Source organism: Micromonospora sp. CNZ322 (assembly GCF_007827755.1).
This window is the reverse complement of record NZ_VITD01000003.1, coordinates 283655-398997: the sequence shown is the minus strand read 5'-3', so window position 1 is coordinate 398997 and position 115343 is coordinate 283655. Positions and strand designations below refer to the sequence as shown.

Annotated in this window: 107 protein-coding genes and 1 tRNA gene (2 of these 108 running past the window's edge); 34 read left to right on the top strand and 74 right to left on the bottom strand. The window is 70.9% G+C overall.

All coding sequences use genetic code 11. The annotated features are described in order from the left end of the window. Positions 1-283, top strand: the 3' portion of a protein-coding gene (locus FB453_RS10465) for an AI-2E family transporter (protein WP_486480236.1). It extends 818 nt beyond the left edge of the window; the window shows 283 of its 1101 coding nt (coding positions 819-1101); its start codon lies off the left edge, out of view; its stop codon occupies positions 281-283. A 46-nt stretch (positions 284-329) separates the two neighbouring features. Here FB453_RS10465 and FB453_RS10460 read toward each other — a convergent pair whose 3' ends face one another. The 7 genes from FB453_RS10460 to FB453_RS10430 all read right to left on the bottom strand — a co-directional run bounded on the left by FB453_RS10460 (position 330) and on the right by FB453_RS10430 (position 6674). After that, entirely contained in the window at positions 330-1139 is an 810-nt protein-coding gene (locus tag FB453_RS10460) for an alpha/beta hydrolase family protein (RefSeq protein ID WP_145789466.1), read from the bottom strand. Positions 1140-1256: 117 nt separating this feature from the next. Beyond that, positions 1257-1580 carry a hypothetical protein gene (locus FB453_RS10455; protein WP_486480226.1) on the bottom strand — a complete coding sequence of 108 codons (324 nt, stop codon included), beginning with the start codon at positions 1578-1580 and terminating at the stop codon, positions 1257-1259. Between the two features lie 67 nt (positions 1581-1647). Further along, on the bottom strand, positions 1648-2712 hold the full coding sequence (locus tag FB453_RS10450; protein WP_145789464.1) for a hypothetical protein: 1065 nt from the start codon (positions 2710-2712) through the stop codon (positions 1648-1650). Further along, positions 2709-3203, bottom strand: coding sequence for a SigE family RNA polymerase sigma factor (locus tag FB453_RS10445; protein ID WP_145789462.1), 495 nt, complete (start codon positions 3201-3203; stop codon positions 2709-2711). The genes FB453_RS10450 and FB453_RS10445 overlap by 4 nt, the downstream gene beginning before the upstream one ends. Before the next feature lie 40 nt (positions 3204-3243). After that, positions 3244-5034 carry a 3-hydroxybutyryl-CoA dehydrogenase gene (locus FB453_RS10440; protein ID WP_145789460.1) on the bottom strand — a complete coding sequence of 597 codons (1791 nt, stop codon included), beginning with the start codon at positions 5032-5034 and terminating at the stop codon, positions 3244-3246. A 126-nt stretch (positions 5035-5160) separates the two neighbouring features. Beyond that, on the bottom strand, positions 5161-6231 hold the full coding sequence (locus FB453_RS10435; protein WP_486480225.1) for an alpha/beta fold hydrolase: 1071 nt from the start codon (positions 6229-6231) through the stop codon (positions 5161-5163). A 77-nt stretch (positions 6232-6308) separates the two neighbouring features. Further along, positions 6309-6674 carry an FHA domain-containing protein gene (locus FB453_RS10430; protein ID WP_486480235.1) on the bottom strand — a complete coding sequence of 122 codons (366 nt, stop codon included), beginning with the start codon at positions 6672-6674 and terminating at the stop codon, positions 6309-6311. 308 nt (positions 6675-6982) lie between these two features. Between FB453_RS10430 and FB453_RS10425 the strand changes: the two genes are divergently transcribed. Both FB453_RS10425 and FB453_RS10420 read left to right on the top strand, forming a co-directional pair. Further along, complete coding sequence (locus tag FB453_RS10425) at positions 6983-8479, top strand: aldehyde dehydrogenase family protein (RefSeq protein ID WP_145789453.1); 1497 nt, start codon at positions 6983-6985, stop codon at positions 8477-8479. An 80-nt stretch (positions 8480-8559) separates the two neighbouring features. Then, the gene (locus FB453_RS10420; RefSeq protein WP_145789450.1) at positions 8560-9216 is read left to right on the top strand and encodes a methyltransferase domain-containing protein; all 657 of its coding nucleotides are present in this window, start codon (positions 8560-8562) and stop codon (positions 9214-9216) included. Between the two features lie 7 nt (positions 9217-9223). Here FB453_RS10420 and nucS read toward each other — a convergent pair whose 3' ends face one another. Beyond that, entirely contained in the window at positions 9224-9883 is a 660-nt protein-coding gene (gene nucS, locus FB453_RS10415; RefSeq protein ID WP_112584054.1) for an endonuclease NucS, read from the bottom strand. Positions 9884-9954: 71 nt separating this feature from the next. On the opposite strand from nucS, the gene FB453_RS10410 reads away from it, so the two are divergent. Further along, entirely contained in the window at positions 9955-10572 is a 618-nt protein-coding gene (locus FB453_RS10410) for a DUF4126 domain-containing protein (protein ID WP_112584033.1), read from the top strand. A gap of 85 nt (positions 10573-10657) precedes the next feature. Continuing rightward, positions 10658-10954 carry a DUF1540 domain-containing protein gene (locus tag FB453_RS10405; RefSeq protein WP_112584032.1) on the top strand — a complete coding sequence of 99 codons (297 nt, stop codon included), beginning with the start codon at positions 10658-10660 and terminating at the stop codon, positions 10952-10954. Positions 10955-11025: 71 nt separating this feature from the next. On the opposite strand, the gene FB453_RS10400 is transcribed toward FB453_RS10405, so the two are convergent. Further along, on the bottom strand, positions 11026-13032 hold the full coding sequence (locus FB453_RS10400) for a protein meaA (protein WP_145789448.1): 2007 nt from the start codon (positions 13030-13032) through the stop codon (positions 11026-11028). 150 nt (positions 13033-13182) lie between these two features. On the opposite strand from FB453_RS10400, the gene FB453_RS10395 reads away from it, so the two are divergent. From FB453_RS10395 to FB453_RS10385, 3 genes are read left to right on the top strand one after another with little or no spacing between them, the layout of a single operon-like run. Then, entirely contained in the window at positions 13183-14034 is an 852-nt protein-coding gene (locus tag FB453_RS10395; RefSeq protein ID WP_145789445.1) for an ABC transporter ATP-binding protein, read from the top strand. Then, positions 14031-14876, top strand: coding sequence for an ABC transporter permease (locus FB453_RS10390; protein WP_145789443.1), 846 nt, complete (start codon positions 14031-14033; stop codon positions 14874-14876). The genes FB453_RS10395 and FB453_RS10390 overlap by 4 nt, the downstream gene beginning before the upstream one ends. A 48-nt stretch (positions 14877-14924) precedes the next feature. Beyond that, on the top strand, positions 14925-15737 hold the full coding sequence (locus tag FB453_RS10385; protein ID WP_145789441.1) for an alpha/beta hydrolase-fold protein: 813 nt from the start codon (positions 14925-14927) through the stop codon (positions 15735-15737). Positions 15738-15781: 44 nt separating this feature from the next. Here the strand turns inward: FB453_RS10385 and FB453_RS10380 are convergent, their stop codons facing one another. Together FB453_RS10380 and murA are read right to left on the bottom strand one after the other, a co-directional pair. Further along, the gene (locus FB453_RS10380; protein WP_110561611.1) at positions 15782-16630 is read right to left on the bottom strand and encodes a 3-hydroxyacyl-CoA dehydrogenase family protein; all 849 of its coding nucleotides are present in this window, start codon (positions 16628-16630) and stop codon (positions 15782-15784) included. A 94-nt stretch (positions 16631-16724) separates the two neighbouring features. After that, the gene (gene murA / locus FB453_RS10375) at positions 16725-18167 is read right to left on the bottom strand and encodes a UDP-N-acetylglucosamine 1-carboxyvinyltransferase (protein WP_145789439.1); all 1443 of its coding nucleotides are present in this window, start codon (positions 18165-18167) and stop codon (positions 16725-16727) included. Here murA and FB453_RS10370 point away from each other — a divergent pair. Continuing rightward, positions 18166-18738, top strand: coding sequence for a cob(I)yrinic acid a,c-diamide adenosyltransferase (locus FB453_RS10370; RefSeq protein ID WP_112675976.1), 573 nt, complete (start codon positions 18166-18168; stop codon positions 18736-18738). The two genes, murA and FB453_RS10370, sit on opposite strands and share 2 nt — an antisense overlap. A gap of 510 nt (positions 18739-19248) precedes the next feature. Here FB453_RS10370 and FB453_RS10365 read toward each other — a convergent pair. From FB453_RS10365 to FB453_RS10305, 13 genes are all read right to left on the bottom strand, one after another. Next, on the bottom strand, positions 19249-19704 hold the full coding sequence (locus FB453_RS10365) for a DUF2550 domain-containing protein (protein ID WP_112584026.1): 456 nt from the start codon (positions 19702-19704) through the stop codon (positions 19249-19251). Positions 19705-19716: 12 nt separating this feature from the next. After that, entirely contained in the window at positions 19717-19998 is a 282-nt protein-coding gene (locus tag FB453_RS10360) for a F0F1 ATP synthase subunit epsilon (RefSeq protein ID WP_112584025.1), read from the bottom strand. 88 nt (positions 19999-20086) lie between these two features. Beyond that, positions 20087-21229, bottom strand: coding sequence for an LCP family protein (locus tag FB453_RS10355; protein ID WP_112601150.1), 1143 nt, complete (start codon positions 21227-21229; stop codon positions 20087-20089). Between the two features lie 224 nt (positions 21230-21453). Then, positions 21454-22890 (bottom strand): F0F1 ATP synthase subunit beta, encoded by a 1437-nt coding sequence (gene atpD, locus FB453_RS10350; protein WP_091405880.1) that lies wholly within the window; start codon positions 22888-22890, stop codon positions 21454-21456. Then, positions 22890-23819: a F0F1 ATP synthase subunit gamma gene (locus FB453_RS10345; RefSeq protein ID WP_091405883.1), complete on the bottom strand. Its 930-nt coding sequence runs from the start codon at positions 23817-23819 to the stop codon at positions 22890-22892. The genes atpD and FB453_RS10345 overlap by 1 nt, the downstream gene beginning before the upstream one ends. 4 nt (positions 23820-23823) lie before the next feature. Continuing rightward, complete coding sequence (gene atpA / locus FB453_RS10340) at positions 23824-25476, bottom strand: F0F1 ATP synthase subunit alpha (RefSeq protein ID WP_091405887.1); 1653 nt, start codon at positions 25474-25476, stop codon at positions 23824-23826. Between the two features lie 141 nt (positions 25477-25617). Then, on the bottom strand, positions 25618-26439 hold the full coding sequence (locus tag FB453_RS10335; RefSeq protein ID WP_145789437.1) for a F0F1 ATP synthase subunit delta: 822 nt from the start codon (positions 26437-26439) through the stop codon (positions 25618-25620). Further along, complete coding sequence (locus tag FB453_RS10330; RefSeq protein WP_091406472.1) at positions 26439-26978, bottom strand: F0F1 ATP synthase subunit B; 540 nt, start codon at positions 26976-26978, stop codon at positions 26439-26441. The genes FB453_RS10335 and FB453_RS10330 overlap by 1 nt, the downstream gene beginning before the upstream one ends. 32 nt (positions 26979-27010) lie before the next feature. Beyond that, on the bottom strand, positions 27011-27238 hold the full coding sequence (locus tag FB453_RS10325; RefSeq protein ID WP_074314047.1) for an ATP synthase F0 subunit C: 228 nt from the start codon (positions 27236-27238) through the stop codon (positions 27011-27013). A gap of 63 nt (positions 27239-27301) precedes the next feature. Continuing rightward, on the bottom strand, positions 27302-28099 hold the full coding sequence (gene atpB, locus FB453_RS10320) for a F0F1 ATP synthase subunit A (RefSeq protein ID WP_091405892.1): 798 nt from the start codon (positions 28097-28099) through the stop codon (positions 27302-27304). A gap of 11 nt (positions 28100-28110) precedes the next feature. Then, positions 28111-28347, bottom strand: a complete 237-nt coding sequence (locus tag FB453_RS10315) for an AtpZ/AtpI family protein (RefSeq protein WP_145789435.1) — start codon at positions 28345-28347, stop codon at positions 28111-28113. A gap of 180 nt (positions 28348-28527) precedes the next feature. After that, complete coding sequence (locus FB453_RS10310) at positions 28528-28953, bottom strand: ATP synthase subunit I (protein ID WP_145789432.1); 426 nt, start codon at positions 28951-28953, stop codon at positions 28528-28530. Continuing rightward, positions 28946-30235: a serine hydroxymethyltransferase gene (locus FB453_RS10305; protein ID WP_112584019.1), complete on the bottom strand. Its 1290-nt coding sequence runs from the start codon at positions 30233-30235 to the stop codon at positions 28946-28948. Before FB453_RS10305 ends, FB453_RS10310 begins: the two co-directional genes overlap by 8 nt. A gap of 35 nt (positions 30236-30270) precedes the next feature. Here FB453_RS10305 and FB453_RS10300 point away from each other — a divergent pair, with 35 nt between their 5' ends. Beyond that, a complete protein-coding gene (locus FB453_RS10300) occupies positions 30271-31731 on the top strand; it encodes an SDR family oxidoreductase (protein WP_112601148.1) in 1461 nt (486 codons plus the stop codon). Between the two features lie 10 nt (positions 31732-31741). On the opposite strand, the gene FB453_RS10295 is transcribed toward FB453_RS10300, so the two are convergent. From FB453_RS10295 to prmC, 4 genes are all read right to left on the bottom strand, one after another. Further along, positions 31742-33853: a transglycosylase domain-containing protein gene (locus FB453_RS10295; RefSeq protein WP_145789430.1), complete on the bottom strand. Its 2112-nt coding sequence runs from the start codon at positions 33851-33853 to the stop codon at positions 31742-31744. A gap of 106 nt (positions 33854-33959) precedes the next feature. Further along, the gene (locus FB453_RS10290; protein ID WP_145789428.1) at positions 33960-34571 is read right to left on the bottom strand and encodes an arsenate reductase/protein-tyrosine-phosphatase family protein; all 612 of its coding nucleotides are present in this window, start codon (positions 34569-34571) and stop codon (positions 33960-33962) included. Continuing rightward, entirely contained in the window at positions 34572-35219 is a 648-nt protein-coding gene (locus FB453_RS10285; RefSeq protein WP_091406475.1) for an L-threonylcarbamoyladenylate synthase, read from the bottom strand. After that, positions 35219-36166, bottom strand: coding sequence for a peptide chain release factor N(5)-glutamine methyltransferase (prmC, locus tag FB453_RS10280; protein WP_145789426.1), 948 nt, complete (start codon positions 36164-36166; stop codon positions 35219-35221). Before prmC ends, FB453_RS10285 begins: the two co-directional genes overlap by 1 nt. A gap of 73 nt (positions 36167-36239) precedes the next feature. Here prmC and FB453_RS10275 point away from each other — a divergent pair, with 73 nt between their 5' ends. Next, positions 36240-37784 carry a GGDEF domain-containing protein gene (locus FB453_RS10275; protein ID WP_112583594.1) on the top strand — a complete coding sequence of 515 codons (1545 nt, stop codon included), beginning with the start codon at positions 36240-36242 and terminating at the stop codon, positions 37782-37784. A 44-nt stretch (positions 37785-37828) separates the two neighbouring features. Here FB453_RS10275 and prfA read toward each other — a convergent pair whose 3' ends face one another. Both prfA and rpmE read right to left on the bottom strand, forming a co-directional pair. Next, on the bottom strand, positions 37829-38917 hold the full coding sequence (prfA, locus tag FB453_RS10270) for a peptide chain release factor 1 (RefSeq protein ID WP_112583595.1): 1089 nt from the start codon (positions 38915-38917) through the stop codon (positions 37829-37831). Between the two features lie 134 nt (positions 38918-39051). Continuing rightward, the gene (gene rpmE / locus FB453_RS10265; protein ID WP_030333150.1) at positions 39052-39276 is read right to left on the bottom strand and encodes a 50S ribosomal protein L31; all 225 of its coding nucleotides are present in this window, start codon (positions 39274-39276) and stop codon (positions 39052-39054) included. A gap of 275 nt (positions 39277-39551) precedes the next feature. Here rpmE and FB453_RS10260 point away from each other — a divergent pair, with 275 nt between their 5' ends. Beyond that, positions 39552-40448, top strand: a complete 897-nt coding sequence (locus FB453_RS10260; protein ID WP_145789424.1) for a phosphatase domain-containing protein — start codon at positions 39552-39554, stop codon at positions 40446-40448. Between the two features lie 43 nt (positions 40449-40491). Here the strand turns inward: FB453_RS10260 and FB453_RS10255 are convergent, their stop codons facing one another. The 10 genes from FB453_RS10255 to argS all read right to left on the bottom strand — a co-directional run bounded on the left by FB453_RS10255 (position 40492) and on the right by argS (position 58998). Then, positions 40492-43986 (bottom strand): phosphodiester glycosidase family protein, encoded by a 3495-nt coding sequence (locus FB453_RS10255; RefSeq protein WP_145789421.1) that lies wholly within the window; start codon positions 43984-43986, stop codon positions 40492-40494. A gap of 238 nt (positions 43987-44224) precedes the next feature. Next, on the bottom strand, positions 44225-46474 hold the full coding sequence (gene rho, locus FB453_RS10250) for a transcription termination factor Rho (protein ID WP_145789419.1): 2250 nt from the start codon (positions 46472-46474) through the stop codon (positions 44225-44227). Positions 46475-46771: 297 nt separating this feature from the next. Then, positions 46772-47716, bottom strand: coding sequence for a homoserine kinase (thrB, locus tag FB453_RS10245; RefSeq protein WP_145789417.1), 945 nt, complete (start codon positions 47714-47716; stop codon positions 46772-46774). Between the two features lie 64 nt (positions 47717-47780). After that, entirely contained in the window at positions 47781-49025 is a 1245-nt protein-coding gene (locus FB453_RS10240; RefSeq protein WP_145789414.1) for an MFS transporter, read from the bottom strand. Positions 49026-49036: 11 nt separating this feature from the next. Next, the gene (locus FB453_RS10235) at positions 49037-49855 is read right to left on the bottom strand and encodes a polysaccharide deacetylase family protein (RefSeq protein ID WP_145789411.1); all 819 of its coding nucleotides are present in this window, start codon (positions 49853-49855) and stop codon (positions 49037-49039) included. A 160-nt stretch (positions 49856-50015) separates the two neighbouring features. Next, a complete protein-coding gene (locus FB453_RS10230) occupies positions 50016-53294 on the bottom strand; it encodes an efflux RND transporter permease subunit (protein WP_145789409.1) in 3279 nt (1092 codons plus the stop codon). Between the two features lie 141 nt (positions 53295-53435). Beyond that, a complete protein-coding gene (thrC, locus tag FB453_RS10225; RefSeq protein ID WP_112625875.1) occupies positions 53436-54485 on the bottom strand; it encodes a threonine synthase in 1050 nt (349 codons plus the stop codon). A gap of 139 nt (positions 54486-54624) precedes the next feature. Next, a complete protein-coding gene (locus tag FB453_RS10220; protein ID WP_181541704.1) occupies positions 54625-55935 on the bottom strand; it encodes a homoserine dehydrogenase in 1311 nt (436 codons plus the stop codon). Between the two features lie 8 nt (positions 55936-55943). Next, positions 55944-57329 carry a diaminopimelate decarboxylase gene (gene lysA / locus FB453_RS10215; protein WP_112583605.1) on the bottom strand — a complete coding sequence of 462 codons (1386 nt, stop codon included), beginning with the start codon at positions 57327-57329 and terminating at the stop codon, positions 55944-55946. A 1-nt stretch (position 57330) separates the two neighbouring features. Next, the gene (gene argS / locus FB453_RS10210; protein ID WP_145789407.1) at positions 57331-58998 is read right to left on the bottom strand and encodes an arginine--tRNA ligase; all 1668 of its coding nucleotides are present in this window, start codon (positions 58996-58998) and stop codon (positions 57331-57333) included. A 97-nt stretch (positions 58999-59095) separates the two neighbouring features. On the opposite strand from argS, the gene FB453_RS10205 reads away from it, so the two are divergent. The 4 genes from FB453_RS10205 to FB453_RS10190 all read left to right on the top strand — a co-directional run bounded on the left by FB453_RS10205 (position 59096) and on the right by FB453_RS10190 (position 61802). After that, on the top strand, positions 59096-59893 hold the full coding sequence (locus FB453_RS10205; RefSeq protein ID WP_112583607.1) for a thioredoxin-like domain-containing protein: 798 nt from the start codon (positions 59096-59098) through the stop codon (positions 59891-59893). Positions 59894-59901: 8 nt separating this feature from the next. Continuing rightward, entirely contained in the window at positions 59902-60570 is a 669-nt protein-coding gene (locus FB453_RS10200) for a DUF305 domain-containing protein (RefSeq protein WP_091405938.1), read from the top strand. A 374-nt stretch (positions 60571-60944) separates the two neighbouring features. Further along, a complete protein-coding gene (locus FB453_RS10195) occupies positions 60945-61637 on the top strand; it encodes a winged helix-turn-helix domain-containing protein (RefSeq protein WP_145789678.1) in 693 nt (230 codons plus the stop codon). A 90-nt stretch (positions 61638-61727) separates the two neighbouring features. After that, positions 61728-61802, top strand: a tRNA-Arg gene (locus FB453_RS10190). A gap of 477 nt (positions 61803-62279) precedes the next feature. On the opposite strand, the gene FB453_RS10180 is transcribed toward FB453_RS10190, so the two are convergent. The 6 genes from FB453_RS10180 to FB453_RS34145 all read right to left on the bottom strand — a co-directional run bounded on the left by FB453_RS10180 (position 62280) and on the right by FB453_RS34145 (position 66767). Next, on the bottom strand, positions 62280-63038 hold the full coding sequence (locus tag FB453_RS10180; RefSeq protein ID WP_145789404.1) for a PfkB family carbohydrate kinase: 759 nt from the start codon (positions 63036-63038) through the stop codon (positions 62280-62282). A gap of 115 nt (positions 63039-63153) precedes the next feature. Continuing rightward, positions 63154-64296: a phospholipase D-like domain-containing protein gene (locus FB453_RS10175; RefSeq protein WP_145789402.1), complete on the bottom strand. Its 1143-nt coding sequence runs from the start codon at positions 64294-64296 to the stop codon at positions 63154-63156. A gap of 20 nt (positions 64297-64316) precedes the next feature. After that, entirely contained in the window at positions 64317-64973 is a 657-nt protein-coding gene (locus FB453_RS10170; RefSeq protein ID WP_186718190.1) for a dTMP kinase, read from the bottom strand. Beyond that, positions 64960-65421 carry a hypothetical protein gene (locus FB453_RS10165; protein WP_145789397.1) on the bottom strand — a complete coding sequence of 154 codons (462 nt, stop codon included), beginning with the start codon at positions 65419-65421 and terminating at the stop codon, positions 64960-64962. Before FB453_RS10165 ends, FB453_RS10170 begins: the two co-directional genes overlap by 14 nt. A gap of 582 nt (positions 65422-66003) precedes the next feature. Next, positions 66004-66513: a hypothetical protein gene (locus tag FB453_RS10160; protein WP_145789395.1), complete on the bottom strand. Its 510-nt coding sequence runs from the start codon at positions 66511-66513 to the stop codon at positions 66004-66006. Positions 66514-66596: 83 nt separating this feature from the next. Next, a complete protein-coding gene (locus tag FB453_RS34145; RefSeq protein ID WP_186718188.1) occupies positions 66597-66767 on the bottom strand; it encodes a hypothetical protein in 171 nt (56 codons plus the stop codon). A 123-nt stretch (positions 66768-66890) separates the two neighbouring features. On the opposite strand from FB453_RS34145, the gene FB453_RS10155 reads away from it, so the two are divergent. Further along, entirely contained in the window at positions 66891-67349 is a 459-nt protein-coding gene (locus FB453_RS10155) for a hypothetical protein (protein ID WP_145789393.1), read from the top strand. 10 nt (positions 67350-67359) lie between these two features. Here FB453_RS10155 and FB453_RS10150 read toward each other — a convergent pair whose 3' ends face one another. The 5 genes from FB453_RS10150 to FB453_RS10130 all read right to left on the bottom strand — a co-directional run bounded on the left by FB453_RS10150 (position 67360) and on the right by FB453_RS10130 (position 73215). After that, the gene (locus FB453_RS10150; protein WP_145789391.1) at positions 67360-69741 is read right to left on the bottom strand and encodes an excinuclease ABC subunit UvrA; all 2382 of its coding nucleotides are present in this window, start codon (positions 69739-69741) and stop codon (positions 67360-67362) included. 29 nt (positions 69742-69770) lie between these two features. After that, positions 69771-70181: a VOC family protein gene (locus tag FB453_RS10145; RefSeq protein ID WP_186718186.1), complete on the bottom strand. Its 411-nt coding sequence runs from the start codon at positions 70179-70181 to the stop codon at positions 69771-69773. A 5-nt stretch (positions 70182-70186) separates the two neighbouring features. Further along, positions 70187-70636, bottom strand: a complete 450-nt coding sequence (locus FB453_RS10140) for a helix-turn-helix transcriptional regulator (RefSeq protein WP_112583614.1) — start codon at positions 70634-70636, stop codon at positions 70187-70189. 103 nt (positions 70637-70739) lie between these two features. Next, entirely contained in the window at positions 70740-71699 is a 960-nt protein-coding gene (locus FB453_RS10135) for a non-homologous end-joining DNA ligase LigD (RefSeq protein ID WP_145789386.1), read from the bottom strand. A gap of 31 nt (positions 71700-71730) precedes the next feature. Continuing rightward, on the bottom strand, positions 71731-73215 hold the full coding sequence (locus FB453_RS10130) for an MDR family MFS transporter (protein WP_486480224.1): 1485 nt from the start codon (positions 73213-73215) through the stop codon (positions 71731-71733). A 74-nt stretch (positions 73216-73289) separates the two neighbouring features. On the opposite strand from FB453_RS10130, the gene FB453_RS10125 reads away from it, so the two are divergent. The 3 genes from FB453_RS10125 (at position 73290) to FB453_RS10115 (ending at position 76615) form a co-directional block, all read left to right on the top strand. After that, positions 73290-73724, top strand: a complete 435-nt coding sequence (locus FB453_RS10125) for a winged helix-turn-helix transcriptional regulator (RefSeq protein WP_225855116.1) — start codon at positions 73290-73292, stop codon at positions 73722-73724. Positions 73725-73826: 102 nt separating this feature from the next. Continuing rightward, positions 73827-74414: a TetR/AcrR family transcriptional regulator gene (locus tag FB453_RS10120; RefSeq protein ID WP_112698034.1), complete on the top strand. Its 588-nt coding sequence runs from the start codon at positions 73827-73829 to the stop codon at positions 74412-74414. After that, entirely contained in the window at positions 74414-76615 is a 2202-nt protein-coding gene (locus FB453_RS10115; RefSeq protein ID WP_145789382.1) for an MMPL family transporter, read from the top strand. Before FB453_RS10120 ends, FB453_RS10115 begins: the two co-directional genes overlap by 1 nt. Before the next feature lie 52 nt (positions 76616-76667). On the opposite strand, the gene FB453_RS10110 is transcribed toward FB453_RS10115, so the two are convergent. Next, a complete protein-coding gene (locus FB453_RS10110) occupies positions 76668-77924 on the bottom strand; it encodes an erythromycin esterase family protein (protein WP_145789379.1) in 1257 nt (418 codons plus the stop codon). A gap of 127 nt (positions 77925-78051) precedes the next feature. Here FB453_RS10110 and FB453_RS10105 point away from each other — a divergent pair, with 127 nt between their 5' ends. After that, entirely contained in the window at positions 78052-78243 is a 192-nt protein-coding gene (locus FB453_RS10105; RefSeq protein ID WP_112583620.1) for a DUF2795 domain-containing protein, read from the top strand. Positions 78244-78367: 124 nt separating this feature from the next. Here FB453_RS10105 and FB453_RS10100 read toward each other — a convergent pair whose 3' ends face one another. Then, positions 78368-79270, bottom strand: a complete 903-nt coding sequence (locus FB453_RS10100) for a Gfo/Idh/MocA family protein (protein ID WP_186718185.1) — start codon at positions 79268-79270, stop codon at positions 78368-78370. Between the two features lie 259 nt (positions 79271-79529). Here FB453_RS10100 and FB453_RS10095 point away from each other — a divergent pair, with 259 nt between their 5' ends. The 3 genes from FB453_RS10095 (at position 79530) to FB453_RS10085 (ending at position 80832) form a co-directional block, all read left to right on the top strand. After that, positions 79530-79892 carry a cupin domain-containing protein gene (locus FB453_RS10095; RefSeq protein WP_112583621.1) on the top strand — a complete coding sequence of 121 codons (363 nt, stop codon included), beginning with the start codon at positions 79530-79532 and terminating at the stop codon, positions 79890-79892. Between the two features lie 138 nt (positions 79893-80030). Further along, a complete protein-coding gene (locus FB453_RS10090; RefSeq protein WP_186718183.1) occupies positions 80031-80423 on the top strand; it encodes a hypothetical protein in 393 nt (130 codons plus the stop codon). After that, the gene (locus tag FB453_RS10085) at positions 80416-80832 is read left to right on the top strand and encodes a hypothetical protein (RefSeq protein WP_091405972.1); all 417 of its coding nucleotides are present in this window, start codon (positions 80416-80418) and stop codon (positions 80830-80832) included. Before FB453_RS10090 ends, FB453_RS10085 begins: the two co-directional genes overlap by 8 nt. A 105-nt stretch (positions 80833-80937) precedes the next feature. On the opposite strand, the gene fabG is transcribed toward FB453_RS10085, so the two are convergent. Both fabG and FB453_RS10075 read right to left on the bottom strand, forming a co-directional pair. Continuing rightward, positions 80938-81696 (bottom strand): 3-oxoacyl-ACP reductase FabG, encoded by a 759-nt coding sequence (gene fabG, locus FB453_RS10080; protein ID WP_091405975.1) that lies wholly within the window; start codon positions 81694-81696, stop codon positions 80938-80940. Positions 81697-81739: 43 nt separating this feature from the next. Further along, positions 81740-83392, bottom strand: coding sequence for an alpha-amylase family protein (locus FB453_RS10075; RefSeq protein WP_145789375.1), 1653 nt, complete (start codon positions 83390-83392; stop codon positions 81740-81742). An 86-nt stretch (positions 83393-83478) separates the two neighbouring features. Here FB453_RS10075 and FB453_RS10070 point away from each other — a divergent pair, with 86 nt between their 5' ends. Then, positions 83479-84093 (top strand): DUF1349 domain-containing protein, encoded by a 615-nt coding sequence (locus FB453_RS10070; RefSeq protein ID WP_145789373.1) that lies wholly within the window; start codon positions 83479-83481, stop codon positions 84091-84093. A 69-nt stretch (positions 84094-84162) separates the two neighbouring features. Beyond that, positions 84163-84834, top strand: coding sequence for a DedA family protein (locus FB453_RS10065; RefSeq protein WP_112583626.1), 672 nt, complete (start codon positions 84163-84165; stop codon positions 84832-84834). Positions 84835-84846: 12 nt separating this feature from the next. Here the strand turns inward: FB453_RS10065 and FB453_RS10060 are convergent, their stop codons facing one another. The 5 genes from FB453_RS10060 to FB453_RS10040 all read right to left on the bottom strand — a co-directional run bounded on the left by FB453_RS10060 (position 84847) and on the right by FB453_RS10040 (position 90728). Continuing rightward, positions 84847-86412, bottom strand: coding sequence for a cellulose binding domain-containing protein (locus FB453_RS10060; RefSeq protein WP_145789370.1), 1566 nt, complete (start codon positions 86410-86412; stop codon positions 84847-84849). A gap of 149 nt (positions 86413-86561) precedes the next feature. Further along, complete coding sequence (locus FB453_RS10055) at positions 86562-87947, bottom strand: cellulose binding domain-containing protein (RefSeq protein WP_145789367.1); 1386 nt, start codon at positions 87945-87947, stop codon at positions 86562-86564. A 150-nt stretch (positions 87948-88097) separates the two neighbouring features. Continuing rightward, positions 88098-89507 carry a carbohydrate-binding protein gene (locus FB453_RS10050; RefSeq protein ID WP_112583629.1) on the bottom strand — a complete coding sequence of 470 codons (1410 nt, stop codon included), beginning with the start codon at positions 89505-89507 and terminating at the stop codon, positions 88098-88100. A gap of 72 nt (positions 89508-89579) precedes the next feature. Then, the gene (locus FB453_RS10045; RefSeq protein WP_145789365.1) at positions 89580-90332 is read right to left on the bottom strand and encodes a membrane protein insertase YidC; all 753 of its coding nucleotides are present in this window, start codon (positions 90330-90332) and stop codon (positions 89580-89582) included. Between the two features lie 102 nt (positions 90333-90434). Next, positions 90435-90728: a DUF6412 domain-containing protein gene (locus tag FB453_RS10040; protein ID WP_249037645.1), complete on the bottom strand. Its 294-nt coding sequence runs from the start codon at positions 90726-90728 to the stop codon at positions 90435-90437. A 157-nt stretch (positions 90729-90885) separates the two neighbouring features. Here FB453_RS10040 and FB453_RS10035 point away from each other — a divergent pair, with 157 nt between their 5' ends. The 3 genes from FB453_RS10035 to FB453_RS10025 all read left to right on the top strand — a co-directional run bounded on the left by FB453_RS10035 (position 90886) and on the right by FB453_RS10025 (position 94472). Then, the gene (locus FB453_RS10035) at positions 90886-92028 is read left to right on the top strand and encodes a carboxylate-amine ligase (protein WP_373861176.1); all 1143 of its coding nucleotides are present in this window, start codon (positions 90886-90888) and stop codon (positions 92026-92028) included. A 23-nt stretch (positions 92029-92051) separates the two neighbouring features. Then, positions 92052-93431, top strand: a complete 1380-nt coding sequence (locus FB453_RS10030; protein WP_145789362.1) for an FAD-dependent oxidoreductase — start codon at positions 92052-92054, stop codon at positions 93429-93431. Positions 93432-93503: 72 nt separating this feature from the next. Further along, a complete protein-coding gene (locus tag FB453_RS10025) occupies positions 93504-94472 on the top strand; it encodes a LacI family DNA-binding transcriptional regulator (protein WP_112583783.1) in 969 nt (322 codons plus the stop codon). Here FB453_RS10025 and FB453_RS10020 read toward each other — a convergent pair. From FB453_RS10020 to FB453_RS10005, 4 genes are all read right to left on the bottom strand, one after another. Next, on the bottom strand, positions 94469-95419 hold the full coding sequence (locus tag FB453_RS10020; RefSeq protein WP_145789360.1) for a carbohydrate kinase family protein: 951 nt from the start codon (positions 95417-95419) through the stop codon (positions 94469-94471). The two genes, FB453_RS10025 and FB453_RS10020, sit on opposite strands and share 4 nt — an antisense overlap. After that, positions 95416-96681: an AGE family epimerase/isomerase gene (locus tag FB453_RS10015; protein ID WP_145789357.1), complete on the bottom strand. Its 1266-nt coding sequence runs from the start codon at positions 96679-96681 to the stop codon at positions 95416-95418. Before FB453_RS10015 ends, FB453_RS10020 begins: the two co-directional genes overlap by 4 nt. Before the next feature lie 236 nt (positions 96682-96917). After that, positions 96918-97343, bottom strand: a complete 426-nt coding sequence (locus tag FB453_RS10010) for a nucleoside deaminase (RefSeq protein ID WP_145789355.1) — start codon at positions 97341-97343, stop codon at positions 96918-96920. Further along, positions 97340-98191: an LLM class flavin-dependent oxidoreductase gene (locus tag FB453_RS10005; protein ID WP_145789353.1), complete on the bottom strand. Its 852-nt coding sequence runs from the start codon at positions 98189-98191 to the stop codon at positions 97340-97342. The genes FB453_RS10010 and FB453_RS10005 overlap by 4 nt, the downstream gene beginning before the upstream one ends. 99 nt (positions 98192-98290) lie before the next feature. On the opposite strand from FB453_RS10005, the gene FB453_RS10000 reads away from it, so the two are divergent. Then, positions 98291-99172 (top strand): aminoglycoside phosphotransferase family protein, encoded by an 882-nt coding sequence (locus FB453_RS10000; RefSeq protein ID WP_145789351.1) that lies wholly within the window; start codon positions 98291-98293, stop codon positions 99170-99172. Positions 99173-99309: 137 nt separating this feature from the next. Here the strand turns inward: FB453_RS10000 and FB453_RS09995 are convergent, their stop codons facing one another. Next, positions 99310-100119 (bottom strand): DNA-formamidopyrimidine glycosylase family protein, encoded by an 810-nt coding sequence (locus FB453_RS09995; protein ID WP_145789349.1) that lies wholly within the window; start codon positions 100117-100119, stop codon positions 99310-99312. Positions 100120-100466: 347 nt separating this feature from the next. Here FB453_RS09995 and FB453_RS09990 point away from each other — a divergent pair, with 347 nt between their 5' ends. The 3 genes from FB453_RS09990 (at position 100467) to rocD (ending at position 103752) form a co-directional block, all read left to right on the top strand. Beyond that, entirely contained in the window at positions 100467-101378 is a 912-nt protein-coding gene (locus FB453_RS09990; RefSeq protein WP_486480223.1) for a thrombospondin, read from the top strand. 344 nt (positions 101379-101722) lie between these two features. Next, a complete protein-coding gene (ddaH, locus tag FB453_RS09985; protein WP_186718216.1) occupies positions 101723-102538 on the top strand; it encodes a dimethylargininase in 816 nt (271 codons plus the stop codon). Beyond that, on the top strand, positions 102538-103752 hold the full coding sequence (gene rocD, locus FB453_RS09980) for an ornithine--oxo-acid transaminase (protein WP_186718214.1): 1215 nt from the start codon (positions 102538-102540) through the stop codon (positions 103750-103752). Before ddaH ends, rocD begins: the two co-directional genes overlap by 1 nt. Before the next feature lie 53 nt (positions 103753-103805). On the opposite strand, the gene FB453_RS09975 is transcribed toward rocD, so the two are convergent. The 7 genes from FB453_RS09975 to FB453_RS09950 all read right to left on the bottom strand — a co-directional run bounded on the left by FB453_RS09975 (position 103806) and on the right by FB453_RS09950 (position 112293). Next, positions 103806-104960 carry an FHA domain-containing protein gene (locus FB453_RS09975; protein WP_186718181.1) on the bottom strand — a complete coding sequence of 385 codons (1155 nt, stop codon included), beginning with the start codon at positions 104958-104960 and terminating at the stop codon, positions 103806-103808. After that, entirely contained in the window at positions 104957-105250 is a 294-nt protein-coding gene (locus tag FB453_RS34140; RefSeq protein WP_186718179.1) for a 4a-hydroxytetrahydrobiopterin dehydratase, read from the bottom strand. The genes FB453_RS09975 and FB453_RS34140 overlap by 4 nt, the downstream gene beginning before the upstream one ends. Positions 105251-105410: 160 nt before the next feature. Further along, positions 105411-106460 (bottom strand): acyl-CoA desaturase, encoded by a 1050-nt coding sequence (locus FB453_RS09970; RefSeq protein WP_145789343.1) that lies wholly within the window; start codon positions 106458-106460, stop codon positions 105411-105413. Between the two features lie 137 nt (positions 106461-106597). Then, entirely contained in the window at positions 106598-110065 is a 3468-nt protein-coding gene (locus tag FB453_RS09965; protein WP_145789341.1) for an SCO7613 C-terminal domain-containing membrane protein, read from the bottom strand. A gap of 48 nt (positions 110066-110113) precedes the next feature. After that, entirely contained in the window at positions 110114-110434 is a 321-nt protein-coding gene (gene cutA, locus FB453_RS09960) for a divalent-cation tolerance protein CutA (protein ID WP_091406014.1), read from the bottom strand. Between the two features lie 21 nt (positions 110435-110455). Next, complete coding sequence (locus FB453_RS09955; protein WP_145789339.1) at positions 110456-111460, bottom strand: 1-acyl-sn-glycerol-3-phosphate acyltransferase; 1005 nt, start codon at positions 111458-111460, stop codon at positions 110456-110458. Next, entirely contained in the window at positions 111460-112293 is an 834-nt protein-coding gene (locus FB453_RS09950; RefSeq protein ID WP_145789337.1) for a patatin-like phospholipase family protein, read from the bottom strand. The genes FB453_RS09955 and FB453_RS09950 overlap by 1 nt, the downstream gene beginning before the upstream one ends. Positions 112294-112458: 165 nt before the next feature. Here FB453_RS09950 and FB453_RS09945 point away from each other — a divergent pair, with 165 nt between their 5' ends. After that, on the top strand, positions 112459-113958 hold the full coding sequence (locus tag FB453_RS09945; protein ID WP_145789334.1) for a serine/threonine protein kinase: 1500 nt from the start codon (positions 112459-112461) through the stop codon (positions 113956-113958). A gap of 19 nt (positions 113959-113977) precedes the next feature. On the opposite strand, the gene FB453_RS09940 is transcribed toward FB453_RS09945, so the two are convergent. After that, positions 113978-115033, bottom strand: coding sequence for a glycosyltransferase family 4 protein (locus FB453_RS09940; protein ID WP_145789672.1), 1056 nt, complete (start codon positions 115031-115033; stop codon positions 113978-113980). A gap of 149 nt (positions 115034-115182) precedes the next feature. Next, positions 115183-115343 carry the 3' end of a BON domain-containing protein gene (locus FB453_RS09935; protein ID WP_167457766.1) on the bottom strand. Its footprint extends 511 nt past the window's final position, so 161 of the gene's 672 nt are visible here — the last part of the coding sequence; the start codon falls outside the window, past its right edge — the gene reads right to left on this strand; its stop codon occupies positions 115183-115185.

Sequence of the window (115343 nt, the reverse complement as noted above, 5' to 3'; positions counted from 1 at the left end):
CCTGGGCGCGGTGATCGTGAGTCTGGTCGGCTTCGCCGCCGACCTGCCCACCGGCATCGCCTGCGCGGTCTTCTTCCTCATCTACCAGCAGGTGGAGAACTACCTCATCTACCCGAAGGTGATGCGGCGTTCGGTGGAGGTCAACGAGGTGGCCGCCCTGCTGGCCGCACTGCTCGGGGTGGCGCTGCTGGGTGTGGTGGGCGCGCTGATCGCCATCCCCACGGTGGCCGCGCTGCAACTGATCCTGCGCGAGGTGGTGCTGCCCCGCCAGGAGCGCCGCTGAGCGTCAGCCCGCCTGACCGGCGGCCAGGCGCCGGCGGACGGGCGGGTCAGTCCGCCTTGGTGGCGGCCGGGCCGGGGACGGGGGTGTCGGCGAAGGCGGCCACCGTCCGGTCGGCGTACGCGCTGACGTCGCCGGCCTCCATCGGGCCGTCCCAGGTTGTCGGCAGCGGCACCTCGACGACCGGGTTGACCCGCCGGACGATCTCGTCGAGCACCGTCTCCGCGTCGCCCACCCACAGGTGCTTGGCACCCGGAACCCCGACCACCTCGGCCTGCGGCACCGCGGCGAACCGCTCCCGCGCCTCGGTGGGGCGCAGGTAGTCGTCGAACTCCGGCACCAGCGCCACCAGCGGTCGACCCGAGTTGGCCCAGGTGGCCAGGTCCTCGGGGGTGGAGAAGCGCAGCGGCGGGGAGAGCAGGATCGCCCCGGCGATCGCCGGGTCGCAGCCGTACTTCAGCGCCAGGTCGGTGCCGAACGACCAGCCGACGAGCCAGATGTTGGGCAGCTCGGCGAACTCCGCGTACTCGATGGCGGCGGCCACGTCGTACCGCTCGCCCACCGCGCCGTCGAAGGCTCCCTCGCTGGTGCCGCGCACGCTGCTGGTGCCCCGGGTGTTGAACCGCAGCACCGCCAGGTCGGCCAGCGCGGGCAGCCGCCAGGCTGCCTTGCGGAACACGTGGCTGTCCATCATCCCGCCGTGGGTCGGTAGCGGGTGCAGGCAGACCAGGGTGGCCACCGGCGGCCGGTCGGCCGGCAGGGCCAGCTCACCGACCAGTCGCAGACCGTCGGCGGTGTGCAGCTCGATGTCCTCCCGGCGGCCGGGCAGGATCGACGACGCGCGGATCGCTGTGCTCACCGCCCAAGTCTGTCGTGAAGTCGCCGCCGCCGCCCGCCCAGGCACGAACAGGGTGACCCAGGTCGCTACCGGGCAGGTCGCCAAGCCCTTACGCGCCAGCGCTCCGGGCCTGGTCGCTCAGTAGCGCGGGGAGCCCCGGCCACGCTGCACCGCCGGGCCGCGCCGGTCCCGGGCCTGCCAGCAGCCGCTGTGCCAGTGCCGCCGGTCGGTCAGGTCACCCAGGCCGTCCGCGGGCCAGGCCACCAGGTGCGCCACCCCGGGCCGGATCTCCTGGTTACAACCGGGGCAGCGGTACGTCTTGACCGACGCGCCCGCGCCGATGCCGCGTACCTGCCAGGCACCGTCGGTCCACTGCTGCACCGAGGCGACGCCCTGCCGGACCCGGTCGGCGTCCAGGTTGGCGTTCTCGTCCCGGCGAGGGCGATTGCGACGGGGGCTCACAGTCACCAAGCGTACGTTCCGTCGGCGGGGACGATCTCGTGGCCAGCCCGCTCGACGGCTGAGATCACTACCAGCTCTCCGGTTGGATCGGATCGGTGGCGATCCGTGCTCCCGCCAGCAGGACCGCCGCGTCCGCCTCGGTGAAGCTGCTGCTTGGCGGGCGTTCGCTCCCCTGCGGCAGGCCGAAATCGACAGCCGCTGTCGTCCCCTTGATGCCGACCAGCTCCAACGTCGTCCCATTCGGGGAGAGGAACGCGGGTCGACCACCGACGGTCCGGTTCGTCCTCGTGCTCGTGCCCGCTGTGCTCAGGTACTGGTACCGCACCCACATGGCCTGGTAGTCCGAACGCTGAAGGGTGAGGTGGGCGGTGATGAGACGCGGGTACGAGGCGACGCCGACCGAGCAGGCGGTGACCTTCGCGCCGGCGGGGAGGGCGTCCAGCCGTAGCGGCGCCGCGCAACGCCGGGCCTCGTTGAAGCGCAGCGCTTGGACCGCCTCCTTCAGCACGGCCTGGTCCCCGCGCAGCATGACCGCCCGGGCGTACAGACCCGGCGCGGGCTGCCACAGCTTGACCAGCCCACGGGCCATGCCGAGCACCGGCCGGACCTTACCGTCGAAGGTCTGCGGGCCCGGTTCGGTCACGTCGAAGGATCTGCTGTCGATCTCGACGCTGACAGGTAGCTCGGGTGAGCTGCGCACGTCGACACGCACCGGTTCGCTGTCCGCCACGCTGAGTCGTAGGGATTCGCCCCCACCGTTGACCTCCCAGCCGAGGTAACGGGCCCGCGCCGGGTCGAGGCCGAAGTGCAGCACGTCCGGGTCGGTGCCGACCAGCGCCGGCTCGGCGGCAGCCCCGGGCACCCCGTCGACCCGGGGCGGCACCGGGGTGGCCCCGGTCGACGTGGTGGCGGTCCAGGGCAGCCGGTCGGTCAACCCGTCCAGGCCCGCCCCGGCCACTCCCACGATGCCGAGCGCGCCGACCAGGGACAACGCGGTCCCTGCGGCGACCCGGCGATGGAGTTGGCGGCGGCGGCCCCGAGCGTGGGAAGCCCGCAACAGCCGGTCGGCGTCCACGACGCCCTCGGCACGGTCGCGCAGGGTTCGGACGATCTGGTCGTCGAGGTCTGTCACGGTCGGCTCCCGTTGGCGGCCGGGGCGCCGCAGCGCTCCCGGAGGTTGGCGAGCGCCCGCATCGCGTGGGTGCGGACGGTGACCGGCGAGCAGTCCAGGATCTGCGCGATCGTCGCGTCGTCGAGGTCCTCGTAGAAGCGCAGCACCAGCACCGCCCGCTGGCGTTCGGGCAGGCCGAGGATCAGCCGCCACATCTCGTCCCGGTCGGCCGCCTCACGGCCGAGGTCGCCACGCTGCGCCCGGTCGGCGAAGGTGTCGACGACCAGCTCACGGTTGGACCGGCGACGCCACCAGGAGTTGTTGGCGTTGACCAGCATCCGACGTACGTACACGTCGGGCCGGTCCGCCCGCGAGATCTTGCGCCAGTGCACGTACGCCCGGGACAGCACCTCCTGGGTGAGGTCCTCGGCCCGGTGCTCGTCACCGGTCAGCAGCCGCGCCAGCCGGATCAGGGCCGGGCCGCGGCTGCCGACGTACTCCTCGAAGGTCACACCATGCAGACGCCGCCGGAGCCGTCCGGCGTTGACCCGGTCAGCGGTGCGAGTGGTCGCGGAAGCCGCGGCGGGTCTTGCGGCCCAGGTAGCCGGCGGTGACCAGGTGCTCCAGCAGCGGCGCGGGCGCGAAGCCCGGCTCGCGCAGTTCCAGGTACAGCTCGCGCTGGATGGCCAGGGAGACGTCCAGCCCGACCACGTCGAGCAGCTCGAACGGGCCCATCGGGTAGCCGCAGCCCAACTTCATGGCGTGGTCGATGTCGTCGGCCGTCGAGTAGCTGGCCTCCAGCATCTTCACCGCGTCGTTCAGGTACGGGAAGAGGAGCGCGTTGACGATGAAGCCGGACCGGTCGCCGCAGACCACACCGGTCTTGCCTAGTGCGGCGCAGACGGCGCGGGCGGTGGCGGTGGCCTCCGGGGAGGTGCGGATGGTGCGGACGACCTCGACCAGCGGCATGACCGGGGCCGGGTTGAAGAAGTGCAGCCCCACCACGTCGGCCGGCCGCTGGGTGGCCATCGCCACGTCGATCACCGGCAGCGACGAGGTGGTGGTGGCCAGCACCACGCCCGGCTTGCAGATCTCGTCGAGGCTGGCGAAGAGTGCCTTCTTGACGCTCAGCTCCTCGACGACCGCCTCGACCACCAGGTCGACGTCGGCGAGATGGTCGAGCGTGGCGGACCAGCTGATCCGGCCCAGGGCGGCGTCCCGGTCGGCCTCGGCGAGCTTGCCGCGCACCACGCCCTTGTTCAGCGAGGTCTTCACCGCCTCGCAGACCTTCGCGGACTTCTCCATGCCACGGGTCACCGAGACGACCTCGTAGCCGGCCTTCGCGAAGACCTCGATGATCCCGGTGGCCATCGTTCCGGAGCCGACCACGCCGACCTTCGCGATGGCGCGCGCGCCGTCGGCGAGCGCGCTGTCCGTGGCCAGCGGCGTCGCCTCATCCGGTACGACCACCGGGGAGCCGGGCCGTTCGTAGGTGTAGAAGCCCCGGCCCGACTTCCGGCCGAGCAGCCCTGCCGTCACCATCTGCTTGAGCAGCGGCACCGGGGCGTGGCGGCGGTCCCGCCCGCCGCGCCGGTACATGGTGTCCAGGATCTCGTATGCGGTGTCCAGGCCGATCAGGTCCATCAACGCCAGCGGGCCCATCGGCAGGCCGCAGCCGAGCTTCATGGCGGCGTCGATGTCCTCCCGGGTCGCGTAGTGCGACTCGAACATGCCGACCGCGTGGTTGAGGTAGCCGAAGAGCAACGCGTTGGCGATGAAGCCGGCCCGGTCGTTGATGGTGACGTCGACCTTGCCGAGCCGGGCGCAGAGCGCCTCCACGTCGGCGACCACCTCGGGTGCGGTGACGACAGTGCGGACCACCTCGACCAGCTTCATGACCGGGGCCGGGTTGAAGAAGTGGATGCCGATCACCTGGTTGGGTCGGCTGGTGGCGACGGAGATCTCGGTGACGCTCAACGACGAGGTGTTGGTGGCGAGGATCGTCTCCGGGCGGCAGACCCGGTCCAGTTCCGCGAAGATCCGCTGCTTGAGGTCCAGGTGCTCGGGCACCGCCTCGATGACCAGGTCGACGGAGTGCAGCGCGTCCAGCCCGACCGCGAAGTGCACCCGCTCGTGCAGGGCGTCGCGGTCCGCCTCGGCGAGCTTGCCCTTGGCGACCGCCCGGTCGGTGGAGCCCTTCAGGGTGGCCCGACCGCGCTCCAGCGCCGGCGCGGAGATTTCCACTGCCACCACGTCGATGCCGTTGCGGGCGAAGACCTCGACGATGCCGGCACCCATGGTGCCCAGCCCCACCACACCCACGGTGCTGAACTCGCGCGCCACGACCGGCCTCCCCAGAGACTCCGCACGGCCACTGAACGGCCGCTAAGGTTATGCGCGCGAGTCTGCCACGTGACGGTGAGTTGTCGAGACGCCGTGGCATATTTCACCCACGGCTCAGCAGCGCAGCTACCCGGCCGACACGCTGGTCAGGGCCAACAACTCCGCGACGAACTCCGCCGGGCGCTCCAGGTGCGGGCTGTGCCCACAACCGGGCAACACCACCTCGTGGTACGCGCCGCCGGCCGCCGCGTACCGGTCGAGCACCGCCCGGGTCTGGCCGACCATCGGCTGCGGTGGGCAGGCGTCAGCGCCGGGCCAGCCGGGCACGAGATCCAGCGAACCCAGGTACGCCAGGTCGAAGAGCGAGGTGTCCGAGACGATGACGTCGACGTCTCCGCGTACCCAGGTGACCGGCGGTTTCTCGGCGACGGCCACCAGTTCGTCGGCGAGCCGGAACCAGGCGGGCGCGAGCGCGTTGAGCACCCCGCGCTCCCCCGGAGCGGTGCCCGGCCAGTTCTCCGACGGCACCGCCGTGCCCGGGTAGTTGTCGTCACCGGTGGCGGTGGAGAGCACGGTGTCCAGCAGCAGTTCCTCGTCCTCGACCAGAGAGGCGGGATCGGCCACATAGGTGGCTCGTAGCACGGCGCGCGGGCTGGCCGGCGCGTCCGAGCTCCGGTCACCGGCCGCGAGGCGGGCGACGAAGTCCGGGTTCGCCGTGCCGGCGCCGGTGCCGGCGAAGTCGGGGGTGGTCGGCGTGCCGGTCAGGTCGCGGGTGCCGCCGAAGCCGTACGGGGAGACCGGTGCGGCGAGCAGCAACGCCCCCACGCGCTGCGGATGGTCGACCAGCAGGCGCATCGCCACCCCGCCGCCGAGGGAGTGCCCGACCACCACCGGGCGCGCGTCGGCGTCGAAGAGCGTCGGGTCGTCCAGCAGGGCCGCCACGTCGTCGGCGAAGTCCCGCAGGCCCCGGGTGGCGTCCACCGGGGCGGTCGCGGAGTCGCCGTACCCCCGCAGGTCGGGGGCGACCACCCGCATCGTCGGTGGCAGACGGCGGACCAGCGGCTCCCAGAACAGCGCGGACGAGCAGTTGCCGTGGATCAGCAGCACGGGTATGCCGTCCGGCGGGCCGGCCACCCGTACCGCCTGAGTGATGCCGTTCGCCGTCACGGTCCGCTGCTCGGTCTCCATCCGCGGCATGGTGCCACGGGTGTCCCCACCGGTCCAGGTGTCGGGCCGCCACCCAACGGAGCTACCCGGTGTGGCAGGCCGCCAGATCAGCGACGCGAGCCCGGTGGCGCGGCCAGCGGCAGCGGCAACGTCGGTCGGACGTCGCGCCGGGACGGGCCGAAGCTGAGCCCCACCGGGTCGGTGAGCGCCACCCCGGGGTCGAACAGGCGCAGTTCGGTACGGCCCAGCCGGATCACGTCACCGTCGGAGAGTCGTTCCACCTCGGTGATCCGCCGGTCGTTGAGCCAGGTGCCGTTTGTGGAGCCCAGGTCCCGCAGGGACGGGCCCTCCGGTGCCAGCCACACCTCGGCGTGGCGACGGCTCAGGTGTGGGTCGCTGATGACCACCTGACCTGTCGGCGCTCGGCCGATCACCTGTATCTCGGCTCGCATACGAAAGCTCGCGCCGCGCATCGGTCCACCCGCGACCGTCAACAGCGGCATCAGTTCCGGATGTTCCTCCATGGACAGTCAGCCCTCCACCCCACACCGTCACTCCGCGCGTCAGCTTGCCATCAGACGGTAGTCGTCAATACCGACCGGCCGGTCAGCCTCTCGTCACCTCCCGGCCACCTGCCGTTCGACGATTCGGGCGGGCCCCATCCGTCATCAACGCCCTGACCTGCACTGATCAACGATCGGCCGGGGTGATGCGACGCCGGCCCCCCGGCCCCGAATCGGGGACCCTACCGGTGAGTAATCCTCGGGTCTAGACTTCCGCCATGACGGCAGTGCATATCCCGGGCGAACCGGTCATCGACGCGGGTCAGTTGGTCTCCACCAGCCCGGCGACCGGCGCTGAGGCCGGTCGCCTCCCGGTCGCCACCGACGCCGACGTGCGGCAGGCCGTCGACCGCGCCCGCGCCGCCGGCGAGTGGTGGGCCGGCCTCGGCTTCACCGGCCGCCGTCAGCGGATGCTGCGGTGGCGTGCCCTGCTCGCCAAGCGCATCGAGCAGTTGGCCGAGTTGGTGCACGTCGAGGGCGGGAAGCCGACCGCCGACGCCATCGTCGAGATCGTCACCGCGATCGAGCACATCGACTGGGCCGCCCGCAACGCCGGCCGCGTGCTCGGTCCACGTCGGGTGCGGTCCCGGCTCATCCTCGCCGAGTTCTCCGGGCACCTCGAATACCAGCCGCACGGGGTGGTCGGCGTTATCGGGCCGTGGAACTATCCGGTCTTCACGCCGATCGGCTCCGCCGCGTACGCCCTCGCCGCCGGCAACGCCGTGGTGCTCAAGCCGAGCGAGTACACGCCCGCCGTCGGCCAGTGGCTGGTGGACAGCTTCGCCGAGGTGGTGCCCGAGCAGCCGGTGTTCACCGCAGTGCACGGGCTGGGCGACGTGGGCGCGGCGCTGTGCCGCTCCGGCGTCAACAAGCTGGCCTTCACCGGCTCCACCGCCACCGCCCGAAAGGTGATGGCCGCCTGCGCCGAGACGCTGACCCCGGTGCTCATCGAGGGCGGCGGCAAGGACGCCATGATCGTGGACAGCGACGCCGACCTGGACGCGGCCGCCGAGGCGTGCGTCTGGGGCGGCATGACCAACGCCGGCCAGACCTGCATCGGCATCGAGCGGGTGTACGCGGTCGACGCCGTCTTCGACGCCTTCGTCGACAAGGTGGTGACCCGCGCCGGTCGGCTGACGGTCGGGCCGGAGGGCACCGACATCGGCCCGATCACCATGCCCAGGCAGATCGACGTGATCCGCCGGCACATCGACGCCGCGATCACGTCCGGCGGGCGCGCCGTACTAGGCGGCCCGAGCGCCGTACAGCCGCCGTACGTCCACCCCACAGTGCTGGTGGACGTACCGGAGGAGTCGGCCGCCGTCCGCGAGGAGACCTTCGGTCCCACGCTGACCATCAGCCGGGTCCGCGACGCCGACGAGGCCGTCACCCGCGCCAACGCCCTGTCGTACGGCCTCGGGGGTTCCGTCTTCGGCAGTCGGCGGGCGGTGGCCACCGCCCGCCGACTGCGCTCCGGGATGGCGTCGATCAACTCCACGCTGACCTTCGCCGGCATGTCCACCCTGCCGTTCGGCGGTGTGGGCGACTCCGGGTTCGGGCGGATCCACGGGGAGGACGGCCTGCGTGAGTTCGGTCGGGCCAAGGCGATCACCCGACGTCGTGCCCGGTCACTGCTGCCGTCGATGACCTTCGAGCGCACCCCGGCCGACGTGGCCCGACTCGTCAAGGCCATCAAGGTCATGTACGGAAGGTAAGTGTCGGATAACCGATCATCAACAAGGATCGGTGTATCCACATGTTTATACGCCGTGGTCACGGCGGTACATTGCGTTAAATGGGCCCCAATCGATTGCGCTACCGCCTTGTCGACAGTGATCAGTCGTGGAGCGCCCGACGGCGTCGGCACCGCTCGGACTGGCTGGCGCGCACCTTTCCCGACATCGGCGACATGCACGTGGTCGACCTCGGTGGTCGGCTCGGCACCTGGCACCGCTCCACCGTCCGACCGGCCCGGGTGACAGTCGTCAACCTGGAGCAGCCGCCCGCCGTCGTCCCGGAATGGGCCCACGTCGAGCAGGCCGACGCCTGCGACCTGCCCGCGCACCTCACCAAGGGCAGCTACGACCTGGTCTTCTCGAACTCTGTGCTGGAGCATGTGGGCGGGCACGAACGCCGGATCCGCTTCGCCGCCGCCGCCCGCTCACTGGCCGACCGGCACTGGGTGCAGACGCCCTACCGCTACTTCCCCATCGAGCCACACTGGATCGCGCCCGGCATGCAGTTCCTGCCGGTACGACTGCGCACCGCGTTCGCCCGACGTTGGCCGTTGGGGCACAAGCCGACGCGCAGCCACGACGCCGCCATCCACCAGGTGCTCTGGACCGAGTTGTTGGACCGCTCGCAGATGCGCCACTACTTCCCGGACTCGACAATGCTGGTGGAGCGGGTGTTCGGTCTGCCGAAGTCACTGATCGCGGTGCGCAACGGGTAGGACGCCCTCAGAAGAGGGTCAGCTCGTCCTTCACGATGCCGCGCAGCTTGTCGTAGTCCACGACCACACACCGGATGCCCCGATCGGTGGCGAGCACCCGGGCCTGCGGCTTGATCTCCTGGGCGGCGAAGACCCCGACGACGGGGCTGAGCAGCGGGTCACGGTTCATCAGTTCGAGATAACGGGTCAACTGCTCCACCCCGTCGATGTCGCCACGCCGCTTGACCTCGACGGCGACCGAGCCCGAGTTGGCATCCCGGCACAGCAGGTCGACCGGGCCGATGGCCGTCATGTACTCGCGGCGGACCAGCGTGAACCCCTCACCAAGGGCACCCGGGTTGGCGGCCAGCAACTCCTGCAGGTGCGCCTCCACCCCGTCCTTGCGCAGGCCCGGATCCACACCCAGCTCGTACGAGGTGTCCTGGAAGATCTCCTCCAGGGTGATCCGCAGCTCCTCGCCAGCCTTGTTGACGACCCGCCACACACCGGGGGCCTCCTCCAACCGACACGGCGGGCTCATCCAGTTCAACGGCTTGTACGCACGGTCGTCGGCATGAATGGACACCGACCCGTCCGCCTTCACCATCAGCAACCGGGTGGCCAGCGGCAGGTGAGCCGAGAGCCGTCCGACATAGTCCACCGAGCACTTCGCAATGACCAACCGCACCCGACGAGGGTAGCCGAGCACCCCCCGGTCGCCAGCGAGCGGCACTGGCGCGTCGATGCGATGCTGAGACCGTGTTCGAAGTCCTCACCGGCACCGGTCTCGCCGCCTCGGCGGGGCTGAACGCCTACATACCCCTGCTCATCCTCGGCCTGCTCGGCCGTTACACCGACCTGATCGACCTGCCCAGCGGCTGGACCTGGCTCGGCAACGGCTGGGTCATCGCCATCATGGCCGTGCTTCTCGCCGTGGAGATGGTCGCGGACAAGGTGCCAGTGGTCGACCACATCAACGACGTGGTGCAGACCGTGGTCCGACCCACCGCCGGTGGCCTGGCCTTCGGCGCCGGCTCCTCGTCGGAGACGGTGACGGTCAGCGACCCGGGGAGCTTCTTCTCGTCCCACCAGTGGGTGCCGGTCGTCACCGGCGTACTGCTGGCGTTGGGCGTGCACCTGCTCAAGTCCGCGGCCCGCCCGGTGATCAACGCGACCACCGCCGGGATCGGCGCCCCGGTCGCCAGCACCGCCGAGGACGCCACCAGCGTGGTGGTCTCCCTGGTGGCGATCATCCTGCCGGTGCTGGTGCTCGTCGTCCTGGTCGGCCTGGTGTTCTTCACCTTCTGGTTCTTCCGTCGTCGATCTGAACGACGCCGCGAAAGAGAGGCCGCCCGCGCCGCCGGCTTCCGCGTCTGACGCGGCGGATCGGCGGCCCGCCATACCTCGGCTTCGGGGGTCGACAAAAGCCTAGGATCGGGGCAAGAACCTAGAGGAGGTCGGCATGACCGCAGCGTTGGAGATGCCCCGAGTCCAGGAATGTGTGGTCGCCGCGTGCGCGTACAACCAGTCGGGTGACTGCCACGCCTTCGCGATCACCATCGGCAGCATGGATCACGCCCACTGCCACACCTTCGTCGAGTCGCCCGTCCGTGGCGGCGTGGAGAGCCTGATCGCGCAGGTGGGCGCCTGCCAGCGCGCCGACTGCCGGCACAACGAGCAGCTGGAGTGCCACGCGGCGTCGATCAGGGTCGGCCCGGACAACGACATGGCCGACTGCATGACCTACTCCGGCCGCTGACCCACGCCGGCCGACCACCCACGCCGGGCGCTGACCCATGTCGGCCGGCGACCGGCCGGGACAGCGTGCGATCAGGGCAGGTCGTTGGCGTGACGGATGACCGTCACCAGGTCGTCGATGATGCCGGTGAGGGCGAAGTCCTTCGGGGTGAAGACCCGGGCGACCCCGGCCGCCCGGAGGGTGTCCGCGTCACTGGCCGGAATGATGCCGCCCACCACCACCGGCAGGTCCGGCCGGCCGGCGGCGCGTAGCCCGTCGAGCACCGCGGGCACGGCGGCCAGGTGCGACCCGGAGAGCACGGAGAGCCCGACCAGGTCGACGTCCTCCTCGACGGCGGCGGCGACGATCTGCCCTGCGGTCAACCGGATGCCCTGGTAGACGACCTCGAAGCCGGCGTCACGGGCGCGTACCGCGATCTGCTCCGCGCCGTTGGAGTGCCCGTCCAGGCCCGGCTTGCCGACCAGCAGCCGCAGCCGGCCGCTGCCCAGCTCCCGCGCGGTGGCGGTGACCCGCTCGCGGACCGCCACGAGGCCCGGCTCCCCACCGCCGCCGGTGGCACCGGCCAGGCCGGTCGGCGCCCGGTACTCGCCGAAGACCTGGCGCAGCGCGCCGGCCCACTCGCCGGTGGTGACCCCGGCCCGCACGCACTCCACTGTGGCCGGCATCAGGTTGGTGGTGGTCGCGGCATCCGCGCGCAGCCGGGCCAGCGCCGCGTCGACGACGGTCGCGTCCCGGTCGGCCCGCCACCGGCGTACGCCGTCCACGGCGGCCGCCTCGACCGCGGGATCGACCTGCTCGACGGCGTTCGCGCCGGCGGCGGTCAGCGGGGAGGGTTCGGTCTCGGTGTACCGGTTGACCCCGACCACCACGTCGGCACCGGACTCCATCCGCCGACGGCGCTCGGCCAGCGACGCGACCAACGCGCTCTTGAGGTAGCCGGTCTCCACGGCGGCAACGACGCCGCCCAGCTCCAGCACCTTGTCCAGCTCGACCCGCGCCCCGGCGACGACCTCGTCGACCAGCGCGGTCATCACGTGCGAGCCGGCGAAAAGGTCGGGATATTCGAGCAGATCCGACTCGTACGCCAGGACCTGCTGCATCCGCAACGACCACTGCTGGTCCCAGGGGCGGGGCAGGCCCAGCGCCTCGTTCCAGGCGGGCAGCTGCACCGCGCGGGCCCGGGCGTCGCGGGACATCGTCACGCCGAGCATCTCCAGCACGATGCGCTGGATGTTGTTCTCCGGCTGCGCCTCGGTGAGGCCCAGCGAGTTGACCTGCACCCCGTAGCGGAACCGCCGTTGTCTGGCGTCGGTGACCCCGTACCGGTCCCGGGTGATCTCGTCCCAGAGCACGCCGAACGCGCGCATCTTGGCGATCTCCTCGACGAAACGCACCCCGGCGTTGACGAAGAACGAGATCCGCTGGACCACGTCGCCCATCCGCTCGGCCGGCACCTGGCCGGAGTCACGGACCGCGTCGAGCACGGCGACCGCGGTGGCCAGCGCGAAGCCGACCTCCTGCACGGGCGTGGCGCCGGCCTCCTGGAGGTGGTACGAGCAGATGTTGACCGGGTTCCACCGGGGCATCTCGCGCAGCGTGTACGCCACCACGTCGGCGGTGAGCCGCAGCGACGCCGCCGGCGGAAAGATGTAGGTACCCCGGGACAGGTACTCCTTGATGATGTCGTTCTGGGTGGTGCCCGAGCAGCGGGCCAGGTCGGCGCCCTGCTCCAGCCCGACGGTGCCGTACAGGGCGAGCAGCCACATCGCCGGGGCGTTGATGGTCATCGAGGTGTTCGTGTCGGCGAGCGGGAGACAGTCGAAGAGCGCCCGCATGTCGCCGAGGTGGGCCACCGGCACGCCGACCCGCCCGACCTCGCCGGAGGCGAGTTCGTGGTCCGGGTCGTACCCGGTCTGAGTGGGCAGGTCGAAGGCGACCGACAGGCCGGTCTGCCCCTTCGCCAGGTTACGGCGGAAGAGGGCGTTGGTCGCAGCGGCCGACGAGTGGCCGGCGTAGGTGCGCATCACCCACGGGCGGTCCCGCTCGGGCAGTCGCCCCGGGAATGCCGTCTCATCCATGGCCGGAGTCTAAGTTACCGTTCAGTAAAAGGAGCTGTGGAAAACCACACAGGTCCATGTCGGGGACGTCCGGGTGTCACGTACGCGCAGTGGCGCGGACCACCACACCCCGGGCAACAGGCATTGTGGCCAGGGCGCACACTTGACGCCATGGATGACGAGCTGGCCATCTGCGTCCGGGGGCTGCGCAAGGCGTACGGCGACAACGTGGCGGTGGCGGGCGTGGATCTGGACGTCCACCGCGGCGAGGTGTTCGCGTTGCTCGGCCCGAACGGCGCCGGCAAGACCACCACGGTGGAGATCCTGGAGGGTTACCGCCGCCGGGACGCCGGCGAGGTCACCGTCCTCGGCGTCGATCCGGCCCAACCGGACGCTGACTGGCGCTCCCGGGTCGGCATCGTGCTCCAGGGCACCGGCGAGTTCGACGAGCTGACCGTGGCCGAGGTGATCCGGCACTTCTCCGGCTTCTATCCCGACGCGGACGACCCGGACAAGGTGATCGAGCGGGTCGGGCTGGCCGACAAGGCGAAGGCCCGGACGCACACCCTCTCCGGTGGGCAGAAGCGCCGTCTGGACGTGGCCCTGGGCATCATCGGCCGTCCCGAGCTGCTCTTCCTCGACGAGCCGACCACCGGTTTCGACCCGGAGGCCCGCCGTGAGTTCTGGGAGCTGGTCCGCGATCTCGCCGCGGCCGGCACCACCATCGTGCTCACCACCCACTACCTGGACGAGGCCGAGGCCCTCGCCGACCGGGTCGGCGTGATCGCCGGAGGCCGGCTGGTCGAGGTCGCCGCGCCCAATCGGCTGGGCAATCGGCAGGAGGCCCTCGCGACGGTCTCCTGGCGTACCCCGGAAGGGACGCTGGAAAGCGCGCAGAGCGCGACGCCGACGGCCTTCGTGGCCGACCTCGCCGCGCGCTACGGCGGCGAGGTCCCCGGGCTCACGGTGACCCGGCCGACCCTGGAGGACGTCTACCTCACCATGATCGGACACGCGCGATGACGACCACGACGAAGCCGGCGACGCCGGTCACCGCGACTCGCGGCCGGCGGCCGGGTGCCGGCGCGCTCGCCCTGCGCCAGGGCCGACTGGAGATCACCCAGTTCCTGCGCAGCCGGGAGTCGGTGGTCTTCACGATGGGCTTCCCCATCATCATGATCCTGATCTTCGCGTCGATCTTCGACGGCACGATCGGCGGCGGGGTCAAGTTCACCCAGTACTTCATCACCGGCATGATCGCGACCGGCCTGATGACGGTGAGCTTCCAGAACCTCGGCATCTGGATCCCGATCGAGCGGGACCGGGGCGTGCTCAAGCGCTACCGGGGCACGCCGATGCCGAAATGGGTCTGGTTCGCCGGCAAAGTGATCATGGTGGTGGCGATCGGGATCGCCGAGACGGTCCTGCTGCTGGCCGTCGCGGTGGCGCTGTTCGACCTCGACCTGCCGGGCACCGCCACGAAGTGGTTCACCTTCGGCTGGGTCGCCGTGCTCGGGGTGACCGCGTGCACCCTGTGCGGCATCGCGATCTCGTCGCTGGCCCGCACCGCCCGCAGCGGCTCGGCGGTGGTCACCCCGGTCGCCCTGGTGCTCCAGTTCATCTCCGGGGTGTTCTTCGTCTTCACCGACCTGCCCACCTGGATGCAGCAGGTGGCGGCGCTGTTCCCGCTCAAGTGGATGTGCCAGGGGTTGCGGTCGGTGTTCCTGCCGGAGAGCTTCGGCGCCCAGGAGCCGGGCGGCTCGTTCGAGCTGGGCCGGGTGGCGGTGGTGCTGGCCCTGTGGTGCGTGATCGGTGTGGTGCTCTGCCTGACCACCTTCCGCTGGACCACCAAGCGCGACGGCTGACCCCTTTCCGGGGCCCCCGATCCGCCTCGGGGCTGCCAGACTCTGACGATGGCCGCTCGACCGACCCGGCGCGGGCTCCTGCTCGCAGGGGCAGCGGCGACGGCGCTGGCGGTCGGGGTCGGCTGGACGGCCCGCGACCTGATCCGCCCGTCGCCGACGCGACCCGTCCCGCCGGACGCGCCCGCCGGCGACGAGCGACTGGTCAGCCGTCCGTCCGCCGCACGTGGGCGCTCAGTCGACTTCTACACCGCCGTCCCGGACGGGCACGGCGACGGTCAGGGGTTGCCGGTCTGCCTGGTGCTGCACGGCGCGTCCACCACCGCACGGGACTTTCCCGGGCTCGGCCTGGGGCGCTTCCTGACCGACGCGGTGCGTCGGGGCGCGCCGCCGTTCGCGCTCGCCGGAGCGACCGGCGACCGCCTCTCCTGGCGCCCCACCGGCCGGGACGACCCGCAGCGGATGGTGCGGGAGGAGTTGCCGGCCTGGTGCTCCGAACGGGGCTTCGACGCCACCCGACTGGCGGCCTGGGGCTGGTCCATGGGGGGCTTCGGCTCGCTGTTGCTTGCCGCCACCTGGCCGGGGCTGCTCCGGGCGGTGGCGGCCTTCTCCCCCGCCGTCGCGTCCGGTGATGCCGTCTTCGCCGGTGTCGACCGGCTGCGCGGCACTCCGCTGGGCCTCTGGTGCGGCCGCCAGGACGACTTCCTCACCGACGTGCAGGCGCTGGAGCGAGCCCTTCCCGAGCCGGCCGCCCGAGCCGAGTACGCCGACGGCGGGCACGACTTCCGGTACTGGGGCTCGGTCATACCCGCTGCCCTCGACTTCGTCGCGGCGGCGCTGGCCGCGCCGCCCGGCCCGAACTGAGCTGGACCGCGGGGGCCCGCGAACGGGCCCCGCGGCTGCCGGTCTCAGTAGGTGTAGAAGCCCTTACCGGTCTTGCGGCCCAGGTCGCCGGCGGTGACCATGCGCTGGAGCAGCTCCGGCGGGAAGAACTTCTCGTCGGCGGTGTCGGTGTAGATGTTCTTCGAGGCGTGCAGCAGCACGTCCACGCCGGTCAGGTCGGTGGTGGCCAGCGGGCCCATCGCGTGCCCGAAGCCCAGCCGGCAGGCGGTGTCCAGGTCCTCCGCGGACACCACCCCGGACTCGACCAGCTTGACCGCCTCCATCACCAGGGCAGAGATCAGCCGGGTGGTGACGAAGCCCGCGATGTCCCGGTTGACCACGACGACCGTCTTACCGATCTCCTCGGCGAAGGCCCGCGCGGTGTCCAGCGTGGCGTCGCTGGTCTTGTAACCGCGCACCAGCTCGCAGAGCTGCATCATCGGCACCGGGGAGAAGAAATGGGTGCCGACCACCGCCTCGGGCCGCTCGGTCACCGCGGCGATCTGGGTGACCGGGATCGCCGAGGTGTTGGTGGCGAGCACCGCGTCCGACTTGCAGATCTTGTCCAGGGCGCGGAACACCTCGTGCTTGATCTCCAGCCGCTCGAAGACCGCCTCGACCACGATGTCCGCGTCCGCCGCCGCCTCCAGGTCGGTGGTCGGCGTGATCCGAGCCAGCGTCGCCTCGACCTCGGACGCCTCGATCTTGCCCTTCTCGGCGAACTTCTCCAGTGACTTCCGAATGCCGCCCAGACCCCGGGTGGTGGCCGCGTCGTCCAGGTCGCGCAGCGTCACCTGCCAGCCCGCCTGCGCCGCCACCTGGGCGATGCCGGAACCCATCAACCCGGCCCCGACGACCGCGAGTCGACCCGCCATCTGCTTCTCCCTCGCTGCGATTGAGTGCCTGCCTGCACCCTAGTCGGCGAGCCTGAACGATGGCTAAGTGGCGGTCGGGCCGGGTCGTGGGCCCTCAGATCTCCAGTGCCGGCTCCTCCGACGTGGTGCCCCGCTCGACCGCCACCCCGAGCGCACGCAGGTCGGCCACGAAGTCCGGGTAGCCCCGGTCGACATGGTGCACGTGGGAGACCTCGGTGACCCCCTCCGCGCAAAGTCCAGCGATGATCAACCCCGCTCCGGCCCGGATGTCGGTGGCCCGCACCGGGGCACCGGAGAGCCGATGCCGGCCCCGGACCACAGCGTGATGCCCGTCGGTCTTGATGTCCGCACCGAGCCGCATCATCTCGTTGGCGAACATGAACCGGCCGTCGAAGATGTTCTCGGTGATCAGGGAGGCGCCGTCGCTGACGGCCGCCAGCCCGATCGCCATCGGCAGCAGATCGGTGGCGAAGCCGGGGTACGGCAGCGTCACCACGTCCACCGCCCGGGGCCGCTCGTCCATCCGTACGCGGAAGCCGTCTCCCCGGGTTTCCACCAGCGCGCCGGCGGCCACCACCTTGTCCAGGGCGATCTCCAGGAAGGCCGGGTCCAGCCCGGTCACCGTCACGTCGCCCCGGGTCATCGCCGCGCCGAACGCCCAGGTGCCTGCGACGATCCGGTCCCCCACCGTGGCGTGGCGCACCGGACGCAGACCGGGCACACCGGTGATTCGCAACGTCGACGTGCCCGCGCCGACGATGCGCGCGCCCATCTGGTTGAGCATCGTGCAGATGTCGACGATCTCCGGCTCCCGGGCCGCGTTGTCGATCATCGTGGTGCCCTGGGCCAGCACCGCCGCCATCACCAGGTTCTCGGTCGCGCCGACGCTGGGGAAATCCAGCACGATGTCCGCGCCACGCAGCCCGTGCGGGGCGGAGGCGATGACGAAGCCGTGCTCACCGGAGATCTCCGCGCCCATCCGGGTCAGCCCGGAGATGTGCATGTCCAACCCCCGCGACCCGATCGCGTCGCCGCCGGGATGGGCCACCCGCACGTACCCCCGACGGGCCAGCAACGGGCCGAGCACGCAGATCGACGCGCGCAACCGTCGGACCAGGTCGTAGTCGGCCTCCGCGCCCGGCTGCTCGGGTACGTCGATCGTCACCGACCGGGACCGGGCCACGCCGCCACGGGCGACCATCGGGTCGACCGGGTCGTCCGCGTCGAACTGGACGTCGCAGCCCAGCCGACGCAGCACCTCTCCCATGATCGCGATGTCGGTGATCCGGGGGACGTTGGTGATCACACTGCGGCCGGGCGCGAGCAGCGCGGCGGCCATCAGCTTCAACGCCGAGTTCTTGGCACCGACCACGTGCACGGTGCCGGACAGTCGGGCGTCACCGCGTACCCGGATGACGTCGACATCGTTGACCGCCGAATCGCCGGCGTCGCCGGGGCCCACCACCACCGGCCAGCCGGCGGTGCTGTCCGGCCGCGCCGGGATCGTCAGGTCGGGAATCCGTAGGCTGTGCGTCATGGCCGTCCACCTCACGCGCATCTACACCAAGGCCGGCGACGCCGGCATGACCAGGCTGAGCAACAACGAGCAGGTGCCGAAGACCGATCCACGGATCGCCGCGTACGCGGATGTCGACGAGTGCAACGCGGCGATCGGCGTCGCGCTCGCGCTGGGAAATCTCGACGAGGAGCTTCGCGGGGTGCTGGGGTCAGTGCAGAACGACCTGTTCGACGTCGGCGCCGACCTGTCCACCCCGGTCGAGCCGGAGCCGAAGTACCCGCCGCTGCGGGTGACCGAGCAGTACGTCGAGCGCCTGGAGGGCTGGTGCGACGAGTACAACGCACGCCTGAGCAAGCTCGACTCCTTCATCCTCCCCGGCGGCACCGCAGGTGCGGCGCTGCTGCACGTGGCGCGGACCGTCGCCCGGCGTGCCGAACGGGCAGCGTGGGCGCTGGTAAGCCACGATCCGGAACGAACCAGCACGCTCCCGGCAAAGTATCTCAACCGGCTCTCCGATCTGCTCTTTATCCTGTCAAGAACGGCAAATCCGGCAGGAGACGTGCTATGGGTGCCGGGCGGCAAGCGCTGAACGTCGGCGCTCCGCACCACGTCGAGGTCTGGTTTCCCACTCTGCCCGCCACCACGCGTAGCCAGGGCCGCCTCCTCCACGAGCCAGGCCGACCAGCACCCTGACTCCGCGGCGAGCCCAGCCGACCAGCGCCTAGGTCAACTCCGGTTCCTTGATGTCGGGCCATCCCAGCCACCAGAACAGCCCGGCATCAAGAAAACCGAGTCGATCACCAGCCCGATGCGCTAGCCGCGCAGCCCGGCGCGCTGCGCGGAGGCCGGCGCGCTGCGCGGAGGCCGGCGCGCTGCGCGGAGGCCGGCGCGCTGCGCGAACCGAGGAGGCAGGACTCAGCCGCATCGGTAACGGCAGGTGATCAAAGCCCGCCGCGAGCCGGCGGACAGTGCCCAACGAAGGGTTTCCGGGGGAGCCCGCCCGGCGCAGGGATCAAGCCTGACCGCCCGGAGCCGGGCGGGCTCCCCCGGAAACCCCAAGAGCGACCACAGAAGCCAAGAGCAACCGCAGAAGAGCCGATCAGGCAGCCGGCCAGTCCTGGGAGGCCATACGCGGCGAGACCGCCCCCGGAGGGGCGGCCTCGAGCCAGGAGAGAAAACCGGTCACGGTCGATCGCGCCATGGCGATCTCCACCGGTGCGTGGTTACTGGTACAGCGGAGGATCACCCAGTCGGCCGGCATGGAAAACCGTTCCTGACCTTCGGGCAACCGGCGGCGCTCCACGGCCAGACCCTTGCGGGAGAGCACCCGCTTGGGCCGGATCGCGAAACTGAACATCCGGTACCAGCGCAGCTCGTCACCGGCGAACCGGCCGAAGCCGGGCGACCAGCCGCGGCCGTCGAGCATGGTGGAGACCCGGACGCTGAGTCGGATGATGCCACCGCTGCGGGTGACCAGAGCTCGCCGGACGAAGAGTGTCAGAAGCGCGCCGAGGATGACGACAACGCCGATTCCGAATCCTTCGACGATCTCCATCCCCGGTGTGGCTCAGCGGCTCTGCGCGGAGACCGGGGTTGCGCTCTCGGCCAGCACGGTGACACCGTCGGCGCTCACCGAGAGGAAGCCGCCGGCCACGTCGTAGGCGACCTGCTCGCCGCCGGCGAGCTTGATGCGTACCTGGCCGGGCTCGGCGAGTTGGCCGAGCAGCGGCGCGTGCCCCGGCAGGACACCGAGCTCGCCTTCGGTCGTCCGGGCGACGACCATCTCGGCGTCACCGGACCAGACCTTCTCCTCGACGGCGACGAGCTCGACGTGAAGCTGCTGTGCCACGCTGTCTCCTTGCTGCGGCTACGGATTGCCGAAAGTCTAGCCTGACGACGCGGCGCGCCCAACGCGGGTGGGGACAACGCCGACCTGACTACTTGGCCTTGTTGACGAATTCCGGGTGCTCCAGCAGGAACGGGTCCAGTTGCTCGTTGTGCAGAGCGGTGAAGAAGTCCGGAACACCTTCCTGGAACTGCTCGCCCAGGTACTTACTACCCTCGAAAACCCCGCCACCGGGCAGCTTGATCATCTCGATGGTGTTCGGGCGGATGTCCTTCAGGGCGAGCCCGAAGTCCACAACGCTGTTGCCCCGGCCGCTGAAGATCAACGACTGGCCGGCGGCGCGGAGCACCTTGTCCAGCTTGATCGGGTTGGACACCACGTCGGCGCTGAACGCCTGACCGACCATGGCCTTGACGAACTGCTGCTGGTGGCGCTGCCGGCCGTAGTCGGAATCCGGAACGCCGTTCTTCGGGTAGCGCTGCCGGACGTAGTCCAGCGCCTGCCACCCACTCAGGTGCCGGTTGCCCTTCTTGTAGAGCGCCTGCGGGCCGACGTAGCCCTCACCACGGGTGTTGCCCGGCCGCGCCTTGCCGTCCGGCTGCTTGTGCTCGGACTTCACGTCGCGCTCGATGTACATGTCGACACCGCCCATGGCGTCGACGATCTTCTGGAAGCCGGTGAAGTTGATGATCGCGCCGGCGTCGAAGCGCTTGATGCCGGTGACGTTCTGCACCGTGGTGGCCAGCAGCTCGAAGCCCCGTGCCGCGTCCGGGTTGGCCCCCGGCACCTTGCTGCCGAACGACATCGCGGCGTTGATCTTCGTGGTCTCGCCCGGGAAGTCGGCCCGCTTGAACGCCGGGATCCGCACGTAGAGGTCGCGGGGCAGCGAGAACAGGTAGGCCCGGTCCATCGAGGCCGGCACGTGCAGCACCATGATCGAGTCGGCCAGCGGCGCGGCCGTGGGCGTACGCGGGTCGATGCCGACGAGCAGGATGTTGAGCGGACCCTTGATGTCACTCTTCTTCACCTGGGCGCCCGCCGCCTGGTCGCCGAAGAGGTCGGCCTTGCCGACGGACCCCTCGTAGCGGGCCATGAGCACCTCGGTGCCGACCAGCACGGCGCCGCTGAGCACGGTCAGCACGGTGCCGAACACCGTGCAGATCCTGGCCCACCGCGGCACGCCTCGCCAGATGGACGGCTTGCGGCCACTCTTGCCGGCCTTACCCACGAGCAGCTCCGTTCGTTACGCCCACGACGAGGAAGACGGGCGCACGTCGTCGAAAGGTTGCAAAGATCAACGCTCGTTCACGTGAGCGCGGAACGAACCGTAGCTCGGGACCCTCCGGAGTGACGACCACGAGTAACGGACCGCGACGATGGTAGGACGCGAACATGAACAAAAGACTGCCCCGGCATTGCCGGGGCAGTCTTTTTGCTACGGGTCGGACGAGAGCTGGGTCAGCTCTTCATCAGCTCCTCAGCCTTGCGCTCCAGGTCCTCGAGACCGCCGCACATGAAGAACGCCTGCTCGGGGAAGTGATCGTACTCACCCTCGCTGATCTTGCGGAACGCCTCGATGGTCTCCTTGATCGGGACCGTCGAGCCCGGCACGCCGGTGAACTGCTCCGCCGCGTAGGTGTTCTGCGAGAGGAAGCGCTCGATCCGCCGCGCGCGCTGCACGGTGATCTTGTCTTCCTCGGAGAGCTCCTCGATGCCGAGGATGGCGATGATGTCCTGCAGGTCGCGGTAACGCTGCAGGATCCGCTTCACCTCGGTGGCAACCTGGAAGTGCTCGTTCCCGACGAACTCCGGGGCGAGGATCCGGGACGAGGACGCCAGCGGGTCCACGGCCGGGTAGATGCCCTTGTCGGAGATCGACCGCTCCAGGTTGGTGGTCGCGTCCAGGTGGGCGAACGTGGTGGCCGGGGCGGGGTCGGTGTAGTCGTCCGCCGGCACGTAGATCGCCTGCATGGACGTGATGGCCTGGCCCCGGACGGAGGTGATCCGCTCCTGGAGCTCGCCCATCTCGTCGGCCAGGGTCGGCTGGTAACCCACGGCGCTCGGCATACGGCCGAGCAGGGTGGACACCTCCGAACCGGCCTGCGTGAAGCGGAAGATGTTGTCGATGAAGAGCAGCACCTCCTGCTTCTTCACGTCCCGGAAGTACTCGGCCATGGTCAGCGCGGAGAGCGCCACCCGCAGCCGGGTGCCCGGCGGCTCGTCCATCTGGCCGTAGACCAGCGCGGTCTTGTCGATGACGCCGGACTCGGTCATCTCGGCGATGAGGTCGTTGCCCTCACGGGTGCGCTCACCCACGCCGGCGAAGACCGAGGTACCACCGAAGTTGCGGGCGACCCGCGTGATCATCTCCTGGATGAGCACCGTCTTGCCCACGCCCGCGCCGCCGAACAGGCCGATCTTGCCGCCCTTGACGTACGGGGCGAGCAGGTCGATGACCTTGATGCCGGTCTCCAGCATCTCGGTCTTCGGCTCGAGGTCCGCGAAGGCCGGGGCCTTGCGGTGGATGCCCCACCGGTCGTCGGCCTCGAACGTCTCGCCCTCTTTGAGGTTGAGCACCTCGCCGATCGCGTTGAACACCTTGCCCTTGACCGCGTCGCCCACCGGCACCGTGATCGGCTCGCCGCGGTCGCGCACCTCGGCGCCACGGACCAGGCCGTCGGTCGGCTGCATCGAGATGGCACGGACCAGGTTGTCACCCAGGTGCTGGGCAACCTCCAGGGTCAGCGTCTTCTCACCGCCGGACAGGTTCACCTTCACGTTCAAGGCGTTGAACAGGGGCGGCATGGCGTCGCGCGGGAATTCGGCGTCGACGACCGGGCCGATGACCCGGACCACGCGACCCGTGGCCGTCTTGGTCTCTACTGGTGCAGTCATCACACTTCACTTCCCGACGCGGCCAGCGCGTTGGCGCCGCCGACGATCTCGCTGATCTCCTGGGTGATCCCGGCCTGGCGAGCCGAGTTCATCTCGCGCGTGTACTTCTCGATCATCTCTTCGGCGTTGTCGGTGGCGCTCTTCATCGCCCGCCGACGCGACGCCGACTCACTCGCCGCCGACTCGATCAACGCCGCGTAGATCCGCGTGTTGATGTACCTCGGCAGGAGCGCGTCGAGCAGCGCCTCCGCCTCCGGCTCGAACTCGTACGCCGGCAGCAACCCCTCGGAGCGCGGCCGGTCCTCCACCTGCATCGGACCGATGACCTTGGTGACCGGGTTCTGCGTCATCAGCGAGTGGAACTCGGTGTAGACGATGTGCAACTCGTCGACGCCGAGCACCCCGTCCGCTCCGGCGCCGCCGTCGACGTCGTCCGCACCGGCCGTGAACGCCTTGATCAGCGTCTCACCAACGGTACGGGCGTCCTCGAACGACGGCTGCTCGCTGAAGCCGGTCCAGTTCGCCTCGATCGGCCGCTCGCGGAACCGGTAGAACCCGACGCCCTTACGCCCGATGACGTAGAGCACCGGCTCCTTGCCGTCCGCCTTGAGCCGTGCGATCAGCGACTCCGCCATCCTGATCGCGTTGGAGCTGTAACCGCCGGCCAGGCCACGGTCGCTGGTGACCAACAGGACGCCGGCCCGCCGCACCCGCTCACGCGGGGTGAGCAGCGGGTGGTCGATCCGCGCGTTGGACGCCAGCGCCGTGAGCACGCCGGTGATGGCCTGGGCGTACGGCAGGGACGCCTGCACCCGGGCCTGAGCCTTGGCGATCCGGCTCGTCGCCACGAGCTCCATCGCCTTGGTGATCTTCTTCATCGACTTCGCCGAGCGGATCCGTTGACGAAGAACGCGTACCTGGGCCGCCACGGGATCAGCTCTCGGCCGGGCGGTCGGTCGCGCCGTCGCGGAAGCGGGTCACCGTCTCGCGGTTCTCGTCGCCCTCAAGCGGCGCGGCCGGCGCGTCGTTGACCTTGCGCTCGTCCTCCTTGCCGAGGAAGACCTGCTTGAACTCGGCGATCGCGCTGTCCAGCGAGCCGATGATGTCATCGTTCCACTGGTTGTCGGCGATGCCGGCCAGCACACCCTGGTGCTTGTGCCGCAGGTACTGGAGGAACTCCGACTCGAAGCGCCGGACCTCGCCCACCGGAATGTCGTCCAGCTTGCCCTCGGTGCCGGCCCAGACCGAGACGACCTGCTCCTGCACCGGGAACGGCGAGTAGTTCGGCTGCTTGAGCAGCTCCACCAGGCGCGAACCGCGGTCCAGCTGAGCCCGGGAGGCCCGGTCCAGGTCGGAGGCGAAGGCGGCGAACGCCTCCAGCTCGCGGTACTGGGCGAGGTTGAGCCGCAGCGAGCCGGCGACCTTCTTCATCGGCTTCACCTGCGCGGCGCCACCGACCCGGGAGACCGAGGTACCAACGTTGATCGCCGGACGGACGCCCTGGTTGAACAGGTCGGTCTCCAGGAAGATCTGGCCGTCGGTGATCGAGATGACGTTGGTCGGGATGAAGGCCGAGATGTCGTTGGCCTTCGTCTCGATGATCGGCAGACCGGTCATCGAGCCGCCACCCAGCTCGTCGGAGAGCTTCGCGCAGCGCTCCAGCAGGCGGGAGTGCAGGTAGAAGACGTCACCCGGGTACGCCTCACGGCCCGGCGGGCGACGCAGCAGCAGCGACACGGCGCGGTACGCCTCGGCCTGCTTGCTCAGGTCGTCGAAGACGATCAGGACGTGCTTGCCGCCGTACATCCAGTGCTGCCCGATGGACGAGCCGGTGTACGGGGCGAGGTACTTGAAGCCAGCCGGGTCGGAGGCCGGCGAGGCGACGATGGTGGTGTACTCCATCGCGCCCGCCTCCTCGAGCTGCCCCTTGATGGAGGCGATCGTGGAGGCCTTCTGGCCGATGGCGACGTAGATGCAGCGAACCTGCTTCTTCGGGTCGCCGGTGCGCCAGTTGTCCCGCTGGTTGAGGATGGCGTCCAGGGCGACAGTGGTCTTACCGGTCTTCCGGTCACCGATGATCAGCTGCCGCTGACCCCGACCGATCGGGGTCATCGCGTCGATGGCCTTGATGCCGGTCTGCAGCGGCTCGTCGACGGACTGCCGGGACATCACGTTCGGAGCCTGCAGCTCCAGCTCGCGGAAGCCCTCGTTGGCGATGTCGCCGAGCGCGTCGATCGGCTCACCGAGCGCGTTGACCACGCGGCCGAGGAAGGCGTCGCCGACCGGAACGGAGAGAACCCGCTCGGTGCGCTTGACGCGCTGCCCCTCCTCCAGCTTGGCGGAGTCACCGAGAACGACGACACCGATCTCCCGTACGTCGAGGTTCAACGCCACGCCGAGCGTGCCGTCCTCGAACTCCAGGAGCTCGTTGGTCATGGTCGAGGGCAGGCCCTCGACGTGGGCGATACCGTCACCGGTGTCGGCGACGGTGCCGACCTCCTCGCGGGAGACGTCGGACGAGTAGGAAGAGACGTAGCGCTCCAGGGCGCCGCGGATCTCCTCCGTCGAGATGGTCAGCTCGGCCATCCTCTGCTTCCTTAAAATTCAGGGGCCCGGGATACCTAGTACCGACCGGTCCGAATGGCGTCTGTCAATCCGGGCGCTGAGCGGCGGAGCCACCCCAACGCTGGGCGGCGGAGCCGCTCAGCCGCGGGGCGGCGAAGCCGATCAGCGCTTCGCGAGCGCGTTGCGGGTCTCGTTGAGGCGGCGCAGGACGGTGCCGTCGTACAGGTCGGAGCCGACCCGCACGCTCACGCCACCCAGGACCTGGGGGTCGACCGTCTGCTTGACGGAGACCTCTCGACCGTATATCGCGGCGAGGCTCACACCCAGCCGGCGCTCCTCCTCGTCACTCAACGGGGCCGCCACGGTGACGTACGCCACCTGACGGTCCCGCCGTTCGGCGGCGAGTTCCACGAGCCGGGTGAGCGATCCGCTGAAGGAACGCCCCCCGAAGCCGGCAAGCGCCACCTCGATGAGGCGGACGGTGGCCAGGTGGGCCTTGCCGGAGAGCAACTCGCCGACCAGGACCCCGCGCCGGTCCACCGGGACCGCGGGGTTGGACAGCACCGCCGAAAGCTCGGGCTCGTTGCCGACGACCTGTCCGAAACGGAACAGCTCGTCCTCGACCTCGCCGAGATCGCCGGAGGCCTCGGTGCTGGCCAGTGCCGCCTCCACGCCGAGTCGCTCGACGGCGTCGAGCAACTCCGACGGCGCCGACCAACGGCCGGAGACCAGCGCGGCGAGCAACTCGAGCGCACCCTCGCCGATCTTGCCGCGCAGCATCCCGCCGAGCAGTTCGGCGCGGTCAGCGCCGGACCGGGCCGGGTCCGAGAGCGCCCGGCGCAGCCGCGGCTCGCGTCGCAGCAGCCCGCCGACGGCGAGCAGGTCGTTCGCGGTGTGTGCCACCGCGACCGCGTCGGTGCCGCGGACGTACGCGTCGAGGCGCTCGGCCCCGGCCTTGTACGACTCCCGGCTGGCGGCCTGCATCAGCGGGCCCCCGTGCTCTCGAGACCGCTCAGGAACCGGTCGACGGTGCCCTTGCGCCGCGCCTCGTCGGCCAGCGACTCGCCAACGATCTTGCTGGCCAGGTCCACCGCGATCGTGCCGACCTCCGCGCGCAGCTCGCGCACGATGGTGGCCCGCTCGGCGGCGAGCGCGTCCTTGCCCGCCTGGATGACCCGGTCGGACTCTTCCCGCGCCTTGGCGAGGATGTCCTGCCGGATGCCCTCGGCGTCGGCCCGCGCGTCGTCACGGATCTTGGCGGCGTCGGTCCGGGCCTCAGCGAGCTGGGCACGGTACTGCTCGAGCAGCTGGTTCGCCTCGGCCTGGGCGGCCTCGGCGCGCTTGATGCCGCCCTCGATCGCGTCGACCCGAGCCTGGAACGTCTGCTCCATGCGCGGGAACACGAACTTCATCAGCACGAAGCAGAGCACGGCGAAGGCGACCGTGCCGACCACGATCTCCTGCCAGATCGGAATGATCGGGTTGTGCTCTGACTCACCACCCTCGGCGGCGAGGAGGAACAACATGGGTGACCTCCCGGTCGGAAGGGGCGGGATCAGCCGGCCCAGATGAAGCCGAAGGCGATGCCGAACAGCGCGAGCGCCTCGATGACGGCGAAGCCGATCCAGACGTACGGCAGGGTCATGCGCGACGACTCGGGCTGCCGGGCGGTCGACTGGATGTAGGCGGCGAAGACCAGGCCAACGCCGATGCCCGGGCCGATGGCCGCGAGGCCGTAGCCGATGGCGGCGGTGCTGCCCTCTACCGCGGCGACGTAATCCATTAGTGGTTCCTCCTGGTTATCACGCGTGACTCTCACGCGGGACGACAACGGTTGGTGCGTGGATCAGTGCTCTTCGGCGAGCGCACCCTGGATGTAGCTGGCGCTCAGCACGGTGAAGACGTATGCCTGCAGGACGATGACCAGCGCCTCGAGGAGGGTCAGCGCCACGGTCATCACCCAGGAGACCACCGAGATCGGCGCCAGCCAGGCGTTGGCGTTGAGCATCGCGAAGCCGCCGAGCGTGAAGACCAGCAGAAGCATGTGGCCGGCGAACATGTTCGCGAAGAGACGAACGGCCAGCGAGAACGGCCGGATGATGAAGGTCGAGAACGCCTCGATCGGGATCAGCAGCGGCAGGATGTACCACGGTGCCGGCGGGATCAGGGCGTGCTTGAAGTATTTGCCGAAGCCGTGGTGCCGGATGCCGATGTAGTTGAACAGCACGTAGCTGATCACCGCGAGGATCGCCGGGAAGGCGATGTGCGAGTTCGGCGAGATCTGAAAGAGCGGAATGATCGCGAACGCGTTCGTCAGCAACACGAAGCAGAAAAGCGTCGTGAAGTAGGGAGCGAAACGCACGCCCTGGTGACCGATCATGTCGACCGAGATGTTGTTCCGGACGAAGCCGTAGATCGACTCGGCGAACCACTGCTTCTTGGTCGGCACCAACTTCGGGTTCCGATAGGTCGCCAGGAAGAAGATGATCAGAACGCCGACAGCGATCCAGATCATCAGCGTGAACTTGGTGAACCACGGAGCGTTCTCCACACCCCAGGGCGCGATCGCGGGCAGGTAGAAGTCGTCCACACTGGGTGGGAATGCCGCCTGGCCCGCTGCCAGAACGTTCGCCTGTCCGAACACCGTGTCCCTTCCTAAGTAGGCGTGCCGAGCCGACGGACGACGAGGATGATCCCCCCGGTCACGCCGAGCACGACGCCGATCCCGGTGGCGACGCCACCGGTATCGAGCCACTGGTCGACCAGCCAGCCGATGAAACCCCACACGAGCATGCCTCCGATGAGGTAGCTGAGTGCGGTCCAACCCTGACCGGCACCGGACGGATAGTCGTCCGGTTGACCGGGGGGACGGGGGGTTTGGTCATCAGCCATGACGGGGCGAACGATATCAGCCGGGAAGACGAGGCTGTGCCTCACCCCCCGCACAACCATCGTTGTGTGGGCTTCTCGTGGGCGCCGTCGTCTGTGGGCACGCTACTCCCCTTCCGCCCGTCGGAAAATGACCGGAGGCCGACACATTGCCGCGCGTCCGAAAGGTGGGACGACCGTAGGTCAGCTGTGCGACCGGCGGGCGTACACCCTGGTCAGCCACCAGAGGTGCACCGCTGTCCACACTGCCACCCCGGCGACGATGCCAAGGCAGAGAGGGATCAAACCGGGCCAACCGGTCGACGCCACCGCCACCAGCACCGCACCCAGCAGGCTGAACTTCAGCACGTACAGGCCCACGCCGAGCGGCAGCAGCAACTGCGGGTTGACCTGGTCGGCCCGGGCCAGCACCACTGTGGTGAGGGTGTAGCTGAGCACCGTGACGCCCACGCCGACCGCCGCGCCGAGCGCGGCCGTCACACCACCGGTCACCCCGCCCACCACCGCGGCGACCGCGGCGAGCGCCGCCGACGCGCCCAACAGCACCGGCAGGTGCCGCAGCCGCCACCGTCGGTCGGTGTCCGGCTCGACCACCCCGGGCTCAGCCACGGGGGTACGCCGGGAACGCCGCGACCAGCTCGGACACCTCGGCACCGAGCCGGGTCAACTCGTCGGCACCGCCCGGAGCACCGGGATCGGTGCGCACCGCACGGGCGATCAGCGTCGCCACCTGGCGCAGCTCCCCCTCGCGCATCCCCTGCGTGGTGACGCTCGGCGTGCCCACCCGGATGCCGGAGGCCACCATCGGGGGCTGCGGGTCGTACGGGATGGCGTTCTTGTTCAGGGTGATCGACGCGGCGTCGCAGCGGCGCTCGGCCTCGGCGCCGGTCACCCCCAGCTCCCGCAGGTCGATCAGGGCGAGGTGGGTGTCGGTGCCACCGGAGACCGGGCGCATCCCCTCGTCGGCCAGCCCGGCGGCGAGCGCCTGGGCGTTGCTGACCACCTGCCGGGCGTACGTCTGGAACTCCGGCTGGGCGGCCTCGCGCAGCGCGACCGCCTTGGCAGCGACCGCGTGCATCAGCGGGCCGCCCTGGGTGAACGGGAAGACGGCCTTGTCGATTCGCTGGGCCAGCGACTCGCGGCACAGGATCATGCCGCCGCGCGGTCCGCGCAGCACCTTGTGGGTGGTGGCGCAGACGACATCGGCGTACGGCACCGGGGACGGGATCGCCCGACCGGCGACCAGGCCGATGAAGTGCGCCGCGTCCACCATCAGGTACGCGCCGACCTCGTCGGCGATCTCCCGGAACCGCGCGAAGTCGATCAGGCGCGGGTACGCGGTGGCCCCACAGATGATCATCTTGGGTCGGTGCGCCCGCGCCAGATCCCGTACCTCGTCGTAGTCGATCTGCTCCGTGTCCGGCCGTACCGGGTAGCCGACCGGGTGGAACCACTTGCCGGAGAAGTTCACCCGGCTGCCGTGGGTGAGGTGCCCGCCGTGCGGCAGGTCCATCGCCAGCACCGTGTCCCCCGGCTGCACCAACGCGGCGTACGCGGCCAGGTTGGCGCTCGCCCCGGAGTGCGGCTGGAGGTTGGCGTGCTCGGCCCCGAAGAGCTCCTTGGCCCGGGCGATGCCGATCTCCTCGGCCCGGTCCACCTCGGCGCAGCCGCCGTAGTAGCGCCGACCCGGGTAACCCTCGGCGTACTTGTTGGTCAGCGTCGAACCGAGCGCGGCCAGCACCGCCGGCGAGGTCAGGTTCTCGCTGGCGATGAGCTGCAACCCGCCGCGCAACCGGTCCAACTCGCCGAGGACCACCCCGGCGATCTCCGGGTCGGTGGCCCTGAGCTGCGCGAAATCAGGCCCCCAGAAGGTGCTCGTCTCGGTCTCCACAGCGAACGAGTCTAGGGGGCCCCAGACTGGGACCTGTGAGATGCCTCGTCACCGGAGCGACCGGCTACATCGGCGGGCGGCTGACGCCGCTGTTGCTCGCCGACGGGCACACCGTGCGTTGCCTCGCCCGCAAGGCGGTGCGGCTGCGCGACGTGCCCTGGGCCTCGGCGGCCGAAATCGTCGAAGGAGACCTGAGTCGACCGGAGACGCTGGCCGCCGCGTTCGCCGACGTGGACGTCGCGTACTTCCTGGTGCACTCGTTGGGCCGGTCCGACTTCGAGGCGGTCGACCGGACGGCGGCGACCAACTTCGCGGCGGCGGCGCGCGCGGCCGGCGTACGGCGGATCGTCTACCTGGGCGGTCCGTTGCCGGCGACCGACGCTGTCCCCTCGCCGCACCTGCGCTCCCGGGCCGAGGTGGGCCGGATCCTGCTGGGCAGCGGGGTGCCCACGGCAGTGCTCCGCGCCGCAGTGATCATCGGGTCCGGCTCGGCGTCGTTCGAGATGCTGCGGTACCTGACCGAGCGGCTACCGGCCATGATCACGCCACGCTGGGTAGGCAACCGGATCCAGCCGATCGCGGTCCGCGACGTGCTGAGCTACCTGGTCGGCTGCACCGCCCTGCCGGAGGAGGTCAACCGGGGCTTCGACATCGGCGGACCGGACGTGCTCACCTTCCGCGAGATGATGCAGCGCTACGCCCGGGTGGCCGGGCTGCGCCGGCGGATCATCGTGCCGGTCCGGGTGCTCACCCCGTCGCTCTCCTCGCACTGGGTCGGTCTGATCACCCCGGTGCCGAACAAGATCGCCCGCCCGCTGGTGGAGAGCCTGATCCAGGAGGCGGTAGCGGACGAACACGACATCGCCCGCTACGTCCCGGACCCGCCGGGTGGGCTGACCGGCTTCGACGACGCGGTGGCGCTGGCGCTGACCAAGGTGCGCGACGCCCAGGTGGAGACCCGCTGGTCGACCGCGAGCGGCCCGGACGCACCCGCCGAGCCGCTGCCCACCGACCCGGTGTGGTCCGGTGGCACCGCCTACACCGACGTCCGGGAGCGGACGGTGGACGCGCCACCCGCGGCGCTCTGGCGGGTCGTCGAGGGCGTCGGCGGCGAACACGGCTGGTACTCGTTCCCCCTCGCCTGGTCGATCCGCGGCTGGCTGGACCGGCTGGTCGGCGGGGTCGGGCTGCGCCGGGGCCGACGCGACCCGCACCGCCTCCAGGTCGGCGAGGCGCTGGACTTCTGGCGGGTCGAGGAGATCGTCCCGGGCGAGTTGCTGCGACTGCGCGCCGAGATGCGGCTACCCGGCCGGGCCTGGCTGGAAATGCGGGTACTGCCGGCCGACGACGGCCGCAGCCGCTACCAGCAACGCGCCGTCTTCCTGCCGCGCGGCCTGCCGGGGCACGCCTACTGGAAGTCGGTGGCCCCGTTCCACGCGGTGGTCTTCGGCGGAATGGCCCGCAACATAGCCCGCAACGCCGAACAACCCCGCTGACCGCCGTGGGTCAGTTGCCGGCTTGGGGTTGGGTTTGGAAGGCGGTTCGTTCGCTCGGCGGGACGAAGTCGCGGACCGGTTGGTCGCGCAGGGCGAAGGCGAGCACCTCGCCGACCGCGTTCACCATCTGGGCCTGCACCGCCTGACCGACCGCGTCCCGCGGATCGTCCGGGTTCGCGGCCATCGAGGCGACAGCGAGCTGCGGCGTGAACGCCACCACCGTCTCCGTCTCGTACCGTTCCGAACTGCCGGTCTTGCCCGCCACCGGACGGCCGAGCTTCGCCCGCAACCCGGGTGCGGTGGCGCCGTCGCAGCGTCCGTACATCGACTGGTCGCCGACCGGACAGCGGGCCGCGTCGGTGGCCGCCCGCGCCACGTCGGGGTCGAGCACCTGTCGGCAGTCCGGCTTGGCGGCGTCGACCGGCCGGCCGCCCGAGTCGGTGATCGAGACCACCGGCAGCGGCGCACACCAGGTCCCCTCGGCCGCCACCGTGGCGTACGCGCTGGCCAGGTCCAACGGGGTGGTCGCTGCCACGCCCAGGGTGAACGGACCCCAGTCCTTCGCGCCGTAACGGGCCAGCTTGGCGTCGGACTCGGCCCGCAGCACGATGCCAAGCCGCTCGGCCATCTCCACCACCCGGTCGGCGCCGACCTTCTCGGTGAGCCAGGCGAAGTACGTGTTCACCGAGCGACCGAACGCGCTCCACATGGTGCGGGGCCCGTCCATCGACGACGGGCTGGAGTTCGCCGGGCACCACCGTCCGTCGCAGCTCGCTCCCCCGGTCACCGGGAAGCGGGTGAGCAACTGGGTCGGCGCCACGAAGTCGGTCGACAGCGGCAGGCCGGACTCCAGCGCGGCCAGCAGGGTGAAGAGCTTGAACGTCGAGCCGCCCTGGTACCCCTCGATCGCGCCGCCGCCGGCGATCAACTGGTTGACGGTGTTCGGGCGGTTCTTCTGCCCGACCGGGTTGTCCGCCACGCTGTAGGCGCGGTTCACCGACATCGCCAGCACCCGCCCGGTGCCCGGTTGCACCACTGCGGTGGGCACCGCCTCGGCCCTGGTCGTCGGATAGATCTTCCGCACCTGCTCGGTGGTGGCCCGCTGTACCCCCGGGTCCAGCGACGACACGATGGAGAAGCCGCCCCGGCGCAGCGTGCGCTGCCGCTCGTCGGCGCTCGCCCCGAACGCGGACTGGCTGCTCCACCAGCGGGTGAACCAGTCGCAGAAGAAGCCCCAGTCGTTGTGGGCGTCGGGCACGCCCGTGCAGTCGTTCGGGGTCTCGCTGGGCCGCAGCTGCAGCGGTTCGGCTCGCGCCGCCGCCGCCGCGTCCGCCGGCACCTGCCCCGACTCCACCAGCCGCTCCAACACGTACGACCGACGGGCCACCGCGCTGTCGGCGTCGCCGTTGATCGGATCGTCGCTGTCCGGCGAACGCACCAGACCGGCGAGCAGTGCCGCCTGGGCCAGGGTCAGCTCGGCCGGGGAGCGGGAGAAGTACCGCTTGCTGGCCGCCGCGATGCCGTACGCCCCGGCACCGAAGTAGGCGATGTTGAGGTAGCGGGTCAGGATCTCGTCCTTGTCGAGTTCCCGCTCCAACGCGAGCGCGTACCGCATCTCCTGGAGCTTGCGGACGGTGGTGAGTTCGGTGGCGGCGTCCCGCTGCGCCTCTGTCAGTCGGGGATCGTTGCTGAGCACGTTGCGGACGTACTGCATGGTCAGCGTGGAGGCGCCCTGCCGGGTTCGGCCGTCGCGCTTGTTGACTGTGAACGCGCGCACCACGCCCCGCAGGTCGACCCCGCTGTGCTGGTAGAACCGGACGTCCTCGGCGGCCACGATCGCCTGGCGCATCACCGGAGCCACCTCGTGCAGCGGCACGTCCACGCGGTCCTCCTGGTAGAAGGAGGTGATCACTGTGGTGCCGTCGTTGGCGTAGAGGTTGGAGCGCTGCGCGGTGGGCGGCGTCCGGAGTGTGTTCGGCAGCTCCGAGTACGGCGTCGACAGGGCGCTGAAGCCGATCCCGAAGACCAGGGCCGCGGGTAGGGCGGCGGCGGCCAGCACCAGACCGGCCAGTACTCCGGCGATCACCACGGTCAGCAGTTTGTCGAGTTGGGCCCGGATCATCAGCTCTCCCCGCAGGAGCCGGTCACGCTAGGACCCGTTCAGAATGACCCGGAACGCCCCTTTAGCCCTGGGTTTTCCCCAAACCCGGAGGAAACTCGCGCCACGCTCAGGGCAGCAGCGCGCCGGCCAGCGGGTGGACCGTCTCCTCGATCTCGTCGGCGACCCGGCTGAAGCACTGGTCGCCACGACCCCACGGGTCGTCCAGATCATCGGTGGCCAGCGCCGAGGCGCCCAGCCTCGCGTCGTGCGCCGCCGCCACCAGGGCCACGCCCCGGGCGTACACGGCCTCCGGGATGGCGTCACCCGGCGGCAGCGCGGCGGCGTCCACCGCGGCCAGCAGCCGGCCGAACTCGCCCAGCACGAACGTGCGGGCCGCCGCGTCCGGACGAAGCGCCACCACGTACTCCTGCTGGTCGGCGGTGGCGGTCAGGACCAGGTCGGCGGCGTCGATGTGGTCCGAGCGCAGCTTGCGCGCGGCGAACCCGGCCACGTCCCCACCACGGCCGGTGACCTGCCGTGCCGCCGGCGGGTTCATCTCCTCGCCAGCGTGCCAGCCACCCGTGCCGGCGCTGTGGCTGTGCACCAGCTCCTCGGCCTGGGCCGGGTCCTGCGAACGCCGGGTCAGCCGCTCCCGCACCGCCAGGGCGAGCAGCCGCTCCGCCATCGGCGAGCGGCAGATGTTGCCCATGCAGACGTGCAGAACAGTGAACGGGGGCACTCAGACCGCCCGACCGTCGACGAGATCCGGAACCACGTCACGCAACTTCTCCAGCGGGATCGCCCCGGCCCGCAGCAGCTGCGGCACCTCACCGGTCAGATCCACGATCGTGCTGGGCACCGGGTCCGGGCAGGGGCCGGCCTCCAGATAGGCCCGCACCGAGTAGCTGAGCTGGTCACGCGCCTCGTCGGCGGTGACCGCGGCCGGCTGGCCGGTCTTGTTGGCCGACGAGACCGCCATCGGGCCGGTCTCGCGCAGCACCTCCAACGCCACCGGGTGCAGCGGCATCCGCACCGCCACCGTGCCGGTCTTGTCGCCCAGGTCCCACTGAAGGCTCGGCGAGTGCTCGACCACGATCGTCAGGGCACCCGGCCAGAACGCCTCCACGAGGTCCCGTGCGGCAGTGGGCAGCGAGAAGACCAACCCGTCCAGGGTGTGCCGCGAGCCGATCAGCACCGGCGGCGGCATCTGCCGGCCCCGGCCCTTGGCATCGAGCAGCGCCTTCACCGCGTACGGGGTGAACGCGTCCGCGCCGATCCCATACACGGTGTCCGTCGGAAGAACGACCAGCTCGCCGTTCTTGACCGCCTCGATCGCCGCAGCGATGCCGCGGTCCCGATCGGCGGGCGACCGGCAGTCGTAGAGCATCACGAGGAGTCAGTCTGCCACGCCGCCCCGATCGGGGCGTGCTGGCCGTCCGCCCGTCGGGACGCGGTCGCGTAGCGGGGACGCCCGGTGAGGTCCAGATGCTCCGCCACGGCGGTGAAGCCGCCGTCCCGGGCGAGCAGCTCGGGCACCGCCGCGCCGTGGGTGTCGTCGTGCTCGACGCCGAACACGCCTCCCGGGCGCAACAGCACCGCCGCCCGGGCGACGACCGGCCGGATCACCACCAGACCGTCCGCGCCGCCGAACACCGCCTCCGCCGGGTCGTGCCCGGCCACCTCCGGCGGGACCACCACGTCGTCCGGCACGTACGGCGGGTTGCAGAGCAGCACGTCCACCCGGCCCACCAGCTCGGCCAGCAGGTCCGGCGCTGTCACATCGGCCTCGACGACCTCGATCGGCCGGTCTCCCGCCGCGGCGCGCTCCGCCGCGTTGCGCCGCAACCAGGCCAGCGCCGCCGGGGACCGCTCCACCGCGATCACCCGCGCTCCCGGCAGCTCCTGAGCCAACGCCAGGGCGATCGCGCCCGAGCCGCTGCACAGGTCCACCACCACCGGGTCGGGCCGGCCCTGCGCCTGCTCGACACCCCAGCCGGCCAACAGCTCGGTCTCCGGCCGGGGCACGAAGACACCCGCGCCGACCGACAGCTCCAGGTGCCGGAACCCGGCCCGACCGGTCAGGTGCTGCAACGGCTCGCGCGCGGCGCGGCGGCGCGTCAACTCGTTGAGCCGCACCAGCTGGTCGTCGCTGAGGTCGTCGGCGAGGGCCAAGCGACCCCGGGGAACCCCGAGCACGTACGCCGCCAGCAACTCGGCCTCCACCCGGGCAGAGCCGACCCCGGCGGCGGCGAGCGCGCGGGCCGCTCGGGCCACCGCGGCGGACGGCCGGGTGGGGCCTGTCCCTTCGGGGGGGTGTTGCGGCAAAGTACTCACGACATAATCATGAAGCGTCGCGGGCGGCGTGACGAACAGGTGCGCCCAGGCGCGCACGACAGGAGGTTGGCGGGTGGGCTGGCTCGACCGGGTCGATGACCAGGTTGACGCCCTGACGCACGCCCGGGCGTTGCAGGAGGCCAGCCGCTCCGCGGAGGCGTACGTCCTGCTGGAGCGTGTGATCCGCACCACCAACGATCCGGCGGCGCGAGCGGACGCGATGGTGCAGCGCCTCTCCGCGCTGATCAATCTCGGTCGGACAGCGGAGTTCACCCGGGCCATCGAGGAGGCGTCGGCGGCGGTCCGCGACCTCGCCGAGCCCTATCTGCACGGTCACCTCAACGCGCTGGCCGCGCTCGCCGCGCACCACCAGGGCGCACTGGACCGCTGTGTCATGCACCTCGTCCGGGCGGCCCGGGCGCTGGGCGCCGTCGCCGACCCGGACCGGGACACCGCCTGGGGCTGGCACGACCTGGCCATGGCCTACAGCTACCTCAGCTTCCACGGGTACGCCCTGGGGGCCATCGAGCGGGCCCGACAGCTCGGGCTGACCGCCGGGATCCCGGAGGAGACGTTCGCCGCGCCGGGCATCCGGCTGCGCAACGCCGTGGCCCTGGACCACAACGGCGACAGCGACGGTTGTCTGCGGGTGCTCCGGGACGTGGCCGCCGACCTCACCCGCTTCGTCCGAGCCGGGCGGGCCAGCCAGCTACGCCCGAGCAGCCTCGCCGCGTACGGCTACGCGGCGGCCCGACAGGCCGCGCTCGGCGACCAGGTGGCGACCGAAGGCCCCGAGCCGGCCCGGTTGATCACCCACGGTGGGGACAGTGCCCGCGCCCGCGACCTGCGTCAGCTCGGGCAGGTGTGCCTCGCCGTCGCCGACGGTCGGCCGATCGAGGCGGTCGCCCGACTGGACACCGTCCAGGTCTCCAACGAGACGCTCGGGGCGGCCGAGCCGGCCCGGCTGCGCAGCATCGCGTTGACCCGCGCCGGGGACCACCTGGCGGCGCACCGGGCCGACCGATTGGCGTTCCGGCTCGCCGCGCAACGCAACGACCGGCTGCGCGACGTCTACATCGACGGCATCGCCGCCCGCATCGACCACGAGGAGATGCGCCGCGAGGCGGCACGCTTCGAGGGCGAGGCGTTGACCGACCCGCTCACCGGGCTGCCCAACCGCCGCCGGTTGGAGCGCTACATCACGGCCGTGGTCACCCGCGGCGATCGGGTGGTGATCGGCGTCTGCGACCTGGACGGCTTCAAGGCGGTCAACACCCGGCACGGGCACCACTCGGGCGACCTGGTGCTGCAACGCATCGCCGGTGTGATCAACCGGGTGATGCGTCGGGGCGACTTCGTGGCCCGCTACGGCGGTGACGAATTCGTGGTGGTGCTGCCGGACACCGGCATGACCGAGGCCGCCGAGGTGGCCCGCCGGATCGAGGCCGCGGTCCGCCTGGAGGACTGGGAGTCGTTGGTCCCCGGCACCCCGGTCGGGGTCAGCATCGGCTTCGCCGAGGTCTCCGGTGGCAGCGGGCTACGCGACGCGCTCAGCGTCGCGTTCGAGCAGGCCGACCGCGAAATGCTCCGCGCCAAGACCCGCCCCCGCGCGAGCTGACCCTCCGGGCAGGCGTCGAGACGCGCTGTGGCTCGACGCCGCGGTCAGCGGCGGGTCAGCTCGGTGTCGCCGGCGAGCCGGGCGGCGCGGTCGGCCTCGGTGAGGGCGTCCAGCACCCCGTCCAGCTCGCCGCCGAGTGCCAGATCCAGGTTGTACGCGGTGTAGCCGATCCGGTGATCGGTGATCCGGTTCTGCGGGAAGTTGTAGGTGCGGATCCGCTCCGAGCGGTCCACGGTGCGCACCTGCGCCTTGCGCGCGTCCGAGGCGGCGGCGTCGGCCTGCTCCTGGGCGGCCGCGAGCAGCCGGGCCCGCAGGATCCGCATCGCCTGCTCCCGGTTCTGCAACTGGGACTTCTCGTTCTGGCAGGAGACGACGATGCCGGTCGGCAGGTGGGTGATCCGCACCGCCGAGTCGGTGGTGTTCACCGACTGGCCACCCGGACCGGACGAGCGGAACACGTCGATGCGCAGTTCGTTCTGGTCGATCGTGACGTCGACGTCCTCGGCCTCTGGCAGCACCAGCACCCCGGCGGCGCTGGTGTGGATCCGGCCCTGCGACTCGGTCACCGGGACACGCTGCACCCGGTGCACGCCGCCCTCCCACTTGAGCCGCGACCAAACGCCGTTGCCGCCGTCCGGCACACCCTTGGTCTTGATCGCCAGGGAGACGTCCTTGACCCCGCCGAGGTCGGAATCCTGTGCGTCGATCACCTCGGTGACCCAGCCGTGCCGCTCGGCGTACCGGGTGTACATCCGCAGCAGGTCACCGGCGAACAGCGCCGACTCCTCACCGCCCTCACCGGCCTTGATCTCGACGATCACGTCCTTGGCGTCGTGCGGGTCGCGCGGAATGAGCAGCTCGGCGAGCCGCTCCTCCAGCACCGGCAGGGAACCGGCGATGGCATCCGCCTCGGCCGCGAAGGACGGGTCCTCGGCGGCCAGCTCGCGAGCCGCGACCAGATCGGCGCGGGCCTGCTCCAACTCGTCGGCGGCCTTGTGCAGCGGCACCAGCTCGGCGTACCGGCGGCCGACCCTGCGCGCGGTGGCCTGGTCGGCGTGGATGGCCGGATCGGCCAACCGCTTCTCCAGCTCCGCGTACTCGTCGAGAAGGCCGGCCAGACGCTCGCTGCTCATGCTGCGGATGCTCCTTCGACGGTGCGCGACGACCCGGGCCGGGGTCGGGGGGCCAGCGGCCGGGCGAAAACGGAGGAAAATGCGGACGGCGCCCGCATCCGGCGAAAAACCGGACGCGGGCGCCGAACGAGGAGTTACTTGGCCTTCTTGGCCTGAACCTTGGCGTACTTCTGCTGGAACTTCGCGACCCGGCCGGCGGTGTCGAGAACGCGCTGCTTACCGGTGTAGAACGGGTGGCAGGCGCTGCAGGTCTCGGCGTGGATCGCCCCGCCCTTGGCGGTGCTGCGGGTCGTGAACGTGTTGCCACAGGAGCAGCTGACCTCGGTGGTCACGTACTCCGGGTGGATGTTTGCCTTCATCTCGCCTCGGTCCTCTCGTTGGTGGTCGCCGGGTCGCCGTCATCGCTCGTCGCGCCGTACGCGACGGGCTCGGGCGTGAACCGGAACCGGTGGCCGATTGACCAGTGTGCCATGGGCCTGAGCCGACCCGGTAGTCGGGCCGCACACCTCGTCCGGCATCGTCAACACGTGCCTACCCGTCCGCATTCCCGCCGGCCAACGGGGCATTCGCGCACCCGGCGGATCGCCGCCAGGTACCCCGGCCGGGGTACGCCCGTCGAGCCGGAGGTGCGTCGATGACCCGCCTGATCGCCACCCGGGGACTGCCCGCCTCGGGCAAGACGACGTTCGCCCGCACGCTCCAGCCCTCAGTGGTCCGGGTCAACCGGGACGACCTGCGCCGGATGCTGCACGGCGAGCGGCTCTTCACCCAGTGGGCCGAGGCGCAGGTGACCGTCGTCCAACGGGCCCAGGTCGAGGCGTTGCTGCGGGCCCGCGCGGACGTCTGCGTGGACGACACCAACCTGCGCTCACGGACGCTGCGTGACTGGGCCGAGTTGGCCGCCCGCCACGGCGCGGACTTCGAGATGCACGACTTCACCGACGTGCCGCTGGACGAGTGTCTGCGCCGCGACGCCGCCCGGCCGGCCGCCGACCAGGTCGGCGCGGACGCGATCCGCCGGCTGCACGAGCGGTACCTGGAGGGTCGGGAGTTGCCGTTGCCGGTGCCGCAGGCCCGTACCGGACGCCCCGCCGTGGTGCACCCGCCGTCGACCGAGCCACCGGAGATCGTCCTGGTGGACATCGACGGCACCGTCGCGCTGGCCGTCTCCCGCAGCCCGTACGACATGACCCGGGTGGGCCAGGACGAGCCGAACACGGCGGTGATCGCGGCGGTCCGGGCGATGCACGCCGCCGGGTACGGGGTGGTCTTCTGCTCCGGGCGGGACGCCTCCGCCCGCGCGGCCACCGAGGCGTGGCTGGCCCGGCACGTACGAGTGCCCTACCTGGGCCTGCACCTGCGGGCCGTCGGCGACTCCCGGAAGGACTCGATCGTCAAGCGGGAGATCTACGACCGGGAGATCCGGGACCGTTACCGGGTGGCCGGCGTTTTCGACGACCGCGTCCAGGTGGTCCAGATGTGGCGATCCCTCGGTCTCACCGTCTTTCAGGTGGCCGACGGCGACTTCTGAGGTGTCCGGACGGGCCCCTCGCGTGGGGGCGCGTCCGGACAGTTCACCCGGTGACGGTGATGGTGGCCTCGGCACGGGCGCCGTTGACCTCGACCGTCAGGCGTATCGGCGCGCCGGGCCGCAGTGCCGTCAGGGTGCCGGTGGCCGGATCGAATCGGGCGGTGTGCCAGGGGCGCACCCCAGCCGCCGAGCCGACGTGCACTCCCGGCGAGGCCGACCAGTCGGCGCTGACCGGAGCGGCCACCGGGACCGTACGCCCGCCGGGCTGGGTCAGCGTGGCGGTGACCGCCGCGGGGGTGCCGACCGTGACGCTGGCCGGGGCGGCCACCGTGAGGCGGTCGGCGTGCGCGTGGAACTCAGCGTCCACCCAACGCGGGCCCTCGGCGAGCGGGTTACGGCGGGCCCGGTCGGCCTCGGCCGGGGTCACCGGGTCCACGCCGAACTCCGTCCAGCCGGTGAAGCCGCCCTGGTCGGCAGGGGTGGACGGCGCCTTGCCCGCGTTGCCGTTGATCACGTACGGCACCCCGTCCACCCGGTCGGCGTGGAAGGTGCCGACGTGCCCGCCCACGAACAGCGCGCCCTTGCCGGTGCGGTGCTGGAAGTCGGCCAGCCACTGCTCCAGCAGCGCCGCCTCCTTGCGGTCGCCGAGCTGGCTGGCCTGCGCCGGGCTGGGGTCGCGCGGCGGGTGGTGGTGCAGGACGACGACCGAACCCACACGCCGGTCGGTGGCCGCCGCGTCCAGCGTCTCGCGGAGCATCCGTACCTGGTCGAAGCCTCCGCCGCGCAGTGTCCCGGTGGACGAGTTCAACGTGACGAACCGGGTGCCGTTGTGGTCGAACACCCGGGAGGTGGCACCGAACGCGGCCGCGAAGTTGCTGATCGGGGCGCCCATGATCTCGTGGTTGCCGGGCACGTAGTACCAGGGCAGCGCGTCGCCCAACTCCTCGTCGAGGATCCGCCGGGCCAGCGCGAAGTCGGCCGGGTAGGCGGTGTCCACGAAGTCGCCATTGATCAGGAGGAAGTCCGGCCGGGCCGCCCGCACCTCGCGCAACGTCCGCCGGGCCTGGGCGACCAGGTCGCTGTCCGGGTCCGCGGCGACGAACTGGGCGTCGGAGAGCACCGCGAACCGCCACGGCGCGCCGTCCACAGTGCCGTCGCGGACCACCACCCGATCGGTACGCGGGGCCACCTCCGGCACGTCGACCGTCGGGGGCACCTTCGCCACCAGGTCATCGATGATCACCTCGCTGGTGTACTGCGCCGCGGCGTTCGTCTCGGCCACGTAGAAACGGCGTACCCGCACCGGGTACTGCACCCCGGCCGGCACCGCGAACTCCACGTACCGCCAGCCGGTCCAGGTGATCAGCGGGCCACGCAGCACGTGTTGGGTGTCCTGGGCGTCGTGCAGGTGCAGGCTGGGCCACTCCCCGGTGCCGTTGCCATGGATCCACATCCCGAAGGCCTGCGGCTGACCGGGCACCTCGATCCAGGCGGGCGGGTCGGCGTACGCGGCCCGCGTGCCGGTGGACTGGCTGAAGTCGTACGACATTCGCAGGCCGGTGCCGGTGTGCCCGGGCGCCGGCGCGACCGAACCGCTGGCGCGGGCCTGGCTGAACCGCCAGGTCGCGGCGTCGTCGAAACCGGCGACCGGCACGTCGGTCAGCCCGACGGTGACCGGCAGGACAGCGCTCGTGCGTCCGACGTGAACGGTCACCAGGCCCGAGCCGGTGTCCCGCAACGCGGCGATGGACAGGTTGCCGTCCCCGGTGGGGGTGATCCGCAGCAGGTCCCGGTCGTAGTCGACTGTGAGGTCGGCCGGCTCGATCGGTGCGGTGTTGCCTTCGGCGTCGTACCCGACCACACCGACCACCGCGTTACCGTCCCGGCCGGTCAGCCCGACCCGCGGCGCGGTGGTGCCGATCCGGGCCAGCGGGCCGAGCACTGTGAGGTTCAGCGAGCCGGTGACGTGCCCCCGTGCGGCGGTGACCGTGCTGGCCCCCGGTACGGCGGCGCGGAACACGCCGTCACGGCCGACCCGGCCGCGTACCGCCGGGGTCGCCCGCCAGGTGGGGGCGCCGGCCGCTGGGCCGTACGTCTCGTCGTAGCCGGATGCGGTGAGGGTGCGGGTCAGCCCCGGGAAGACCCGGTCGGGCCGCCCACCTCGCACCGGTGAGACGCCGGGGGCGGCGGTGGGGTCGCTGGCCGTCTCGACCCAGTAGCCGGTGAGTCGCCCGCTCCCCTTCGGGGCATAGATGGCCAGGCCGTTGGGCACGGCCCGCTCGCTGCCGTCGGAGGGGCCGTTCTCCAGCTGCACTGCGGGTGCGCCCGGCTCCCGGGCCAGCAGTGTGGACGATCCGCCACCATCCAGGTTGAGCGCGTGGTGGGCGCCCAACTCGGCCATCATCCGGCCCATCTCGGTCTGCGTCACGCCGCGGCTGTCGACCTGGCGGCCGTCCACCGTCAGCATGATCATCTTTCGACCGTCAGAGCTGAACCCGACGGCGGTGCGGGGCGCGAGGGTCGGGTCGGCGATGCTCTGCACGACGCCGTCGCGGACCAGGACGTTGCCGCCCCCGACCGCCGCGTGCAGGGTGCTGCCGTCGGAAGGCTTCGGCCGCCAGGCCACCGCCACCGGGTCACCGGGGCGCAGGCCGGCCAGCGCGTCCGCGCCGAGGTCGCGGCCGAGCAGCACGGTGCTGCCTGCGACGATCGGGCCGCTACCGGCCACGCTTCCCACAGCGGCCACCCGACCGCCGGTCACTGTGACCTCGACCACCCGGGCCGCGCCCTCCACGGCACGCTGCCGGGAGTACGTCCCCCACAGCTCGGTGAAGGCGCCGATGCCGTCGGCCTGCACCATGTTGTTGAACTGGGTCAGCGGGACCGCCCCGGTGGGCAGTGTGGCGCTGCCGTCGAAGTTCACCTCGATCACCCGCCCGAGCCCGTTCGTGGTGACCGCCACCGCGTTGCGGTGACCGCTGACCCCCGACTGGATCAGCTCGCCGTTCCGGACGCCGGCACCCTGGGCGGCGCCGGAGTTGTTGATGTCGAAGAAGTCGCCGTTGACCGCGGCGACAGCGTGCGACTGGTCCACCGCCTTTCGCAGCGGCTCGGCTCGGCTGACCGCGCCGGAGTTGACGTAGTCGACGGTGGAGCCGCCGGCCAGGTCGGTGGTGAGCGCATCGGCGCGCAGCCAGCCCTCGGCGTCGTACCTGTCGAAGGACGTCAGCTGGACGCCCGGCGCGACCGGCCGGGTGGCCTTCGTGGTCTCCAGCCCGCCGGCCGGCTCCACACCGCCAGCGTCGGCGGTCGGGGCGGTCGCGACTGTCGGGGCGGCGGCCAGGCTGACCGAGCCGGCCGGGCGGGAGGACGCGGGCGGCGCGTCCTCGGCGATGGTGGGTGAGGCCACTGACGATGAGGCCACGGTGGGCGGGTCGATGGTGGGCGCGGCGGTGGCCGGCGGCGACAGGGCCAGGGCGAGCAGCGGCGTCAGCAGCAGGACGCCGGTGCGGCGGGCGGATCGTCTGCGGGTACGCATGGACGACAGTCAACCCGGATATGAATAGAAGTTTCAATACCTGTCGACTGAACCGAAGGAAAATTCCAACAACTCGCCGCGCGGGCATCGGTTCCGTTGGCGTCGTCCCCGGCCCGTTGCGACTCCCACCGATCGCAGGCGCCGGGCCGGCCACCCTCTCCCGGGCAAAGGCGACGAGGTACATGACGAAGGGGCACGGCCGCGATGGCCGTGCCCCTACGTCGTCACCCGGGGATGGTTACTCCCCCGGCGTCGACTTCGCGATCTGCATCAGGAACTCGATGTTCGTGCGGGACTGCTTGAGCCGGTCCAGCAGGAGATCCATCGCGGCCTGCGAGTCCAGCGAGTGCAGCACCTTCCGGAGCTTGTGGATGATGGCCAGCTCTTCCGGTGCGAGCAGGACCTCTTCCTTACGCGTACCGGACGGGTTGATGTCGATGGCCGGGAAGGTCCGCTTGTCGGCGATCTTCCGGTCCAGCTTCAACTCGGCGTTGCCGGTGCCCTTGAACTCCTCGAAGATGACCGTGTCCGCCATGGACCCGGTCTCCACCAGCGCCGTGGCGATGATGGTCAGCGACCCGCCGTTCTCGATGTTGCGGGCCGCGCCGAGGAAGCGCTTCGGCGGGTAGAGCGCGGTGGAGTCGATACCACCCGACATGATCCGGCCGCTGGCCGGCGCCGCCAGGTTGTACGACCGACCGAGCCGGGTCACCGAGTCGAGCAGCACGACGACGTCGTGTCCGAGCTCGACGAGGCGCTTGGCCCGCTCGATGGCCAACTCCGCCACCGTGGTGTGGTCCTGCGGCGGACGGTCGAACGTGGCCGCGATGACCTCGCCCTTGATCGACCGCTGCATGTCGGTGACCTCTTCAGGCCGCTCGTCCACCAGCACCACCATCAGGTGGCACTCCGGGTTGTTGCGGGTGATCGCGTTCGCGATCGCCTGCAGCACCATCGTCTTACCCGCCTTGGGCGGAGACTGGATGAGTGCCCGCTGGCCCTTGCCGATCGGCATGACCAGGTCGATGACCCGGGTGGTCAGGATGTGCGGCTCGGTCTCCAGCCGCAGGCGCTCCTGCGGGTAGAGCGGGGTGAGCTTGTAGAACTCCGGACGACGCCGGGCCTCCTCCGGCTCCATCCCGTTGATCGTGTCCAGCCGCATCAGCGGGTTGTACTTGTCGCGCCGCTGGTCGCCGCTGTTGCCGCCCTCTCGGGCCGCCCGCACCGCACCGGTGATCGCGTCACCGCGGCGCAGGCCGTACTTCTTGATCTGGGACATCGAGACGTACACGTCGTTCGGGCCGGCCAGGTAACCGGTCGTCCGCACGAAGGCATAGTTGTCGAGCACGTCGATGATGCCGGCCACCGGGACGAGCACGTCGTCCTCGTTGACCTGCGGCTCACGCCCGCCGGTGTCGGCACCGGTCTCGGTGCGCTCGCCGCGCCCGCGGCGACGGTCCCGGAAACGGCTGCGCCGGCCGCGCCGGCCGCCGCCCTCGTCGTCGTCGTCGCTGTCCCGCTCGACACGCTGACCACGGTCGTTGCGGTCGTTGCGGTCGTTGCGGTCACCGCGATCGGGTCGGTCGTTGCGCTCGGCACGCTCGCCACGATCGGAACGCTCGCCCCGGTCGTTGCGCTCGCCACGATCGGCACGCTCGCCACGATCGGAACGCTCGCCCCGGTCGTTGCGCTCGCCACGATCGGCACGCTCGCCCCGGTCAGCACGCTCGGTCCGCTCGCCCCGGTCGGCACGCTCAGTCCGGTCGGCACGCTCGGTCCGCTCGCCCCGGTCTGCACGCTCGGTCCGCTCGCCCCGGTCGGCACGCTCGGTCCGCTCGCCCCGGTCGGCACGCTCAGTCCGCTCGCCCCGGTCGGCACGCTCGGTCCGGTCAGCACGCTCGGCACGCTCCGGACGCTCGGCCCGGTCGCGGCGGTTCTCGCCACGGTCGGCCCGCTCGCCGGCTTCCGCCTCGTCGGTCCGCGTCTCAGTCGCCCGCGCCTCAGTCGCCCGCGCCTCAGTCGCCCGCGCCTCGGTCGCACGCGCCTCAGCGGGGCGAGCCTCGGTGGTACGGGCCTCCGCAGTTGCGGTCCGGCTCCGCCGGGTGCGGCTACGGCCCTCGGTCTCGGCGGCCGGCTCGGCCGGCGCCTGCTCGGCACCGCGTCCTTCGGCTGCCGGCCGGTCGGCGGTCTCCCGCACCTCGGCGCGCACTCCCTCACGGGTCGGGGCGGCCGCGGCCGCGACCTCGGCCCGTGGTCGAGGGGTCCCGGCGGCGTTGCCGCCCTGCCGCTCGGAAATCGCGGCGATCAGCTCGCCCTTGCGCATGCGAGCCGTGCCGGAGATGCCGAGCGACGCAGCCAGGCTCTGCAGCTCTGGCAGCAGCATCGCCGACAGACCGGTGCCGCTACGCCGACGACGGGCGGGAGCGGCGGCGGTGGCATCGCCAGCGACGTTGGAAACATCCGACGTCACGTCGGTGGTGTCGCTCAATGGATTCCTTCCCTCGATAAGGCCGGGACTGCCCGGAGTCGGAGCTCAGGTGGCCGGGCGGCCTCGGTGCACCCGCCTCGCAAGGACGCGTCGCGGGAGTCTGTGACACAGCAGCCGGTCGGTATCCCGACTCACCAACGTCGGTGAGCAGGTCTCGCCGTCTGCGGCGACCTGTGGAAACTGCGGTGCGGCGTGGGCCTTTGGCAGGGGTAGACGGGCTGACCGCCGAGAGCTTCGGGGGTGCGCCGCCCCGCAGGAGATCGCGTGCTTCGCGGCTGTGCTAGGTCTAGAGCGTAATCAACTCTTCCGACCTGCGGCAACAGGGTCCCGCTCGGCGTGTCCAAGTCTACCCCGGGCGACCCGTGCGCCGCTGACGTCTATCGGTAACTGCCAGATCTCCCAGTCTGTTCCCACTGGGAAGCCCGCTGGGGGCTGGTTGAGCGCCAGCACAGTCGGCCCCGCCCCACTGACCACAGCTGCCACATCGGCCGCTCGTAACGCGCTGACCAGGGCAGACGTGCCTGGCATCCCGGCTGCGCGGTAATCCTGATGGAGCCGGTCGACGGTGGCCGGCAGCAGCAGGGTCGGGTCCGTGGTGAGCGCGTGCACCAGCAGCGCCGCCCGCCCGGCGGTCAACGCGGCGTCACAGTGCGGCACTGTTGCCGGCAGAGCGGCCCGCGCGGTCGCGGTCAAACCGCGTTCCGCAGGGACGAAAACAGTGGGCCGCACCGCGGCGGCGACCGGCAGGGAGACCGCCCGGGCGCCTTCCGGCTCGGACCAGGCCACTGTGAAACCGCCGAGCAGGCACGGCGCCACATTGTCGGGGTGGCCCTCGATCTCGGCGGCCAGTCGCAGCGCGCCGGCGTCGTCGAGGCGGTGCTCCCCATCGACGACCAGGGCACGGGCCAGCAGCACCCCGGCGACGATCGCGGCCGACGAGGAGCCCAGCCCACGTGCCTGGGGGATCCGGTTGACGCACTCCACGCTCAGCCCCGCGGGGTGGGCCCCGAGCGCGTCGAACGCGGCGCGCATGGCCCGCACCACGAGGTGCCGGTCGTCGTCGGGCAGCTCACCGGCGCCCTGCCCGGTCACTGTCACCCGGACACCACCCGAGGCGACCTCGGCGGCCACGTCGTCGTAGAGCCCGAGGGCGAGACCCAGCGCGTCGAATCCCGGGCCCAGGTTGGCGCTGGTCGCCGGGACGCGGACCCGGACCGGCTCGGCGGTGAAGTTCGTCGGCACGCGCTCATGCTAGGGCTCGGGACCGACGAACCGGTTCCGAGCCCGCTGCCTGGGACCGCAGAGTTCAGCCGGCGGGGTCCGGGACCGGCTCGACGGCCGGATCGGTGAGCGACAGCCGGCGGGTGGCGATCCGCCAGCCCACCGCGTACACGAGGGTGATCAGACCGCAGCCGGCGAGCACCACCCGTTCGTCGACCGAGTCCACCACCAGGGCCACCGCCAGTTGACTCACCGAGATCGCCAGCGTCGCCAGCATCATGTCGGTGGCGAAGACGCGGCCCCGCAGCCGGTCCGGAACCTCACCCTGAAGGGCGAAGTTCGACATCACCCAGTTGCTGCCTCCCGCGAAGTGCGCCACGAAGACCAGCAGCAGCACCAGCGGAAACCATCGCACCACCGAGGTGCCCAGGTAGGACAGGCCGTAGAGCGACATGGACAGCGCGAGCCCGGGCAGCAGCCAGGCCCGGTTGGTCAACACCCGGCGCATCAGGATCGGCCCCACCAACGCTCCCGCGCCGCGTACCGCGAACAGCAGGCCGGCGCCGAGCGAGCCGACACCGTACACGCCGGCCAGCAGCGGAAACACGGTCAACACGCCGTTGCCGAGGCCCACCGCGGACTTGACGGTGACCAGCGCGAGCACGCGGGGCCGGTGACCGATGTAGCCAAGCGCCTCGCGGACCGCCGACCAGGTCCTCTGGGCCGGTTGGTCGGCGTCCCGGGGCGCCTGCAACGGCCGGCGGATCCGGGTGGCGAGGGCCGCGGCCACCGCGAGGCCCGCCGCCGCGACCCAGAAGCAGACGTACGGGCCGGCAGCGGTGCTGAGCACGCCACCGAGCGACGCACCGACCACTGTCATGGTGCCCCAGGCCGAGCCGGCGACGGCGTTGCCAGCGGCGAGTTCGTGCGGCTCCAGCACGTTGGGCAGGGCGGCCTGGGCGGCCGGCGAGTAGAACGCCTTGGCGACCGCCACCACGCCGATCGCGACCAGCGCCAGCCAGGCCGTTCCGGCGTCGCGCACTCCGAGCAGCAGCAGCACGCCCGCCAGCGCGGCCACGTTCGCGGCGATCATGATCTTCCGGCGGTCGAAGCGGTCGGCGATCGTGCCGGTGTACGGCAGCAGCAACGCCACGATGCCGGTGTCCACCGCCAACACCAGCGCGCCCCAGACGCCGCTGCCGGTCAGGTGCGGCAGCAGCACCAGCAGCGGCACCATGACGAACCAGTCGGCGCCGAAGACCACCAGCTCGGCGAGGAAGAGGTTGCGGAAGCTCCGATTGCCGGTCAGAACCGAGAGGGTGGACGCCACGGAGCGCGACCCTACCTGGTCGTCGTCGAAGCCATACCCGCTCCCAGCAGCGCCGAGACCGTGACGAAGGTGTAGCCGCGCGACCGTAGCCCGTTGATCATGTCAGTCAGCCCCCGCAGTGCGACCAGTCGTCGGCGCGCCCCCACATCGTGGCCGAGCACTATCGTTCCCGGTCGGACCGCGGCCACGATCTGTCGGGCGTGACCGGCCGGATCGTCGGGGAACTCGCGCTCCACCATCTGCAACGACCAAAGCACCAGGCGATAGTCCAGCCGGGCCGCCGCGTGCAGCACCGCTCCGCCCAGATGGCCGTACGGCGGGCGGAGGAATGCCGGCGGCACCCCGGTCAGGTCGGCGATCGCGTCGTGGCTGCGGCGCAGGTCGTCGTACGCCTCGGCGGCGTCCAGTTCGGCCAGGTCCCGGTGCTCCCAGCTGTGGTTTCCCACCTCGTGCCCGGCGAGCCGGTCGCGGACGACGTCGGCGTGCCGGCGGACCTGCGCCCCGACCATGAAGAAGGTGGCCGGAACCCGGTACTGGGCCAGGGTGTCGAGCACCATGGGAGTCCACTGTGGCGCCGGGCCGTCGTCGAAGGTGAGGGCCACCAGGCGCTGGTTGGTCCGCCCGGACCAGACGACCTCCAGCGCGCCGGAGCTGACATCCTGCAGGCCGTTGCCGAGGGTGGCACTGGCGGGACCGCCGGCGATCGGCATCCGGCGATGGGTGATCCGCCACGCCTCCGACGTCCCGGCACCGATGGCCACGCCGCCCACCACCAGCAGGCCACGGCGCAGCAGATCGCGCCGCCCCCACCCGCGCGCGCCCTCGGCCATCCGCCCGCCCTCGCTTCACCCACACCCCCACCTGCCTACGAGGAGTATGCAAGAAGTTACACAAGGTGTGGGGTCGTCGAGTCGGAGTGTTTTCGGTCGAATGAACCTGGAACGCCCCCGGCGAAAAATCCGCCGGGGGCGTTCCGAACCGCGCTACGACCTACTCGGTCGGCTCCGCCGGAGGCAGCGGCGAGGTGCGGCTACGCGGCAGCCGCAGCACCTCGAACTGGTCAGTGCCCTCCACCAACGCGGCCGACGGCGCGGGTCGCCCGGCCGGCTGCACACCCTCAGCCGCGACCGGGGCGGGCGCGCCGCTCGGCACCGCTACCTGGTTCGGCGCTGGCACCTCGTCGGCCTCCGTCGTGGTCACCGCCGACCCTCCGGAGCGCCGCCGTGCGCGCCGACCCCGCAGCGACTCCTTGGTGTGCTCCACCATCGTGTACAGCGTCGGCACCAGGATCAGCGTGAGCAGCGTCGAGCTGAGCAGACCACCGATCACCACGACCGCCAGCGGCTGAGAGATGAAGCCGCCCTCACCGGTCAACCCGAACGCCATCGGCAGCAGCGCGAAGATGGTCGCCACCGCCGTCATCAGGATCGGGCGAAGCCGGCGACGGCCACCTTCGACCACCGCCTCCCGGACCCCCATGCCCTGCGCCCGGTACTGGTTGATCAGGTCGAGCAACACGATCGCGTTGGTCACCACGATGCCGACCAGCATCAGCACACCGATCAGCGCCGGCACACCGAGCGGCGTCCCGGTGACCAACAGCAGACCGATCGCACCGGTCGCCGCGAACGGGATGGAGATCAGCAGGATCAGCGCCTGAGTGAGGCTGCGGAACGTGGCCACCATGATCAGGAAGACGATGGCGATCGCGGCCAGCACCGCCAGGCCCAGGTCCGCGAAGGCGTCCGCCTGATCCGCGCTGACACCACCGATGGTGAAACTCGCACCCGGCACGTTGATGCCGTCCAACCGCTTCTGCAACTCCTGGCTGGTCGCGCCCAGGTTCGAGCCGGTCGCCGCACCGGTCACCGACACGCTGCGCTCACCGTCGATTCGGGTGACCTGCTGCGGGCCTTCGCCCTGGGTGACCTGCGCGATGTCGCCCAGCTTCACCGGACCAACCGGCAGTGCCTTCAGCTGCTCCACCGTCGTCGGCGGCTGCGTGCCCAACCGCAGCACCACGTTCTGCTGCTGGCCGTCGAGCGCTACCTGACCCAGCGGCGCTCCCCGGAACGCCTGCGACACGAGCTGCCCCACGGCGGCCTCGGTGAGCCCGACCCGACCCGCGGCGACCCGGTCGACGACCACGTCGACCCGTGGCACCCGCGCGGCCAGGCTGGTGGAGACGTCCTCGACGTCCGGGACCCCCGCCATCGCGGCCCGCGCCTCCTCGGCGGCCCGGGTCAGCGCCTCCGGGTTGCTGGCCTGGACGATCACCTCCAGCTGGCTGGTCGACGCCTCCTGCCCGCCACCGAAGCTGATCTCACCCACACCGGCGCCGAGCTTGTCGAACTCCTTGCGCAGCACCTCACGCATCTGCTTCGCGTCGGTGTCACCGTCGAGCGCCAGCGACCAGCTGGCGACGTTGTTGCCGCCGCCGCCCGCCCACGGGTTGTCGCCACCGCCCGCTGTCACCTGGTACGTCTCGACGCCGTCGGTGCGGGACAGCACCGACTCGACCTGCTTGGCCGCCGCGTCGGTGGCCGCCAGGCCACTGCCGGCCGGCAGCTCCTGGCTCATGTTGAGGGTGTCCTGGCCGGAGTCGTCGAGGAAGTTGGTTTCCAACTTCTGCGCCAGACCGAAGGTGCCGAAGAGCACCAGCAGGCCCAGCCCGACGGTGATCCAACGGGTCGACCGCTTGCGAGTGGCGAACCCGATCACCGGCAGGTACGCCCGCTGCAACGGGCTGCGCAGCTCCTTCTCCTCTGCGGCGTGCCGAACCGCCTCGTCGTCCGCGGTGCCGCCGCGCGGCTTGAGGAACCAGTACGCGAGGACCGGGATCACTGTCAGCGACACCAGCAGCGAGGCGAGCAGGGCCACCGTCACGGTGATCGCGAACGGCGCGAAGAGCTGGCCCACGAACCCGCCGACCAGCGCGATCGGCGCGAACACCGCCACCGTGGTGAGGGTGGACGCGGTCACCGCACCGGCGACCTCCCGGACGCCGGTGATGATGGCGTGCCGTTTCTCCTCGCCGTACTCCAGGTGTCGTTTGATGTTCTCCAACACCACGATCGAGTCGTCGACCACCCGACCGACCGCGATGGTCAACGCGCCGAGGGTGAGCAGGTTGAGCGAGTAGTCACCGATCCACAGGGCGATCAGCGCCACCAGCACGGAGAGCGGGATGGAGACCGCGGTGACCACCGTCGAGCGCACCGACAGCAGGAAGACCAGGATGACGATGACAGCCATCACCAGGCCCAGCAGACCCTCGGTGGTCAGCGACTCGATCGACTTCTCGACGAACGGCGCCTGGTCGAAGACCACTGTCAGCTCCGCGCCGGAGGCGTCCTTCAGGTCGTCGAGCCGGTCCCGGATCTCGTGCGAGATCTCCACGGCGTTGCCGTCCGGCGCCGCGGTGACCGCGATACCGAGGCTGTCCTTGCCGTTGGTCCGGGTGATCGCCGTGGCCGGGGCGAGCTGCTGCTCGACAGTCGCCACGTCTCCGAGGCGAACGGGTGCCGCGGCCGGGGCGACCACGATGCCGCGCAGCTCCTCCAGGGTGGAGATCGGCGTGCCGACCTGCACCGGGAGGGCCAACGCGCCGTCGGTCACCGCGCCGGCCGGAACCGCCACGCCGTTTGTCTTCAGCGCCGCACCGATCGCCGTCGGCTGGATCTTCGCGGCGGCCAGCTTCGCCGGGTCCGGGGTGACCACCACGACGTCGTCGCGGGTTCCGGTCACCTCGACAGTGCGTACTCCCTCGATGCCCTCCAGCTCCGGCACCACTGTCGCGCGCAGCTTCTCGGCGAGCGCCCGCTCGTCCGCAGTGCCGGCCGCGGCCAGCACCACCGCCGGCAGGTCGTCGGTGCTACCCGCGATGACCTGCGGGTCGACGCCCTCCGGCAGCTGGGCGTCGATCCGGCTCAACGCGGTCTGCATCTTGTTGACCACGTCGTCGAGGTCGGTGCCGAACTCGTACGTCACCTGGACGGTGGCCGCCCCCTCGCGGGAGGTGGAGGTGACCTGGTCCAACCCCGGGATGCCCTGGAGGGCGTTCTCGATCGGCTCGGTCACCTGCGACTCGACGATCTCGGGGCCGGCGCCGGGGTAGGGAGCCACGATGAACGCGGCCGGGAACTCGAGCGACGGCAGCAGTTGCTGCTTCAGCGACGGCACGGCGAACGCTCCGAACACCGTGGTCACCACCGCGATGAGGGCAATCAGCCCTCGGTTGGCGAGGCTGAATCTGGCGAGCAGCGACATCGGCCTGGCTCACTCCTGAACGAGAATGCGGGCGGGGATACCCGAAAGTGTGCCGGACTCGCATACCCCGACCCCCGCCGCCCCCGGGCCGCACCGCCGTCCAGCTACCCGCCGTCGGTCACCACCCGGACGGCGGCGCGCTCAGGCCAGGTCGAGGGCGCGCGCCGCGGCCAGCGGGTCGTTCGCGATGGTCACCGGCGCCGGCGCGGTGGAGATCGCCCACTCCGGGTCCTTCAGCCCGTGGCCGGTCACCGTGCAGACCACCGTGGAACCGGGCGGCACCGCGCCCGCCGCGGCCTGCTGCAGCAGGCCGGCCACGCTGGCCGCGCTGCCCAGCTCGACGAAGACCCCCACCTCACGGGCGAGCAGACGGTACGCGGAGAGGATCTCCCGGTCGGTCACCGACGCGATCAGGCCACCGGAGGCGTCCCGGGCATCCAACGCCTTGGTCCAGCTCGCCGGGTTGCCGATCCGGATCGCGGTGGCGATGGTCGACGGCTCCGGCACCACCTGACCGGTCACGATCGGGGCCGCCCCGGCGGCCTGGAAGCCGTACATCTTCGGGGTACGGGTGGTGGCGCCGGCGGCCAACTCCTCCGCGTATCCCATCCAGTACGCGGAGATGTTGCCGGCGTTGCCGACCGGCAGGCAGTGGATGTCGGGCGCGTCACCGAGCGCCTCGACGATCTCGAAGGCGGCGGTCTTCTGGCCGTGCAGCCGGTCGATGTTGACCGAGTTGACCAACGCGACCGGGTAGTCCTGGGCGAGCTTGGCGGCAGTCGCGAGGCAGTCGTCGAAGTTGCCGTTCACCTGGAGCAGCTTCGCGCCGTGCACCAGCGCCTGGGCCAGCTTGCCCAGCGCGATCTTGCCTTGCGGCACCAGCACGGCGCAGGTCAATCCGGCCCGGGCCGCGTACGCCGCGGCGGAGGCGCTGGTGTTGCCGGTGGAGGCGCAGATGATGGCCTTGTTGCCGGCCTCGACCGCCTTGGACACCGCGAGGGTCATCCCCCGGTCCTTGAAGGAGCCGGTCGGGTTGGCGCCCTCCACCTTGAGGTGCACGTCGCAACCGAGCCGGGCGGACAGCACCGGCGCCGGCAACAGCGGGGTGTTGCCCTCGTGCAGCGTCACGACCGGCGTGGCCGCGGTGACCGGCAGCCGATCCCGGTACGCCTCGATCAGACCCCGCCACATGTCGCTCTCCTCGCCTCTACCGCCGCGCCCACCCGATTGTCAGGGCCACCTTGGACCAGCCCGCTGGAGTGGTCAATGGCACACCCCGGCTTACCCACCTGGCGGGACGCGCGAGCCGCCCCGTCGATGATGCAACGACTCAGGCGCCGCCCTCGACCCGCAGCACACTGGTCACCGAACGGACAATGTCCAGACCGCGCAGCTCACCGACGGTCGCGGCGAGCGCGGCGTCCGGTGCCACATGCGTGACGATGACCAACTCGGCGTCGCCGTCGCGGCCCGCTGGCCCGCCCGCCGAACCCTGCCGCACCGTCGCGATCGACACGTCGTGCCGGGCGAACACGCTCGCCACCGAGGCCAGCACACCCGGGCGGTCGGCCACGTCGAGGCTCACGTGGTAGCGGGTCAACGCCTCACCCATCGGCCGGACCGCGAGGTCCGCGTACGCGCTCTCGCTGGCCGCGCGCACCCCGGCGAGCCGGTTGCGGGACACCGCGACCACGTCACCGAGCACCGCGCTGGCGGTGGGCGCGCCACCGGCGCCCCGACCGTAGAACATCAACTGCCCGGCCGCGTCCGCCTCCACGAAGACCGCGTTGAACGCGTCCCCGACGCTGGCCAGCGGGTGGCTGCGCGGGATCATCGCCGGGTGCACCCGGACGCTGACCGTCTCCCGGCCGGTGGGGTCGACACCCCGGGCCGCGATGCAGAGCAGTTTGATCGTGCAGCCCATCGCCTGGGCGCTGGCCATGTCCGCGGCGGTCACCTCGGTGATGCCCTCGCGGTGCACGTCGGCGGCGCCGACCCGGGTGTGGAACGCCAGCGAGGCGAGGATCGCCGCCTTCGCCGCCGCGTCGAAGCCCTCCACGTCGGCGGTCGGATCGGCCTCCGCGTACCCCAGGGCGGTGGCCTCTTCGAGAGCCTCGGCGAAGCCGGCGCCGGTCGCGTCCATCGCGGAGAGGATGAAGTTGGTGGTGCCGTTGACGATCCCGGTGACCCGATTGATCCGATCGCCGTGCAGCGACTCCCGTAGCGGACGCAGCAGCGGGATGGCCCCGGCCACTGACGCCTCGTAGTAGAGGTCGCCGCCGCCCTCGGCCGCCGCCTCGTGCAGGGCCACGCCGTCCTCGGCGAGCAGCGCCTTGTTGGCGGTGACCACGCTCTTGCCGGCGCGCAGCGCCTCGACCAGCCAACTCCGGGCCGGCTCGATGCCACCGATCACCTCGATCACCACGTCCACGTCGTCGCGCTTGATCAGGCCAAGCGCGTCGGTGGTGAACAGGTCCTCGTCGACCGGCAGGTCACCTCGGTCGCGGCCGAGCCGACGGACGGCGATGCCGGCGATCTCCAGCGGAGCGCCGATCCGTGCCGTGAGGTCGGCCGACTGCTCGTGCAGCAGCCGGACCACCTCCTGGCCGACAGTGCCACAGCCGAGCAGCGCCAAGCGCACAGGTGACGTCATCCAACATCCAATGCGAGCAGGTCCTCTTCGGTTTCCCGCCGGACAATCAGGCGCGCCTGGCCGTCGCGCACCGCGACCACCGGTGGCCGGGGCACATGGTTGTAGTTGCTGGCCATGCTTCGGCAGTACGCACCGGTGCCGGGCACTGCGACAAGATCTCCGGGCTGCACGTCGGCGGGCAGGAATTCATCCTTCACCACGATGTCCCCGGACTCACAATGCTTTCCCACCACGCGGGCGAGCAACGGCTGCGCGGTCGAGGCCCGCGAGGCCAGCGTCGCCGAGTAGGACGCGTCGTAGAGGGCGGTGCGAATGTTGTCGCTCATCCCGCCGTCGACGCTGACGTACGTCCGGAGGCCGTCGAGGTCCTTGACCGTGCCGACCTCGTAGAGGGTGAACACGGCCGGCCCGACGATGGCCCGGCCCGGCTCGATCGACAGGTGCGGCACGGCCAGGTTCTCCGCCGCGCACTCCGAATCAACGATCTTGCGAAGCCGCTTGGCCAGATCCTGCGGCGTCGCCGGGTCGTCCTGGGTGGTGTACGCGATGCCGAAGCCGCCGCCCAGGTCCAGCTCGGGCAGCTCCACTCCGCGCGCGTCGCGGATCTGCGCCTGAAGGGCGAGCACCCGCCGGGCCGAGACCTCGAAGCCGCTGGCGTCGAAGATCTGCGAGCCGATGTGCGAGTGCAGCCCGCGAAGCTCCAGCACGCCCTCGTCGAGGATCTTGAACGCGGCGTTGGCGGCGGCACCGCCGGCCAGCGAGAAGCCGAACTTCTGGTCCTCGTGGGCGGTGGCGATGAACTCGTGGGTGTGCGCCTCGACGCCCACCGTGACCCGCACCAGCACCCGGGGCCGGACCCCGCGCTCGCGGGCCAGCGCGGTGAGCCGGTCGATCTCGGTGAACGAGTCGACGATGATCCGGCCCACCCCGGCGTCCAGCGCCCGGCCCAGCTCGGCGACCGACTTGTTGTTGCCGTGAAAGCCGATCCGCTCCGGCGGCATTCCGGCCGACAGCGCGGTGGCCAGCTCGCCACCGGTGCAGACGTCCAGGTGCAGCCCCTCCTCGGCGATCATCCGGACCACCGCCCGGCAGAGGAACGCCTTGCCCGCGTAGAACACGTCCTCGGTTGGGAAGGCCGCCCGGAAGTCGCGGCAGCGCGAGCGCAGGTCGGCCTCGTCGAGGACGTACACCGGGGTGCCGAACTCGGCCGCGATGTCGCGGACGCTCAGGCCCGCGACGGCGACCGCGCCGTCGGCGCCACGCGTCACCGACCGCGGCCACAGCGCCGGCACGAGGGCGTTGACGTCGGCCGGGGTACGCAGCCAGGCCGGCCCCTGATTGCTGATGTCCGCGTGCAGCGCACCGGCCTCATGAGCCCTCATGTCACATCCTCTCGGGTGCGGAGACGCCGAGCAGGTACAGGCCGTTGGCGATCACCGTGCGGGTGGCGTTGTTGAGCCAGAGCCGAGCGCGGTGCAGGTCGGTGATCTCCTCGTCGCCCAGCGGCAGCACCCGGCAGTTGTCGTAGAACCGGTGGTAGGAGGCGGCGACGCTCTCCTCCAGGTAGCGGGCCACCCGGTGCGGCTCCCGCAGCTCGGCGGCCGTCGCCACCACCGCGGGGAACTGGGCGAGCGCCTTGAGCAGCTCGTTCTCCTTCTCGTGGTCGAGCAGCTCGGGGCGGAACGCGTCGGCGTCGCCCGGAATCAGCCCCACCTCGGCGGCGTTGCGGGCCACGCCCGCCGTCCGGGCTGCCACGTACTGCACGTAGTAGACCGGGTTGTCGCGGGTCGCCCGGGTCCACAGCTCGATGTCGATGTCGATCGGGGAGTCGCTGGAGTAACGGGCCAACGCGTACCGGGAGGCGTCCACGCCGATCGCGTCGACCAGGTCCTCCAGGGTGATCACGGTGCCGGCCCGCTTGCTCATCCGCATCGGCGCGCCGTCGCGCAGCAGGTTGACCAGCTGCCCGATGAGGATCTCCAGGTTGCGCTCCGGGTCGTCGCCGAAGCAGGCGGACATCGCCTTCATCCGGCCGATGTAGCCGTGGTGGTCGGCGCCCAGCATGATCACGACCCGATCGAAGCCACGCTCGCGCTTGTCCAGGTAGTAGGCGCAGTCCGCGGCGAAGTACGTCCACTCGCCGTTGGACTTGCGCAGCACCCGGTCCTTGTCGTCGCCGAAGTCGGTGGTGCGCAGCCAGGTGGCGCCCTCGGACTCGTAGAGGTGCCCCTGCTGGCGCAGCCGGTTCAACGCCAGGTCGAGCTCACCCCGGTCGTGCAGGTCCTTCTCGTTGAAGTAGGTGTCAAACTCCACCCCGAAGTCGCGCAGCGAGGTGCGGATCTCGTCGAACATCAGCGCGACGCCCTCGACCCGGAAGACCTCCTGGGCGGCGTCGTCGTCGAGCGAACGCACCTCCGGCCGGCGGGCCTGCACCTCGCTGGCGATCTCGGCGATGTACGCCCCGCCGTAGCCGTCCTCCGGCGCCGGCTCACCCTTCGCGGCGGCGAGCAGCGACCGGGCGAACCGGTCGATCTGCGAACCGGCGTCGTTGAAGTAGTACTCCGTGCCGACGTCGGCGCCGGTGGCCCGCAGCAGCCGGCTCAGCGCGTCACCGACGGCCGCCCAGCGGACCCCGCCGATGTGCACCGGCCCGGTCGGGTTGGCCGAGACGAACTCCAGGTTGATCTTCTCGCCGGCGAGCCGGTCGCTGCGGCCGTACTCCGCGCCGGTCTCCACGATCACCCGCGCGAGCTGACCGGCCGCTGCGGCGTCGAGCCGGATGTTCAGGAAGCCCGGCCCGGCGATTTCCACCGATTTGACGCCCGGTGCCCGGCCCAGCTCGTCGGCCAGGGCTGTCGCCAACTCCCGGGGCGGGACGCCCACCTTCTTGCTCAACTGCAGCGCGAGCGTCGAGGCGTAGTCGCCGTGCTCGGGGTTGCGCGGTCGCTCCACCACGGTGCTCGCCGGCAACGCGGCACTGTCGAGCCCACGCTGCTCGAAGACGGCGTGGGCGGCGGCAAGGACGACCGAGGCTAGTTCTGCAGGAGTCACCCAACCATGTTATCGGGGGTAGACTCGGGCACTCGGCGGCTCCCCTGCGCGTCATCCGGCCCGCCACTCCCCTGACCGACCGACTTGACGAGGCACGATGAGCATCAGCACCCCGGGTGGCCCTGAGCGCCGCCCGACCGTGGTCAGCACCGGCAAGAAGCCGGCCGCGGGCCGGCCGGCGTCCGGCGCCAAGGCCGGTTCCGGCAAGCCGACGGGCTCCCCCCGGGCCGGGGGCAAGGGCCCGCGCAAGCCGGTCACCCCGGTCAAGGTGAGCCAGGGCCGCGCGTGGGGGCCGATCGCGCTCTTCGTCGCGGTCGGCGTGCTCGCGGCCGGCATCATCGGCTACGGCGCCTGGGCGTCGTTCCAGGGCTCCAAGCCGTGGGACAAGCGGGCCAACGCCATCGACGGCATCGCCAACATCCGCAAGTCCGACCCGGACAGCCTGAAGTACGAGTCGCACAAGTCGGGTCCGCTGACCTGGAACTACTCGCCGCCTGTGGGCGGGGTGCACAACGCCGCCTGGCAGAACTGCATGGGCGACGTGTACGACGCCCCGATCGCCAACGAGCACGCGGTGCACAGCCTGGAGCACGGCGCGGTGTGGATCACCTACCGCCCGGACCTGCCCAAGGACCAGGTCGACAAGCTCGCCAGCAAGGTGCGCGGCGTCGAGAAGACGCTGATGAGCCCGTACGAGGGCCTGGACAAGCCGATCTCGCTTCAGGCCTGGGGCTACCAGCTCAAGGTCGACAACGCTGACGACTCGCGGATCGACGAGTTCATCAAGGACCTGCGGGTGAACGCCTCCGTCGAGGGCCCGACGGCGCTCTGCAACACCGGCATCACCGCCACCGGCACCACGCCGCGTGAACTCCAGCAGCAGCCCACCCAGTAAGGACGGCAATGACCGCTCCGGCAACCACCGACAGCGAGTACGACGAGATCCCGGCCGCCCCGGACGAGGGCGGCCGGGCCCCGGCGTCGCGCTACGGCGTGCTGGCACTCGCCATCATGCTGGTGGTGGGGCTCCTCCTCGGGTACGCGGGCGGTCTGCTCACCCCACGGATCACCCGGCCCGGTGACGCCTCGGTCGAGGCGGGCTTCGCCCGGGACATGACGACCCACCACGCGCAGGCGGTGGAGATGAGCCTGATCGCGTACCGGTCGGCGACCCTCCCCGAGGTGCGGCAGATCGCCGTCGACATCGCCACCGGGCAGCAGGGCGAGATCGGCGCGATGCAGACCTGGCTGCGCGAATGGGGCCTCAGCCCGACCGGGTCGAAGCCACCGATGTCGTGGATGTCCGACGGGGCCACCGTCAAGGACGGCCTGATGCCGGGCATGGCCACGCCGCAACAGATGACCGCCCTGCGCAACGCTCAGGGCATCGAGGTCGACAGGCAGTTCCTGACCCTGATGTACGCCCACCACCTGGGCGGCATCCACATGATCGACGCGGCGCTCGGCGCGACCGACAACGCCGAGGTGCTGCGGGTGGCGAACACCATGAAGGCCACCCAGCAGACCGAGTTGAACAACCTCCGGCAGCTCCAGGCGCAGGCCAAGGGCTGACCGACCGGACGGTGCACCCGGCCCGCGTCCCCGCCGCTCCGTGGCGGTGACGCGGGCCGCACCGTGCCGACACAACGCACCACGCCGCTCGACCTGCGCCGCCCGCCACCGACGCGAGCCCCCGCCCCCGCCGGGGCCCCCAGCGCAAGCCCCGGCCTTGATCGACTCGGCTTTCAGGAAACCGGGCGGTCGACGCGATCGGCACCCCGGTTTCCAGGAACCCGAGTCGATCAAGACGGCTACCCGTCGCGTATGACCCGAACACCCCTCTCGTCCCTTGTGGGCGTTTTGCGTGGCACAGGCGATTACGTTGCTTAGAGAGTTTTCTCCCCACATATCGTGACCAGTTGCGATTCGGGCTCGTTGCCCAAGACGTGGGGGTTGCACTCAGAGACGCACGGCGCTCGGTCACCAGTTGGTGCCGACGCCACACCATCGGTGGTGACGGGGCGGTGGCAGCCGTCCGTCGCGGACAGCGGCAGGGCGAGCCGGGAATGCTCAGCCGCGAACAGGAACTCGAGTTGATCGACACGCTGCGGGGCGTCCATCCCGACGAGTTCGGCCTGGACGAGGAGCTGTGGACGCGGCAGAGCCTCACCACGCTCATCCAGCGGCGCTTCGAACTGCCGCTGGACACTGGCGCGGTCGGGGCGTACCTGCGGGCCTGGGGGTTGGGTCCGCGGGAGCCGCGTGAGCGGGCCTGCGGGCTCTGCGTCAGCGCGGTCGAGCGTTGGGTCCGCAGCGAGTACCCGGCGATCACCCGGGCCGCCCAGGAGCACCTCGCGGAGGTCTACTGGATCGGCCGGGTCCGGCTGCGCGGAACGATGCCGGCCGCCGACGTGATCTCCGCTGTCTCGTCCCGCGGTCGGGTCCGCTTCATGATCACTACGCCGACGGTGGACCCGCCGCTCCCCCGCGACTTCGTGCTGCGCCTCAGTGGCGAGGAGCAGCGCACCGTCCACCTGATCGTGGACGGCTCCTGGCCGCGCAACGAGTGGCCGCGCCGGCTCCCCCGACGAATCGTCCTGCACCCGCTGCCCAGCTGCGGGCGGGTGGTAGCCGCCTGAGCACCGGGTGGGCCGGTCCGACACGATCGGCTCACCCGATACCGATTCGGCGTACGCAGGGGAGGTTTGCTAGTCTTCTCCAGTCGCTGAGCCCCCGTAGCTCAGGGGATAGAGCACCGCCCTCCGGAGGCGGGGGCGCAGGTTCGAATCCTGCCGGGGGCACCAAGGTTGACCAGCACCAGAGGCTCCTGACCAGGGAAACCCGGTCGGGGGCCTTACTCATGTGTCGGCTATGTCCGACCGCCAGCGACCAATGCGACCATCTGTGCCATATCAGCCCGCAGGTCGGTCGTGGCCAAACGCCCTTTCGGCACGCTTTCGGAGAGCAGCCTCACCGCCGTCTAGGCACTTGATGTAAATCCTGAGTGGCAGCTCTACCGACTGCCCAGCCCAGTCGGCCGCCTGAGTAGGCGGCACTCCCTGTTGAGCTGTGTCGACACGGCGGCTTGGCGCAGGTCGTACGGGGTGAGTGCCAGCAGGGAGGCGGAGACCCCGGATGTGAACACGGCGACGCGCGCCTGCCTCCATAGGCGGTTAGTCGCCCCCTTGGTCAGCTCCTCCTTGTTGCGCTCTCCCACGAACAGCCGGCCGTCCGGGCCGTAGCCAACCGAAATCCTGGGCAGGTATACCACCTGATATAAGCTACCTATCTTTCAAGGCAGAAAATACGGCCTCACTAGCGCGCCCCAGAACCTTGATTGCCGCGACAGCCGCTCCCACCCGTGCAGCAACACCAAGGTGACCGGTTGCAATCAATGCTGCGGACGCCGCACCAGCGAACACATCGCCTGCCCCAGTCGGGTCAACGGCACGAAGAGGCTCCACACGAATGGTTTCCGAAGTAAGTCCATCAACAATTGTTACCCGATGCAGCGCAGTCACTAGCCACGTCTGAGACGAATCAGAAAGGCAGCGGTTCACAGCCTGTGAGAAATTCTTCGACTGCCAGAGATGTAAAAATTCCGTCTCGCTGACAAAGATTCTGTGAGCCGCAGCCAGTAGCCCAAGGAGCCGTGCGGGCTGCACGGAGAGGTGATACTCGTGCAGCTGCACGCTAACAGCACATTGCAGATCTCTAGCGGCCCTTATCAGTACTTCTAAATCATCGAGAGGCATTGTACACGCGTGGACAATGCTGCCGGGCTCGATAATTTCGATCGCGTACGCACCTAGACTTCCTGGAACGAGGGCATTCCTTATCCGGAGGGAGAGCAGCTCCTGACTTTTACTCAAGTCATAATCGAGATCGAATTCTATCGGAGGTGAGTGAAACTGTATTTGAGAGAGGTCGGCACCATTCTCTTCGAGAATAGCGATGGGTTCCCCGAACTCGCTTCGATCAGCTAAGGAAAGCATGCGAATGCCTCGCCTGACGAAACAAAAGCCTGCGGCGAAGTGCATGAGCGCTCCTCCCGGCAGACGCTCTGTCGGCTGATTGGGAGCAAGTCGGGCGCAATCCCATCCAATGTGACCTACGGCGTAAAAGGTCGTTCGGTCCGAATTGCGCCTAGGCGCTTCACCGCCTAACGACACGCATTCTATCCCTTCTTGCGCGAACCGCGAGGAACACCTTCCGACATGTTAGGCCGAGTGCGGCTGCCGCTAGCCCGTAGCAAATGTTCTTCTCGGCGTCCACCCACGAGGCTGACGGGACTACAGAAAGTGCGCCATATAGGCGGGAAAAAATGACCGGCAAAGCGGCCAGCAGTGCTGAGATTAGCAGCCAGAGCAATACCATCAACAACGCCGATGCCCGGAAAATGATATAGGGGAACAGCAATCGCGCACGAGAGCCAAATACGGCCGGATCAGCCCTACTCCAAGCGAGCGAGAAAGCATTCTCATACATCGTTACAAGATTGACCTCGTGATTGAAGTCCGTGTTCTCAATTTCGAACATGATTCCATCACTGCCATGCTGGCGAACAGGATCATACACAGTGGTGCGGAAGATCTGACGGTCAATCAATGTAGATCCTGCGCCGTACAGATCTTGGGCTGTGGCCACCACCCGCACGCTGAAGCAATCGTGCTTACGAGCTTCGTTTGCCCAATCCTTCGCAGCTTCACCTGCCCTCAGGGCCTCTGACCGCCCACGTAGCTTGCCTACCGCCTGTGGCCCCCCAATAAGTACCCTAATCTGCACTCCACGCTCAGCCGCCTCGCCGAGCGCCTGTTTCACAGCGGGGTACGCGGAGTTCATAACCCAAACAAGCACTTCAACGCGAGACGATCGGATATAGTCAATCCAAGTGCTAAAATGGTCATACTCTCCGGTCACTTTCCCGAGATCATTGAAGGTCCAACCTGCACTAATCTCTCGACGAGCCAATTGTATTGCCCGTCGAACCGAGGCTGCTGCTGACACGTCCAGACCCAACACTGCTGGAAGGCCGTTGGCAATACGCAGGGTCTCGCGCCCATGAGATTCAATTGACGATTCAATGATCTGAGCATGTTGCAGCTCGTCTAGAGCGCCTTCAAGGGCATCATTGTCGATTTCTGGGAATCGGCGCAGAAAATAGACGAGTTCCGCCCTCGGGCGCGCAATTGGTCGACACGCTAATCGCACGACTACGTCGATGCTGGGCGAAGAAATCGTGAGACCGGCGCTGTGCAGTAAGCCGGCAAGTCTTTTCTCGGGCGCCGTGCGCCTCATTATGCCGTCACCGTCACTCGTCAGCTCGCCGAAGCCAGGGAACCCGATTGGATGATGTAGGTAGCAACTTCATCAAAGTTGGACACATCAAGCATTCGCCACTCCGAGAGCCAATTCCGCGAGGCAAAGCCTTCGTAGAGTTCAGCAGCTGACCGCTGGAGTTCCTCGTTGCGCTCAAACGAGTCAATTGTTCGACTTTCGTCCGCACGCGCTCGTGCGCGCGCCCTATACCAGGCGACCTCCGGTTCAACTTGAACCAAAATTTGGATGTCCGGCACTGGGATGCCTAGGAATCGCGTCTCTAATTCTGCAATATTCTCGATGTATTCTTCGCGAGCCCGCTCGTTGTCAATACGGGCAGCCCCATAGGCAGCATTAGATGCGATGTACCGATCCACGATTACCGCGTCAAATGTCTTCATGGCAGCAGCCAAGTCGGGCAGCGAGTGAGCCCTGTCAAGGGCGAAGAGAGTAGCAGATCCCGATACCGAGGCGGCGAGTGAACGTAGAATCGTACCATCCGCCAACATTTCGCTAATTGCAACGCCGAAGGGAGGGGTTTTATAACGAGGATATGAAAAGATCGTTGTAGTCAGCCCTGCTTCCTCGCAACGAACTCTGAGGCGTTCGGCAAAAGTTCGCTTCCCGGCGCCATCGATACCCTCAACCGCGACCAACAACTTGTCCCCCAGCGCCGAAATCTACGTCATTTATTGCGTCTGTCCAGTTTAGAAGACGCGCGACCACTTGAATCGGAAGTCCGCACATCCGCGCGAACTGCTCCAGTCTGATCGATCTCAGGTTTGCCGACAGAAGAACAGTTGAGCCGGCCCGGCCGTTCAGGCTAGACCAAGCGTTCTCCAAACGGTCGATTGAGATTGGTTCGATACTGGAGGCGGATGTGCCTTTCATTGCTACGGCAAACCAACCGACTCCATCAATCACCACGTGGTCGTCGTCGTTGGGTGAATCCAGAATTTCCAACCTACCGAGCGGGACTCCCAACGAATTCGCAACAGCTACACCTCCCTCATCTATCGACAATGTGTCACCTGGCTGCGCTACCATGGCTGCCAGATACCACAAAGACAATTGGTGGCGACCAGGATGGTCCTGCTGCTCCATGGGTGTTTCCTTATCCAAAAGTGATCCCGCGCGGTCTGTCCGATTTGCTTTCCGCAACCAAGAGAACGCGCTGCCGGTTGCCATATGTTTGGTTATCTCTTGACCGTCGAAGCTCGGCGCCAATCCGTAGGTACTACGCACAGTACAACGTCGGGCAATCGTTTCGTGTAGAGTGCTCGGCCATGCGCCTCCAGCCATGCTAAGGGATCAAGTCCTGGTCCGGGAGGCCCGTACGGTTTAACCTGGTCTAGAGCCTCCCGCCACCTTGCCGTATTCGCGACGAACGGGACAGCAGCGACAGTGCAGCTCATCCCACGCAGACCGATACTGCCGGTGCGATCGCCGTAACGCGCACCTAACGAACTCACGGTAGGCAACGTCGGCCACGTCTCACACCGTGGCGGGCGAGCGCGGCGCGCCGTGCATCGACGTAGTAAGCAATGACGCGGCGGCTTCCCTCGATTGGCGGTGCGCGGCAGGTCGTCCTTGTTACGCATCCTGCCTCGGCCGAGCCCCGGGCACGAGCTCGCGGATCGCAGTCCCCGCTGAAGCAGGAAAATCGGGGCTTAGAACCCTCGTTCACTACCGGGAGATTGAGCAGTTCAGCATGCCTGTTGATATTCCGGACGCCGGGGAGAGTGACGTCCACGGCCTGCTACAAGCCGGACTACCACCCACCCGCCGGCGATGTAGAGGCTGAGTTGGTCGGTCGCCGCCGCCGGGCAACAGTCGCATGGCGAACCGCTGCCCGGCCCGCTGATCCAGGTAGGCGTTGGCGGTGAACCAGGCGGCGACGTTCGCCGCCGCGCAGTCGGCGACGCTCTCCTCCTCTCCGAAGAGTCGGAATCGAGCCAGCAGATCGTTCTCCACACCGTCCGCTGCGGACACGGCGATGAGGGCGTTGACAGCCATCGCCAGGACGGTCACCGTGCACACCGCACGTTGCATCCGGGCCGGGTCCGCGCCAGCCCTCACAAGCATCGCGACGACCGCGACGACCACCAGCGGCGGGAAGATGTTGTCGAAACCCGCGACGACGTCCCCGGCCTCATACGTCGTGTAGTTCGGCGTGCGGCGGAAGGACCACGCCAATGGTGGCGGACCGCGACCAGGCTGAGGTGCGTCCCGCAGGCCAGACGGCGGTGCCGGCGAAGCGGGGCGCATCCACAATCCGACTAGACACAGAGGGCGGCCGCGCCGTACACGGCCACCTGCTCGGTACGGAGGCCTGGTGCGAGGTACGGGCCGAACGCGGCCACGGTGAGGCCGATGACGATTCGCCGTCCCCAGCGGGTGGCGGTGGACGAGCCGGTGGGGACAGGGATCACACCCGGTGCAACGACCACCAGGCACCCCGCGTCGCGTGTTGCCCGGGTCGCCCACCCAACCCGGAGAACGAGACAGTGCCGGCCGCCGTACTTCCGCATCCGGCGAAGACCCGTGACCCTGCATAATCAAGAATGTCGATCATGCTGTTTCTCGGGTTACTCCTCGCCGCGCTGGGTGGGGCGGTCGTCGCGACCGTCCTCACCGTCCGTGGGTTCCGCGCGATGTTCAGGAAGGGCGAACGGTCGGGCCGCCTGCGCACGGCGGCGCTGCTCGTCGGCGCGGGCGCCGTCGCCCTGTACGCCTGGGGCCTGCTCCACCTCGGTTACGCGGTGCTGCAGGCCGAGGACGGTGGCGCCGGATCCGCCCCGGTCGGACCCTGTCGCGAGGCCGGACCACAGGTGGCGAGCCTGGTCGTCGGCTACGACGTCAGCTTCCTACCGCTGCGCTTCGAGTGCCGCCTCAGTGGTGGCGGCACGTACGTCGCCTCGTCCGTGCCCGGATACGTCACCCCGGGCACGGCCGGCCTCGGTCTGGTCGCCGCCACCTGCGGAATCCTCGCCACCACGACGGCACGCCGCGTCCGGCCATCGGTGGCGTGAACGCCGGCCGTCAGGTGCCGACGTACGTCGCCAGGTGCTCGCCGGTGAGGGTGGAGCGAGCGGCGACGAGGTCCGCGGGTGTGCCCTCGAAGACGATTCGGCCACCGTCGTGGCCAGCGCCGGGACCGATATCGATGATCCAGTCGGCGTGCGACATGACCGCCTGGTGGTGCTCGATGACGATCACCGACTTGCCGGAGTCGACCAGACGGTCGAGCAGGCCGAGCAGTTGCTCCACGTCGGCCAGGTGCAGGCCGGTGGTCGGCTCGTCGAGGACGTAGACGCCGCCCTTCTCGGCCATGTGGGTGGCCAGCTTGAGCCGTTGCCGCTCACCGCCGGAGAGAGTCGTGAGCGGCTGCCCCAGGCTCAGGTAGCCGAGCCCGACGTCGGCGAGCCGGTCGAGGATGGCGTGCGCTGCCGGCGTACGCGCCTCGCCGGCGCCGAAGAACTTCTCGGCCTCCGTCACCGACATCGCGAGCACCTCGCTGATGTCGCGACCGCCGAAGCGGTATTCCAGCACCGATGCCTGGAACCGCTTGCCCTCGCAGTCCTCGCAGGGTGCGGCGACGCCCGCCATCATCCCCAGGTCGGTGTAGATGACGCCAGCGCCGTTGCAGCTCGGGCAGGCACCCTCGGAGTTGGCGCTGAACAGCGCCGGCTTCACCCCGTTGGCCTTCGCGAACGCCTTGCGGATCGGGTCGAGCAACCCGGTGTACGTGGCCGGGTTGCTGCGCCGTGAACCGCGGATCGCACCCTGGTCGATCGAAACGACGCCCGCGCCGGCTGGAATCGAGGAGTGCACGAGCGAACTCTTGCCGGATCCGGCGACGCCGGTCACGACGACGAGCACCCCGAGGGGTACGTCGACGTTCACGTCCTGGAGGTTGTTGGCCGTGGCGCCCCGGATCTCCAGCTTGCCGGTGGGCGTCCGCACCGTCTCCTTGAGAGCCGCCCGGTCGTCGAGGTGGCGGCCGGTGATGGTGCCGCTGGCCCGCAGACCTTCCACGGTGCCCTCGTAGCAGACGGTCCCGCCCTCCGTGCCCGCGCCGGGCCCGAGGTCGACGACGTGGTCGGCGATGGCGATGGCCTCCGGCTTGTGCTCCACGACCAACACGGTGTTGCCCTTGTCGCGCAGCTGGAGCAACAGCTCGTTCATCCGTTGGATGTCGTGCGGGTGCAGCCCGATCGTCGGCTCGTCGAAGACGTAGGTGACGTCGGTGAGCGAGGAGCCGAGGTGGCGGATCATCTTGGTGCGCTGCGCCTCACCGCCGGAGAGGGTGCCCGACGGTCGATCGAGCGACAGGTAGCCCAGCCCGATCTCCTCGAACGAGTCGAGGAGGTGTTGCAGGCCGGCCAGCAACGGCGTCACCGACGGCTCTTCGATCCCGCGCACCCAGGCGGCCAGGTCGCTGATCTGCATCGCGCACGCGTCGGCGATGTTCTTGCCCTTGATCTTCGACGACCGGGCCTCCTTGCTGAGCCGGGTGCCGGCACACTCGGGGCAGGTAGTGAAGGTCACCGCGCGCTCCACGAAGGCGCGGATGTGCGGCTGCAACGCGTCGATGTCCTTGGCGAGGAAGGACTTCTGGATCGACGGGATCAGGCCCGCGTACGTCAGGTTGATCCCGTCGATCTTGATCTTGGTGGGCTCCCGGTGGAGCAGGTCTTGCAGTTCCCGCTTGTTGAACTTGGCGATCGGCTTGTCCGGGTCGAAGTAGCCGCAGCCCCGGAAGATCCGGCCGTACCAGCCCTCCATGCTGTAACCCGGGATGGTGATCGCGCCCTCGTTGAGCGAGAGGTTGTCGTCGTAGAGCGCCGACAGGTCGATGTCGGTCACCGCACCCATGCCCTCGCACCGCGGGCACATGCCGCCGAGACGGTTGAAGGTCGCCTTCTCGGTCTTCGTCTTGCCTGCGCCGCGATCGACGGTGATCGCCCCGGTCGCCTTCACCGAGGGAACATTGAAGGAGTACGCGTTGGGCGAGCCGATGTGCGGCCGCCCGAGCCGGCTGAACAGGATGCGCAACATCGCGTTGGCGTCGGTGGCGGTGCCGACGGTGGAACGGGAGTTGGCACCCATCCGCTCCTGGTCCACGATGATCGCCGTGGTCAGGCCATCCAGCAGGTCGACCTCCGGCCGCGCCAACGTCGGCATGAAGCCCTGCACGAAGGCGCTGTAGGTCTCGTTGATCATCCGCTGCGACTCGGCCGCGATGGTGCCGAACACCAGCGAACTCTTGCCGGAGCCGGAGACACCGGTGAACACCGTCAGTCGCCGCTTCGGGATCTCGACGCTGACGTCCTTGAGGTTGTTCACCCGCGCGCCCTGCACCCGGATCAGGTCGTGGCTGTCGGCGACGTGCGGCGCGGACGGCTGGCTGGCCGTGCTCATCGTGACTCCATCTGTCGGGCGCGCAGGACTCAGCGCACTTCCTGGATGCGGACCATGTTGCCCGCCGGGTCCCGGAAGGCACAGTCGCGCACGCCGTACGGCTGCTCGGTCGGCTCCTGGACGACCTCGGCGTCGCTGGCCTCCAGCTTGGCGAAGGTGGCGTCGAGGTCGGTGGTGGCGAGGTTGACGCCGAAGTAGCTGCCCTTGGCCATCAGCTCAAGGATGGTCTGCCGCTCGTCGTCGGTGATGCCGGGGTTGGCGGCCGGCGGGTGCAGGACGATGGCCGTGCTGGGTTGGCCGGGTGGCCCCACCGTGATCCACCGCATCCCCTCGTACCCGACGTCGAGGCGGACCTCGAAGCCGAGGATGTCGCGGTAGAAGACCAGCGAGGCCTCCGGATCGGTGTGCGGGAGGAAACTCGAGTGAATGGTGATGTCCATGCTGGTCACGCTAGTTGCGGCTCGGTGGCCCGCGCTTCTCGATTCCTGACCGGTCTGGTCACCTGCTTCGCCACGCACGACGGTATCCCCGCCGTCGCCTGCGCCGCCTGCCGCCGGTAGACGCTGGGCGGCACGCCGACCAGCTCGGTGAAGCGGGTGCTGAAGGTGCCCAACGACGAACAACCGACCGCGAAACAGACGTCGGTGACGCTCAGGTCGCCACGGCGCAACAGGGCCATCGCCCGCTCGATCCGTCGGGTCATCAGGTAGCTGTACGGAGATTCGCCATAGGCGAGGCGGAACTCGCGGCTGAGGTGCCCGGCCGACATGTGGGCGCCACGGGCGAGCGCCTCGACGTCCAACGGCTTCGCGTACTCCCGGTCGATCCGGTCGCGGACCCGGCGCAGCCGCGCCAGGTCGGCCAGTCGCTGGGTCGCGTCGGCTTTGCTGCTCACCTGCGAAATCGTGCCACAACCCACCGACAATCGGCCGCCCGCCGGGCGCGAGCGGGGTCGATCCGGGGCCGAGCACGGGCCGAGCCGGGGGCCGACGCGCCGGTCAGCCGGCCTCGCGGCGGGCGCGGGCCCGGCGCTTCCCCTCATGCATGGCCTGCACCCTGGCCGCCGGGATGGTCCGGCCCTCGGCGACCAGGTCGGCGGGGAGCGACTGCGGGGCCGGCATCAGCGCGGCCCACGGGTCGCCGTCGGCGAGCAGTGCGGGCGCGGTCCGAATGGTGAAGTCGGCGGGGGTCACCTCGGTCAGGTCGGCCCAGTCGACGGGGAACGAGACCGGCATCCCCGGGCGCAGGCGAGGGCTGTACGCGGCGGCCACTGTCGCCCCGCCCGCCCGGGTGGCGTCCACGAAGACCCGGCCACCCCGGTCCTCCTTGATGTACGCCGTGGTGGCCAGCACGGGGTCGAGCCGCTCGGCGCGGACGGCGAGCGCCCGGGTGGCGGCGGCCAACTCCTCGGCCGTCGGTTCGTCCGTCACCGGCACGAAGACGTGCACACCCTTGGCGCCGCTGGTCTTGACGGCACCGGCCAGGCCGGCATCGGCGAGCGCCTGACGGACCAGCAGGGCGGCGGCGACCGCCGCGCGGAACCCGTCGCCGTCCGGCGGGTCCAGGTCGAGGACCAGGTGGGTCGGGCGGTGCAGATCCGCCACGGTGGCCAGCGTCGGGTGGTACTCCACCGCCCGCTGGTTGGCGAACCAGAGCAGGGTGCGGCGGTCGTCGCAGAGGGCGTACGAGATTTCCCGATGCGACGCCTCCGCCCAGACCGGCGCCCGGCCGACCCAGTCCGGGGTGTAGCGGGGCAGGTTCTTCTGCATGAACGGCGGCTGGCCGGGGCGGACCCTGATCACCGAGAGCGGTCGGCCCCGGAGCTGCGGGAGGAGCCGGTCCCGGACCGCGTCGAGGTAGTCCACCAGGTCACGCTTTGTCGCGTCATCGCGGTCGGACAACGGCTGGTCCAGGTTGGTCAGGGCCACGCCGTCCCGGGTCTCGTCAGCCTCGCTCACCCGACCACCCTCCCGGCCCCGCTGCCGTCGGTCAACTGGACGCGGCGCTTCCGTACGGATCTGTTCCGGCACCCACCCCGGCCGGGCCCGATGGATCGGTGACCGACGACGGCCGGGCCGAATGTCGGGGCACTGTGGTCAGCGCCACCAGCCACGCGGCGACCACCAGACCGGCGGCCACGGCGAACGCGGTCCGGTATCCGCCGGCGAGCGCGGCGGTCTCGGCCCAGCCGGCGGCCCGCAGCCCGTCGCTGCGGGCGGCGGCCAGGGTGGCCAGCGCGGCCAGGCCGACCGCTCCGCCGACCTGTTGGGTGGTGTTGGCCAGGCCGGAGGCGAGCCCGGCGTCGGTGTCGGTCGCGCCGGCCATGGCGACTGTGGTGACCGCCGGCAGGGTCAGGCCGCCGGCCACCCCGAAGATCAACATCGCGGGGAGTACGTCCGCGACGTAGGCGCCGTCGGCGGGCAGCCGGGCGAGCAGGAGGAAACCGACGGTCGCCAGGCCGAGCCCGACCAGCAGAACCATCCGGGCACCGAAGCGGGCGATCAGCCGACCGGCCAGGCCGAGCGAGACCACGGCGATCACGACCGGGGTGGGCAGGAAGGCCCAGCCGGTCGCGGCGGCGTCCAGCCCCAGCACCAGTTGCAGCTCCACGGCGAGCAGGAACTGGAACCCGAAGTACGCGCAGACCATGAGGAACTGGACGGCGTTCGCCGCCACCAGGCCCGGGACGCGCAGCACCCGGGACGGCACCAGCGGGGCCGCCGCCACGCGTTGGCGCAGCGCGAACCCGCCGAGCAGCAGCGCCGCGAGGGCCACCGCGCCGAGCGTCCGAGGGCTGGTCCAGCCGTGCTCTCCCGTTCCGACGATGCCCAACACGGCGGCCATCAGACCGGCGGTGGCGAGAAGCGCGCCGGGCAGGTCCAGGCCGGCGCGCAGGCCGACCCCTCGTTCGGCCGGGAGCCGGCGGACGGCAGCGATGAGGATGGCCGCCCCGATCGGCACGTTGACCAGGAAGATCGTCCGCCACCCGGCGGCCTGGGTGAGCACCCCTCCGGCGACCGTGCCGACCGACGCACCGGCCGCGCCGGTGAAGCTGAAGACGGCGATGGCGCGGGCCCGCTCGGCCGCTTCGGGGTAGAGCCGGACGATCATGCCGAGGCTGACCGCCATGGCCAACGCGCCGCCGACGCCCTGCCCGAACCGCGCGCCCACCAGCAGGGCCGGCCCGGTGGCGACCGCGCAGGCCAGCGAGGCCACCGTGAACAGCGCGACGCCGGCCAGGAAGACCCTGCGCCGGCCCAGCAGGTCACCGAGCCGGCCGGCGAGCAGCAGCAGCCCGCCGAACGCGACCAGGTAGGCGTTCACCACCCAGGCCAGGCCGGCGGCGCTGAAGCCCAGGTCGCGTTGGATGGCGGGCAGCGCCACCGCGACGACGGTGCCATCCAGGATGATCATCAGGCTGCCGGCGCAGAGCACCAGCAACGCCGGCCAACGGGATGGGACGACACGCTCCACGGAACCCTCCTTGGTGCACGGTTTGTTACCGAGGTCATCGTCTGTGACCATGAACCGGAGCGGAAGGAGGCACTTTGATGTCCCAGAGGAACAGCGATGTGTCCGCGCTGGTCGAGGCCGAGCTGACCTGCGCGGCCGAGAACGTGCCGTTCACCCCGGGTCAGGCCCGGGCGTGCACCGTCCGCGAGGTGCTCGACCGGGTCGGCGGCAAGTGGAGCATTGGCATCCTGGTCGCCGCCTCGCACGGCCCGGTGCGCTTCACCGAGCTGGAGCGGCACATCGAGGGCATCAGCCGCCGGATGCTCACGCTGACGCTGCGCAACCTGGAACGGGACGGCCTGCTGCACCGCACGGTCTACCCGACCGTTCCGCCCAAGGTCGAGTACACCGCCACCCCGATGGCGCTGGAGCTATACGAGTCGCTGGTCGCGCTGACCAGCTGGGCCGAGCGGCACCGCCGGGCCATCGCCGAGGCGCGGACCAGGTACGACGCCCAGCACGCGGGATAAACCGACCAGTGGTGTGGTGAACGCCACCGCTTCCATCTGACCGATCGGTCAGGGTCTGACCGATCGGTCAGGCATGCTGGTCTGCGGGAGGTGGACCAGCGCATGGTCAGAGCGGTACCAGACACGCACGGTGAGATCCTCGCCGCGGCGGCGCGGCAGTTCACGGTGACCGGCTACCGGGGCACCTCCCTGCAGGACATCGCTCGGGAGGTCGGCTGTTCCAAGGCGACAGTGCTCTACCACTTCGCCAACAAGGAAGCCCTGCTCGCTGAGCTGATGGCCCCCGCGATCGAGGTGCTCCGCAGCCTCGACGAGCAGCTCACCGGCCTGACCGGAGCAGCCGCCCAGGAGGTCGCCGCACAGGGCTTCGTCGACCTCGCAGTCCGGTTCCGGCAGGAGATCGCGGTACTGCGCGGCGAGTTCCCGGAGCTGCTGTGCCAGCCGGCCTTCGCGCACATCCAGGAGATCTCCGACCGGCTGCGCGACGCGTTGGCCGGGCACTCCGACCGGCCGGGCGCCCGGATCGCCGCGCTGGTGCTGCTCGCCGGCATCTCCGAGGCGTGCGGCGAGTTCGCCGACATCACCGACGACGAACTGCGCCTCGCCCTGCTCACCCTCGTCCGACGGGCCGTCGAACCCGTCGACGCACTCCCGCCCCAACAACCCACGACCGAGGACAAGGACTCCTGATGGCCACCCTGCTCTACCGGCTCGGCCGGGGCGCGTTGCGCCGGCGACGGCTCGTCGTCGCGCTCTGGCTCGTCGTACTCGTCGTCGCCGGCCTGGCCGCGGCGACCCTGCGCGGCCCGACGGCGAGCAACTTCACCATGCCCGGCACCGAGAGCCAGCGCGCCCTCGACCTGCTGGCCGACCAGTTCCCCGCGGCCAGCGGCGCCACCGGCACCATCGCGGTAAAGGCGCCCGCCGACGGCCAACTGGCGACCCCGCAGGGTCAGGCAGTGGTGCAGGAGCTCGTCCAGGAGGCCTCGACACTGCCCGGCGTGGTCGGCGCGGTCAACCCGCTCCAGGTCGGCGCGGTCTCACCCAACGGCCGGTACGCGCTGGTCCAGGTTCAGTTCGCCACCGGCGGCGACGAGGTGACCGACGAGCAGCGCACCGCGTACGAGGAGGTCGGCGCCTCCGCCGAGGCGAAGGGTTGGCAGGTCGCCCCGGGCGGCGAGGTGCTGGGTGGTGAGCCGGAGATCGGCTCCACCGAGGCGCTCGGCGTGCTGGTCGCCGCGATCGTCCTGATCATCACGTTCGGTTCCCTGGTCGCCGCCGGCATGACGATGCTCAACGCGCTGATCGGCGTGGGCGTCGGCATGGCCGGTCTGTTCGCGCTGAGCGGTGTCATCGAGTTGACCAGCACCGCGCCGATCCTGGCGCTGATGCTCGGCCTCGCCGTCGGCATCGACTACTCGTTGTTCATCACCTCCCGGCACCGACAGAACCTGCTCGAAGGCCTGTCTCCGGAGGAGGCGGTCGGCCGGGCCGTGGGCACCGCCGGCTCCGCTGTCGTCTTCGCGGGCGCCACAGTGGTCATCGCCCTCGCCGGCCTGGCCGTGGTGAACATTCCGTTCCTCACCGTGATGGGTCTCGCCGCCGCCGGTACGGTCACCATCGCCGTGCTCGTGGCGATCACCCTCCAGCCCGCACTGCTCGGCTTCGCCGGCAACCGGGTGCTCCCGCGCCGGCTGCGCTCCACTGTCGCCTCCGCCGCGCCGGGTGAGCCGGTGGGCGAAGAGACGCTGCCGGTCGAGGACCGCTCCGGGTTCGGCTTCCGCTGGGCGCGGTTCGTCACCCGCTTCCGGGTGCCGGTCATCCTGGTCTCGCTGCTCGGCCTGGGGCTGCTCGCGCTGCCCACGCCGGACATGCGGCTGGCCCTGCCGGACGCCAGCACGGCGACCGTGGGCTCCCCGGCCCGGGTGGCGAGCGACCTCACCACCGAGGGCTTCGGTCCCGGCTTCACCGGCCGGCTCGCGGTGGTCGTGGCGGGCGACGACGCGCAGGCGACCGCAGCCGCAGTGCCGCAGGTGACCGCGATGATCCAGCGCACCGAGAACGTCCTCGCGGTGGCGCCACCGCAGCTGAGTCCGGACGGTCGGACCGCCCTGCTCGGCGTGGTGCCGAAGACCGGCCCGACCGACGAGGCCACCGAGACCCTGGTGCACGACGTCCGCGACGCGGTCGGCGGGGTCAAGGGCGCCGAGGTGCTGCTCACCGGCGCCACGGCGATCGGAATCGACGTCTCGGAGAAGCTCTCCGACGCGCTGCCGATCTACCTGCTGCTGGTCGTCGGGCTCTCGGTACTGCTGCTGATGCTGGTGTTCCGCTCGCTGCTGGTGCCGCTCAAGGCGGCGCTGGGCTTCCTGCTCACCGTGGCCGCCACGTTCGGCATCACGGTGGCGATCTTCCAGCAGGGCCACCTCGCCGACCTGGTCGGCCTGGACAGCCCGGCCCCGCTGGTCAGCTTCCTGCCCATCCTGCTGATCGGCATCCTGTTCGGCCTGGCCATGGACTACGAGGTGTTCCTGGTCTCCCGGATGCGGGAGGACTTCGTGCACGGCGAGACCGCGCGTGAGGCCACGATCAGCGGCATGGGCCACGGTGCCCGGGTGGTCACCGCCGCCGCGCTGATCATGATGTCCGTCTTCGGCGGCTTCGTGTTCCTCGACGACCCGATCATCAAGTCGATGGGCTTCGCGCTCGCCATCGGCGTGGCAATCGACGCGTTCGTGGTCCGGATGACCATCGTCCCGGCGGTGATGTCCCTGCTCGGCGACCGTGCCTGGTGGCTCCCCCGCTGGCTCAACCGCGCCCTGCCCAACGTGGACATCGAGGGCGAGGGCCTGCGCGAACACCTGGAGGACCGGACCCCCACGCGGGTCTGACCCACCCGAAGGTGGAGGTGTGGTGCCCAGTGGGCACCACACCTCCACTGCGTCAGACGCCCGCCGGGTAGGTTTCCATCTCGCCGGGGGCCGCTGGCACCGGTAGCGGGTGCAGGGCCGTGGTGTCGTCGCACCAGATGAAGGCGTCATAGCGGTCGCCGAGCCGGGTGGGCACGTAGTTGCCCCAGGACTCGAACGACGGGTCGTAGACGACCCCGATCGCCCGGTGGTCAACAGTCTCGGTGACCCAGCCCGGCTGGTCGTCACCGCCGAAGATCAGCACCGCCCGCTCCGGCATCAACTCGTGCAACCGCCGCTCGATCGAGCCCTCCCGAGCCGGGGGCACCACCATCGCCTCGGGCGGCGAGCCCCAGCGGGGCGCGGCGATCACCGTGCCGCGGTAGCTGCCGAAGCCGACCAGGGCCACCGCGTCCTCGCCGTGCCGCTCCCGGGCCAACTGACCAATGTTGATCATCCCGTCGGCGGCCATGTCCGTGGCCCGCGCATCCCCGACGTGGGTGTTGTGCGCCCAGACGATGCCCCGGGCGTCGGGACCGTAGCGGTCCAGCAGCCGGTCCAGGGTGTCCTGCATGTGGGTGTCGCGGATGTTCCACGAGTCCGGCCCGCCGGCCACCATCGCCCGGTAGTACCGCTCGGCACCGGCCACCACCTCCGCGTTCTGCCAGGCCGAGAAGCGGTCCGGGCCGTCGGAGAGGGCATGTTCGCGAGTCCGGGCGAGCAACCGGACAACCTCCTCCTCGCACCGGGCGGAGACGAACCGGCTGGCCGCGCCGTACTCCTCGACCCTCTTGCCGTACGGCTCGAAACACCGGTACGCGTCCTGCGCCGCCTCCAGCGACTTCGGGTCCTCCTCCCCCAGGTAGTCGAAGATCGCCTGCATCGACTCCCAGAGGCTGTACACGTCGAGGCCGTGGAACCCGGCCCGTTGCTCCTCCGGCCGCTCCACGTTCCAGGCCCGCAACCAACTGGCGAACCGGGACACCTCGGCATTGGCCCACATCCAGGTCGGCCATCGCTCAAACTGGTTGAGTGCGACCTGCGGTTCGAGCGCGCCGCCCGGCGCGGCCGTCACCGACCGGTGCACCCGGTCGCAGTCGGGCCAGTCACCCTCCACGGCGACGAAGGAGAAACCGCACTCCGCGATCAACCGGCGGGTGAGCTGCTCGCGCAACCGGTAGTAGTCGTAACTGCCGTGGGTGGACTCACCGATCATCACCACCCTGGCGTTCCGGACGCGCTCCAGCAACGGGTCGAAATCGCTCGGCGCGCCGAGCCGCTGAACCAGCATGTCAGCGGCTACCCGGCCGCCGTTGCGGCAAACCGCGCGCGCGTCGCGGGCGACACGCCGGCCGCCGGGCCGTCGTGGGCCCCAACCAAGCCGGTGTACGACCACCGCGAGCGGGTAGCCGGCCGACATGACCGTCACCGGGGTTCAGTTGCAGGAGTACCTCGCCGGGCTCGACTACCCGGTCTCCCGCGAGGACCTGATCCGCTGGGGTCAGGAGAACGGGGCCAGCACGGCGATGTTGCAGATGCTCCAGGCCCTACCACCCGAGCAGTTCAACTCCCCCGACGAGCTGAACGCCGCCCTCTCCACCTCCTCCTGACCGGCCCAACCCCGCCCGGCCCCGGCCCGGCCTGAGCCTGGCCCGGTGATCAAGAGGTTTACGTCATGCCGAGCGGTGTGCCGTGACGCAAACCTCTTGATCAACCTGGGTTGGCGGGGTGGGGTTAGGGGAGGGGGATTGTGCGGGCTTCTGCTCGGGCGGTTTCGGCGGCGGCGAGGATGGCGACGACCTCGCGGCCGAAGCGGACGTCGCAACGGTGGTCCCGGGTGCCGGCCTGAACCTGCTCGACGAGCTGGTCGATGGCGACGCCGAACGCGGTGGCGGCGTCGTTCTCGCCGAACGGGACGTTCTCGATGCCGTTCTCGCCGTAGAACACGAACTCCCGGGCCATCGACTCGGTCGGGGCATCCAGGGAGAGCGAGGCGCTGCTCGTGGCACCGCCCTCGTGGGTGAGCAGCAGATGCACCATCCCGCTCGGGCCGTCCATCGCCGCCACCTGCGTCACGCGGCCCAGCACCGGCAGGAGGATCGAGAGCGCGTGCGGGGCGATGTCCCAGAGCGCCCCGTGCTCGCGACGCCACAACGAGCCGCCGTACGGGCTGCCGTCCTGGAAGATCGAGGCGAACGCGGTGGTCCGGCCGTGCTGCCAGCCCCCGGCGGCGGCGGTGGCGGCGAGGAACGCGGTCACGTTCGGCTGGAACCGCTGGGTGAAGAAGACGACCGAGGCGACCCCGGACTCCTCGGCGGCGGCCACGACCCGGTCGGCGTCGGCCACGCTGAGCGCCAGCGGCTTGTCCAGCAGCAGATGCCGACCGGCGCGGGCGGCCCGGACCGCGATGTCGGCCTGGATGTCCGGCGGCAGCGCGACGGCGATCGCCTCGCACTGCTCGATCAGCGCGTCGACGTCGGCGTAGGCGGGCACCCCGTACCGCTCGGCCAGCGCGGAGGCCCGCTCCGGGTTGCGACCCCACACTCCGACGAGCTCCGCGTCGGGATGTGCGTGCAGCGCCTTCCCGTGCGTCTCGATCGCCCAGTGACCGGTGCCGAACAAGCCGAACCGCAGCACGTGTACCTCCGCTGTTTCCCCGCACCGCGGCAACGCCACGGACGTGATCCACGCTAGTCGCCCCGGCGGCCATGACGGCGGCGGGTTCGACCAATCGAAGCAGCTCACCTTCATTTCCGGGCCGGTGGTCGACCTACCCGCCCGGCTGTCGGTGCAGCGGTCCGCCCCGTGGTCTGCCGGCACCGCCTGCACCGCTCTCGGTAGCGTCAGGTCCGATCCCCGCCAGACGCACCAGGTGCGGCGAGGCAGTCTCGACGGCATGCAGAGCACGAATCCAGCGACCACCAGCGGTGTCGCGACGTTCGACCACTGGTACGACTTCACCGAGGGCGGCCCGGTGCACCGCGCGCTGCTGCCGTTTCCGTCGACAGCGCCCGCCCCGTTCGAGGTCGCTCGCTGGTCGGTGGCCCCGAACACCTCCAACGACCTCGACGTCCATCGGTCTCGTGAGGTGTGGATCATCGTGTCCGGGACGGGAACCTTGACGTTCGCCGACCAGACGGGCGTCCTGCGGGCCGGCGACGTCGCGGCGTTCGACAGCAGGGTGCCGCACCAGATTCGGAACGACGGACCGGACCCGCTCGTTGCCATCTCCGTCTACTGGCTGCAAGCAGACGACTGACGCCCACCCGAGAGGCGCGGGCACCGGGACTGCGGGCACCTCGACGGGCGCGTGTCACACGCGGAGAGGCAGGGCACCCGTTTACTACGACGGTTAGTAGGCTGTGCCGGTGACCGAGGCAACGACCGGGTGGTGCCGGTGACCAGCGTGGGCGCCAACTCTCCGGTGGACGGGATCGTCGCGACCGTGCCGATCGTGCTGTCGCTGCTCGTGGCGGTGTGGGCACTGGTGGCGGCGGTACGCCACCGGCCGCCGGACCGGGTGCAGTTCGTCGGTCTGGCCGTACTCGAACTGGCGTTGCTGGTGTTGAGCGTGCTGGCGCTCGTCGCGGTCGGCGGCGGGGATCGGCCCGGCGAGCCCGGTGCCTTCTTCGGCTACCTGGTCACGCTGGTGTGCCTGCCGCCACTGGCCTGGGTGCTGGCCCGGATGGAACCGACCCGCTGGGGCTCGGCGATCGTGTGCGCGGTCTGCCTGGTGACCCCGGTGGTGGTGGTCCGGTTGCAGCAGACCTGGGAGGTGCTCGGTGGTTGAGACAGGATCGGCTCGGCAGCGCACGAACTCCGGCCCGGGTCGGCTGTTGATCGCGGTCTACCTGCTCTTCGCGATCGCGGCGACGAGTCGGGCGGGTCTGCAGCTCGCCACCAAGTTCGACGAGGCGCCGGTGGCGTACCTGCTCTCCGGGGTGGCCGCGCTCATCTACATCGTGGCGGCGGTGGGGTTGGCCCGTGCCGGGCACACCGGCCGTCGGGTCGCGCTGGCGTGCTGCTCGGTCGAGCTGGTCGGTGTGGTCGCGGTCGGCATCCTGAGCCTGGTCGACAAGGACCTCTTCCCGGACGAGACGGTCTGGTCGCAGTTCGGCAGCGGGTACGGCTACATCCCACTGGTGCTGCCGGTGCTCGGCCTGATCTGGCTCTGGCGCACCCGCCGCGCACCCGCCTGACCCGCCGCACCCGCTGACCCGCCGCGCACCTGCGCCCGATCGGGCGCAGACCCGGCGACGAGGGCGCCGGCTCACCTGCCGGAGCGCCCTCGTCGGGAGTACGGGTCAGTCCCGTGGGCCGCCCGCGACGTAGATGACCTGACCGGAGACGAAGCCTGCGCCCTCGCTCGCCAGGAACGAGATGGTGTGCGCGACGTCCTCCGGCCGGCCCGGGCGACGGACCGGGATCTCGGCGGCGGCGTGCTTCTGGAAGTCGTCGAAGTCGACCTTCATGCGGGCCGCGGTGGCCGCGGTCATGTCGGTGACGATGAAGCCGGGCGCGACCGCGTTCACTGTCACCCCGAACGGGCCCAGCTCGATGGCGAGCGTCTTGGTGAAGCCCTGTAGACCGGCCTTGGCGGCGGCGTAGTTCGCCTGGCCCCGGTTGCCCAGCGCGGAGGTGCTGGAGAGGTTGACGATCCGCCCCCACTTCCGGTCCACCATGTGCTTCTGGGCGGCCTGGCTGAACAGGAACGCGCCCCGCAGGTGCACGCCCATCACCGTGTCCCAGTCGGCGTTGGTCATCTTGAACAGCAGGTTGTCGCGGAGCACACCGGCGTTGTTGACCAGCACTGTGGGTGCGCCCAGCTCGGCGGCGACCCGGCTCACCGCCGCTTCGACCTGGTCCCGGTCGGACACGTCGGCGCCCACCCCGAGCGCCCGACCACCGGCACCGGCGATGGCGTCCACCGTCTCCTTGGTGGCCGCCTCCTCTATGTCGACCACGGCGACAGCCATTCCGTCGGCGGCCAGCCGTCGGGCGGTGGCCGCGCCGATGCCGCGTGCGGCTCCGGTGACGATGGCGACGCGGGACTCCTCCGACATGATTACCTCCCGGTAACTTGGGGTCGATCGGAGGAGCTTAACCTCAACAGGCCGACCCTCGGCATAGGCGAATCCACCGGTATCCGTAGCCGGAGACCTTCACCGCACCGAGCTTGCCCAACTCTCCATAGCCACGGTCGGCGAGCACGTCGATCGGCAGGTCTGCCTCCGGTTCGAGGCTGCTGAGATCCACCTCGACGTCGTCGGTGCCCAGGTTGTGCACGAAGACCATCGTCCCGGTCGGCCCGTCCGCCCGGTGCGTCAGCACGCCGGGCGGCACCGGCACGTCGATATGGCTGGTCGAGCCGGAGCCGATCTCCGGCGCCTCCCGCAGCGTACGGATCATGCGCTCGAACCAGGCGAGCAGCGACTTGGCGTCGCTGCGCTGGGCGGTGACGTTGACGTTCTGGTAGCCGAACTCACCCTTGTCGATCACCGGGCGGACCAGCTTCTCCGGGTCCGCGGTGGAGAAGCCGGCATTCGGCTGGTACGACCACTGCATCGGCGTACGGATCGCGTCCCGACCGCGCAGCGACAGGTCCTCGCCCATCCCGATCTCCTCGCCGTAGCGCAGAACCGGCGTGCCGCGCATCGAGAACTGCAGGGCGTACGCCAGCTCGATGCGCCGTCGGTCGTTGCCGAGCATCGGGGCGAGCCGGCGACGGATGCCCCGGTCGTAGATGCGCATGTTCTCGTCCGGGCCGAACTCGGCGTACACCTGGTTGCGCTGTTCGGTCGTCAGCCGGGACAGGTCGATCTCGTCGTGGTTGCGCAGGAAGGTGGCCCACTGCCCGCCGACCGGCAGCTTCGGGGTGTCGTGCAACGCGTCGATCAGCTGCTCCGGGTCCTGCCGGGCCAGGGAGAGCATGAGTCGACCGTTGAGCATGAAGTCGAAGAGCATGTGGATCCGGTTGCCGGAACCGCTGGCGTCGCCGAAGAACGTCGGTAGCTGGTTTGGCTCGACGTTCGCCTCGGCCAGCAGGACGGCGTCGCCGCGACGCCACTGGATGTGCTGGCGCATCTCCGTGAGGAACTCGAAGTCCTTCGGGGAGTTCGGGTTGCCCGGCTCGGTCAGCTCGATGATGAACGGCACCGCATCCATCCGGAAGCCGGAGACGCCGAGCTGGAGCCAGAACGACATGATCTTCTTGATCTCGTCCCGGACCTGCGGATTGGCGAAGTTGAGGTCCGGCTGGAACTTGTAGAACCGGTGGTAGAACCACGCCTTGGCGGTCCGGTCGTAGCTCCAGGTCTCGTTCTGCTCGCCGGGGAAGACCATGCCCTGGTGCCGGTCGTCCGGTTCGGTGTCGGACCAGACGTACCAGTCCCGGTAGGGCGAGTCCGGCGAGGAGCGGGCGGACTGGAACCACGGGTGCTCGTCGGAGGTGTGGTTGACCACCAGGTCGATGATCACGCGGATGCCCCGGTTCTGCGCCTGGTGCAGCAGCTCGGCGAAGTCGCCCAGCGTGCCGAAGCGCGGGTCCACGTTGTAGAAGTCGGTGGCGTCGTAGCCGTCGTCGCGGTTGGGCGACGGGTGGATCGGGTGCAGCCACAGGCAGGTCACCCCAAGTCGGGCCAGGTAGTCCAGCCTCCCGATCAGCCCACGGATGTCACCGACCCCGTCGCCGTCGGAGTCGGCGTACGTGTCGATGTCGAGGCAGTAGACGACGGCTTCGGAATACCAACGGTCACCCATGCCGAAGGAACATCTCCGTTCGATCACCGCGGCAAACCCGTCCGGCGGGCGCCGGGCGGCGCGCGGCGTTGGTTACCGTGCCGGTCATGGAGAACGACCTCGTACCGCCGAGCGAACTGTTGGACTGGTCCCGGGGCAGCTGGCTGCACCCGCCGGTACGCGTCGAGGAGGGCCCGGCCGGCGAGCTGGTCGTCGAGCCGGCTGCGGACAGCGACTTCTGGCGGCGGACCAGCTACGGCTTCGTGCACGACAACGGCCCGGCCCTGCTGGCGCCGCTGCCGGTGGGCGCCGCCATGGAGGTGAGCTTCCGGCTCGACTTCTCGGCGCAGTTCGACCAGGCCGGTGCGTTCGTCCGCGTCGACGAACGGACCTGGACCAAGGCCGGTGTGGAGATCAGCGACGGCGAGGTGCAGCTCGGCGCGGTGGTGACCCGGGAGTTCTCCGACTGGTCGGTGGGGCCGGTGCCGCAGTGGGCGGGCCGGGAGGTGACAGTCCGGGTCAGCCGGGCCGGCGACGCGCTGACCATCCGCGCCCGGGTCGACGACGAGCCGTGGCAACTGGTCCGGCTCGCCCCGCTGGACCCGACGGCCGAGGCCGTCGCCGGCCCGTTCTGCTGCGCGCCGTCCCGCGCCGGTCTGACAGTGGTGTTCACCGGTTGGCGGCAGGGACCGGCGGACACCGCACTGCACCCGGAGCACTGAGTGCAGGTGTAGTTCGGGCCCCGCTGGGTATGACCCTCCGATCCCCGACAGCCGACCGGAAGGACGACCATGGCGTACGCCCAGGCTGGCGACCCGTCCGAGTTCACCGGGTTGACCGGCTGGGTGGCCTCGGTGATCGAGGTGATGGGCCCGGTCGGCGTGGCGCTGCTGGTGGCGCTGGAGAGCATCGTTCCGCCGATCCCCAGCGAGATCGTGCTGGCGCTCGCCGGTTTCCTGGCCCACGAGGGCAAGTTCAACGTCGTCGTCGTGGTGCTGGCCGCGACGGTCGGCTCGCTGGTCGGCGCGTTGGTGCTCTACTGGCTGGGCGCGGCGCTGGGCGAGGAGCGGCTCAAGCGCTGGCTGGACCACATCCCGTTGGTGGACAGCGACGACCTGGAGAAGGCCGACAAGTGGTTCGAGCGGCACGGTCGGTGGGCGGTGCTGATCGGCCGGGTGGTGCCGGTGGTCCGCAGCCTGGTTTCCGTGCCGGCCGGGGCCAACCGGATGCCGCTGGGTGAGTTCATCCTGCTCACCACCATCGGCAGCGGGGTGTGGAACGGTCTCATCGTGGGCGCCGGTTACGCGCTCGGGAGCCGTTGGCAGGACGTCGAGCGCTACAGCGACTGGTTCAACTACGCGATCGTCGCGGTCTTCGTCGTGATGGTGGCCAGTTGGGTGATCCGCAAGGTTCGCAAGCGTCGGGCACGCGACGACCGGCGGTCGGTGACCGCCGGTCGCTGACCCGCGTCCCGCTCAGCCGAACTGGGCGCTGATCGACGTGAACTCCCACGTGTTCTGTGCGATGCCGGAGCAGTTGGAGACGACGCCCCCGCCCGGACACGGCCGGTCCCGGTTGACCGACCAGAACGTGAACCGGCTCAGCCCGCGTGCCTTCGCCCAGTCACGGACCTGGGTCCAGGTGGCCGGTGAGGTCAGCTCCTGCTGGTCGGAGAGCCCGTTCATCCCGGAGATGCCCATGTGCGCGTACGCCGTCGCGTCGGACCAACCGAAGGCTGTCTTCAGCGTGTTCTTCAGCCCCTCGGCGGCGTTGACAGTGCTCTGGTACATGTTGGCCCCGCCACCAAAGTCGAACGGCATGATCGTGAAGGTGTCGATGTTGACGCCCAGCGCGGCGGCCTGGTTGATCAGCCGGGTGCCGTAGTACGACGGGCCGGTGGTCGTGGTGCCGAACGTGATGATGGTCTTCAGCCCCGGGTTGTTCTGCTTGACGATCTTCAGCGCGCCGAGGATCCGGTCCTGCACGACCTCATTCTCGAACTCGTCGCTGTTCTCGATGTCGATGTCGATCGCCTTGAGCCCGAACGCGTTGATCACCTGCTGGTACGCCCCGGCCAGGGCACTGGCCGATGAGCAGTTCGGGCCGAGCTTGTTGCCGCTCCAACCGCCGATGGACGGGATCACGTCGCCGCCGGCCGCCCGGATGGCCGCGATGGTGTTGGCGTGCGCGCCCCCCGTGAGCGGGCCACCGCCGTCCCAGGCCGGGGTGCAGCCACCGCCGGAGAGCACGAACGCGATGGTGAACCACTTCACGCCGGTCGCCGACATGACCGTCGCCGGGGCGGGCGGGTCACCCCAGCCCGGGTAGAGGTAGGGCGCGACGGCCATCGAACCGCCGCCACCGGTGCAGCCGGTGGTGCTCGCGGCGACCGCCGTCGACCGCGCCGACTCCCCCGCGGAGTTGTACGCGGCGACCGTGTAGCTGTGCGCCGAGCAGGCGGCCAGGCCGGAGACGGTCGTCGAGGTGCCGGTGACGGTGGCGCGGACCGTCGAGCCCTCGTACACGCGGTAGCCGGTCACCGTGCCGCCGACGGCGTTCCAGGCCAGCGAGACCGCCGAAGCGGTGGTGCCGGTGACGCGCAGACCGCCCGGAGTGCCGGGGGCGCCTGGTGGGGTGGTCGGGCCGCCCGCGCAGGGCGAACCGTTGACAGTGCAGTTGATGGGGTCACCGGTGCCAGCGACGATGAAGCCGAACGAGGTGCTCGCGCCAGCCCCCAGCGCGCCGTTCCAGGACTGGTTTCGGGCGGTCACGTGCTGACCCGAACTGCTCACCAGGGCGTCCCAGGCCGACCCGACCGTGCTGCCCGGGGGGAGGTCGAACTGAACGTCCCAGGAGGTGATCGCCATGGACGTGTTGTTGGTGACGGTGAACTTCGCCTCGTACCCGCTGCTCCAGCTGCTGGTGCGGGCGAAGGCGGCGGTGGCGGCGGACGCGGCCTGCGGCGCCACGACGGTGGCCGCCACCAGTGCGGCGGCCAGCGCGACGGCGAAGGTCGCCGCGCGGGGGGATCGGAGTTTCATGGTGGCCTCCAGGGACCGGTGTGGTGGGGGGTTTCGCCTGCGTCGTCGAGCGGCGCTCGGCGCGGGCGGATGGTGCCGATGCCCTGCGCGAGCGGGGGTGCCGGCCGCGCAGGTGGTGGCGCCGACGCCGGTGCGGACGTCGGCACTGCTCAGGGCAGGGTGTCCAGGTGCGGGGCCACAGTGCGGGCGAAGCCGTTGCCGTTGCTGACGTCCCAGTTCACCGACCAGGTCATCGCGCCCCGGATGCCGGGATAGGTGCGCGGCGGCCGGAAGCTGCCGCAGTTTGTGCCCCGGGCCAGGCAGTCCAGGGCGGCGTTGACCACGCTGGGCGCGACGATGCCACCGCCGGCCGCCCCCGCTCCGGCGGGCAGGCCGAGACCGACCTGGTCGGGGCGCAGCCCGGCCTCCAACTGGATGCAGGCCAACGCGACGATGAAGTTCACGGTGCCCTGGCCGTACGCGGCATTCTGGTCGCAGCCGAGCATCGCGCCGGAGTTGTAGTACTGGGTGTTGACGACGGTGAGGATGTCCTTGATGTCGAGCGCCAGCTTGAAGTAACCACCGGCCGGGTTCTGCATGTCGATGGTCTGCGGCGCCATCGCGATGATCAGCCCCGACCCGACAGTGGCCCGCAGCGCGCGTAGCGCCTGCGCCATGTATGTGGGGTTGAGCCCGTTCTCCAGGTCGATGTCGATCCCGTCGAAGCCGTAGCGGGCGATCAACGCGGCGGTCGTGTCGGCGAACGCGGTGGCCGAGGCGGCGTTGTTCACGGCGACCCGGCCGGTCTCGCCACCGACGGAGAGGATGACCCGCTTGCCCCGGCTGTGCAGGGTGCGCACGTCGGCGGTGAAGTCCGCGTCGGTGTAGCCGCCCAGCGCGGCGGCCAGGCCGGGGTCGATGCCGAAGGTGAGCGCTCCCGGCGTCGCGGTGGCCTCGGCGAAGGCGACCGCCACCAGGTCGTACTCGGCGGGCACGTCGCGTAGCCGCAGCTCGACGGCGGGGTTGTCGAAGTTGTGCCAGTAACCGGTGAGCAGGTGCTTCGGCAGTCCACCGGTGGGCGGGTCGGTCGGCGGTGGCGTCGTGGGCGGGGGCGTGGTCGGTGGGGGCGTGGTGGGCGGTGGCGTGGTCGGTGGGGTACCGCCGCCGCAGGACGCGCCGTTGAGCTGGCAGCCGCCCGGTGAGCCGGAGCCGCTGGCGAGGAAGCCGAAGGAGACCGACGCGCCCGGGGCGATCGTGCCGTTCCAGGACCTGTTGGTGAAGGTGTGCCGCTGGCCGGATGAGCTGAGCAACGCGTCCCAGTAGCTGCCGAGGGTGGTGCCGGACGGCAGGTCGAAGGCGAGGCTCCAGCCGTTGATGGTCGAGCTGCCGCCGTTGGTGATGGTGTACTTCCCCTCCCAGCCGGAGCCCCAGTCGGCGGTCTTGACGAAGCTGGCGGTGGCCCCGGCGGCGTACGCGGGCAGCGCCACCCAGGCCGCGCCGAGTGTCGCCGCGAGAGCGGCGACGAGGGACAGGACAAGGGATCTGGCAGGCTTCATGCGACCCTCCACGCCCGGCAACGGGCATCCATGGACGTCAACGTCACTGCTAATTATTAAGACAGTTAACTGTTTCTGTCCAGGGGTTGCCCGGGTGAGCGGACCTCCCGTCGCGCGGGCGGCGCGACGGGAGGCCGCAGTGCGTCCGCCTCAGCGGCGGAAGGTGAACCAGTTGACGTTGACGAAGTCGTTGGGCTGGCCGCTGGTGAAGGTGAGATAGACGGTGTGCCGGCCCGTCACCCCGCCGCCGACGTTGCCGGGCACCGAGCGCCAGCTCTGCCAGCCGCCGGTGTTGCCGACCGCGAAGCTGCCGATGGGAGCCGCGGTCGGACTGTCCAGCCGCACCTCCACCAGACCGCTCACCCCGCCCGCCGCGCCGGACGCGACCCGGGCCACGAAGTCGCGAGGCCCGCTGGAGCCGAACTCGACGCCGTCGTAGCGCGCCCAGTCCCCGTTACGCAGGGCGGCGATGTTCTGCCCGCCCTCGGCGCACGCCTCGACAGCCACCCCGTTCTGGGCGTTGAACGACTCGGCCTGGAGCTGCCCGTACGCGTCCCTCGTCCCGCCCGGCGGCGGGGTGGTCGGCGGCGGCGTGGTCCCCCCACCCCGGCGGTACACGGCCACGTAGTCGACCAGCATCGGTCGACCCGGGATGGTCGCCGCGGTCGGCGTGCCACTGCCGGCCACCCCGTTCGGGAAGGCACCGCCCATCGCCACGTTGAGCAGCAGGAAGTAGCCGGCGTGCGAGGTCATCTGCGACCAGGCTGACGCACCGACCTGACTCTGCGTGACGGTGTGGTAGAGCTGCCCGTCGACGTACCAGCGCAGTTGCTGGGGACTGATCGAGGCGTCCCACTCGAACCGGTACGTGTGGAAGGCCGACTGGCAGCTGGCGCCCGGGCAGGCCCTTGACGCGCCGAGTCCGTTCGACTCGTTGCAGGGTCCGCCCGGGGCCACGCCGCAGTGCAGCACGCCCCAGACGGAGTTGATGCCGTTGACGTTCTCCATCACGTCGAACTCGCCGATGCCCGGCCAGTTCTGGTAGTTGCCCCGGTAGGGCGCGCCCAGCGCCCAGAATGCCGGCCAGTAGCCGGACGCCGCCGCACCTGTGACGTTCGGCATCTGGATCCGGCCCTCGATCGCCAGCACGCCGCCAGCCGGGGCCTTGAAATCGCTGCGCACGGTCTCGATCCGGGCGGAGGTCCAGCCTCCCCCTCCGTCGCGCAGCGGGGTGATCCGCAGGTTGCCGCCGCCGTCGTGGCTCACGTTGGCGGTGCTGGCGGTGTAGTTCTGGATCTCGCCGGTGCCCCAGTTGCCCGGGCCGCCCGGATAGTTGTGCCCCGTGTCGATGATCCAGTTGGCGGCCGACGGCAGGGTGCCGGCCGCGCCGGTGAAGTCGTCGCTCCAGACCGTGCTCCAGCCGGCGGGCGGTGGCGGAACGGCGGCCTGCGCGGTCATGGTGACGCCGGCCAGGGCGATGGTGGTAGCTGCGAGCAGGACGGACGCCAACAGTCGGCGGCGGACGGGTGGGGCGGCGGTGACCGCCAGGGGAGGTGGCATGGCTATGCCTCTCTGCGGGGGACGGATCGAGAGAGCGCTCTCTCAGAGTTGTACGTCCCGTCAACACAGTTGTCAACGTCGATCTATGTCGGCGGCTGGAGTTGCCTGCGGGCGGCGGAGCACCGCCTGCTCAAGGGCCGACCACACGCTCGTGGTCACCAGGTAGATCACCGCGGCGAGCGGCAGCACCAGCGCCACCAGCACGGTCGTGAACGGCAGCAGGGGCAGCAGCCGGCCGAGCGTGGCCGCCCCCGGCCCCTCGGTCGGCGTACCGGCCACCGTGCCTACCGCCGCCGACGCCCGGCGGGCCCGCCGCGACGACCACCAGGCCACCACCAGCAACACCAATAGCAGTACGCCGAACAGCGGTCCGGCCGCACCGGCCAGCCCGTCGCTGAGATGGTGACCCAGTGGCACGCCGGCCAACCGCTCGTCCAGCAACCCGGTGCCGCCCTCACTGGTGCTGAACAACCGGTACAGCACCAGCAGGAACGGTGCCTGGATGAGCAGCGGCAGGCAGCCGGCGACCGGGTTCGCGCCGGCCTCGCGGTACAACGTGAACACCTCGCGCTGAAGCGTCGCCGGGTCGTCCGCGTACCGCTTCTGGAAGTCACGCACCTGTGGGGCGAGCGCCGCGCGGCGCCGCTCGCCACGGACCTGCGCGACGGTCAGCGGCGAGATCAGCAGGCGGACGGCGATGGTGAAGAGCACGATGGCGGCGGCGGTCGCTCCGCCGCCGGCCAGTGGTTCGAGCAGCTCGGTGAGCCAGGACAACGCGCTGCCGGCAGCGGCGACAGTGTCGTGCAGTGGTGCGAAGGCAAGCATGGGAAACCCCTCGGTCCGATTCCGGTGAGGCCCTCCCCCTGGCGGTATCCGCTCAGCAAGGGGGGCCGGTGACGGCGGGATCGGCCACGCGGCGGCGAGGCGCTACGCGGCCGAGGGGTGCCCCGGGGCACGGGGACGAGGACGACCGGCCGCATCCGGGTCGATCTGGCGAGGCATTCGGCGACTTCGGGAGCGGGCCCGCAGGCCGGCCCACCGCGGCCCGGCACCGGGCGCGCCCGCCCGGTCGTGCACCCGGGCGGCCAGCACCACCGCGAGCAGCACCAGGGCGGTCAACGCGGCGCCCGCCAGCAGGTCGGCCGGTCGGCCCGCGAGCACTGTGAGCTGGGCGTACGCGGACATCCACGCGACCCCGACATAGCCCAGCAGCACCGGCACGGGCTCAGCATAGGACCCGCTGTCACGTCATCCAGCCGAATCCGGCGGCCCGCCCCGAGTACGACCCGCCGCCGCCACGTTTCCCGGCATCGCCACGTTGGGTAACCAACGGCGGACCAACGCGGACGGACCGCGAACGGCAGGAAACGGACGGGTGATGTCGATGACCGGTCAGGTGGCGGAGGCGCCCAGCGACATGGCTGCGGCGACCGGGTTGCTCACCGTGGGTGTCGAGGAGGAGTTTTTGCTCGTCGACCCGCACACCGGGGCCGCGGTTCCGGCCGTGGACCTGGTCATGGAGCAGGTGCCGGCCGAACTTCGCGGGCAGGTCGAGCGGGAGTTCCAGACCAGTCAGATCGAGATCGGCAGCCCGCCCGGCCTGGAGCTCTCGTCGATCCGGCACTCCCTCGGGGTCCTGCGTCGGGCGCTCTCCGACGCCGCCGAGAAGGCCGGCGTACGCCTGCTCGCCATCGGCACCGGCCCGGTGGACGGCCCGGTGCCGCCGGTGGTGGACAAGCCCCGCTTCGACCGGATGATCGAGCGCTTCCGGCTGCTCGTCCCCGGCCCCGGCAACAACGGCATGCACGTACACGTCGGGGTGCCCGACCCGGACACCGGCGTGCAGGTGCTCAACCACGTACGGCCGTGGCTGCCGATGCTGCACGCGGTGACCACCAACTCACCGTTCTCCCGAGGCGAGGACACCGGCTACGCCAGTTGGCGCTCGGTGGAGTGGGAGCGCTGGCCGTCGGTGGCGCCGACGCCGTTCCTGGAGTCGCACGAGCACTACCAGCGACTGATCCGCCAGTTGATCTCCAGCGGGGTGATGCTCGACGAGGGGATGCTCTACTGGTACGCCCGCCTGTCGGCGAAGTACCCGACGGTGGAGCTGCGGATCGGCGACGTCTGCCCGTCGGTGGACGACGCGGTGCTGGTCGCCGCGCTGGTCCGGGCGCTGGTGGCCACCGCCATGGCGGATGTCGAGGCCGGCCGGCCGGCGTTGCAGACCGACCACCACCTGCTGGTCGGCGCGCACTGGCGGGCCGCCCATGACGGACTGGAAGGCGAGGCCGTCGACGTCACCAACGGCGAGCTGCGCCCAGCGTGGGAACTCTTGGACCGGTTCGTGGAGCGGATGCGGCCGGCGCTGGAGCAGCACGGCGACTGGGCCGAGGTGACCGACCTGCTGGGTGGGTTGCGCCGGCACGGCAGCGGCGCGGCGCGGCAGCGCGCGGTGTTCGAGCGCACCGGCCGACTCACCGACGTGGTGCAGGACGTCGCACGGCAGACCCGCGGCTGATCACCGCGTGACAGGATGAACCCGTGGCGCAACGGCTGATCGTCATCGGCGGGGACGCCGCCGGAATGTCGGCGGCGTCCCAGGCCCGACGCCGCCGTGACCGCGGTGACCTGGAGATCGTGGTCTTCGAGCGGGGCCACTTCACCTCCTACTCGGCGTGCGGCATCCCGTACTGGATCAGCGGCCTGGTGCCCGGCCCCGAGGCGTTGATCGCCCGGGGCCCGGAGACGTTCCGCACCGAGTACGCGATGGACGTCCGGATGCGCCACGAGGTCACGGCCATCGACCTGGAACGCCGCGAGGTGGTGGCACGGGACCTGAAGGGCGGCGGCGAGGTCCGCGAACGCTTCGACGACCTGATGTACGCCACCGGCGCGGTGCCGGTGAAACCGTCGTGGGCGATCACCGACGCGGGCGGCGTGTTCGGCATGCAGACCCTCGACGACGGTGCGGCGCTACGCGACTGGCTGGACGCCGACCCGCAGCCGCGCCGGGCCGTGGTGGTCGGCGGCGGGTACATCGGCGTCGAGATCGCCGAGGCCCTCATCCAACGCGGCCTCTCGGTGACCCTGGTGGAGGCCGGCGAGCAGCCCATGTCGACTGTCGACGGCGACATGGGCGAGCTGGTCGCCGAGGCGATGCGCGGCCTCGGCATCACGATCCGCGGCAGCCTGCCGGTGAGCGGCCTGGAGGAGCGGGACGGCCGGGTGTCCGCCGTGGTCACCGCCGAGGGGCCGATCCCGACCGACGTCGTGGTCATGGGTCTGGGCGTACGCCCCAACACCGCGCTCGCGGAAGCGGCCGGGCTGCCCCTCGGGCCGACCGGCGCGATCCGGGTGGACCGCCGGATGCGGGTGCCCGGGCACCCCGGGGTCTGGGCGGCCGGTGACTGCGTGGAGACCCTGCACCGGGTCAGCGGGTTGCCGGTGCACGTGCCGCTCGGCACGCACGCCAACAAGCAGGGCCGGGTCGCCGGAATCAACATCGGTGGCGGGTACGCCACCTTCACGGGTGTGATCGGCACGGCGGTGACGAAGGTCTGCGACCTGGAGGTGGGTCGGACGGGTCTGCGCGAGCGCGACGCCACGGCTGCCGGCTTCGAGTTCGTGTCGGTGATCGCCGAGTCGACCAACCGGGCCGGCTACTACCCGGGCGCCCGGCCGATGACGGTCAAGCTGATCGCCGAGCGTCCCAGCGGCCGGTTGCTCGGCGCGCAGATCGTCGGTTGGTCCGAGGCTGCCAAACGGATCGACTCGCTGGCCGTGGCGCTGTGGAACGGCATGACGGTGGACGATATGACGCAGCTGGACCTGGGCTACGCTCCGCCGTACGCGCCGGTGTGGGATCCGGTGCTCATCGCCGCCCGAAAAGCGGTCGACGCGCTCGCCGCCCTCGACCGTTGACCCGCGCCCGCCGTGGAGGACCACCCCGTGACCCAGACCCCGACCCGGCCGACCGTGCGTCGGCGTCCCACGATGGTCGACGTGGCCCGGCGGGCCGACGTCAGCCTGAAGACGGTCTCCCGGGTCGTCAACGACGAGCCGGTGGGGCAGGAGTTGGTCGGCCGGGTGCTGGCCGCGATCGCCGAGCTGGGCTTCCGGCGCAACGACATCGCTCGTAACCTGCGCTCCCGGCAGCTCAACGCCACCGTCGGGCTGCTGATCGAGGAGATCGCCAACCCCTTCTACGCGACCATCGCCAGCGTCGCCGCCGAGATCGCCGCCGCCCACGGCACCATGCTGATCACCGCGTCGTCGGAGGAGGACCCGGAGCGGGAACGCGCCCTGCTTCAGGACTTCACCCAGCGTCGGGTCGACGGCCTGCTGGTGGTGCCGGCGGGGCTCGACCACTCGTTCCTGCGTCGCGAGGTCGAGCTGGGCATGCCTGTGGTGTTCCTGGACCGGCCGCCGCAGGGGCTGCAGGCCGACGCCGTGCTGTTGGACAACCGGGGTGGCAGCCACGCCGGGGTGAGCGCGCTGCTCGACGAGGGGCACCGACGGGTGGGGCTGCTGCTGGGCGCGCCGAGTGTGCCCACGATGCGGGAGCGGCTGGCCGGGGCACGGGCGGCGCTGGACGCTGCAGGGGTCGAGCCGGACGAGTCGTTGATCCGTGAGCGGCTCATCGCTCCCGAGGAGGCCGGCCGGGCGGTCGCCGCGCTGCTCGACCTTCCGGAGCCGCCCACCGCGTTCTTCTGCGCCAACAACCGGCTCACCGTCGGCGCGCTCCAGGAGCTGCACCGGAGGGGCAGTGACGCCGCGCTGGTCGGCTTCGACGACTTCGAGCTGGCCCACCTGATGCCCCGACCGCTGACCGTCGTCGCGTACGACACCCGGGAGCTGGCGAGGGTCGCCACCGAGCGACTGTTCCAACGAGTAGCCGGCGACGACACCCCACCCTCCACCACGGTCCTGCCCACCAGACTGCTGAAGCGCGGCCTGGCCTAGGCGGTCTTGAGCAGTGCTTCCACCTCGGCGCGGGTCGGTGGGTTGGCGCCTCGGCGGGCGCAGGTCAGCGCGGCCACAGTGGCGGCCTGTCGGAGCACCGCACCCCACTGCGGTCCGGTCACTGCGGCGAGCCGGTCGGCCGGGCGGTCGCCGAGCGCGTCGAGGTCGGCCAGTGCGGCCAGCAGGCCACCGGTGAACGAGTCGCCGGCACCGACGGTGTCGACCACCGTGGTGCGGACCGCTGGCTCCTCGTGCAGCGAGCCGTCCGGCGCGAGGAGCCAGGCGCCATCCCCGCCCCGGGTCACCACGGCGCAGGACACACCGGCCGTACGCCATTCGGTCATCACGTCGGCCACCGAACGGTCCGGGTAGAGCCAGGCCAGGTCCTCGTCGCTGGCCTTGACCAGGTGCGCGAGGCGAATCTGCCGGCGTACCCGCTCCTGCTCCGCCGCGCGGTCGGTGACGATGCTCGGGCGCAGGTTGAGGTCGATGGAGACGGTGAGCCCGTCGCGCTGGCGTTCCCGGGCGAGCAGGCCCTCCAGCGCCTCCGCGCCGGGTGCCAACGCGAGCGCCAGGGAGCCGGTGTGCAGCGCGATCGCCGGTGAACCGGCCAGCTCGGGCAGCTCCTGCGGCGTCCACTGCCAGTCCGCGGCACCGGCCAGCCGGAACTCGTAGCTGGCCTGCCCGGCGGCGTTCAGGGTGGCCACCGCCACCGACGTGGGCTCCTCGGCGCGCACCGCCCACTCCAGGTCCACCCGGTTGGCGCTCAGATGCTCGACGAGTTGCCGACCGTAATCGTCGCTGGCGAGCCGGGCCAGCAGCCGTACCGGCTGGTCGAGCCGGGCCAGGGTGACCGCGACGTTCGCCGGGGAGCCACCGGGCACGGCCCGCTGCCCCTCGGCGGTGACGACCAGGTCGATCAGCGCCTCACCCGCGACGACGATCACGCGGTCACCTCCCCCGGTGCGAGCGGGCCGGGGCCGCCGAGCCCGTCGGCCGCGCGGGACAGCAGTACCGCCTGGTAGGCGTGGTAGACGTCCGGCCGGCCGTGCCAGACCGTGTCGGCGGGCAGGTTCTGCGCGTCCAACTCGTGCCGCCATCCGGTCTGGTCGATGAGACCGCGGCGGGCGTACGCCCAGAAGACCCGGTACCAGTCGAGGTAGACCGTGTCCCCGGTACGGCGGTGCAGAGTGATCGCCGCGCCGATGGCCTCGGCGAGAACCCAGTGCATCCGGGAGCGCACCACCGGCCGGTCGTCCCAGTCGATGGTGTAGACGAAGCCGTCCGCGCCGTCGACCGCCCAGCCGCGCCGCACGGCCGCGGCGAACAGGGCGCGGGCGTCGGTGAGCAGCCAGCGGGGTGGCTGCGGCAGCACCGCCTCCAACTCCAGCAGCAGCCGGGCCCACTCCAGCCAGTGCCCGATCGTGGAGCCGTACGGTCGGAACGGGTCGGCGGGCTGGTCCCGGTTGTAGTCGGGCAGCGGCGTCCAGTCGGTGGTGAAGTGCTCGGGCAGCCGCCAGTCGTGTCGGGCCGCCTCACCGTGCACGAGGTGGGTGGCGATCCGCAGGGCCCGGTCGGCCCAGCTCGCGTCGCCGGTGGCGGCGGCAGCGGCGAGGAAAGCCTCGACCATGTGCATGCTGCTGTTGGCGCCCCGGTAGTCCTCGGTGACCGTCCAGTCCCGGTTCCACGATTCGCGGACCGCGCCGGCGTCGTCGTCCCAGAACCGGTCCCGCACGACGGTCAGCACGTCGGCGAGCAGCCGGTCCGCGCCGGGCCGTCCGGCGCGCGCGGCGCCGGAAGCGGCGAGCAGCACGAACGCGTGGTCGTAGCCGGCCTTGCGGTCGTTGACTGGCACTCCCTGCTGGTCCACCGCGCCGAACCAGCCGCCGTACCTGTCGTCACGCAGCAGCGTGCTGAGCGCGGCGATCCCGTGGTCGACCAGGGCGGCGGCGTCCGGATCGCCGTTGCGGTGGGCGAGGGCGGCCACGTGGGTCATCCGGCAGGTGATCCAGGTGTGGATCGGTTCGCCGCGATCCGGGGTGCGGTCGTCGGTGAGCCACCAGAAGCCGCCCTCGGGCCGGACCGAGCGGCGGGCGGTGTCGAGCAGCGTCCGGGTCTGGTCGACGAGGAACTCGTCCAGATCGGGCAGGTCTGATGACCCCGCCGGAGCAGGGGCCGTTGCGGCGTCGGATCGGGGCACGTCGGTCATTTCAGCTGGTCACCGTCGGGTAGGAAAGGGACATACGGCCAGGATCGGCGGACGGACCGGGTCCGCGCCGCAAAACCGCCAACGGTACGCCACGAATCGACTGGCCAGGGTCGGCACGCGGCGGGAGGCTTTTCCTCCCATTTGCCCGTTGACATCGTTGTCACCGCTCAACCCTGCTCTGGCAGCCGGCCGACTGTCAATTCCGGCTGCGTCACACCGCCCCGGGGCAGCTCCGGTCAGTAGTAGTCGTCGATCGGCCGGCGTGCCTCGTCGAACAGCGCCGGCCCCTCGTAGCGGACCGGGGGCAGCGGTGGGGTGGCCGGCTTGACCTCCTCGAACTGCTCGGTGGACAGCGCGTACACCACCCGCCCGAGGCCGGACCGGTCGATCGCCGTCGCGCACATCGCGCAGGGCTGGCAACTGGTGAACATGGTGGTGCCGGCGGCGACCTCGGGGGAGAGTTCCCGAGCCGCCCAGCGGGCCAGCTTCAACTCCGGATGGGCGCTGATGTCCGCGTCGGAGACCACTGTGTTGTGGTCCTCGATCAGGACGACGCCGGCCGCGTCGACCAGCAAAGAGCCGAACGGCCGTTCGCCGGAAGCCCCCGCCCGCCTCGCGATTTCCACGGCATGGCGGAGAAACTTCTCGTCGTCGGGGGTCATCGGTCCTCCTGGGTTGCGTGATGTGCGGCCACTGCCGCAAGGGTCCGCCAGGCGCGTTCGGGCTGGCGGATCTCGGCCAGGTCGCCGTTGAACGGGTCCAGCACCACCGTCTCCGCGCCGAGCGCACGAAGCTGGTCGAGGTCGGCGACGATCTGATCGATGGTGCCGACACCGGCGAGCCGGTCCGGGTCGGTGATCGGTTCTCGGGTCTCCTGAAGCGCGATCCGCGGCACCAACGCGGGCACCGGACGACCCAACTCGCCAGCGATGTCCGTCAGCCGTCCGACAGCCTCGGCCAGCCGTACCGGCGTGACCCGCAGCGGGTGCCAGGCGTCACCGAGCAGTACCGCGCGCCGCATGCCGGCCTCGCTGTTGCCACCGACCCAGATCGGGATCGCAGCCGTGTCGTAGTCCTCGGTGTCCTGCCATGCCTCGCGCATGGTGTGCAGGTACTCGTCGGTCAGCGCCCCGCGCTGCCGGAACGGCACGCCGAGCGCCTCGAACTCCTGCCGGGCCCAGCCGACGCCGACACCGAGAACGAGCCGGCCGCCGCTGAGCCGGTTGAGGTTCGCCGCCATCCGGGCGGTGAGCAGCGGGTGCCGGTACGGGACGATGAGCACCGTGGTGCCCAGCCGAACCCGGCTGGTCACCCCGGCCAGCCAGGACAGCGTGGTGAACGGCTCGTAGAACGGCGCCGGATACTGCTCCGCCACGTCCGCGGTCACCACTATGTGATCGGAGACCATCAACAGGTCGAAGCCGAGACCCTCCACCGTCTGCGCCCACCGACGCAGGACGTCGGGGTCGGTGCCCGGGGCGAAGTTCGGTACGTTCACGCCAATCTGCACCCGTCCACGCTAGCCACTGTGGACCGGCGTGTGAACGCCGTGGCCCGGCTGAATCACCTGGCAGCCGACACGAATCGCCGTACGACTCAGGAGCGCCGGATGGATCTGCCCGAGGGACTCGACTGGGTACGCGGATCACCGGCCGGTCGCGCCTGGCTGGCCGCCCTCCCGACATGGCTGACGGAGTGCGCCGAACGGTGGTCGCTGCGGGTCGGCCCGCCCTTCCGGCAGGCGTACGCGTCACTGGCGCTTCCCGCCCACCTGCCCGACGGTACGACGGCGGTGCTGAAACTCCAGTACCCCGACGAGGAAAGCCGGCACGAGGCCGACGCCCTGGCCCGTTGGGACGGCGACGCGGCGATCCGTCTGCTCGCCCACGACCCCGGGCGGCGTGCCCTGCTGCTCGAACGCTGCCAGCCCGGCACTCCCCTGTACGACCTTCCGCCGGATCGAGCGCTGGACGTGGTGATCGGACTGCTCCCCCGGCTCTGGCGACCGGCCGGCGCGCCGTTCACCCCGCTGGCACAGGAGGCCGCCGGTTGGATCGACCGGATGCCCAGGGCCTGGGAACGGGCCGGCCGACCGTACGAGCGACGGCTGCTCGACGGGGCGCTCGACCTGCTCACCGGCCTGGCGTCGAGCCAGGGCGAGCAGGTGCTGCTCAACCAGGACCTGCACGCCGGCAACATCCTCGCCGCCGACGCGCTCGCCGCCGACCGAGGGCCGTGGCTGGCGATCGACCCGAAGCCGCTGACCGGGGAACGGGAGTTCTCGGTCGTACCGATGGTGCGCGGCCCGGAGTTGGGCCACTCACCGGCCGCCGTCCGGCATCGGCTGCACCGGCTCAGCACCGGACTGGGGCTGGACTGGGAACGGGTCCGAGGTTGGACGATCGGGCACACGCTGGCCTGGAGCGTCGCCGACGACACAGTCTTCCCCGAGAAGATCGAAGTGGTCCGCTGGCTGCTCGACACCGACTGAGCTCCGGCTCGGCCCGACCCAGCTCTGCGATCTTGCACTTTCTGTCCCGACCCAACGTGCATATCCACCCATGTCAACAACAGAAACTGCAGGATCGCCGCGAGGCGGGCACCGGGGCGCGGGACGGGCAGGGCGGTTCAGCCGGCCTGGCAGGTACGGCACCAGTACAGGTTGCGGCCCGCCAACTCGCCGCGACTGACCTCGGTGCCGCAGACGTGGCAGGGCGCTCCCGGGCGGCGGTAGACGTACACCTCGCCGCCGTGCCGGTCCACCCGCGCCGGCCGGCCCATCGCCTCCGGCAGGTGCGCGTCGCGGACCGTGTCGATCCGGCCGTGCTCGACCGCGAGCCGCATCAAGCCGACCAGGTCGGCCCAGAGCGCGTCCCAGCCGGTCCTGGTCAACTGTCGGCCCGGCATAGTGGGCGGCAGCCCCGCCCGGAACAGCGCCTCGGTCACGAAGATCAAACCGGTGCCGGCCACCACCGACTGGTCCAGCAGCAGCGCGGCGAGAGGGGTGAGGCTGCGGGCGATCCGGGCGTACGCCCGCTCGGGGTCGGCGTCGGCGCGCAACGGGTCCGGCCCGAGGCGGTCCCGCAGCGCGGCCACCTCGGGTGGGGTGAGCAGCTCACAGGCCGTCGGCCCGCGCAGGTCGAGCCAGTGCCGGTCGCTGGCCAGCCGTAGTCGCACCTGCCCGATCGGCTCCGGCGGCTCCCCCGGCCCGTCGGTGAACTTGCCGTACAACCCGAGGTGTACGTGCAACGTCAGCTCGCCGGCGTAGTGGTGCAGCAGGTGCTTCCCGTACGCCTCGGTGCCTTCCAGCACGGTCCCGGCGAGCCGGGCGGCCCCCTCGGCGAAGCGGCCCTGCGGGCTCGCGGCGTGCAGCTTGTCCCCGGCGAACAACTCGGCGTGCCGGGCCGCCAGGCGATGGATCGTGTGTCCCTCTGGCACAGGTGCCAAGGATAGCCAGCCCCGCCCGAGGGGAGCGCGCTGCTCGGCTCGGCCCAGCGCCGCCTCGACCGACCCAGCCCTCGCCACGTCGATCCACTCGGTCCCTGCGGCGTTGATCGACTCGGGCTCCAGGAAACCGCGGTGTTGCAAGGAGCGGGACACCCCGACTTCCAGGAAAGCGAGTCGATCAAGGCCGGACCCAACCGGGACCAGGGCCGGTCAAGGCCGGTCTCGGCATCCCTACCCAGGATTGGTGTCAGGAAACGCCCAGGTGGGTATTTGAGGGCCGACACCGCGTGGGTGCCACCCTTTCCGTCGGCCACCACGCATTCATCAGGAGGTGTGTAGTGGTCAGGATTCCTTCGCTGTCCCGCCGGTCCGAGCCGGCACCGACGCGGGACGAGAACCTCGACGGCCGCGTAGACGGCCGCGACACCCCGGTCACCGAGACCGGTCAGTCCGACGACAGCGTCGGCCGCCCGGTGGTCACCGACCGGGACGCCGACCAGACGACGTACCGCAGCGCCGGCGCGACCGGCGGCCAGACCAGCGAGGCCGAGCGGCGGGCCAACGAGCGGGCGGCGGTGGCCCGAGCCGCCACCGCGCGACCGGTGGAGACCGAGTCGCGGGGCACCGCTTCCCGCCCGGTCGCACCCGAGCCCGTGAACGGCGGCACGGCACGGCCGGTCGCACCCGAGCCGGTGAACGGCACGACCAGCCTGGTCACACCCGAGCCCCGCACCGGCACCGCCAACACGGTGGAGACCGGGTCCCGGCCCACCGTCGCCCCGACCACGGCGCGCGCCGCCGAGCGGGACGCCGACCTCGACAGCACCACCCGTCGGCCCGACACCACCGACCGGGTCACCACCGACCGCCCGGTCGACCCGACCCCGGGCGTGAGCACGCCCGAGCCGCCGGTGACGCGTGGCCCGAAGCCGCGGGCGAGCCTGCTCGCCACCCTCGGCCTGATCGTCTCGGTCGCCGGCGCGATGTTCGTGCTGACCGGGACCTTGGCCGGGTACGGCATCGGGCTCGGCGCGTTCGGTGCGGTGCTCGCGGTGCTCGGCCTGATGGCCACCCGTCGTCGGCATGTCGCCGGCAAGACCGACGCGCTCTTCGGCGTGCTGATCGGGCTGGCCGCGGTCGTGATCGGGGTGCTCGCGATGACCGGCCAGTTCGACTGGCCAACCACCGACGGCGACTGGGTGCCGCGCTTCCGAGAGTGGCTTGACTCACAGTTTGTGGATCGTTTCTAGCGGGCACTGTTCCGCTCGCCGGTGATGCACCGGCGAACAGCCGGCGGTTCGCCGGCAGCCCGATCAGTCCGGTGGTTCACCGGCCGGGCGACACCCTTTCAGGGGCGGCGGTTCGCCGCCCCTGAAGTGTTTCCGGGGCCAGGCCCGAAACACAACTCCCGCCCGAGATGGGCCCCCAACGCAATGATTCACAGTTGGAGAGCGCCCAGACGCAACGAATATTCGGTCTGCGCAACTCTCGGTGGTGGATCCTGCCGCTGACGCCGCATACCGTTGAGCAACGGCGCCAGCCCGTGGGCCACGGTGGCCGGGCGCGCCCGACCCCTGGGAGCAGGACAATGACGATGGACGCCACCAGCCAGCGCCTGTTGATGTGCCGGCCGACGTACTTCGCCGTCGATTACGCGATCAACCCCTGGATGGACCCGAGCGCGCCGGTCGACGCCGCGCTGGCCGTCCGCCAGTGGGAGCAGCTGCGCCAGACGTACCTTGACCTGGGCCACACCGTCGAGGAGATCACTCCGGTGCCCGGCCTGCCCGACATGGTCTTCGCCGCGAACGGCGGCACCGTGATCGACGGCAAGGCGATGGCCGTACAGTTCCGCGACCCGCAGCGCGCCGACGAGGCGCCGGCGTACCGGGCCTGGTTCGAGGCCGCCGGCTTCGAGATGTACGACCCGAAGCACGTCAACGAGGGCGAGGGCGACGTCCTACTGGCCGGTGACCACCTGCTGGCCGGCACCGGCTTCCGCACGGCGCACGCCGCACACGCCCAGTTGCAGGAGGTCTTCGGCTACCCGGTGATCACCATGCAACTGGTCGACCCTCGCTTCTACCACCTGGACACCGCGTTGACAGTGCTCGACGAGCGGACCGTGGCGTACCTGCCGGAGGCGTTCTCCCCGGGCAGCCAGGCTGTGCTGCGCCGGCTCTACCCCGACGCGGTGCATGCCACCATGGCCGACGCCGAGGTGCTGGGGCTGAACGCGGTCAGCGACGGGCGGCACGTGGTGCTGCCCGCGCAGGCCACCGACCTGGCCGCCAAGCTGCGCGACCGGGGCTACGAGACCATCGGGGTCGACCTGTCCGAGCTACGTAAGGCCGGCGGCGGACCGAAGTGCTGCACGCTGCGACTCCGTCAGGGAAAGGCAAGCAAGTGATAGTGGATGACAAGCTGCGTACGCCGGGAGCGGTCCGGGACGCCGAGCGCTGGACTGCGCACAACTACCACCCGCTGCCGGTGGTTATCTCGTCCGCCGAGGGCGCCTGGCTCACCGACGTGGACGGCCGCCGCTACCTGGACTGCCTGGCCGGCTACTCGGCGCTGAACTTCGGTCACCGGCATCCGCAGCTGATCGCCGCCGCGCACGCCCAACTGGACCGGCTGACGCTGACCAGCCGGGCGTTCATCCACGACCAGTTCGCCGACTTCTGCCGGGAGCTGGCCGAGCTGTGCGGCAAGGACCTCGTGCTGCCGATGAACACCGGCGCCGAGGCGGTGGAGACCGGGATCAAGGTGGCCCGCAAGTGGGGCTACCAGGTCAAGGGCGTGGCCGCCGGGCAGGCCAACATCGTGGTCGCCGAGGGCAACTTCCACGGGCGGACCACCACCATCGTGAGCTTCTCCACCGACGAGGACGCCCGCGCCGACTTCGGGCCGTACACCCCGGGGTTCACTGTCGTGCCGTACGGCGACCTGGCCGCGCTGACCGCCGCGATCGACGAGAACACAGTGGCCGTGCTGCTGGAGCCGATCCAGGGCGAGCAGGGTGTGGTGGTGCCGCCGGAGGGTTACCTGCCGGGTGTACGCCAGGTCTGCACCGAGCGCAACGTGCTGTTCATCGCCGACGAGATCCAGTCGGGTCTGGGGCGTACCGGCGCGACCTTCGCCTGTGACCACGAGGGCGTGGTGCCGGACATGTACCTGCTCGGCAAGGCGCTCGGCGGCGGCATCGTGCCGGTGTCCGCGGTGGCCGCGAACGCCGACGTGCTCGGCGTGCTCAAGCCCGGCCAGCACGGCTCCACCTTCGGCGGCAACCCGCTCGCCTGCGCGGTGGCGATCGAGGTGGTCCGGCTGCTGGCCACCGGCGAGTTCCAGCGCCGCTCGGCCGAGCTGGGTGAGCGGCTGCGGGCCGGCCTGGAAGGGCTGGTCGGCAAGGGCCTCGTGGGGGTACGCGTCCGTGGCCTGTGGGCCGGTCTGGATATCGACCCGGCGCTGATGAGCGGTCGGGAGGCGTGTGAGCGGCTCGCCGCGCGCGGAGTCCTCGCCAAGGACACCCACGGCTCCACCATCCGGCTCGCCCCGCCGCTGGTGATCACCGAGGAGGAGATCGACCTGGCGGTGACCCAGCTGGCCGAGGTGCTGGCCGGCTGACCCAGGAACGTGGTGAAAGGCGGGCGTCGGGGTTCCGGCGCCCGCCTTTCGCGTCAGGGGCGGGGCAGGCGCATGGCCATGGTCGGGGCCTCGGCCATCACCGAGGTGGGGGTGAACGGGGCGCCGGTGGGCAACTCCTCGGCCCGACCGATCTGCACCCCCGGATACAGCTCCACCATGTCGTTCTCGCCCAGCACCCGGGACTGCTGCGGGGCCAGCGGGATCCGGTCGGACTCGGCCATCGAACCGGCCGGGCGGATGCCGGAGCCGTTGGTGCTGACGTCGGTCACGATGACCTCGCCGACCCGCAGCTCGAAGCGGACGTGACCACGACTGATCCAGCGACGGGCCTCGTCGTTGAGCCACTGGCCGAGCATGATCCCGCCGTCCTGCTCCGGAGCCCGACCGGCCACGATCGGCTGCTCCTCGCTGAGCACGAACCGCCGCCGGACCAGGCCGCCGACGCGCACCGCGAGCACCTCGGTACGCGGACGCGGGCCGCCGTCACCGAGCCGTACGCCGTGCCGGGGGCAGGTCGGCGCGCCGTTGCGCAGGGCGGGCGGCGGCTGCGCTGCGGGGCTGCGGTCGGCGCCCCCGGCCAGGTCGGCGAACGCGCCACCCCCACCACCGCCGCCGAACAGCGCGCAGCCCGACTCCGGGCAGCGCCACTGGCGGGCCAACAGCTTGACGCCGGTCGGCGACCGCTTGCCGGCCACCGGCGAGTGCCCACCACCGACGTGCGCGATGAACACCGGCCCGCCGGCGCCCGGCACCGGCGCGACCACCCGACCGGGCTGCTCGACCAGCCACGGGAACCGCCCGCGCAACCCGTCGAAGCGGACCCGGCTGAGCACCGGCAGACCGAGCAGGTCGGCGACCTCCAACATCCGGTCACCCGGGTTGTCGAGCACCTCGACGAGCCCGTCGTCGGCCCAGCGGCGGACGACCATCCGCTCGTTCGAGGTGAGGTCGGCGTCGGAGAGCAACGCCCGGTGTACCACCGCGTAGACCTGGACGCTGTCCTCCTCCAACTCGCGGGAGAGCGCGTCGATGACCATGCCGAGGCGGAGCAGGCTGGCCGGCCGACCACCGTCGATGTCCTGGTAGCGGATCACCTCGGCCAGATCGACCACGGCTCGGGCCAGTGACGGGTCCGTGCAGACCCGACCCTCGATGGCATCCAGAACCTTGCTGATCTCGAATCTCATGCCGCACTCCGGACGATGTCGTCAATTCGCCGAGCCAGCTCGATGTCCCGGTGGGTGACCCCACCGGCCGAGTGCGTGACACAGCGGAAGGTCAGGGTCCGCCATCGGATGTCGATGTCGGGATGGTGGTCGAGCTCCTCGGCCACCGTCGCCACCCGGTCCACCACCGCGATGGCCGCCGGGAAACTGCCGAGCTGCACGGTACGACCGATGCCGGTCGGGTCACCCGACCAGTCGGGCAACCGGCTCAGCTCTTCTCGCACCGCGTCCGCGGTGAGCAGGTCTGCCATGACCAGACCCTACCGGTGGGACGGCTGGCTGACCGGACGCGCTCCCTCGAGCCCAGGGTCTCCTGCCGGCGGTGCCGGCCAGAAACGCGACGGCGGGGCGGCATCATCAGATGCCGCCCCGCCAATCAGTATCGCGTCAGCCGCGCAGCGGCCGTGCTGTTCAGCTGCGCAGTGGCCGCCCCACCTCGTGCAGGTGACCGAGCGCCTGCCGGTACGACTCGACCAGCCCGGTCTCGGCGTACGGGATGCCCTGCTCGACGCAGTAGGCCCGCACGATCGGCTGGGCCCGGCGCAGGTTGGCGCGCGGCATGTTCGGGAAGAGGTGGTGTTCGATCTGGTAGTTAAGACCGCCGAGCGTGGTGTCCACCAGCCGGCTGCCGCGCACGTTGCGGGAGGTCAGCACCTGCTTACGCAGGAAGTCCAGCTCGTCCTCGGCGGTCGGCATCGGCATGCCCTTGTGGTTCGGCGCGAACGCGCAGCCCATGTAGAGGCCCCACAGCGCCTGGTGCACGACGGCGAAGAGCAGCGCCTTGACCGGGGACATGACCGCCAACAGCAGCGCCACGTAGGCGGCGGTGTGCGCGACGAGCAACGCCGCCTCGACCGCCCGGTGCCGCATCGGGACGGCGTACTTGCCGTCCTCCCGGCCGACGATCGCCTTGATGCTCGCCACGTGCAGGCTCAGACCCTCAAGCAGCAGCATCGGGAAGAAGAAGTACGCCTGCCGCTGAGCCATCCAACGGCCGAACCCCCGGGTCTCCAACGCCTGCTCGGGCGTCCACACCAGGGCCCCCGCGCCGACGTCCGGGTCCTCGTCCTCGTGGTTCGGGTTGGCGTGGTGCCGGTTGTGCTTGTCGACCCACCAGCCGTAGCTGATCCCCACCGCCACGTTGCCGGCGAACAGCCCCACCACCTCGCTGGGGCCACGCCGACGGAACATCTGGCGGTGCCCGGCATCGTGACCGAGGAACGCGACCTGGGTGGTGGCCACGGCCATCAGGGCCGCGAGCGGAAGCTGCCACCAGGAGTCACCGAGCAGGAACACGGCCACCCAGCCGGCCACGAACGCACCGAGGGTGAGCACGATGCGGGTGACATACCAGCCGGGCCGCCGCTCCAGCAGGCCCGCCTGGCTGATCCGTCGGGACAACTGTGCGTAGTCACTACCTCGCCGTCGTACCGGCGGTTCCGCCACCGCTCCGAGCGCCATCGCTGCTCCCGTTCCGCTTGCGCCCGTACCGGGGTGGTTCGGGCTTAATGTCAAGTCTCCCGATCGCACTAGCGGTGAGTAAACCCGACAACCCCCGAATGGGGGGTAGGGCAGGCCCTACCCCCCATTGGTTCGACTCAGCTCAGTCGACCCACCGCGGCGCGCAGTCGAGCCAGGTCACGTCGCCGCCGCTCGTACGTTGCGGCGAGCCCGACCAGCGCCAGCCCGCCGACTCCCAGGTAGATCCACCGGGGCAGCAGATCCCACCCCCGGGCCAGCTCGTGCAGCGCCAACAGCGTCAGCGCCCCGCCGCCGAGCAGCACCGGCGCCTGCCAGCGGCGGGTCGCGCCGGCCAGCACCGCGCCGGTCGCCGCCGCGCCGAGGAGCAGTCGCCGCCACGGCTGCGGGTCCGCCCCGGCCAGCACCGACACGAGGCTGGGCAGCAACGCCGCGACCAGCCCCGGGCCGAGGGCCGGCCAGCTGGTCAGCCCCGGCCGGGTGCGCAGCGCCAACAGACCCGCTCCGACGGCGAGCGCCGCGGCCGGCAGGGTGTACGCCTCCAGTACTGTCACCCCACCGGCGGCGAGCAGCACGCAGGCCCCGAGCAACTCGCTGCCGGCGGCGATCCCGGCAAACGTCCACCGCCGACCGGCCGGTTCGCCCCGGCGCAGCAGTCGCAGCGCCACTGCGACGCCCCAGAGCACGCAGACGGTGGCGAGCTGCCGCGCCGCCTCGACGGCGAGCACCGCCGCCACCAGCGCCACAGCCTGCGCGGTGGCGTCCAGCACCCGTCCCAGCCGGACCCGCGCCGGGATGACCGCCGCGGCGGCAAGCACCAACGCGGCCACCGCCAACAGCGGGTACGTGGCAGCCCGCAACGGCAGCCCAGCGGCGAGCGGGGCGGTCACCGCCAACGCGGACGCCGCGCCCACGGCGGCGAGACAACCGGCGACCCGTACCTCGAACCGGCGCGCCCCGGCGGCGACCGCGACCGCCGCCACCAGCAGCGCCCCCTCGGCCGCGAGCGTCCCGGCGCGGGTGGCCAGCAGACCGAGCACACCGGAGGCCACCAGCACCACGCCCACCGGCACGGCGACCGGTGCGAGCGCCGGGCGGGCCGCCGCCAGCGCGGTGAACAGCAGCGCCGCCAGGCCGGCGAGCAGAACGGCGGCCGGCAGCACCGGCCACGGTGCGCCGATCGCGATGAGCAGCACCGGCAGCGCCGCCGCGACGAACGGCAGCGCGGGCGGCACCGGCCGGCCGACCCGCCGACCGGCCAGCGCGCCGGCCAGCGCCAACACGACCAGCGCGAACCCGACCGGGAGCACCGACGGGTCGGCGACGACAGTGGGCACCCCCGACCACACCCGGTTCCAGCCGCCGTAGGGCGACCCGATCGCGGTCAGCACCGTCGGCAGGGCCGCCAGGACGGCGACCACCGCCAGCGTTCCGCCGGCCGCCAGCAACAGCGCCGACCGGGCCGACTCGCGCCCGTCGGCCGCCGGCCGGTCCCCGAGGGCCGACTGGTCGGCGGCGCTCGCCGACGGCAGCAGGTAGACGACGAACGCGACACCCAGCGCAGCCAGCGCCGCGTACAGCACGAGCGGCTCGTCACCCGCCCCGACCAGCGGCGCGAGGCCGGGCACGGTCACCGCGGCGACGGCGCCGATCACCGCGTACCCGATCAGCTCCACCCGGTGGCGGCGGGCCGCGAGCGCCGCGACCAGCGACAGCCCGGCGACGGCCAGCGCGAGCCGGGCCTGCCACCACGGCGGCCCGCCCGCAGCGAACATCGCCACCGCCGCGATCCCGGGCAGCGCGAGCTGCCCGACCAGCAGACCCACACCGGCCACCTCCCGGTACGCGCCGGCCCCCCGTCGGACGGCCAGTGCCAGCCCGACCACGGCGAGTACGCCGAGCGCCACCAGGGCACCGGTCGGGGCGGCCAGGGCGACCAGCAGCCCGTGCCCGAGCAGGACGGCACCGCCGAGGGCACGGGTGCGCAGGGCGACCGGTGTGGCAATCGGTCGGGCCAGCACGGCGAGCAGCAGCGCGACCCCACCGACCAGGTCGACGGCCACCACCTGAGGCCAGGAGGCCGACCAGCCGGCGGGTACGGCGAACAGCACCGCCACCGCGCCGGCCGTGGCGAGCACCGCCCGCGCGCCACGAGGCAGCAGGAGCGCCGTCGCGCCGATCGCCAGCGCCACCGCGGGTGCCAGCTGCCAACCCCAGCGTAGGTCCGGCCCTGTCCCAGCCCCGCCCCAGGGCGGCAGCGACCGGCCGACGGCGGCGACCGCCAGCCCAATGGTGATCAACACGGTGACCTGCGCCGTGCCCGCCGCGACGAACAGCGCGCCGGCCCGCGGGCCGGTCCGCCAACCGCCGCCACCGTCCACCGCCGCCACAGCCGGCAGGAGCCGCACGGCGGCGGCCATCCCGAGCGCCACCGTCGCCGCCGCGAGCAGCAGCACTGACGGCCGCAGCTCCGCCACCGGACGCAGCAGGGCGGCGGCGAGCACCGGTACCAGCAGCCCGGCCGCCACCGCCCGCAGCGCCCGCCCCCCGACGAGCCAGGCCGCACCGAACCCGGTCAGCGCGACCAGCAAGAGCGGCACCCCGGCCAGCAGTGGCGAGCCCCCCGCCCGCCCACCGACCAGCGGCACCACCGCGCACGCACAGGCGCCCAGCAGCGCGCCGACGTGACCGGCGCCGGCCAGGACCCGGCCGACGAGCTGCGCCGCCCCTCCCCGGCCACGCAGCGCGACCAGCACCGCCAGGTTCAGCGACGCCACCCCGAGCAGTACCAACGCCCACCCCGCCGCACCCAGCCCGGCCTCGGCGGCGAGCAGCGGCAACACCGGCTGAGCGGCCACCAGGGCGGCGAACCAGGGCCCCGTCAACCCGCTCCACCGGCCGTACGCCACGGCGACCGCCGCGCTGGCCCCCCCGACCAGCGCGGCGTACCGGCTGCCCGGCCAGCCGGTCACGCCGGCCAGGTCCACCGACCAGGCCGCGTAGCCGTCCAGCACCACCAGCAGCAACCCCACCGCGGCGAACGTCTCCGCCGTACCGCGCAGCCCTCGGCGGACCGCCAGCAGCGGTACGCCCAGCGCGAGCGCTGTGAACGCCACCAGGATCAACGCCCGCCCGGCGACCCCCACCGCCGCCCAGGCGACCGCTGTGAACACCACCGCCGCGGTGCCCAGCAGGAGTCCACCGAGGACGAAGAGCAGACCTTGGACCGTCCGGGTCGAGGTCTCCGCCGCACCCGGCCGCGTATCCGTCGCGACGCCGGGACCCGGGCCGATGAACGGCGTCGGGCCGACGACAGGCGCCGGGCCCGCCACGACCGAGGCCGCCAACCCTGCGCGGACGACCGCGGCCAGTTCGGCCCGCCGCCCGGACACGGTCGACAGCCGTCCGGCCAGCTCGGTGTACGCGCGGCGAGCCCGCTCCACCTGCGGCTCAAGCTCGGCGACCTCCCGGCTCAGCCGAACCACCTCAGCGGCGATCGGGTCGGGCGCACGCCGGCAGCCGGAGCAACCGGCGCTCAGATCGGCCGGCGCACCGCAGGCGGGGCAGGGGTAACGGGTGTCGTCCACCGGGTCATCATCGACAACCGACCGGCGTGCGACCCAGAGTGCGCGTACTCAGGATCGGGTGTGCTCGTACACCCAGGTGGCGTAGTCGGGGTTGCCGCTCTCCACCCTGGACACCAGGATCTCCGGCACCTCGTACGGGTGGCTGACCCGGATCTGGTCCAGCAACGCGGTGAGCCGATCCGGTGCGGTCTTGAACTGCACCGACCACTCGGTGCTCGTCTCCATCCCGGACCGCCACCAGTAGGTGCTGTCCACCTGACCACCCACCTGGGCGCAGGCGGCGAGCCTGCCGGCGACGGCCGCAGCCGCCAGCACGTCGGCGACCGAACGCGCATCCACCACCGTTGTCACCACGCAGATCTCGTCCACGCCCGCACCCTACGCGGACATCTACCGATTAGCGGCGATCCAGGCATCAATCTGCGCCCACCAATCGAAGAGCCAGTCGATGCGTTGCTGCCGTCCGGTCGGTACGTCCTCCGGCGGCACGGACCAGAACCGCATCACGATCCGCTTGTCCATCGGCAGTTCCCGCCACACGTCGGCGACGGTCAGCATCCGGTCCAGCCCGGTGTGGGCGACGAAGATGACCCCGGCGTCCGGTGCGGCGTCCAGCGCGGCGAGCATCCCACCGGGCTGCGGGGCGAGCACGTGGCGCATCCGCTCGGCGCGCAGGGCCATCCTTTCCAGGCCGAGGGAGCGCAGCCGGGCGATGGCGCGCAGCCGTCGCCGGGGGGTGAAGTTGCCGCCCTCGGGGAAGATCACGAACGCGTCGTTGTCGTCCAGGCCGGTGGCGAGGTGCCCGACCTGGCGTACCGTCTCCTCGCCACGCTCCGGGGTCGGCGCGATGAACCGGTTGGGCAGCCGGTTGAGCAGCACGTCGATCGCCGGATCCCACTGGAGGCTGTCCTTGAGGACGATCCGTGGCTCCCGGTGGAACCAGTTGACCAGCCCGTGGATCAGGATGAACGAGTCGCCCGGCCCGGCGTGCCGACAGAGCACCAGCTCGGGCCGGCCGGGCAGCGCGGTGTCCGGGTCGGTGCCCACGACGTCGATGCGCAACCGCAGTGTCCAATGTGCCTGCCAGAACAGCACCCGCAGGAACCAGCCGGCCAGCACGTAGTGCGCGCGCTGGAAGGCCGGCGACCGGGTCCGCCAGCCGAAGCCGGAGACGACCCAGAGCAGGAAGAGCGCGAGCAGCGCGGCGGCGTCCCAGACCAGGTAGAAGCAGCCGATCCAGAGCAGTCGCAGCGGGCGCAACCGGTCCGGGACCAGCGGGGACGCGGCTGCGGCGAGCAGCGCCCAGATCGGCAACGTGGTGACCACGAGGAAGGCGAGCAGCACGACGGCGGGGGCGATCAGCAGCCGACGCAGCCACCGCGGAGGCAGCGGCATCAACGCTCCTGGTGGGTGGCGAGGTAACGCCGGGAGGCGGTGTACGCGCGGCTGATCCGCCGTCCCACCGCCGCCATGTCCCGGTACGCCCACGGTGTGTCGTCGCGGGGGTTGAGCCCGCCGGTCGGCAGGACGTGCACCTCCACCCCCTCCGGCAGCGCCGCCAGCTCCCGGAAGAAGCGGTGCCGGCGGGAGATCTCGAACGCGACCTGCGCGATCTCCCACGGCCGACGGGGCGGGGTCAGCTCCCGTTCGATCCGACCCACCTGGAGGACGTAGATCCGGCGGGCACCGACGGCCACCGCCTCGCCGATCGGGATGGAGTTGACGATGCCGCCGTCCACGTAGTGCGCGCCGTCGATCTCCATCGGCGGGAGCAGGCCCGGCACCGAGGCGGACGCCATCACCGCCGGCACCACCGGACCGCTGTCGAACCAGTGCTCGGCGGCCCGCTCGATGTGGGCGGCGCAGCACCGGAACGGCACCCGCAGGTCGGCGAAGGTGGTGTCCACCCCCAGCTCGTTCTCGAGCAGGCGGCGCAGCGGCCGGGGCGAGTGCAGGTGGGTGCGGGCGGCGAAGCGGCGAAGTTGCCGGGCGACCGAGTCGCCGTACACCTCGCTCGCCTCCGGTGAGGCCCAGAGCCGGACCAGCCGGTCGGTCACCGCCTCGGACGGATCGGCGGCGACCAGCGCGCCGTTGACCGCGCCGATCGAGGTGCCGAGGACCATGTCGGGTTGGATGCCGGCCCGGAACAGGGCACGCAACATGCCGACCTCGACCGCGCCGAGCACTCCCCCGCCGCCGAGCACGAACGCCACCGGTCCCCCCGCCATGTCTCTCATCCTGGCACGGGCCCGCCGCCGACCGGTGGGCCGCTGTCGACCGGCGGTCAGCGCACGGCAGGCACCGTCCGTCGACGGCTGGTGGCGACGGCGTTGACAGGCAGGACGCATTCGCGCAACCTGATACCGCTCCCACCCCTGAGGCAGGTGCGATCCGTGAAGGCAGCACTGCATCCGGGCCGATTGCTGGCTCGCAGATACCGACTTCTGGACCAGATCGGCGCCGGCGGCATGTCGGTCATCTGGCGTGCCCGGGACGAGGTACTGGACCGGGTGGTCGCGCTGAAGGTGCTCGCCCCGTCACTCGCCGCCGACGCACGGTTCCGGGGCATGGTGCGCGAGGAGGCACGGGCTGCCGCCCAGTTGGTGCACCCGCACCTGACCTCCGTGCACGACTACGGCGAGACGGTCGACCCGGACGGCTCGATCACCTCGTTCGTGGTGATGGAGCTGCTCAGCGGCGAGGAGTTGAAGCTGCGGCTCACCGAGGGGCCGTTGCCGTGGACCGAGGCGGTCCAGGTGGGCGCGCAGGTGGCGGACGCGTTGGCCGCCGCGCACCGGCTCGGCATCGTGCACCGGGACATCACCCCGGCCAACGTGATGATGACCGGGACGGGCGTCAAGGTCCTCGACTTCGGCATCGCCACCCGGATCGGCGCGCCCGACGAGGACGAGGACGGCGAGACCTTCGGCACCCCGGCGTACGTCGCCCCGGAACGCCTCGACGGCGCGCCGGCCCAACCGTCCACCGACGTCTACTCCCTCGGCGTGCTGCTGCACGAGGCGCTCACCGGCCGGGTCCCGTATCCGGCGGACACCTGGGAGCAGCTCAGCGCAGCCTTGGCCAGTGGTCCGCCGCCGACGCTGGCCGACCTACCGGACCTGCCCGCACCGGTGGCCCAGATCTGCCTGCGCAGCCTCGCCCGGAACCCGGCCGATCGGCCGACCGCCCGGCAGGTCGCCACCGCGCTCCGCGACCACTCGCTGCCCGCCGAGCCCCCGACGGCGACCATCCGGGTGCCCACCCAGCCCCTGCCACCACAGTCGCCCGTCGTCGCGGCGTCCAGCCCTTCGGCGGCGGCACGACTGGATCCAGACACCTCGGACGGCGGGACCTCCTCCGGCCTGGACGAGCCGGCGACCGGGTCCGGCTGGTCGCGGCGGCGGCTGGTGTTGCTGCTGGTGCTGGCCGTCGGGGTGACGCTGGCCGGGGTGGCCCTGCTGCCCGAACAGCAGCCGACCCGCCGGGCGCAGCCCTCCGCCGGGCCGGTGACGGCCCCGTCAACCGACCCGCCGGCCCCCGAGTCGTCCGCGCCGATCACGTCGACCCCGCCGACCGCGGCGCCGACGACGAAGCCGACCACCGGGGCGCCCACCTCGAACCCGGGCACCCTGACCGAGGTCGCGAACCGGGTCGATGGGTTGATCGGTGCCGGCCTGAGCGCCGGGGAGATCCGCGACGATGTGGCCCTCGACCTGCGAAACGAGCTGCGCAACCTGACCGTGGCGGTCAGCTCCGGCCGCGAAGAGCTGGCGCCGCCGGTGGCCCGGCTGCGCGCGAAGGTCGCCGTCCGTCTCGGTGAGGGCGGCATCAGCCCGGCGTACGCCTCTCGGCTCGACGCCGCCATCGCCGAGCTGGGCGCGACCGGAGCCTGACCCGGCGGAGACCGGTGGGTCAGCGCACCGGCACCCGGGCCGGTTCACGGACGTCGTGCCGGCCGAGGGCGAAGCGCTGATAGACCTCCGCGTAGCCGCTCGCCATCCGCTCGACCGAGAAGTTCCGCGCGACGTGCGCCACGCAGTCCTCCGGGTCGAGTCGCTCCGCCGCGAGCAACGCCGCGGGTAGCTCTTCCGACCGTTCGACGACGAGCCCGGTCAGCCCCGGCCGCACCAGCTCCGGCACCGCACCTCGGTTGAGCGCGACCACCGGCGTGCCGGTGGCCATCGCCTCCAGCATCACCATGCCGAACGGCTCGTCCCACTGGATGGGCATGATCAGGCAGCGCGCGTCGACAAGCATCCGCAGCGTCGTCGCGCGGTCCGCGTTGAGCACGACTGTCACGTCGTCGTCGACCATCGGCGCGACGACCTGCTCGTAGTAGCGGCGCTCGGCCGGCTCGTTGCACTTGCCGGCCAACAGCAGGGGCAGTCCGGCCGCCCGGCACGCCCGGATGGCGGTGTCCGGGCCCTTGTCCGGGCTGAACCGGGCCAGCCACAGCACCGGCCCCGCGCCGGGCGTGTGCTTGCGCGGGAAGCCGCGGATGTCGAGCGCGTTGTGCACCGTGCCGGCCCAGGGCAGGTTCGGGTTCAGCCGGCGCTGGGCGTGCGAGATGGCCACCAGTGCGACGCCCGCGTCGATGTCGCTCAGCACGTCGCCGTACTCCCCCACGGGGTTGCCGTGCACGGTCGCGACCGTCGGCACGGCCCGGCGGCCGGCGACCAGCGGACCGATCGTGGTGTGGTCGTGGATCACGTCGAAGTCGGCCGGGCTGATCAGCCGATTCACCCGGGCCAGATGTGCCAGCTCGGGCAGTGACTCTCCGAGCCGCTCGTACTGGACCTCGGCCACCGTGGAGACGAAGCCGTCGGCCGCCGTGCCGTGGTCACCTCCGGCGCCGAACAGGGTCACCGAGTGCCCCTGCCCGCAGAGTGCGTCCACCAGGGCGGCGACGACCTGTTCAAGGCCGCCGTAGCCGGGCGGCGGTACGGACAACCACGGCGGAACCACCATCGCGATGCGCAGCGACCGCTCCTCAGGGCGGCCCGCAGGCGGGTGGTTCACGGCCACGAGTCCTCCCCGTTGCTCCCCCGGTGCGGCGGCACCGCCGGTCGGCGGCGGTTTCCCGATGGCGTCCCGGGTAAACCGGACATGGCGGACGATCACCCGCCCACCAGGAGTTGGTCGTGGACCACCCGCACCCCGGGCGCGGACCACGCCACCCGCTCAACCTGATCGCGTTCCCACCAGGAACGGACCACGCCGGCGAGGACCAGCGTGTCGCCGTCCACCTCGACGGTCACCCGCTCGCCGCCGAGCGTGC

What these genes read in the sequence shown, in the direction of transcription:
- FB453_RS10155 (WP_145789393.1), top strand. Translation starts at nt 66,891, where the DNA reads ATGCTGTTTCTCGGGTTACTCCTCGCCGCGCTGGGTGGGGCGGTCGTC.
- FB453_RS10010 (WP_145789355.1), bottom strand. Translation starts at nt 97,343, where the DNA reads ATGACCCCCGACGACGAGAAGTTTCTCCGCCATGCCGTGGAAATCGCG.
- FB453_RS10070 (WP_145789373.1), top strand. Translation starts at nt 83,479, where the DNA reads ATGGAGAACGACCTCGTACCGCCGAGCGAACTGTTGGACTGGTCCCGG.
- FB453_RS10055 (WP_145789367.1), bottom strand. Translation starts at nt 87,947, where the DNA reads ATGAAGCCTGCCAGATCCCTTGTCCTGTCCCTCGTCGCCGCTCTCGCG.
- FB453_RS10050 (WP_112583629.1), bottom strand. Translation starts at nt 89,507, where the DNA reads ATGCCACCTCCCCTGGCGGTCACCGCCGCCCCACCCGTCCGCCGCCGA.
- FB453_RS10095 (WP_112583621.1), top strand. Translation starts at nt 79,530, where the DNA reads ATGCAGAGCACGAATCCAGCGACCACCAGCGGTGTCGCGACGTTCGAC.
- FB453_RS10255 (WP_145789421.1), bottom strand. Translation starts at nt 43,986, where the DNA reads ATGCGTACCCGCAGACGATCCGCCCGCCGCACCGGCGTCCTGCTGCTG.
- atpA (WP_091405887.1), bottom strand. Translation starts at nt 25,476, where the DNA reads ATGGCCGAGCTGACCATCTCGACGGAGGAGATCCGCGGCGCCCTGGAG.
- FB453_RS10335 (WP_145789437.1), bottom strand. Translation starts at nt 26,439, where the DNA reads ATGCAGGCCGCCAGCCGGGAGTCGTACAAGGCCGGGGCCGAGCGCCTC.
- FB453_RS10065 (WP_112583626.1), top strand. Translation starts at nt 84,163, where the DNA reads ATGGCGTACGCCCAGGCTGGCGACCCGTCCGAGTTCACCGGGTTGACC.
- FB453_RS09970 (WP_145789343.1), bottom strand. Translation starts at nt 106,460, where the DNA reads ATGGCGCTCGGAGCGGTGGCGGAACCGCCGGTACGACGGCGAGGTAGT.
- FB453_RS10035 (WP_373861176.1), top strand. Translation starts at nt 90,886, where the DNA reads ATGTCGATGACCGGTCAGGTGGCGGAGGCGCCCAGCGACATGGCTGCG.
- prfA (WP_112583595.1), bottom strand. Translation starts at nt 38,917, where the DNA reads ATGAGCAGCGAGCGTCTGGCCGGCCTTCTCGACGAGTACGCGGAGCTG.
- FB453_RS10200 (WP_091405938.1), top strand. Translation starts at nt 59,902, where the DNA reads ATGACCGCTCCGGCAACCACCGACAGCGAGTACGACGAGATCCCGGCC.
- FB453_RS10370 (WP_112675976.1), top strand. Translation starts at nt 18,166, where the DNA reads ATGGCCGTCCACCTCACGCGCATCTACACCAAGGCCGGCGACGCCGGC.
- rpmE (WP_030333150.1), bottom strand. Translation starts at nt 39,276, where the DNA reads ATGAAGGCAAACATCCACCCGGAGTACGTGACCACCGAGGTCAGCTGC.
- FB453_RS10045 (WP_145789365.1), bottom strand. Translation starts at nt 90,332, where the DNA reads ATGCTTGCCTTCGCACCACTGCACGACACTGTCGCCGCTGCCGGCAGC.
- FB453_RS10420 (WP_145789450.1), top strand. Translation starts at nt 8,560, where the DNA reads ATGGGCCCCAATCGATTGCGCTACCGCCTTGTCGACAGTGATCAGTCG.
- FB453_RS10380 (WP_110561611.1), bottom strand. Translation starts at nt 16,630, where the DNA reads ATGGCGGGTCGACTCGCGGTCGTCGGGGCCGGGTTGATGGGTTCCGGC.
- atpD (WP_091405880.1), bottom strand. Translation starts at nt 22,890, where the DNA reads ATGACTGCACCAGTAGAGACCAAGACGGCCACGGGTCGCGTGGTCCGG.
- fabG (WP_091405975.1), bottom strand. Translation starts at nt 81,696, where the DNA reads ATGTCGGAGGAGTCCCGCGTCGCCATCGTCACCGGAGCCGCACGCGGC.
- FB453_RS10110 (WP_145789379.1), bottom strand. Translation starts at nt 77,924, where the DNA reads ATGCTGGTTCAGCGGCTCGGCGCGCCGAGCGATTTCGACCCGTTGCTG.
- FB453_RS10385 (WP_145789441.1), top strand. Translation starts at nt 14,925, where the DNA reads ATGGCCGCTCGACCGACCCGGCGCGGGCTCCTGCTCGCAGGGGCAGCG.
- FB453_RS09975 (WP_186718181.1), bottom strand. Translation starts at nt 104,960, where the DNA reads ATGAGATTCGAGATCAGCAAGGTTCTGGATGCCATCGAGGGTCGGGTC.
- FB453_RS10425 (WP_145789453.1), top strand. Translation starts at nt 6,983, where the DNA reads ATGACGGCAGTGCATATCCCGGGCGAACCGGTCATCGACGCGGGTCAG.
- FB453_RS10000 (WP_145789351.1), top strand. Translation starts at nt 98,291, where the DNA reads ATGGATCTGCCCGAGGGACTCGACTGGGTACGCGGATCACCGGCCGGT.
- FB453_RS10325 (WP_074314047.1), bottom strand. Translation starts at nt 27,238, where the DNA reads ATGGATTACGTCGCCGCGGTAGAGGGCAGCACCGCCGCCATCGGCTAC.
- FB453_RS34140 (WP_186718179.1), bottom strand. Translation starts at nt 105,250, where the DNA reads ATGGCAGACCTGCTCACCGCGGACGCGGTGCGAGAAGAGCTGAGCCGG.
- FB453_RS10390 (WP_145789443.1), top strand. Translation starts at nt 14,031, where the DNA reads ATGACGACCACGACGAAGCCGGCGACGCCGGTCACCGCGACTCGCGGC.
- FB453_RS09940 (WP_145789672.1), bottom strand. Translation starts at nt 115,033, where the DNA reads ATGGTGGTTCCGCCGTGGTTGTCCGTACCGCCGCCCGGCTACGGCGGC.
- FB453_RS10285 (WP_091406475.1), bottom strand. Translation starts at nt 35,219, where the DNA reads ATGCTCTACGACTGCCGGTCGCCCGCCGATCGGGACCGCGGCATCGCT.
- FB453_RS09955 (WP_145789339.1), bottom strand. Translation starts at nt 111,460, where the DNA reads ATGCCGCTGCCTCCGCGGTGGCTGCGTCGGCTGCTGATCGCCCCCGCC.
- FB453_RS10115 (WP_145789382.1), top strand. Translation starts at nt 74,414, where the DNA reads ATGGCCACCCTGCTCTACCGGCTCGGCCGGGGCGCGTTGCGCCGGCGA.
- FB453_RS10165 (WP_145789397.1), bottom strand. Translation starts at nt 65,421, where the DNA reads ATGGAGCAGCAGGACCATCCTGGTCGCCACCAATTGTCTTTGTGGTAT.
- FB453_RS09950 (WP_145789337.1), bottom strand. Translation starts at nt 112,293, where the DNA reads ATGGCGGGGGGACCGGTGGCGTTCGTGCTCGGCGGCGGGGGAGTGCTC.
- FB453_RS10230 (WP_145789409.1), bottom strand. Translation starts at nt 53,294, where the DNA reads ATGTCGCTGCTCGCCAGATTCAGCCTCGCCAACCGAGGGCTGATTGCC.
- FB453_RS10150 (WP_145789391.1), bottom strand. Translation starts at nt 69,741, where the DNA reads ATGAGCACGGCCAGCCAGCCGTCCGCGCCGCACGTCGCCGACAGCCAC.
- thrC (WP_112625875.1), bottom strand. Translation starts at nt 54,485, where the DNA reads ATGTGGCGGGGTCTGATCGAGGCGTACCGGGATCGGCTGCCGGTCACC.
- FB453_RS10260 (WP_145789424.1), top strand. Translation starts at nt 39,552, where the DNA reads ATGACCCGCCTGATCGCCACCCGGGGACTGCCCGCCTCGGGCAAGACG.
- FB453_RS10120 (WP_112698034.1), top strand. Translation starts at nt 73,827, where the DNA reads ATGGTCAGAGCGGTACCAGACACGCACGGTGAGATCCTCGCCGCGGCG.
- FB453_RS10400 (WP_145789448.1), bottom strand. Translation starts at nt 13,032, where the DNA reads ATGGATGAGACGGCATTCCCGGGGCGACTGCCCGAGCGGGACCGCCCG.
- FB453_RS10075 (WP_145789375.1), bottom strand. Translation starts at nt 83,392, where the DNA reads ATGGGTGACCGTTGGTATTCCGAAGCCGTCGTCTACTGCCTCGACATC.
- FB453_RS10145 (WP_186718186.1), bottom strand. Translation starts at nt 70,181, where the DNA reads ATGGACATCACCATTCACTCGAGTTTCCTCCCGCACACCGATCCGGAG.
- FB453_RS10365 (WP_112584026.1), bottom strand. Translation starts at nt 19,704, where the DNA reads ATGGAGATCGTCGAAGGATTCGGAATCGGCGTTGTCGTCATCCTCGGC.
- FB453_RS10295 (WP_145789430.1), bottom strand. Translation starts at nt 33,853, where the DNA reads ATGATCCGGGCCCAACTCGACAAACTGCTGACCGTGGTGATCGCCGGA.
- FB453_RS10060 (WP_145789370.1), bottom strand. Translation starts at nt 86,412, where the DNA reads ATGAAACTCCGATCCCCCCGCGCGGCGACCTTCGCCGTCGCGCTGGCC.
- FB453_RS10175 (WP_145789402.1), bottom strand. Translation starts at nt 64,296, where the DNA reads ATGAGGCGCACGGCGCCCGAGAAAAGACTTGCCGGCTTACTGCACAGC.
- FB453_RS10180 (WP_145789404.1), bottom strand. Translation starts at nt 63,038, where the DNA reads ATGCACTTCGCCGCAGGCTTTTGTTTCGTCAGGCGAGGCATTCGCATG.
- FB453_RS10405 (WP_112584032.1), top strand. Translation starts at nt 10,658, where the DNA reads ATGACCGCAGCGTTGGAGATGCCCCGAGTCCAGGAATGTGTGGTCGCC.
- FB453_RS10205 (WP_112583607.1), top strand. Translation starts at nt 59,096, where the DNA reads ATGAGCATCAGCACCCCGGGTGGCCCTGAGCGCCGCCCGACCGTGGTC.
- ddaH (WP_186718216.1), top strand. Translation starts at nt 101,723, where the DNA reads ATGGACGCCACCAGCCAGCGCCTGTTGATGTGCCGGCCGACGTACTTC.
- FB453_RS10105 (WP_112583620.1), top strand. Translation starts at nt 78,052, where the DNA reads ATGACCGTCACCGGGGTTCAGTTGCAGGAGTACCTCGCCGGGCTCGAC.
- FB453_RS10430 (WP_486480235.1), bottom strand. Translation starts at nt 6,674, where the DNA reads ATGCGCGGCGCGAGCTTTCGTATGCGAGCCGAGATACAGGTGATCGGC.
- FB453_RS10015 (WP_145789357.1), bottom strand. Translation starts at nt 96,681, where the DNA reads ATGACCGACGTGCCCCGATCCGACGCCGCAACGGCCCCTGCTCCGGCG.
- FB453_RS10025 (WP_112583783.1), top strand. Translation starts at nt 93,504, where the DNA reads ATGGTCGACGTGGCCCGGCGGGCCGACGTCAGCCTGAAGACGGTCTCC.
- murA (WP_145789439.1), bottom strand. Translation starts at nt 18,167, where the DNA reads ATGACGCACAGCCTACGGATTCCCGACCTGACGATCCCGGCGCGGCCG.
- FB453_RS10315 (WP_145789435.1), bottom strand. Translation starts at nt 28,347, where the DNA reads ATGGCTGATGACCAAACCCCCCGTCCCCCCGGTCAACCGGACGACTAT.
- FB453_RS10435 (WP_486480225.1), bottom strand. Translation starts at nt 6,231, where the DNA reads ATGCCGCGGATGGAGACCGAGCAGCGGACCGTGACGGCGAACGGCATC.
- lysA (WP_112583605.1), bottom strand. Translation starts at nt 57,329, where the DNA reads ATGAGGGCTCATGAGGCCGGTGCGCTGCACGCGGACATCAGCAATCAG.
- FB453_RS10395 (WP_145789445.1), top strand. Translation starts at nt 13,183, where the DNA reads ATGGATGACGAGCTGGCCATCTGCGTCCGGGGGCTGCGCAAGGCGTAC.
- FB453_RS10235 (WP_145789411.1), bottom strand. Translation starts at nt 49,855, where the DNA reads ATGGCCGAGGGCGCGCGCGGGTGGGGGCGGCGCGATCTGCTGCGCCGT.